This is a genomic window from Actinomycetospora straminea (assembly GCF_028737255.1).
GTDB lineage: Bacteria > Actinomycetota > Actinomycetes > Mycobacteriales > Pseudonocardiaceae > Actinomycetospora > Actinomycetospora straminea.
Genome location: NZ_JAQZAN010000023.1, coordinates 1 through 103,401 on the forward strand (window position 1 = coordinate 1; position 103,401 = coordinate 103,401).

The window sequence follows — 103,401 nt, forward strand, 5'->3', positions numbered from 1 at the left end:
AGTAGGCGCGCCGCCGCGCGACCTCGGCCTCGCGGGCGCGGTCGAGCAGCTCCCGGCCCGCCGCCCCCACCCGTTCGCTCACGTGTTCGAACCTAGCCCCGACCCCCGACACCGCCGCCCCGAACGCTGAGACTCCACTCAGCGAGACCGGCTCAGCGCGGGTGCAGGAGATCGCCGAGGCTGGTGTGCCCGGCCCGCCCGCCGGAGAGCGGCTCCCCCATCACGACCTCGAGACCGGTCACGAGCAGGAGGGCCAGCACGAAGACGAGCAGCGCGGCGGCGAGGCGCGCCGCGGCCGCCACGGCCCGGCTGCGGGGCCGCGCGTGCGCCGGCCCGCCGCCCTCGCCGACACCGGCGAGGTGGACGCCGGGCCGGGTCACGGGACCGCGGTGGTGTGCGCGGGCCGGGGGACGCACCCGGTAGGGCGTCCGGCCGCGCGCTCCGGTCTGGTGGGGCCGGTCCATGAGCCCCTGTACCCCGGGCGCCGCGACCTGAGTCACCATCACCTCCGCACGGTGTCGTGCAGGTGCAGGACCCGGTCGCCGCGGACCACCGCGTCGGGGTCCTCCAGCAGCACGGTGCCCGTGTGGGCGCCGAAGAAGCGGACCCCCTCGCCGAGCACCACCGGCGCGACGTCCATGACCACCTCGTCGACCAGGCCCGCCGAGAACGCCTGCCCGCCGAGGTCTCCGGCCGTGATGCACACCGCCCCTGCAGCCGGTCGAGCGCGACCTCCGGCGACGGCGCACCGGCGAGCAGATCCGTGAGGCGGTGCCGGTCCCGCCAGAGCTCGCCGCCCGCGACGTCCTCGTCGACCAGCTCGTCGGCCGGTATCCCGGCGAGGCCGCCGAGCACGCCCGGCCGCAGCCGGACGCCGACCACGGTGCCGCCCGCCGGGATGTCCCGGTACGTCGCCGCGGTCAGGACGCCGAGCAGGCGGGGCTCCTCGCCGAGCACGCAGCGCACCTCGGCGCCGCCGTGCGGCACGTACCGCTGCGCGACCGGCGCGTCGCCCACCTACTGGATCCAGACCGACGACGCCACCGCGGCGAGCGCCGGGGCGGGCGCCCGGTCCCGGTACGTCGATCCCGTGCTCACTCCCGCATCGTGGCGCTGAGGTCTACCGCGGCACCACCGCCGACACCGGGCGGGCCCAGGACACCCGCCCGTCGCCGGCGACGGGGATGGCGGCGCCGCCGGTCACCTCGGGCCGCAGCGTGGCCTGGCCGAGCCCCCGCACGCGGGCCAGCACCTCGCGCCCGGCCCGGCCGCCGTCGCCCGTCACCAGGCCCTGCGCGTCGAGCCCCGCGGCGCGGGCGAGGTCGACCGCCCGCGCGGCGGCGGGGCCCTGGGTGACGACGACCGCCGACGTGACGCCGAAGACGTCGTGGGCGCGGCGCATGGTGTGCCAGGTGTCGAAGCCCGCGTAGTCGGTGAAGACGTCCTCGGGCGCGACGCCGGCGGCGAGCGCGGTGTCGCGCATCGCGTCGGGCTCGTTGTAGTCGGGGCGACCGTGGTCGCCGGACACGAGCAGCTTCTGCACCCGCCCGTCGCGATAGAGCGCGACCGCCGCGTCGACCCGCTGGCGCACCACGGCGCCCAGCGTCCCGTCGGGGCGCACCAGCGACCCGGGCACGATCGCGACCTGGGCGGGGCGCACCGCGGCCACCTCGGCGGTCACGGCGTCGTCGGTGCGCGCCACGACCACGACGTTCGCCGCGGTGACCACGGCGACGGCGAGCAAGACGCTCGCCACGAGGATCGTCGCGAGGGCCCGCCACGGGCCCGCGCCGTCGTCGCTCACGGCAGGTGGGCGGCGAAGAAGGCGGCGAGGTGGTCGACGGCCTGGTCGACGTACGCGGGGACGTCGTACATCTCGTAGTGCCGGGCGCCCTCGACGACCAGCACCTCCTCGGCCGCGGGCGCCAGGCGGGCGAGGCGCTCGCCGTCGGCACGGGACCCGGTCGTCCCGACCTCGCCGCCGACCACCACCTGGACGGGCTGGGTGAGGAGCACGTCGGCGAGGTGGAAGGCGTCGAAGCCGAGGATCGCGGGGTCGCTGCGGACGTGGCGACGGTTGGTCGACCGGGGGTGGTGGCCCCGCGGGGTGCGGTAGTACTCGACGGCCTGGAGCAGGTCGACGTCGGTGACGCCGGCGGCCCGCGCGTCCTCGGGGGTGTCGGGCAGCCACGGACGGCGGGCGTCCGCGCCGGTCACGTCGGCGAGGGTCAGCTTCGCGAGCGCGTCGAGGGTGCCGGCGACGCCCTCGGGGGTCGCGGCCGCGGCGGCGCGGAACGCCCCGCCGATGTCCGACGGGACGACGACCCCCAGGGCGCGCAGGCGGTGGTCGGTCATCGCGGCCCGGACGGCGTAGCCCCCACCGGCACAGATCCCGAGCATCCCGAGGCGCTGCGGGTCGATCCCCGGCCGGCGGACCAGGTGGTCGACGACCCACCGCAGATCGGCGACCCGCTCGGCCGGGTCCTCGAGGTCGCGGGGCTCGCCGCCGCTCTCCCCCTGGAAGGCCGGGTCGAACGTGACCGCGACCCAGCCGCGGTCGGCCAGCCGTCGCGCGTAGTTCGCCCCGATCTGCTCCTTGACGCTGCTGCCCGGCGTCGCGAGCACCAGCGCGGGGAGCGCCGCCGCCCCGTCGAACCCGTCGGGCACGTGCAGGTGCGCGGCGAGGTCGATCCCTCCGCGGTCGATCGACGTCGAGATCACCGACGACACAGGACTCCTCTCGTGGATGGGGTGCGCGCCGTCAGTGCGGCGCGGCGGCCGGGGCGCCGATGACCGACAGCAGCTGGAGCTTCTCGTGGCTCTCGCTGCCCGGGACGGCGGTGTAGACGAGCAGCAGGTGGGACTGCTCGGGGTCGAGCAACGTCTGGCAGTGCAGCTCCAGCGCGCCGACCTCGGGGTGGACGAGGCGCTTGAGGTCGCTGGAGCGCACGCCGACCTCGTGCGCCTCCCACAGCGCGCGGAACTCCTCGCTCTGCGGCAGCAGGAGCTCGGCGAGGCGGGCGGCCCGCGAGCCCGGGCCCCGCAGCGTCACGGCGGAGCGCAGGCTCGAGACGTAGCGTCGCGAGAGGAACGCGTGGTCCTCCGGCGGGTACAGCGCGCGCGTGGCGGGGTCGGTGAACCACCGGTACCCGATGCTGCGCGCCGGCCCGGTGTACGCGGTGGTGTCCCCGGTGAGCGCCACCCCCATCGGGGTCTGGCGCAGCGTCTCCCCCAGCTCGCTGACGATCTCCGCGGGGGTGTCGACGAGCCGGTCGAGGATGCGCAGCAGGCCCGGGCTGATGTGCTCGCTCGCCGGACCCCGCACCGGCGGCTGGTGCCCGGCGAGCCGGAACAGGTGGTCGCGCTCGTCGAGCGAGACGTGCAGGCCCTGGGCGATCGAGGCCATCATCTGCTCCGAGGGCTGCGGGCCGCGCTCGCGCTCCAGGCGCGCGTAGTAGTCGGTCGACATGTGGCACAGCGCCGCGACCTCCTCGCGCCGCAGCCCGCTCGTGCGGCGACGCTGCCCGCGCGGCAGACCGACGTCCTCGGGCTGCAGCGACTCGCGACGGCGCCGGAGGAACGCCGCCAGCCCGGCTCGATCGATCATCGTCGTCCCGTCTCCCGCCCGTCTCCCGTGTCCGGTTCCTTCCTATCGCCGGACCCCGTGGGCCAGCCACGGATCGTCGATCCCCCCGTGCGCGCACGGGATGGGACACGGGACGAGGGGGATGTACATTCTCAGCGGGTGCACCCAGCCGCCCTCCTCCCCTCGGCGCGCCCGGCGGAGGCAGCGGCGCGTACCTCGCGAAAGGCAGTCCCTCGATGACGGCGGACGACCTCCGGTCCTCGGACAACGACCTCATGGTCACCATGCGGGCCGCGCTGCAGGACCTCATCGACAAGCGGAGCATCCGCGACCGGGACACGCTGCTCTCCCAGCTGGTGACCGCGGCGGTCGCCCTCGTCCCGACCGCCGCCGGGGGCGGCATCTCCCGCACCGAGGAGCGCGACGTGCGCTCCAGCCACGCGACGGACCCGGCGGTGCGCCGGCTCGACCAGCTCCAGAGCGAGCTCGGCGAGGGCCCGTGCGTCGAGGCCGCGGACGAGCCGCCGGAGAACGGTGTCCTGCTCGCCCGCGACCTGGGTGGGGAGGACGCCTGCCGCTGGCCGCGCTTCGCCCCGTGCGCCGTCGACGCCGGCTTCCGGTCGATCCTCTCCGCGTCGATGACCGGGAGCACCGGCGGGCGACGCGCAGCGCTCAACCTCTACGCCGCCGAGCCCGACGCCTTCGACGAGCACGCCGTCGTGACCGCCGGGGTGTTCGCCGGCCACGCCGGCGCGCTGCTCTACGGCGCCGACCACGCCCAGCTGCTCGGGGCCGCCCTCGACAGCCGCGACACCATCGGCCAGGCCAAGGGCATCCTCATGGAGCGCTTCGTGCTCGACAGCGACGAGGCGTTCGCGCTGCTGGTCACGTCGTCGCAGGACACCAACATGAAGCTCGCCGACGTGGCCCGCTGGGTCGTGACGGAGGCGGCCGAGCGCCGGGCCGAGCGCGAGTAGCCGCCCCGGCCCCTCATTCCGGGAGGACGACGACCTTGCCGCGCAGGGTGCCGGCGGTGGCCTCGGCGTGGACCGTCGCCAGCTCCGGCAGGGACACCCGCCGGTCGACGTCGACGTGCAGCTCGCCGCGGTCGACCAGGGCCACCAGGTGCGCCAGCTGCTCGGCGTCGCTGCGGACGAAGAGGTCGACCGCGCGCACGCCGCGCTCCTCGTCGGCAGGCGCCGGCGTCCGGGGCACGGTGTTGACGACCACGCCCCCGTCGCGGACCCGACCGACGAGCGCGCTGAGCTCCTCGGGGGTGACCGGGGCCAGGTTGACCAGGACGTCGACCGGCTCGGCGACCGCGGCCGCGACGTCGGCGGTGGTGTGGTCGACGACCTCGTCCGCACCCTGCGCGCGCAGGCGCTCGGCGCTGCGCGGGCTCGCGACCGCGATCACGTGGGCCCCGGCGTGCTTCGCGAGCTGCACGGCGTAGCCGCCGACACCCCCGCCCGCGCCGTTGACGAGCACGCGATGCCCGGCGGTGACCTTCGCGTCGTCGACCAGCGCCTGCCAGGCGGTGAGCCCCACCATCGGCAGGGCGGCGGCGTCGGCCAGCGGGATGCTCCGCGGCGCGCGCGCGAGGACCGCGGCCGGGGCGACCACGTACTCCGCGGCCGCGCCGTCGGCCACCATCGGCAGGAAGCCGACGACCTCCTCGCCGACGGTCACCCCGTCCACGCCCTCGCCCAGCGCGTCGACCGTGCCGGCGACCTCGATGCCGGGCACGTGCGGCAGAACCACCGGGAAGGGACCCTGCAGGTAGCCGCCGCGGATGCCGTCGTCGACCAGGTTGAACGCCGACGCCGCGACGCGCAGGCGCACCTCCCCCGCCCCCGGGACGGGCTGCTCCACGTCCTCGTACCGCAGGACCTCCGGGCCGCCGTACTCGTGGAAACGCACTGCCTTCATCGCCGGGCCGTCCTCTCGAGACCACACTGCTCGCGCGAGGTGCTTCGAACTCGAAGTACCTGTGACCGACGCTAGACCTGCTTCGACTTCGAAGCAACTAGGCTCGGGTGATGTCCGACCCACCGCTCGTCCCGCCCCACGAGGTGGACCCCGTGCGGCTCGGCGCCTACTTCGCGCTGATCGAGGTGACGAGCCTGCTCCGCCACGCGATCGAGCAGCAGCTGCACGAGGACGGCGGCCTGACCTTCGTGCGGTTCCAGGTCCTGATGCGCCTGCACCGGTCGCCGACCGGCAGCCATCGCATGACCGACCTGGCCGACGCCATCGTGGTCAGCCGCAGCGGGCTGACCTACCAGGCGGGCCTGCTCGAGAAGGCCGGCCTGGTGGCACGCAGCCCGTCGCCGGACGACGAGCGCGGGGTCACGATCACCATCACCGACGCCGGCCGCGCGCTGCTCGGGCGGGTGCTGCCCGGCCACGAGGAGGTCGTCGGCGACCTGCTCTTCGAGCCGCTCTCCCGCGCCGACGCGCGGGCCCTCGCCGACCTGCTCGCGCCGGTGCGCGACCACATGCGCGCCGCGCCACCCCGGTCGGCGTCGCGCCGCCGCGCACGTCCCACGGCGGAGGGGTGACGGCCCGGGGCGGTCAGCCCCGGCGCGCCAGGCCCACGGCCACGACGAGGACCATCGCCGCGGCGCCCGCGAGGAGGGCCTCGGCGGCCCCGAGCAGCAGGCCCAGCGTCGCGACCAGCGCGATCGCGCCGACCAGCGCGACGGCGAATCCGCGCACGCCGGCTCCGATGTCCCGTGGCCCAGGAAGCGGACCCGGTGCCAGGCGCGCGGCGAGGTCCGGGTCCGTCCGCGCCAGGTCGGTGGCGAGGGCGCGGAGGACCCGGTCGTCGCGGTTCACCGGTTGCGGGGGTCGGAGCCGGGCAGGTGCTCCTGGCCGGCCTGTCCCGCCGCCGCTTCGCCCATGCTCGGCGCGCCGGAGCCGACGTGCGCCTCCAGCCGCATCCGCTCCGCGAGGTGCGGGTAGTGCAGCTCGAACGCGGGGCGCTCGGAGCGGATGCGGGGCAGCTCGGTGAAGTTGTGCCGCGGCGGCGGGCACGACCTCGCCCACTCCAGCGAGTTGCCGTGCCCCCACGGGTCGTCGACCTCGACCGGGCGGCCGAAGCGCCAGCTGTGGAAGACGTTCCACAGGAACGGCAGCGTCGAGGCCCCGAGGATGAACGCCCCGATCGTCGAGATCGTGTTCAGCAGCGTGAACCCGTCGCTCTCCAGGTAGTCGGCGTACCGGCGCGGCATGCCCTCGTTGCCCAGCCAGTGCTGCACCAGGAACGTCAGGTGGAACCCGACGAACGTGAGCCAGAAGTGGAACCTGCCGATGCGCTCGTCCATCATCCGGCCGGTCATCTTCGGGAACCAGAAGTAGATGCCGGCGTAGGTCGCGAACACGATCGTGCCGAACAGCACGTAGTGGAAGTGGGCCACCACGAAATAGGTGTCCGAGAGGTGCCAGTCGAGCGAGGGAGCACCCAGGAGGACACCGGTCAGACCGCCGAGCAGGAACGTGACGAGGAACCCGAGAGCGAACAGCATCGGCGTCTCGAACGTCAGTTGCCCCTTCCACATCGTGCCGATCCAGTTGAAGAACTTGATGCCGGTCGGCACGGCGATGAGGAAGGTCGTGAAGGCGAAGAACGGCAGCAGGATCGCGCCCGTCGCGTACATGTGGTGGGCCCACACCGCCACCGACAGCGCACCGATCGCGAGCGTCGCGAAGATGAGCGTCTTGTACCCGAACACGGGCTTGCGACTGAACACCGGGAAGATCTCGGTGACGATGCCGAAGAAGGGCAGCGCGACGATGTAGACCTCGGGGTGGCCGAAGAACCAGAACAGGTGCTGCCACAGGATCACGCCGCCGTGCTCGGCGGCGAAGATCTGGCTGCCGAGGTGGCGGTCGGCGGCGAGCCCCAGCAGGGCGGCCGTCAGGATGGGGAACGCGAGCAGCACGAGGAACGTCGTGACCAGGATGTTCCAGGTGAAGATCGGCATCCGGAACATCGTCATGCCGGGCGCGCGCATGCAGGCGATGGTCGTCACGAAGTTGACCGCGCCGAGGATGGTGCCGAGGCCGGACACCACCAGGCCCAGGATCCAGAGGTCCTGGCCGAGCCCCGGCGTGTGCACCGCCGTCGAGAGCGGTGTGTAGGCGAACCACCCGGCGGCCCCGGCGACGGAAATGGCGACGAGGTGGGAATCGCGAGCGCCATGAGGAGTTGACACTCACCGACCGAGACGGCGATGCGGTGGACCAGACGGGGGTGCACCGGTTGCGGGCAACGCCAACACCGCCCGCGGAACGGGGCAGTCTCAGAGCAGGCCGTGCGCCCGGGCGTTGGTGATGACCTGGGCGCGGTTGCGGGCGTCGAGCTTGCGCATGACGTTGTGCAGGTAGGTCTTCACCGTGTTCGGCGAGAGCCGCAGCCGCTCGCCGATCTCGCCGTTGGTGTGCCCGGCGGCGACGAGGCGCAGGACGTCGTACTCGCGCGGGGTCACGGGCGCACCGGCGACCCCGGCCGCGTCGACCGCCGCCCCGCGGTAGGCGCCGGTGCGGGCGACCTGCCGGATCGCGTCGCCGAGCACCACCCCCGACGCGTCCTTGACCAGCAGCCCCACCGCGCCGGCCGCGAGCGTGGGCGCGACCGCCGAGTGCTCCGGGAACGCGGTGAACAGCAGCACGCGGCTCGCCGGCGACACCGCGCGCAGCCGCGGCACCACGTCGGCGGCCAGGGCGTCGGGCAGGCGCAGGTCCAGCAGCACGACGTCGGGCCGCTCCCGCGCGCACGCCGCCACCGCGCCGGCCGCGTCCGCGGCGTGGCCCGCCACCTCGATGTCGCTGTGTCGCCCGAGCGCCGTCACCACCCCGTCGCGGACGACGGGGTGGTCGTCGACGACCAGCACCCGCATCACGCCCGCGCGCACCCGTCAGCCCGGCAGCTCGAGACGCCACGTCGTCCCGCCCTGCGGGTCGGCCACGACGCGCAGGGTGCCGCCGAGCCGCGCGACCGCCTCCGTGGTCGTGGCCAGGCCGACGCCGGGCGCGTGGTCGCGGGGCAGGCCGTCGCCGTCGTCGGTGACGGCGACGACGAGCCCGCCGCCCGCGCGGGCCGCGAGGCTGACGACGACGGCCGCGGCGTGCGCGTGCTTCTCGACGTTGAGCAGCGCCTCGCGGACGGCGGCGACGACCACCTCGGTGCGCGAGGGCGCCAGCTCCGGCGGGTCGTCGAGCACCACCAGCTCCGCGGGCACGCCGGTGCGGTCGCTGAACGCCGAGCAGTCCGCGCGCAGGGCGACCGAGAGCGCGAGCGCGGCGGGCGAGGCCCGCAGCGTGCGCAGGGAGTCGCGCAGCGCGGCCGACGCCTCGCTCGCCTGGTCCTGCAGGCGGCGCAGGCGGTCGGCGAGCTCCGGGTCGGCGCCGAGCGCGTCGGACAGGCCGGCGACGCCCGAGCCGATGGCGAAGAGCAGGGCGCCGACGCTGTCGTGCAGCTCGGCGGCCACGCGGCTGCGCTCCTCGTGCACGGCGACCTCGCGGGCCAGCCGCGCCCGCTCGGCGACGGCGACCGCGAGGGCCACCTCGTCGGCGACCGCCTCCGCCCGCGCCGCCGCGCGGCCGCCGAAGCTCCCGTCGGCCCGCGCGCCGACGGCGAGCACCCCGAGCAGCCGGTCGTCGCGCCGCACCGGCACGGCGAGGAGCCGCCGCACGCCCTCGAGGTCGATGAGCCGGTCGAAGGTGTGCGTGATCTCGGCGGAGCCGAAGTAGTCGTCGACCCAGGCGGGCGTCCCGGTGCCGTGGACCTTGCCGGTCAGGCCCAGCCCGCGCGACACCGACAGTCCCCGCAGCAGCCCGGTGCGGTCACCGGTGAGCTGGGCGAGGGTCAGCTCCGGGGCGTCGTCGTCGACGGGCTCGGCCAGCCACGCCACGTCCCCCTCGGTGGCGAGCAGGTCGAGGGCCGCCCGCACCGCCGCGCGCCGGTCGAGCAGGCCGACGAGCTCGGCGTGCGCCCGCGCCACCGCGTCTGCCACCACGTCTGCCACCGCGTCCACGACCGGGATTCAACGCCGACGGCGGGGTCGTGTCACGGCGTGAACTGCTTGATCAGTTCGCGGCGCATGATCTTCCCCGTCGACGTCGCCGGCAGCGCCTCGACGAACCGCACGAGCCGGGGCCGCTTGTAGGCGGCGAGGTGCTCGCCCGCGTACGCGAGGAGCTCCTCCTCGGTGGGGTCGGTGCCCGCCACCGGGACGACGTAGGCGCAGGCCAGCTCGCCGCGGACGGCGTCGGGCACCGGCCCCGCGGCCACCATCGCGACCTTGGGGTGCGCGGCGAGGACCCGCTCGACCTCGGCCGGGTAGACGTTGTAGCCACCCGTGATGATCATGTTCTTGCGGCGGTCGACGACGAACACGTGGCCGGTCGCGTCCATCGTCGCGACGTCGCCGGTGTGCAGCCAGCCGTCCGGTTCGATCGTCTCGGCGGTCGCCTCCGGGTTGCCGTGGTAGCCCGACATGACGATCGGGCCGCGCACCATCAGCTCCCCCGGCTCGCCGGCCGGGGCGTCGCGGGAGACGTCCTCGAGGTCGGCGATCCGCAGCTCGATGCCGGGCAGCGCCACCCCGATCGAGCCCGGCACCGGCGGCGCGTACAGGGCGTGCGTGGTGCCCAGTCCCGCCACCTCGGTCATCCCCCACAGCTCGATGAGCGGGGCGCCCGACCGGTCCTGCCAGCGCTCGATCGTCGAGAGCGGGATCGTCTGCCCGCCGACCGTGCAGCGGGTCAGCGACGACAGGTCGGCGTCCGCGAGGCCGGGGTCGGCGAGCAGCATCGCGTACATCGCCGGCACGCCCTCGAAGAGCGTCGCGCGGTGCTCGCCGATGAGCCGCAGCGCCTCGCCCGGCGCGAACCGCTCCATGAGCACGACGGTGCCGCCGGCGAGGAAGGTCCCGTTGATGACGACGTTGCCGTAGACGTGCGGGGCCGGCAGGGCCGTGACGACGACGTCGTCGGGCCGGCGCCCGTGCATCGTCGCGGTGAGCGCGCAGTTGAGCAGCACCGCGCGGTGGCTCTGCACCGCGCCCTTCGGGTGGCCGGTGGTGCCGGACGTGTAGCCGATGGTCGAGGGGGCGTCGGGGTCGACGGTGATCTGCGGGACCGGGTCGTCGCCGGTCAGGAGCTCGTCGAACGCGACCGCGCCGTTCGCCTCCCCGAACGCGACGACCATCTGCAGCTCCGGCAGGTCCCGCGTCAGCTCGAGGACCGTCGGTGCCTGCTCGGCGCTGGTGAACACCGCGGCCGCGCCGCAGTCGCGCAGCACGAACGCCAGCTCCTCGGGGGTGAGCATGACGTTCACCGGGTTCACGACCGCGCCCGCCTTCAGCGCGCCGTGGTGGGCGACGACCCACTCCCACCGGTTCTGCGCGTACAGCGACACCGGCCGGCCGGCCCGCACCCCCCGCGCCGCGAGCCCGGCGGCCACGCGGTCGCTCAGCGCGTCGAGCTCGGCGAAGGTGAGCGTCCGCGTCGCGGTCACCAGGGCCGGCTTCGCGCCGAAGCGCGCGCCGACCGAGGGCAGGATGTCGCCGGGTCCGTCCATGACCGGGACGACACCGCACCGCGGCCCCGCGCGGCACACCCGAACGGGTGTGGCGGTGGCGTCGTCCCTGCGTACGGTCGGGGCGCATGACGGTCACGGCACGCACGACGACGGCGTCGGCAGGGGTCCTCGACCAGGACCAGCTCGGGCACCTGAAGCACTGGGACGACCTGTCCCGGCGGCTGCCGCACGACTGGTCGCTCATGCAGGGCAAGGGCGCCGGCGAGGACGACTTCGGCAGCTACCGCTTCCAGCTCGCGTACATGGTCTACGGGCTCGCGCTCGCCCACCGCCACCGCCTGCCCGCCGCGCCCGGCCTGTTCCGGCCGACGATCCAGCGCCTCGTCGAGAAGCTGCTCATGCCCGACGTGTGGCTCTACTGGCGCGACGTCTCCCGCGGCGGGATGGTCATGAACGCCCACCTCTCGGACGGCTACCACGAGGAGTGGGACCCGGTGGTGCGCGACAACATCATGTACTCCGCCTACGTGCAGTCGTGCTCGCTGCTGCACGACCACCTCTTCGCCGACGACCGCTACGCGCAGCCGGGCGCGCTGACCTTCGAGCACTGGTCGTTCTTCTGGGGTGGCGAGCCCAAGCGCTTCGTCTACGACCGCGAGACGCTCAACGAGCACCTCTACTGGCAGATGGTGCAGAACGGCTACCTCGGGATCGCGTGCGAGCCGAACTGCGTGTTCCAGATCTGCAACCAGCCCGCGATCCTCGGCTTCCGGCTCCACGACGTGATCACCGGCGGCGACCGCGCCACCGAGGTCGTCGCCGGCTACCAGCAGGCCTGGGCGGACTTCGGCCGGCTCGACGACACCGGGCACTACAACCAGATGATCCTCGAGGACTCGAGGGTCGTGCGGCCCAACGCGCTGCAGGCGCCGTGGGTGGACGCCTGGTGCGGGGCGCTGATGAACACCTGGAACCACGACTTCGTCCACGAGCACTACCCGCGCCAGGTCGCCGACTTCCTCGAGCCCGGGCCCGACGGCACCCTCTCGGTCCGGTCGACGCCCGCCATGGAGGTCATGGGCCAGACCGTCGTCAACGACACCTGCGACCTCGGCTGGGTGGCGGCGTGGGCGTCGGAGATGGGCGATCACGCCACCCTCGACGGCGTCCTCGCCCACGCCGACCGCTTCATGGCGCCGACCTGGCGCGACGGCGCGCTGTACTACCCGCGCAACGACACGAAGACCGACGCCGAGGGCCACCGCACGGAGATCGAGCCGATGACCGGCAACGTCCTGCTCGGCTACGCGCGCCTGAACGTGCCCGACGGGCTGCACGAGCTCTACCAGCACCCGTGGGGCCCGGAGCACTTCGCCGAGCCCGCGCTCACCGAGGTCGGGCGGGACGTCGAGGTCAGCCGCGCGGAGGTCGTCGACGGGGTGCTGCACGCCCGGCTCCGCCGCCGCGGTGTCGAGGACGGCCTCGAGGACGACGGCGCCGTGGTGCTCGGGCGCGTGCCCGAGGGCGCCCGGCTGCGGGTCGACGGCCAGGAGGTGGCGGCGACGCCGGTGGCCGAGGGCCTGCGCCTCGACGTCCCCGCCGGCCCGGCGCACGACGTCGAGCTCGTGCCGTGAGCGCGCCGACCGGCCGGCCCACCCGGGTCGCCTTCGCGCTCGTCGACCACGACGGGCACCCCGTCACGCTCGAGGACCACCGCGGCTCCTGGCTGCTGGTGCAGTTCGGGTTCACGTCGTGCCGCGTCGTCTGCCCACGGGCGCTGACGAAGCTCTCGGCGGCGCTCGACGAGCTGGGGCCGCTCGCCGCGCAGGTGCGGCCGCTCTACGTCAGCGTCGACCCGGAGCGCGACACCCCCTCTGTGATGCGCGCGTTCCTCACCGCGTCGTATCCCCGCTTCACCGGGCTCACGGGCACCCCGGAGCAGGTCGAGGCGGCCAAGGACGCCTTCCGCGTGTTCGCCCGACGCCGCCCCGACCCCGAGGACCCCGACGGCTACGCCGTGCCGCACACGGCGATCACCTACCTCGTCGGCCCCGACGGGGAGCTCGCGCGCCACTGGCCCGACACCGCGACGGCGTCCACGATCGCCGCCGACCTCGCCGACGTCCTGCGCCCGTCAGGGGGTCACGGCACCCCTCACGCGTAGGTCGCGAGCCGGCGCGTGAGGAGCGCGGGGTCGGGGGCGACCCCGAGGCCCGGACCCTGCGGCACCGCGATGTGCCCGTCCTCCACCACGACCGGGTGGGCGGGGTCGTAGTGGGTCGCGACGCGGTCCTGGGCGATCCAGGTGCCCTCGAGCAGCCGGGGTTCGACGGTGGCGGCGAGGTGCACGCACGCGGCGGCGATCACGGAGCCGCCCCAGGCGTCGTCGACGGTGTGGGGCAGGGAGCGCAGGGCGCACAGGTCGCGCGCCTGCGCCGCCCGGGTCGGACCGCCCAGGCGGGTCACCTTGAACGCGAACGCGTCGGCGAGCCCGTCGCTGATCGCGCGCAGGACGACGTCGACGTCCTCGGTGTTCTCGTCCAGCGCGACCGGGTGGGCGAGGCGTCCGCGCAGCAGGGCCATCTCCGCGAGCGTGTTGCAGGGCTGCTCGAGCACGAAGGGGATGTCGGCGGTGAGCCGGTCGAACTGCACGGCGTGCGCCACGGTCATGCCGCGGTTCGCGTCCACCGCGAGGCGCGCCCGGTGCCCGACGGCCTCCCAGGTGCGCCGGACGACGTCGACGTCCTGCGCGAGGTCCCGCCCGCCGAGCTTCACCTGCACCCGCGTGTAGCCCTCCGCGACCTTCTGCGCCGCGAGCCGGGCGCTGTCCTCGGCCGGGCCCACGGGCACCGCGTAGTAGGCCGGGACCCGGTCGACGAGGGCGCCGCCGAGCAGCGTCGAGACCGGGACACCGAGGTCCTGGCCGAGGAGGTCGAGCACCGCGATGTCCAGGGCGGCCTTGACGTAGCCGTGCCCGGCCAGCAGCGCGTCCATCCGCTGCGCGAGCCGGCGGGGCGAGGTGATCTCCGTCCCGACGAGGCCGGGCGCGATCTGCTCGAGGCCGGCGCGGGCGCCGAGGGCGTGGTGGGGCTGGTAGACCGGGCCCAGCGGGCAGGTCTCGCCCCAGCCGCTGCGCCCGTCGTCGGTGACGACCTCCACGAGCGTGCTGTCGAGCTCCTCGAGGGTCACGTGCGACATCCGGTAGGCGTCCCCGAGCACCGGGAGCAGGGCCTGGTGGACGTGGACGCGCTGGATCTTCACGGGGTGCACTTCCTGTCGGTCGGGAGGTCAGGTCGCCGCCAGCAGCGGCAGCACCTCGCGGGTGAAGAAGCGCCCGTCGGCGGGGTTCGACAGCATGCGCGCGACCGACTCCGGCGGCACCCACCGGGCCTCGGGGTTGGCCGGGTCGAGCGGTGCGAGCGTCGCCTCGGGGCTCCGGAAGAGGAAGAGCGTGATCGTCTTGCTCTCGGGCAGCCCGTACCGGAAGCCGAGCCGGGTGTAGGAGCCGAGCTCGCGCACCATCTCGAGGTCGGCGAGCCCGCACTCCTCGTGGATCTCGCGTCGTGCGGCCTCGAGCACGTCCTCGCCGTCCTCGAGGTGACCCTTCGGCAGCGACCACGTCCGCGCCCGCTGCCGCACGACCGCCACCCGTCCGTGCGGGTCGACGACCACCCCACCCGCCGCCTCACTCCGGAACACGGCGTCCAGTGTCGCCCGTCCGGGTCCCCTGCCGCTCGTCGGGATGACCCCTGGTGAGCGAACGGCTCCGCTCCGTATGGTGTCCGTCACACGAATTTCACCTGGCCGCACAACGGAGGGCTGGAGGTCGAGAGCATGGCGGTGGACCCGGGCGAACGCCCCGCCCCGACCGCGGCGGAGACCCGCCGGGTCGCGGGCGCGACGCTGATCGGCACGTCGATCGAGTGGTTCGACTTCTTCGTCTACGGCGCGGCAGCCGCGCTGGTGTTCAACAAGCTGTTCTTCCCGACGGCGAACCCGCTGACCGGCACGCTGCTCGCGCTGTCGACGTTCGGCGTCGGGTTCGTCGCCCGCCCGTTCGGCGGCGTGATCTTCGCGCACTTCGGCGACCGGATCGGACGCAAGTCGATGCTGGTCCTGTCCGTGGTGATGATGGGCGGCGGGACGTTCCTCGTCGGCCTGCTGCCGACCTACGCGACGATCGGCATCGCCGCGCCGATCATCCTCGTGCTCCTGCGCATCGTGCAGGGCATCGGCCTGGGCGGGGAGTGGGGCGCGGCCGCGGTGATGGCCGTCGAGTACGCGCCGCCGCACCGTCGCGGGTTCTTCGGCAGCTTCCCGCAGACCGGGGTGCCGGCCGGCATGCTCATCGCCAACACCTCGCTGCTGCTCATGTCGGCGATCGTGTCCGACGAGGCCTTCCTGTCCTGGGGCTGGCGGGTGCCGTTCCTGGCCTCGATCGTGCTGGTCGCCGTCGGCATCGTCATCCGGCTGCGGGTGGCCGAGTCGCCGGTGTTCGAGCAGGCGAAGTCGGCCGGGAAGATCGAGCGCCAGCCGGTGCTCGCGGTGCTGCGCCGCCAGCCGGGCAACGTCCTGCGGGCCGCCGGCCTGCGCTTCGCCGAGAACAGCACCTTCTACATCCACACCACCTTCGTCCTGACCTACGGGACGGTCGTGCTCGGGATGCAGCGCGGCGACCTGCTGCTCGCGGTCATCATCTCGTCGGCGATCGGGCTGGCGAGCATCCCGTTCTACGGCTGGGCCTGCGACCGCTTCGGGCGGAAGCCGGTGGTGCTCTGGGGCTCGCTGGTGCTGCTACTCATGAGCTGGCCGTACTTCTGGGCGCTCGACACCCGCTCGGTCCCGCTGATCGTCCTGGCCACCGTGATCGCGGTGAACGTCGGCAACTCGGCGGTCTACGCGCCGCAGCCCGCGTACTTCTCCGAGCTCTTCGAGCCCGAGGTGCGCTACAGCGGGGCGTCGATCGGGGCGCAGGGCGCGAGCGTGTTCGCCGGCGGCCTGGCCCCGGTGATCGCCACCGCGCTGCTCGACGCCACCGGGGGCTACGACTGGATCGCGGTCTACATGTCCGCGATGGTGCTGATCACGATCGTCGCGGCGCTGCTCTCGCCCGACCCGTACCGGGCGTCGCTGCGCACGGGCGAGCCGGTCCCGGTGTAGGCGGACGTGCGCGGCGGCGGGAGGCCCGCCCCTCCGGGAGCCCCCCGCCGCCGCGCGTCCGCCCGCCTCAGTGGATGTGCGAGCCGCCGTTGACGTCGTAGGTGACGCCGGTGACGTAGCCCGACTCCTCGCGGCACAGGTAGGTGATGAGGTCGGCGACGTCGTCGACCCGCCCGTTGCGCCCCACCGGGATGCCGTCGAGCAGCGCTGCCTTGCGCTCGCCCTCGAGGGCGCCGCCGGTGATGTCGGTGTCGATGAGGCCCGGCGCGACGCTGTTGACCGTCACCCCCGACGGGCCCAGCTCGCGGGCCAGGGCGCGGGCGAACCCGAGCTGCGCGGCCTTCGCCGCCGAGTAGGCGACGCCGCCGAAGACGCCGCCGCCGCGCTCGGCGGACACCGAGGACAGGAACACGATCCGCCCGAAGCCGCGGGCGGCCATGCCGGGCGCGAGGCGGCGGGTGACGTTGTAGGCGCCGCGGACGTTCACCGCGAAGACCCGGTCCCACTCGGGGTCGGTGACCTCGAGGAACGGGACGGGCGAGGTGATGCCGGCGTTGTTGACCAGCGCGCCCACGGGCGGCAGCGCGGCGTCGAGGGTGGCGAGCGCGTTCTCGACGGAGGTCTCGTCGGTGACGTCGGCGGCGACGCCGAGCGTCCGGACGCCGTGGGCGGCGGCGACGTCGTCGGCGGTCTCCTTCGCGCCGGCCTCGTCGAGGTCGAGCACGGCGACGTTCCACCCCGCGGCGGCGAGGGCGTGGGCGGTGGCGCGGCCGATGCCGCGGCGGGAGCCGGCGCCGGTGACGACGGCGGTGCGGTCGGTGACGGTCATGGGTCTGCTCCGGGTCTCAGGCGCTGGGCGGGGTGGGGTCGGCCGGCCAGGGGGCGCGGTCGGAGAGCTCGGCCCTGACGCGCGCGACCAGCGCGTCGGTCGACAGGCCGTAGCGGTCGTGCAGCGTGGGCAGGGCGCCGGCGGCGAGGAACTCGTCGGGCAGCCCGACCTGGCCGAGGCGGGTGCCGATGCCGGCGAGCGCGATCGTCGACGCGACGGCCTCGCCGAGCCCGCCGACGACGGTGTGGTTCTCGCAGGTCAGGACCAGGCGGTCGGACCGCGCGGCGCGGATGACGGCCTCGCGGTCGAGCGGCTTGATCGTCGGGACGTGGAGGACGGCGACGTCGACGTGGTCGGCCTCGAGGCGCTGCGCGGCCTGCAGCGCGCGCATCGTCATCAGCCCGGTGGAGATGAGCAGGACGTCGCGCCCGCTGCGCAGCTCGGCGGCCCGGCCGAGCTCGAAGCGGTAGTCGTACTCGTCCAGCACCGTCGGCACCTGGCCGCGCAGCAGCCGCAGGTAGGTCGGCCCGTCGTGGTCGGCGAGCGCCGGCACGGCCTGCTCGATGTCCACGGAGTCGCAGGGGTCGACGATCACCAGGTTCGGGCAGCCACGCAGGATCGCGAGGTCCTCGGTGGCCTGGTGGCTCGGGCCGTAGCCGGTGGTCAGGCCGGGCAGGCCGCCGACGACGTTGACGTTGAGCCCGGGCTCGGCGATGTCGAGGCAGAGGAAGTCGTAGGCCCGCCGCGTCGCGAACACCGAGTAGGTCGACGCGAACGGCACCAGCCCGACCTCGGCCATGCCGGCCGCGGCGCCGAGCAGCACCTGCTCGGCCATGCCCATCTGGAAGAAGCGGTCGGGGTGCGCGTCGCGGAAGACGTGCATGTCGGTGTACTTCGCGAGGTCCGCCGACATCCCGACGATCTCCGGGCGCTCCTGCGCGAGGCGGGCGAGCGCGTGCCCGAACGGCGCGGGGGTCGTGCGCTGGTCGGGGTCGGCGAACGAGGCGATCATCGCCGAGGTGGTCAGGCGCTTCGGTGCGGCGGTGGTCATCGGGCGTGTCCTTCCTTCAGCTGCTCCCGGGCGATGTCCCACTCGTGCGCCTCGACGCGCAGGAAGTGCGCCTTCTCGCGGGTCTCGAGCATTGGGACGCCGTGGCCGGGCGTGGTGTCGGCGAGCAGGATCGACGGGGCGGTGGGGTCGGCGGTCAGCTCGTCGCACGCCGCGACGAGGGCGCCGACGTCGTTGCCGTCGACGCGGCGGGTGGTCCAGCCGAAGGCGCGCCACTTCTCCTCGAGCGGGTCGACGCGCAGCACGCCGGCGGTCGGCCCGTCGGCCTGCAGGCCGTTGACGTCGACGACGGCGAGGACGGTGGACAGGCCGTGGTGGGCGCAGGCCAGGGCCGCCTCCCACGTCGAGCCCTCGTCGAGCTCGCCGTCGGAGAGCAGGTTGACGACGCGCGCGGGGTGGCCGCGGTGGCGCAGGCCCAGGGCCATGCCGGTGGCGACCCCGAGGCCGTGGCCCAGCGAGCCACCGGAGATCTCCATGCCGGGCGTGTACGAGGCCATCGCCGACATCGGCAGCCGCGAGCCGTCGGACCCGTAGGTCTCGAGCTCCTCGACCGGGACGATGCCCGCCTCGGCGAACGCGGCGTAGGCGGCGATCGCGTAGTGGCCGATGGACAGGAGGAACCGGTCGCGGTCGGGCCACTCGGGGTCCTCGGCGCGGAACCGGAGCACGTCGCCGAAGAGCACGGCGAGGACGTCGGCGACGCCGAGGGCCTGGCCGATGTAGCCCTGGCCCTGCACCTCGCCCATGTCCAGGGCGTGGCGGCGGATGCGGTAGGCGGCGTCGCGGAGGCGGGCGACGCGGTCGGTGGTGCTCTCGGTCGTGGTGTCGGTGAGCGTGGTCATGCGGGTCTCCTGCGCTCTCAGCGGGTGACGGAGGCGGTGGTGTCGGGACGGGCGGCCGGGGAACCGGTGGTGCCGGCAGCGGCTCGGCCGGCAGCCCGGTCGGCGGCCCGATCAGCGACGGCGGCCGCCTCCAGCGCGGCGACCTCCTCGCGCTGGCGCGGGCCCCACGTCTCGCGGGTCAGCAGCGTCGCGACGAGGCCGAGCAGGCCGTAGACGCTGATGAGCACGGCCGGCCCGATCCAGCCGAAGCCAGCGAACAGGGCGGTGGCCAGCAGCGGCGTGAAGCCGGAGACGACGGCCGAGAGCTGGTAGGCCAGCGAGGCGCCGGTGGTGCGGGTGCGGGCGGCGAACAGCTCCGAGAACCAGGCGCCCTGCACCCCGGCCAGCGAGTTCTGGCAGATCGCGTAGCTGACGACGAAGGCGAGCACGATGGCGATCGCGGCGCCGGTGTTCACCAGCAGGAACAGCGGGACACCCCAGAGCAGCGTGACGATCGTGCCGAAGAGGTAGACCGGCCGGCGCCCGACGCGGTCGGTGAGGGCGCCGAACCCGATCGTCGCGCCGATGCCGAGCGCCGAGGCGATCATCGTCGCGGTGAGGCTGACGCTGCGGTCGGCGAGGTCCTCGCTGGTCAGGTACGACAGGACGAACGTGACGGTGACGGCGTAGCCGGCGGTCTCGGTGACGCGCAGGCAGAAGGCGCGCAGGACGTTGCGCCAGTCGTCGCGCAGGACCTCGAGCAGCGGGTTCTTCGCGATCTCGCCCTCGTTCTTCAGCTCCTCGAACTCGGGCGACTCCTCGACCTTGAGGCGGATGACGATGCCGACCGCGATGAGGATCGCCGAGAGCAGGAACGGCACGCGCCACGCCCAGCCCTCGCCCAGCGGCACGCTGACGAGGAACGCGAGGTTCGCCAGGAGCAGCCCGACCGGGAAGCCGGCCTGCGTGATCCCCGTGTAGAGGCCGCGTTTGCGCCACGGTGCGTGCTCGAAGCACATGAGGATCGCGCCGCCCCACTCGGCGCCGAAGGCGAGACCCTGGACGACGCGGACGGCGACGAGCAGCACCCCCGCCCAGACGCCGACCTGCTGGTAGGTGGGCAGGACGCCGATGAGCACGGTCGCGATGCCCATGAGCAGCAGCGAGCCGACGAGCACGGGCTTTCGGCCGATCTTGTCGCCGAGGTAGCCGCCGATGATCCCGCCGAGCGGGCGGACGGCAAACCCGATGCCGAGGGTGGCGAAGGAGAGCAGGGTGCCCGAGAGCGGGTCGCTCGCCGGGAAGAAGACGGTGTTGAAGTACAGCGCGGCGGCGACGCCGAAGCCGATGAAGTCGTAGGTCTCGATGGTCGCGCCGACCGAGGCCCCGATCGCGACGCGCCGCTTGGCGGGCGTCCCCTCGACGGGGTGGGCAGCCGGGTCGGTGCTGGCGACGGTGCCCGAGGGCGGCTCGTGCCGGTCGTCCATGGTGATCTCCGCTGATCGTCTCGGATGCGAGGGAGGTGGCTGCCGCGCGTCGGCCGACCCCGTCAGTCGACTGTCAACAGTCGGCTGTTGGAGAACGATGGTGACGTCGCACGAGGGCGTCTGTCAACAGTCAGCAGACAACTCGTGGAGCGCGTTGACCTGCGACGATCACGCAGAGATCAGCGCGTGTAGCCGGGGCCTCCGGTGGTTACTGGCTCGTATCGCTCGCGGGGCGAGGGATACGAGCCAGTAACCGGGGTCGGGGCGGCGGCAGGCGTACCCGGACCGGGCTCGGCGGGGCGGCTCAGGCGTCGGCGGGCGCGAAGTGCTCGGCCGCGGCGGCCATGTGCTCGGTGACCACCGACCGGGCGGCGTCGAGCTCGCCGCGCGCGATGGCCTCGACGATCGGCGCGTGCCGGTCCCCCGCCATCATGATCGGCGAGCCCTCGGCGTCGCCGTTCATGATCGCCACGCGGATGCGGCCCTCGAGCGCGCGCCACGCCTCGACCAGCATCGAGTTGCCGGAGAGGCGGCAGAGCAGCAGGTGGAAGCCCAGGTCGGCCTCGACGCGCTGGGCGAAGTCGCCGGTGCCGAGGTCCGCGAGCGCGGCGCGCAGGGTGGCGACGGCCTCCTCGCGCCCGGGCGAGGCGATGATCTCGGAGACGGCGAGGCCCTCGAGCGCGGCCCGGACCCGGAAGAGCTCGCGCACCTCGGTGGCCGACAGCCGGTTGACGCGCAGCATGCCGCGGTTGCCGGCGGTGACCAGGCCCTCCTGCTGCAGGTGCCGCAGGGCCTCGCGCACCGTCCCGCGGCTGACCCCGAGGTGGGTCGAGAGCTCGACCTCGCCGAGGTGGTCGCCCGGCGCGTAGCGCCCGGAGGTGATCGCGGTGCGCAGCGCGGCGAGGGAGCGCTCGCGCAGCGTGCTGCGGTCCAGGCTCGTCAACGGCTCGGCGGCCACCCCGGGGTCCTCTCCCTCGTCCCCGGACAGCCTAGCGGCTCGTTGCCGACAGGTGGTGTGGCGACTGTCGACACGCGGGCGGTTCAGTCCTCCCGCAGCGCGCGGCGGAGGATCTTGCCCGTGGTGGTGCGCGGCAGCTCGTCCAGGAACGCGATCCCGGCCGGGACCTCGTGCGCGGCCAGCCGCGTCCGCACGTGCGCGCGCAGCTCGTCGGCCAGCTCCGGCGACGCCGTGACCCCCGGGCGCAGCACGACGAACGCCTTCGGGACCTGCCCGCGCCGCTCGTCGGGGACCCCGACGACCGCGGCCATCGCGACGGCCTCGTGACCGCCCAGACTCTGCTCGATCTCGCCCGGGCCGATGCGGTAGCCGGCGGAGGTGATGACGTCGTCCTTGCGGGACTCGAACCACACGTAGCCGTCGGCGTCCTGACGGGCGAGGTCGCCGGTGAGCAGCCACTCGCCCCGGAACTTCTCCGCGGTGGCCGTCGGGTTGCGCCAGTACTCCAGCATCGTCGAGGGGGTCCGGCGGTCGAGGGCGAGCTCGCCGACCGCGTCCAGCACCGGCTCGCCGTCGTCGTCGAGCACCACCGCGGTGAACCCCGGCAGCGCCTTGCCCAGCGACCCCGGGCGGACGGGGTAGACCGACGCGCAGTTGCCGATGCAGGCGTTGAGCTCGGTCTGCCCGTAGCCCTCGTTGACGGTCGCCCCGAAGAACTCCTCGCTCCACTTGAGCAGGTCGGCGCCCAGGGCCTCGCCGCCCGACGCGACCGAGCGGAACGCGAACCCGCCGCCCTCGATGCCCGACGCGCGGATGACCCGCAGGGCGGTGGCCGGCAGCAGGGTGAGCGTGACGTCGAACTCGCGCATGAGCCACACCGCGCGCTCCGCCGAGAACGCCGGCTCGCGGTCGACCACGACGGGCAGGCCGTGGAACCAGGCCGGCACGAGGATGTCCATGATCCCGGCGATCCAGGCCCAGTCGGCCGGCGACCACAGCACGTCGTGCGGCTGCGGGTAGAACTCGAAGATCGCCTCGAAGGCCGGCAGGTGCCCGAACACGATGCGGTGGGCGTGCAGCGCGCCCTTCGGGTCGCCGGTGGTGCCCGAGGTGTAGATGAGGAACGCCGGGTCCTCGGCGGCCGTGTCCACCGGGGTGAACGCCGGCGACGCGGCCGCCAGCGCGTCCTCGTACGACTCGGGGCCCTCGCCGCCGATGACCAGCAGCGGGACCGGCTCCCCGCCGTCGTCGAGCGCCTCCCGCACCCGGTCGGCGTTCGCCGCCGCCGTCACGACGGCCCTCGCGCCGGCGTCGCGCAGCCGGTAGCGCAGGGCGTCGGGCCCGAACAGCGACGACAGCGGCAGGGCGACCGCGCCCATCCGGAACATCCCGACGAAGCCGACGCCGGTCTCGAACGAGGCCGGGCTGACCAGCCCGACGACGTCGCCGCGCCCGACCCCGAGTGCGGCCAGCGCGTTCGCCAGCCGGTTCGCGGACGCGGTGACCTCGCCGAACGTGTGGTCGTGCGAGCTGCGGTCGCGCTCGACGATCGTCAGCGCGCGGGCCTCCGGGTCCTGCCGGTCGGCGCACGCCACCCCGAGGTTGAAGCGCTCCGGGATCGCCATCGTCGTGAAGTCGACCTGGCGCCAGAGCTCGTCGTAGCTCGAGGCCGGGCGCAGCAACGGGTGCTCCACGGCACCTCCCCGTGGTCCGCAGTGGTGGCAGCGGTCACACCGTAGGACGCTGCGCGCCGGGCTCGATAGCTCCGGTCGGTGACCTCAGCGGGCACCCGACGAGCGCTCGGGAGGGAAGGCCATCTGCGGGTGGTGGGGCACCTCGGGTGACGACGAGTCCAGCGGCACCGACACCGAGCGCACCAGCCCCAGCTGGGTCGACTGGCGCGGCAGGACGGCGTCGAGCAGCCAGTCCGCGGCCGTGCGCAGGCGGTTGCCGGGCATCGAGAGCAGGTGGTAGCCGCGGGCGACCGCCTTGGCGGGGAGGCCGGCCAGCCGCAGGTGCAGGGGGTTGGCGGCGGCGTCGGTGCTGCCGAGGTCGACCACGAACCCCAGGTCGCGGTGCCGGTACGGGCGCCGCCGCCCGCCGCTCAGCGACGCCGCGACGTTGCGGCCCGCGAGCTTGCCCTGCCGCTCGGCGTGCTGGGCCGTCATCGCGGTGTACTGGCCGGGCCGACCGGGGTCGGGAACCGCGGCCGCGTCGCCGCACGCGAACACGTCGGGGTGCCCGGGCACCTGGAGGGTCCGGTCGACGACGAGCCGGCCCTCGGCGAGCTCCAGGCCCACGCCCTCGATGAGCGGGTCGGGGCGGACGCCGACGCACCAGACGAGGGTGCGCGTCGGCACCTGCTCGCCGCCGCGCAGCCGCACGCCGTCCTCGGTCGCCTCCTCCACCGTCTCGCCGGTGCGGACCTCGACGCCGCGCTCGCGCAGGACCCGGGCGGCGGTGCGCCCGAGGTGCGGGTCGAGGCCGGAGAGGACCTCCCCGCGCGTGACGAGCAGCCAGCGCACGGCGTCGTCGTCCAGCCCGCGGGAGCGCGCGAGGTCGCGGGTGAACAGCACGCCCTGCGCGGCGACCTCGGTCCCCGTGTAGCCCGCGCCGACCACGACGAACGTGCAGCGGGCGCGGCGCTCCTCGGGGTCGTCGGCGCCGGCGGCCAGGTCGATCTGGCGGATGAGGTGGTCGCGCACGTAGAGCGCCTCGGGGATGCCGCGGAAGCCGTGCGCGTAGCGGCTCAGCCCGGGGATCGGCATGAGTTTGTGCACACTGCCGACGGCCAGGACGAGGCGGTCGTAGCCCGTGGTGTGGTGCCGGCCCTCCGGGTCCATCCACCGCACGGTCCGGCCCTCGAGGTCGACGTCGTCCACCTCGCCCTGGGCGTGCGACACCCCGCGCGGCAGGGTGTCGGCCAGCGAGACGGAGATCCGGCGCGGCTCCACCACACCGCTCGCGACCTCGGGCAACAGGGGCAGGTAGAGGAAGTAGTTGGTCGGGCTGACCAGGACGACCTCCGCGGTGTCGCCCACGGTGCGGGCCAGCGCCTTCACGGCGTTGTAGCCGGCGAACCCACCGCCCACGACGACCACCCGGGGCCGTCCGCCCGCCCGCTCCCCCGGTCGGTCCGCTGCCCCGATCCCGGCGCCGTCCTCGTCCCCTCGCGTCATGGCGGCAGGCCTCCCCCTGCGCTCCCGCCGCGAAACCGCGTGATCGCCGCCTACGCTGGGGACGTGCCCCTCGACGCCCGGCCGGCCTGAGGCCCTCGGTGCTGCGTCTCCGCACCCGGACCCGGACCACCGCCCGTCCCCTCGCGACGTTCACGACGGCGTCGGTCGCCTTCGTCGTCGCGTGCGCCGCGGCGGGGGTGCCCGCGCCGCTCTACGTCGTCTACCAGCAGACGTACGGGGTCTCGACGGTCGCGCTCACCGGCGCCTTCGCGATCTACATCCTGCCGCTGCTCGCGGCCCTGCTCTGCTGCGGCAGCCTGTCCGACCACCTCGGCCGGCGGTGGGTCGGCGTGCCGGCGCTGCTCGTCGGGGCCGTGGCGTGCCTCGTGCTCGCGACCGTCGACTCGGCGGCGCCGCTGATCGTCGGGCGCGCGGTCCAGGGGCTCTCGGTCGGGCTCGCGCTCTCCGCGCTCGGCGCGTTCGTCGTGGACCTGACGCCGCCGTCCCGCCCGGGGCTCGCCGGCGCGGTGACCAGCGGCGCCCCGCCCGGCGGGATCGCCATCGGGGCGCTGGCCTCGGGCGCCGCGGTGCAGCTCGCCCCGTGCGGCGCGCCGGTGTGGTCGTTCGTGGTCGTCGCCGCGCTGCTCGTGCTGGCGGCGCTCGCGGTGCTACTGCTGCCCGAGACGGTGACGCGCGGGAGCCGGGCGGCGGCCGTGCGGTCGCTGAAGCCGGTGGTCCGGGTGCCGGCGAGCGCGCGCCCGGTGTTCGCGCTGGTGTGCCTGCTCGTCGCCGCGACCTACGTGCTGGGCGGCTTCACCCAGGCGCTGTCCCCGTCGCTGGCGGTGTCGGTGCTGGGCCGGGGCGACCTGTTCAGCGGGGCGCTCACCGTCGCCGTCTACCACCTCGCGGGACCGATCGCGGGCCTGTCGGCGAACCGGCTGCGCGCGACGCGGGCGCTCGCGGGCGGGGCCGCGGGCCTGGTCGCGGGGGTCGCGGGGTTCGTGGGGGCGATCGCGGTGGGGAGCTTCGCCGCGTACCTCGCCGCCGCGATGGTCGCGGGGGCAGGCTTCGGCGTCGCGTTCGCCGGCGCCATGCGGGTCCTGCTCGAGCGCAGCCCGGACGGCGCGCACGCCGGCACCCTCAGCGCGGTCTACCTGTTCTGCTACCTCGCCGCGGCGGTCACGAGCATCCTCGCCGGCGTCGCCGTCGACGTGTGGGGCCTGGCGCCGGTGGCGGTCGTACTGTTCGGCCTGGTCATCGTCATGGTCGCGGTGGGGGCGGTCGGGTCCGTGCTGCGCGTGCGTTCTACTTGATCTTCTTCATCGTGAGGTGGGAGTCGATCCGGGCGAGACCCGGCGTCCGCCCGAGCCGGTCGGTCACGAACGCCTCGTAGGCCTCGAGGTCGCGCGTCGCGACGCGCACGAAGTAGTCGGGCAGGCCGAACATCCGGCGCATCTCGATCACCTCGTCGAACGCCGCCACCTGCTCCTCGAAGGCCAGGAACGCATCCCGGGCCTTGCTGACGAGGTCGATGTTGACCAGCACCTCGAAGCCGCGTCCCTCCACCGCGGGGTCGATGTCGGCGTGGTAGCCGACGATGACGCCGTCCTCCTCGAGGCGCCGCACCCGGCGCAGGCAGGGCGCCGGGGTGAGCCCCACGCGCTCGGCCAGCTCGACGTTCGGGAGCCGGGCGTCCCGGCGCAGCTGCGCGATGATGGCGCGGTCGATGGCGTCCACGCAACGATGATGCGCCATGGCGCCTGGCAGCGGGAGAGAACGCCATCGCGTGGCGCGAACCCCGGTCTAGCGTTGCTCCCGTGGAGAGCACACCGTCGCGCGGAACCGAGATCGCGGCCGCCGCCCGGGACGTCGGCGCCGTCGGGGCCGGCATGTTCCTGCTCGGCTCCAGCTTCGGGCTGCTCGTGGTCGGCTCCGGCCTCGCGTGGTGGTGGGCGCCGGTGTTCAGCGGGATCGTGTTCGCGGGGTCGGCGGAGTTCCTGCTCGTCGCCCTCGCCGTCGTCGGCACCCCGCTCGCGACCGTCGCCGTCACCACGCTGCTGGTGAACGGCCGGCACGTGTTCTACGGGCTGTCCTTCCCGCTGCACCGCGTCCGGAGCCGCACCGGCCGCGCCTACGCCGTGTTCGCCCTCATCGACGAGGCCTGGGCGCTCGCCACCACCCGGTCGGCCGCGACGCTCTCGGGCACGCGGATCGTCGCCGGCCAGGTGCTCCTGCAGGCGTGCTGGGTGAGCGGCGGCGTCGTCGGGGCGCTGGCCGGGAACGCGTTCGCGCTGGACGTGCCCGCGCTCGACTTCGTGGTCACCGCGCTGTTCGTCGTGCTCGCGACCGACGCCGTGCGCGCGGGCCGCGAGGCGACCGGCCCGCTGCTCGCCGTCGCCTGCGCCCTGGTCGCCCGCCTCGTCGCGCCCGGCGAGATGCTGCTGGTCGGGATGACGCTGTTCGTCGTGGCGCTGCTCGTGCGGTACCGCCTCAGCGCGCGCCCGGAGGCCGCCGATGCCTGACACCGGCTACCTCGTCGCGGTCGTCGCCGTCGCCGCGGCGATCACGCTCGCTCTGCGCGCGGCGCCGTTCGCGCTGCTCACGCGGCTGCGGTCATCGCCGCTCGTCACGTACCTCGGCCGCCACCTGCCCGCCGGCGTGATGCTGGTCCTCGTCGTCCACCTGCTGCGCGACCTGCCCGTCGACCGGCCGCTGCTCGCGCTGCGCGAGCTCGTGCCGGTGGCGGTGACCGTCGGCGTGCACCTGTGGCGCCGCCACGCCCTGCTCAGCATGGCGGTCGGGACGGCGACGTACGCCCTGGCGCTGCTCGTCGTGCCGTGACCCGTCCGGGGGACACTGCCCATCCGAACGAGGGACACGCTCCTCGACCGAGCGCCGCAGTCCACCACCCTCCGTCACTCGTCGGCGTGACGGGGTGCTGGTGCGTCACCACTCCTCGGGGTGGTCGTTGGGAGGTCGTGGTCACCGACCGGGCCGGGTGCCCGGGCCCGGGGCCACGCTCCCCCGACATGCTCTCCGAGGAGTACACACGTTGATCAAGAAGCTGGGTGTGGTCACGGTCGGCGTCGCCGCGAGCCTGCTGGCCGCCGCCCCGCTCGCGTCGGCCACCGAGTGCCACGACGAGCACGAGCACCACGAGCCGGAGGCCGGCTCCGACTGCGACGTCACCGGCGGCAGCGCCGAGGCCAACGGCGGCATCAGCGGCGACGCGCTCCTGGGCAACGGCCTGGTGCAGGCCCCGATCGGCGGCGCCAACCTCCTCAACATCTCCTGCAACGAGATCCTGAACGACAACCTCAGCGGCAACTCGGTGTCGGTCGACATCCTGTGACCTCCCGGCCGGCGGGGCGCGGGCCGGTCGGCGCGCGCCCCCCCGGTGTGCGCGGGCGGGATCAGGAGCGCAGGTAGCGGGTCAGCGCGAGCTCCGTGCCCGCCGGCCCCGACTCGACGGCCACGTCGTCGACGAGCTGCCGCATCATCGCGAGCCCCCGCCCGCGGCCCGTGGTCTCCCGCCCGGGCGTCTGCCAGGTCCCGTCGTCGACGACGGTGACGACCAGGGCGTCGTCGAGGGCCCGCGCGGTGAGCGTCATGGTGCCGACCGACGACGCCGACGCGTAGGCGTGGTCGCAGCAGTTCTCGAGCGCCTCGGACGTCGCCATGACGACGTCGTCGATGAGGTCGGCGTCCAGGTGGTCCCCGCCCAGCCACGCCGCGAGCCGACGGCGCAGCGCCCGCACGTGGTCCGCCCGTGCGGGCACGCTCACGCGGAAGGGCTCGGGCCACGGAGCGACGTCGTCGTCGGTGGCGGGGTCCGGTGTGGTCATCGCGGCGGTGGGATTGCCCCGTGATCGCTTCCCCCAACCCGCGGGTTCACCCCCCGGGACGCCGCCCCGCCCGGATGACCAGGAGCGCGGTGTCGTCGAGCGCCGCGCCGGCCGCGTGGTCGTCGACGGCCGCGAGGACCGCGTCGGCGGTGAGGTCGGCGCGGCCCGCCGGGTCGAGGCCCTCGACGACGGCCAGCAGGCCCGCGAGCTCCAGCTCGCCGCCGCCGGTCGGGCGCGCCTCGGTGACGCCGTCGGTGACGAGGATCAGCCGGTCGCCGACGTCCAGGTCCACGCGCTCCAGGGCGACCCGCGGCTCCTCGCGGATGCCCAGCGCCCGGCCCCCGGCCTCGAGGGCCACGACCGTGCCGTCGCGGCGCTGCAGCACCGCGGGCGGGTGCCCGGCGCTCGCGACGCCGACCGCGAGCCCCTCGGCGTCGGTGCGCGGCGCCATCCCCGCGTAGACGGCGGTGACGAAGCTGGGGCGCTGGTCGAACCACACGTGCAGCACCCCGTGCAGGGCCGCGAGCACGGAGGCGGGGTCGTCGTCGGTGTGCCCGATCGCCCGCACCGTCGAGCGGGCGAGCGCGGTGGTCCGGGCCGCCTGGGGACCCTTCCCGCACACGTCGCCGACGACCGCGCCCCAGCCGCCGGGGGTCGGGAACAGGTCGTAGAAGTCGCCGAGCACCGAGGCGCCCGTGCCCGGCCGGTACCGGGCGGCGACCTCGACGCCCGGGAAGTCGGGCAGGCGCGCCGGCAGGAGGCTCTCGCGCAGCGTCGCCGCGAACTCGTCGGCCTCCGCGGCGTGGTCCTCGGCGAGCTTCGCCAGCCGCTGCGCGTCGGCGGCGAGCTGGTCGGACGTCGCGGCCTGCGCCCCCGCCGACCGGGCCTGCTCGCGGTAGTAGACGACGGCGGCGCCCGCCTCCCGGGCCTGGACCCCGGCCTCGCGGGCCTGCCGCCCGGCCTCCGCGGCGGCGTGGTCCGACGCCGCGGCCCGGCGGGCCGCCGCCGATCCCTCCGCCCGCGAGTCGGCCAGCGCCGAGCGCAGGGCGACCTCGCCGGTGGCGGCCTGGGCCAGGGTGGTCAGCACGTCGCGGTCCTGCGCGGACCAGGGATGACGGTCCGCGTCGACCGCGCACAGCACCCCGATCGCCGTCCCCCCGGGGTCACGGATCGGGACGCCGGCGAAGGCGCGGACGTCGGTGAACGTCGTCTCCACCCAGCCGCGCGTGTGGGGCTCGTCGCCCGCCTCCTCGACCCACGCGGCCGTGTCCTCCCCGAGGACGACGGAGCACAGTGACCGGTCGACCGGCGTGCCCTGCTGCCGGGCATCCCGCGCGGACGGCGCCGACGCCCCGGCGCCCGACGCGCTGCGCAGGTAGGCCCGCCCGTCGAGGACCAGCCACACGGCCCCGAGCGCCACGCCGGTGAGCGAGGTGGCCAGACGGGCGAGCCGGTCGAACGCGTCGTCGGCGTCGGCGTCGAAGACGCGCGCGCGGGACTGACCCGCCGATGTCGCCAGGCCGCTGTCCCTGATGGTCGCCACCGCTCCTCCCCCGGGTCGTCGGTGAACGTCACCATCCTGCCCCGGATCCGCGCGGACGCCGACCATCCGCCGCCGACGCGCTCACGGCACGCCGTCCTCCCCCCGCGCGGGCCGCCGCCGGGCGAGGGCCTCGGCGCGCAGACGCCAGGCGTCGGCGACCGGTCCGAGGTGGCCGAGCTTGTCCGGGTTGACCACCGTGCGGATCGTCTGGATGCGCCCGTCGAGCACGTCGAGGGCGAGCACGGAGACCACCCGGCCCTCGCGGTCGCGGACCACGACGCCCGGCTGGTCGTTGACCCGCTGGAACGCGAGGTCCGCCACGCCGTCCATGAAGGTCGCGAACCCGACGAGCAGCCGCGCGACCCGGGTCGCCCCGGCGACCGGGTGGGCGAAGGCCGGCCCCTTGCCGCCGCCGTCGGCGACCGCGGTGACGTCGGCGGCGAGGAGCTCGGTGAGCCCGTGGAGGTCGCCCTCGCGCAGCGCGTCGACGAAGCGGGCGGCGAGCTCCTCGCGCTCGCGGCGGTCGGCCTCGAACCGGGGGCGCCCCTCCGCCATGTGCCGGCGGGCCCGCACCGCGAGCTGGCGGCACGCCGCCTCCGAGCGCCCGACCGCCCGCGCGATCTCGGGGAAGCCGAACCCGAACACCTCCCGCAGCACGAACACCGCCCGCTCGGTCGGCGTGAGCCGCTCGAGCAGCAGCAGCGCCGCCATCGAGACGGAGTCGGCGAGCTCGGCCGAGCGCTCGGGGTCGGAGTAGGGGTCGCTGAGCAGCGGCTCCGGGAACCACGGCCCGACGTAGGCCTCCCGCCGCACCCGCGCCGAGCGCAGGACGTCGATGGCGATCCGCGTGACCACCGCCGACAGGAACGACTTGACCGACACCGGCTCGGTCGTCGACGACTCGTAGCGCAGCCACGCCTCCTGCACCGCGTCCTCGGCCTCCGCGACGCTGCCGAGGATCCGGTAGGCGATGGCGAACAGCAGCGGGCGGTGCTCGGTGAACTCCTCGGCGCGGGTCACGATGCCGAGCCTGCCGCGACGGCCGGGGTGACGGCACCGGCGTCGGCGTGGTCGCCGGCGTCGGCGTGCGGCCAGTGCACGACACCGGGGAAGCGGCGCTCGAGACCGATCGCCGACACGGTGCCCCGGACCTGGAACCACTTCGTGGCGAGGGCCGCCCGGCCGGTGATCGCCCGGCCCCGGGCGGTGTCCCGGCGGTCGGTGGGCTGCAGCACGGCGTGGTGCCGGCCCAGGCTGACGACGCGGGCGGTGAAGCCGAGGTCGAGGGGGCGGGTGTCGGGGGTGCCGAGCGCCTCGGCCACGAGGAGGTCCGCGGCGTGCGCGGCCGACGGGAACGCGTACTGGCAGGACATGCTGTAGCGGCCCCCGCCCGGCGCGGGCGCGTGCCCGGCATCGCCGACGGCGAGCACGTGGTCGTGGGTGACCGAGCGCAGCCGCGTGTCGGTGAGCACGGCGCCGCGCTCGTCGACGGCCAGACCGGCGTTCCACGCCAGCGACGGGGCGACGAACCCGCCGCACCAGACCATGAGCGCCGCGGGCAGCGCGTCGCCGTCGTCGAGGAGCACCCGGTCGGGCTCCACGGCCGCGACCCTGCGCCCGCCGACGGCCTCCACCCCCAGCGTCGCCAGGGTGCGCCGCACGTGCGCGGCGCCGCGCGGAGGGAACCACCCGCCGACCTCGCCGGCGGTCACCAGCCGTACCCGCAGGTCGGGCCGGTGCTCGGCCAGCTCGCCGACCGTCTCGAGCCCGGTGAACCCGCCGCCGACGACGGCGACGTCCGCGCCGGCCGCGACCCCGTCGAGCGCGTGCCGCAGCCGCCGGGCGGCCCCGATGTCGCCGACGGCGTGCGCGTGCTCCCCGCCCGGCACCGGGACCTCCGTCGTGCTGCCGGTGGCGAGGACGAGCCGGTCGTACCGGACGGTGCGGGGCCCGCCCGGACCGGCGACGACCGCGCGCCCGGTGTCGAGGCCGAGGTCGGTGACCTGGCCCTCGACGAACCAGACTCCCGCCCCCAGCATCGTCGCCAGGGCCGGTGCGGCGACCCGCTGCCCGACCGCGACGTGGTGCAGGCGGAGCCGGTTGACGAACCCGGGCCGCGGGTTCACGACAGTCACGTCCACCCGCCCCGCGGCCCGCCCGGCCAGGCGCACGGCGGCCGTGGCCCCCGCGTACCCGGCGCCCACGACCAGGACCTGCATGCGCTGCGCTGCTGTGCTCATGCCCTTCCGACGAGACGGACGCCCCCGCGTGTGACAGGGGCCGGGACTCAGGCCCGGCGACGTCCGGTGACGTCGGCCTCGGCGCGCGTGACGAGGCGGTCGAGGTCGATCTCGGCGGGCAGGCCCGCGCCGCGGGCGTGGGCGCGGGCGTGGGCGACGGCGGCCTCGAGCAGGCGGGCGACGCGGTCGGCGACCTCGGTCTCCACGACCCGCACGCGCCCCGGCACGGCGAGGCGCACACCCACGTCGTCGGGGCCCCGCCGCAGCGCGACGGCGACGAGCCGGGCGTCGGGGTGCTCGGAGCGCACCAGGTCGACCACGCCACCAGCCTGGCGTGACGCGCGGCGTGCCGGGAGCCGCAGCACCGCGCCGTCACGCACTGTTCGCGCACCCGCCACCGGGGCGCTCAGGCCGTGGCGTGCCCGCCGGCCGGGCCCGCCGACCGACCCTGCGGGACCCGGCTCATCGCGGCCAGCATGGTCGCGAGGTTGTTCTCGAGGTGCTGGGCCACGGCGGCCCGCAGGCGCTCCGGCTCGCGGGTGCGCGCCGCGTCGACGAGCTCGTCGTGCGCGTGGGCGCGGTGGGCGGCGAAGGACTCGGGGGCCTCGAGCGGGTCGAACACCAGGCGCGTGTAGCGCTCGGAGGCGTCCCACAGCGGGGCGAGCATCCGCCGGTCCCAGGCGCTCGCGGCCGGCTCGATGAGCGCGGCGTGGAAGGCCCGGTGCGGCTCCCAGAACGCCTCGCCCAGCACGTCGCCGAAGGTGGCGCGCACCATCGCGTCGAGGTCGGCGATCTCGGCGTCGGTGCGGTCGGGCGCGGAGAGGGCGGCCAGCTCGGGCTCGACGATGAGCCGCAGCCGGTAGATCGCGCGCAGGTCGTCGGGGTCGAGCGGGGTGACCATCGCGCTGCGGGACGGGCTGAGCACGATGAGCCCCTGGGCCTCGAGCTGGCGCAGGGCCTCGCGCACCGGCACGTGGCTCACGCCGAGCTGCTCGGTGAGCGCCGGCACCGTGAACGGCTGCCCGGGCGGCAGCTCCCCGCGCAGGATCGACCGGCGGATCTCGTGCAGGACGAGGTCGACCGCCGACGCCTTGCGCGCCGCGACCGACCGCACGCCGCCGCGTGGTCCCGCGTCCTCCCCGCCGGCCGTCACCGTCACCCCTCGCCCTCGGTCGAGCTGATCACCGGCGCTCACCTTAGCGCACGTTGACAACTTATAAGATAGCTCTCTAGCGTCCGGTCGTGGCACGGGTCACGCCGAGGTGACCGTTCCGGCCCCCTGGAGGTGCTCGATGACGTCACCGTCGATGGCGGACTGCTCGCTCGACCGGCCCGGCACGACCCCCGAGGCGCGGGCGCTGCGCGCCGAGCTCGTGGGGCGGGCCCGCGAGATCGTCCCGGTCCTCGCCCGCAACGCGGCGCGCACCGAGGAGGACCGCCGGGTCGCCGAGGAGAACATCACGCTGATCGACGAGGCCGGCCTGTTCTCGATCATGAGGCCGCGCCGCCTGGGCGGGCTCGAGACCGACCTGCGCACGAAGCTCGAGGTGTCCCGCGAGCTCGCCCGCGGCTGCGGCTCGACGTCCTGGGCCACGACGCTGATGAACGTCTGCGCCTTCTTCGTCGGCCTGTTCCCCGACCGCGCCCAGCGCGACGTCTGGGAGGACGCCCCCGGCGCGCGCATCGCCGGCGTGCTCGCCCCCTCGGCCGAGGCGACGCGGGTCGACGGCGGCTACCGACTGACCGGCCGGTGGGGCTGGGCGTCGGGGTGCCTGCACGCGCAGTGGGCCGTGGTCGGCTTCCCGGTGCCCGACGAGCACGGCGAGGTCGTCGACCAGGGCCTCGCGCTCGTGCCCATGGCCGACCTCGCGATCGAGGACACCTGGTTCGTCACCGGCATGCGCGGCACCGGCTCGAACACGCTGGTCGCGCGCGACGTCCTCGTCCCCGAGCACCGGGTGATCTCGATCCCGGCGGCGATCGGCGGGCGGTACGGCACCGAGCACACCGACGAGGCGCTCTACCGGTCGGCGTTCGTCCCGGTCGCGGCGATCGTGCTGGCCGGCCCGCAGCTGGGGCTCGCGCAGGCCGCGCTGGACCTGGTGATCGAGAAGGCGCCCAAGCGATCGGTCTCCTACACCGACTACGACACCCAGACCGAGGCCCCGACGTTCCAGCTCGCCGTCGCGAAGGCGAGCGGGCTCGTCGACGCCGCCCACCTCGTCGCCTACCGCGCCGCCGCCGACATCGACCAGGCCGCCGTCGACGGCGTGTACCCCGACCACGCCGCGCGCGCCCGCGTCCGCATGGACACCGGCGCGGCGATCGAGAACGCCCGCGAGGCGATCCGCGTCCTGGTCTCCGCCCACGGCGCCGGGTCGTTCGCCGAGGCCAGCCCCCTGCAGCGCATCTGGCGCGACTCCGAGGTCGCGTCCCGCCACGCCGTCGTCAGCCCCGCGATCTCGGCCGAGGTCTACGGGCGCGCGCTGCTCGGCATCACCGACGGCGTCACCGCCCTCGTCTAGTCGATCGTCTCCGGAGGGAACCTCACGTGCGCATCGCCAACCACGCGGGCCGGCTGGCCCTGGTGGAACCCGACCCCGAGTCGTCGGGCGGCCTGCGCGGCATCGACGTGGAGCAGGCCAGCGACGGCCGCTTCCCCGCCGACCCGCAGGCCGTCTACGACCGGTGGGACGCGTTCCGCTCCTGGGCCGACGGGGCGGACCTCGCCGCCGCGGTTCCGCTCGACCCGGGCGCGCTCGGCCCGGTCGCCCCGCGCCCGCCGCAGGTCTTCGCGGTGGGGCTGAACTACCGCGACCACGCCGCCGAGTCGGGCATGGCACTGCCGACGACGCCGCTGGTGTTCACGAAGTACGCCTCGAGCTTCACCGGTCCGCACGGCGACATCCGGCTCTCGCCCGGCGACGTCGACTGGGAGGTCGAGCTCGTCGCCGTCATCGGCACCGGCGGGCACCGCATCCCGGCGGACCGCGGGTGGGACCACGTCGCCGGCCTGACCGTCGGCCAGGACCTCTCCGACCGCGTCACCCAGTTCGCCGCCCCGCCCCCGCAGTTCGGGCTGGGCAAGTCGTACCCCGGGTTCTCCCCGATGGGCCCGGCCCTCGTCACCGTCGACGAGCTCCGCGCGGCCGGCCTCGACCCCGACGACCTGGAGCTGGGCTGCCTCGTCAACGGCGAGAGCGTCCAGAAGGGCCGCACCGGGGCGATGATCTTCTCGGTCCCGGACCTCGTCGCCGAGCTCTCGGCGATCGTGACGCTGCTGCCCGGCGACGTCGTGTTCACCGGCACCCCGGCCGGGATCGGCGCCGGACGCACCCCGCCGCGCTTCCTGGGCGCCGGCGACGAGCTCGTCACCTGGTGCGCCGGGATCGGTCAGATGCAGCACGGGTTCGTGTCGTGAGCGCCCCCCTCGAGGCCGCCGACCGCAGCGGCACCTTCGTCCCCCACGCCCACGACGAGCACCTCGTCGACCTCGGCGAGATCCGCATGAACTACGCGACGGCCGGCGACCCGTCGTCGCCGGCGCTGCTGCTGGTCCCCGGGCAGTCCGAGTCGTGGTGGGGCTACGAGGCGGCGATGCCGCTGCTCGCCGAGCACTTCCACGTCCACGCCGTCGACCTGCGCGGGCAGGGCCGGTCGACGTGGACGCCGGGGCGCTACACGATCGACCTGTTCGGCGGCGACCTCGTGCGCTTCATCGACCTGGTGATCGGACGCGAGACGCTGGTCAGCGGGCTGTCGTCGGGCGGGGTGCTCGCGGCGTGGCTGTCGGCGTACGCGAAGCCCGGCCAGGTGCGCGCCGCGGTGTGGGAGGACCCGCCGCTGTTCGCCTGCGAGCAGTCGCCGGCCGTCGGGCAGGGCATCCACCAGGCCATCGGACCCGTGTTCGCGGCGTGGAACCGGTGGCTGGGCGACCAGTGGTCGATCGGCGACTGGGCGGGGCTGATGGCGGCCCTGCCCCGCGAGATCCCGATGGACCTGCTCAGCCGCTTCGCCACCATGATCCCGCCGGACCCCGACGCCGACCCGTCCGTGCCGCCGCAGAACCTGCGCGAGTACGACCCCCAGTGGGGCCGGGCGTTCGTCACCGGCACCGCGACCGCGTCGTGCGACCACGCGGCGATGCTCTCCCGGGTCCGCGTCCCGGTGCTGTTCACCCACCACGTCCACGTCGTCGACGAGCAGACCGGCCGGCTCGTCGGTGCCTCGTCCGACGAGCAGGTCGCGCGCGTCCGGGAGCTCGTCGAGGGGGCCGGCCCGTCGTTCGCGTACCGGTCCTTCCCGGACATGCCGCACTCGATGCACGAGCACGCGCCGAAGCAGTACGTCGAGACCGTCCTGGACTGGATCACGACGCTCGACCGAGAGGAGTCCCGATGAACGAGCACCGGCAGGCACCGATCATCCCGCCGAAGCTGCACCACGCCACGTTCCTGACGCTGAAGCTGGACGAGATGGTCCGCTGGTACGGGCTGGTGTGCGGGCTCTACCCGGTCCACTACGCCGAGTCCGCGGCGTGGCTGACCAACGACGAGGCCAACCACCGGATCGCGCTCATCAAGCACCCCGCCGTGCACCCGCCGGTGAACAAGCCGACCAGCGCGGGCCTGCACCACACGGCGTTCGAGTACGACTCGTTCACGCAGTGGCTGGACAACTACGAGCGCCTCCGCGACCACGACGTCCGCCCGTTCATGTGCCTCGACCACGGCATCACGATGTCGATGTACTACGCCGACCCGGAGGGCAACGGCGTCGAGATCCAGTTCGACGCGTTCGGCGACTGGGCGGTGTCCAAGGAGTGGATCTGGGCGTCGCGGGAGTTCGCCGAGAACCCGATCGGCGAGTGGTTCGACCCCGACAAGCTCGTCGAGGCGCGGGCCGCGGGCCTGTCCGCCGACGAGATCCACGAGGGCGCGCGCGCCGGGAAGTACCGCCCGGAGGAACCGCCCGCCGACCTCCTGCTGCCCGAGGTGTACTGAGGCGTGCTCCGGACCAGCGTGCTCGTCGCCGGCGGTGGCCCCGTCGGGCTCGCCGCCGCGGTCGAGCTCGGGCGGCGCGGGGTGTCGTGCGTCGTCGTCGAGCCGCGCGCGACCGTGTCCCACGCGCGACCGCGCTGCAAGACGGTCAACGTCCGCACGATGGAGCACCTGAGGCGCTGGGGGATCGCCGGACGCCTCCGCGCCCGCGCGCCGCTCTCCCCGGCGTACTCCACCGACGTCGTCTTCTGCACCTCGCTCGTCGGGCACGAGCTCTCCCGCTTCACCGGCGTCCTCGGGCTCGCCGTCGGCGACGACCGGTCGCCCGAGATCGGGCAGCAGGCGCCGCAGTTCGTCCTCGAGGAGCTGCTGCGCGAGGTCGTCGGCGAGCTGCCGTCGGTGTCGGTGCGCACCGGGCGCGTCGTCGACCTCGCCCAGGACGACGAGGGGGTGACGGTGGCGCTGGAGGACGGCGCGGCGGTGCGCGCCGACTACGTGCTCGGCTGCGACGGCCCGCGCAGCGCGGTGCGCGACGCCGTCGGGGCGCGGTACGTCGGCGAGCACGCGCTGCGCCCGAACTTCGGCATGGTCGTCCGCGCGCCCGGGCTCGCCGCGCGCGTGCGACACGGGCCGGCGGTCCAGTACTGGACGGTGAACGCCGCGACGCCCGCGCTGCTCGGCCCGCTCGACCTCGACGGCACGTGGTGGGTGATCGCGTTCGGCGTCGACCGCGAGACCGGGGAGCGGTCGGGCGCGCGGCTGCTCGACGGGGCCGCGGGCGAGCCGGTGGACGCGGAGGTGCTCTCGACCGACCCGTGGACCGCGCGAATGCAGCTGGTGGACACGCTGCGGGTCGGACGGGTGTTCCTCGCCGGCGACGCCGCGCACCTCAACCCGCCCTTCGGCGGGCACGGGCTGAACACGGGGATCGGCGACGCCGTGGACCTGGGCTGGAAGCTCGCCGCGGTGCTCGCGGGGTGGGGCGGGCCGGGCCTGCTCGACAGCTACGAGGCCGAGCGGCGGCCGGTGCAGGAGCGGGTCATCCACGCCGCGAGCGAGAACATGCGGACGCTCTCGACCGACCTGCTCGCCGACCACCTCGACGCCGACACCCCCGCGGGCCGCGAGGCCCGGCGCGTCGCCGACCGGCGGATCCAGGAGACGAAGAGCGCCGAGTTCCACGCGCTCGACCTCGTCCTCGACGTCGAGCACCGGGGCTCGCCCGTGGTCGCGGACGGCGCGGGCGGGCGGCTCCCCCACGCCCGGCTGCCCGACGGGCGGTCGCTGTACGACGCGCTCGGTGCCGACCTGACGCTGCTGCTGCGCGAGCCCGCCGACGGCGCGGCCCTGCAGGAGGCGTGCGCGCGCCGCGGTGTCCCGCTGACCACCCTCGCGGTGATCGACGACGCCCTCGCCGCGCGCTGCGGGGCGGACGCGGTGCTCGTCCGTCCCGACCAGCACGTGGCGTGGGCCGGGGACCTCGGCTCCGTGGACGCCCTCCTCGACCGCGTGACCGGGCGTCAGCTGGCGGCACGCAGGGCGTCGAGCGCGGCCGCCACGAGCGCGTCGTCGCCGGTGTCGAGGCCGTGGACCACGGCGTAGCAGGGGCCGACGGCGCGCCAGTCGTGGGCCCGCGCGGTGAGGTCCTCCCCGTAGGCGTCGATCACCGCGTCCGCGAGGCCGGTGTCGAGCAGCAGCCACTCGAGGTCCTTGGCCGGGTCGCCGGCGCGGGCGTCGCCCCAGTCGATGACGCCGCTGAGCACCCCGTCGACGACCAGCACGTGCTCGGCGCGCAGGTCACCGTGGACGACCGCGGTCGGCGACACCTCCCGCAGGCGGTCGAGGGCCGCGCGCAGGCGCCGGTCGTCGGGCAGGCGCGGGGCGACCTCGGCCTCGAAGCGCGCGAAGGCGCGGCGTCGCCAGCCGCTCGTCGTCGCGGCGTCGGGCAGGCCCCGGGCGACGGCGTCGGCGAGCGGGACGTCGTGCAGCGCGCGCACGAAGGCGCCGAGGCGGCGGGCGTGGTCGGGGGTCGGCGTCCCGAGCGCGCTGCCCGGGACCAGCGCGTGCCGCACCGTCAGCGGTGCCTCGCCGACCACGACGGGCCGGGGCACCGCGAGCGGGAGCCGGTCGGCCAGCCAGGGCAGCAGGAGCGTCTCGCGGCGCAGTCCGTCCTCGGCCTCGGGACGGCGGGCGGTGCGCTCGACCCAGGCGTCGTCGACCAGCACGGCGTCGCGGTCCCAGCCGGACCCCAGCGGGACGCGTCGCGACCCTGGTCCACCGTGGCGCACGGTCCCACGGTGACGGACGCCCGCGCGCGCCGCGAGGCGCCGAGGAGGAGAATGGTTGTAAGCACAACCATCCGGGCCATCGGAGGAGAACCATGACGCAGGCCGAGCCCCGCCCGCTGCTGCAGATCATCGTCGCGAGCACCCGTCCCGGGCGGATCGGCGACCCGATCGCGCGGTGGTTCGCCGACTACGCCCGGGCCTACGAGGGCTTCGAGGTGGAGATCGTCGACCTGGCCGACGTCGACCTGCCGATGTTCGCCGAGCCGGAGCACCCGCGCCTCGGCCGCTACACGCTGGACTCGACGAAGGCCTTCAGCGCGACGGTCGCCCGCGCGGACGCCTTCGCGATCGTGCACCCCGAGTACAACCACAGCTACAACGCCGCCCTGAAGAACGCGCTCGACCACCTCAACCGGGAGTGGGCGGGCAAGCCCGTCGCGCTCATCGGCTACGGCGGCGTCGCCGCGGGTGCCCGCGCCGCCGAGGCGCTCCTGCCCGTGCTGCTCGCCCTGCGCATGGTGCCCGTCGCCGCCACCGTGCCGATCCCCTTCGCGGCCAAGCACGTCAGCGGCGAGGGCGACGCGCGCACCTTCGACCCGGCGCCCGAGACCGAGGCCGGGGCCAAGGCGGCGCTCGACGGGATCACCGAGTGGCTCGGGACGCTGGGGCTGCGCGGGGTGCGCTGACGGTCACGCGTCCACGGGCCGTGTGGCTTCCAGCTCACTGAGCAGCGGGCGAAGCGACGTCGCCAGCTCGTGCGGGTGCGTCGCCTGGGGTACGTGGGCGCCGGGGAGCAGGACGAGGCGAGTGCCGAGTCGGTCGGCGAGCCAGACGGCGGCTTCGTGGAACCAGTGGTGCTGGGCCGTGGGGTCCGCGTTGTCGACGCCGGCGGCCACCACGCACGGCACGCGCACGCGGGCGAGCTCGGCCTGGTCGGGCATGTAGTCGAAGAGCGAGGCCATCTCGATGCCGAAGAGGACCTCGCCGTTGGCGAGGACCCGGGCGCGGAGGTCGGGATCGAGCGCCTCGTACACGGCGTCCCCACAGACCCAGCGCAGGAAGGCCTCGACAGCCATCGGTGGCCCGCCGCGTTCCATCGCCTCGCCGACCATCTGCTGGAGAGTCGCGTTGAGTGTGTCGGGGTCGGAGGTCATCGCGACGTACGGCGGCTCGTGCAGCACCGCCGCTCGCACGACGTCCGGGTGCCGCAGCACGAGGTCGGTCAGGATGATCGCGCCCTGGCTGTTGCCGTAGACGGTGGCGGGCACGAGATCGAGTGCGCCGAGAAGCGCGGCGGCGTCGTCGGCCTGCTCACCGATCGGCGCCTCGCTGTAGCCCTCCGGCCGGGGGCTGCGGGAGTTCGCGCGGCGGTCGTAGGTGATGACCGTGTAGGTGTCCGCGAGCTCGTCCGCGACATCGGTCCAGTAGCCGGCGTCGCCCAGGGCACCCGAGATGAACAGCAGCGGCGGGCCGTCGCCGCGGCGCTCGTAGTAGAGCGTGGTGCCGTTGGCCTCGATCGTGGGCATGCCGTCCTCCTCGTCCGGACCCGACCTTCGGGCGGACCGCGAGGGTGGCGCGCCGGGCGACCGCACGGCGCCGGACGGGCGGGAAGTACGTACTCGCGTCAGCCGTCTTCGGCGAGGTCGGCGAGGCCGGGGCCCGCGAGCTCGCCGGGGTGCACCGGTCGGCCGCTGACCGTGAGGAGGAGCGCCAGGGCCGTGCCCCGCACCTCCGGGCCGTCGCCGATCACGACGTCGGCGTCGGTCGCGCGCAGGCGCAGCGGGGCCACGCGCTCCTTCGCGCCGCCGAACGACGCCGGGGTGCGCACCTGGAGCCGCAGCGCGCGGACCACCGCCTCGGTCGGATAGGTGTGGGCGATGCCGAGGGGCCGGCGGACGTCCTCGCCGTGCACCACCTCCTCGACGAGCCGGGTGTCCCGCGGCGCGGGTGGTGACGAGGTGCGCCGAACGACGGCGGCGAGCCGTTCGAGGGTCTCCCCCGGCGTCGCCCGGCGCTCGCGGGCGACGCCCTGGTCGTTGAGGCGGTCGAAGTCGAAGCGGGCCCGCACCATGGCGGCCGCGAAGCCGAGCCGCGTCGTCCGGGCGCTGTCGACGAGGTGCGCGACGACGTCGTGCACGCTCCACCCCGCGCACGGTGACGGCGTCTCCCACCGCGCCGCGTCGACACCGCGCAGGTCCTCGACCAGCGCCGCGCGCTCCGCGTGCACCATCGTCCAGAGGTCGTCCACGCCGGGTCCTCCCGCGATCCTGTCCATGCCGGGTGGGACGGACAGCACGGCCGGGAATCATCGCCCCGCCGTCGGGCATCCCTCGACATGGCTCCCACCCGACCGCTCGCCCTCGTCACCGGCGGCTCGTCCGGCATCGGCTACGAGCTCGCCGCCGAGCTCGCCCGCCGCGGGCACGACGTCGCGGTCTCCGGGCAGAGCGAGCGCGTGCACGAGGCCGCGTCGTCCCTGCGCGAGCTGGGCGTCGACGCCTTCCCGCTGCAGGCCGACGCCGCGACGTACGAGGGTGTCGAGGCGTTCTGGACCTTCGTCGCCGACCTCGGCCGGCCGCTGAACGTCGCGTGCCTCAACGTCGGTGTCGGGGTGGGCGGGGCGTTCGCCGACACCGACCTCGACGACGAGCTCCGCATGATCGCGATCAACTGCGCGGGCACGGTGCACATGGCCAAGCGCGTCGTGCGCGCGATGCTCGCGCAGGGCCCGGACCAGGGGGATCGGCGCATCCTGGTCGTCTCCTCGACCTCGGCGACCACCCCGACCCCGTACGAGCCGGTCTACGGCCCGACCAAGGCGTTCGGGTTCTCCTTCGCCGAGTCGATCCGCGAGGAGCTGCGCGAGGAGGGCATCACCGTCACCGCGCTGCTGCCCGGCGCCACCGACTCCGAGTTCCACCACCGCGCCGGTATGGGCGACACGCGCTTCGGCGACAACAGCTGGAAGAACGACCGGACCCAGGTCGCGCGCCAGGGCATCGACGCGGTGATGGCCGGCGACGACCACGTCGTGGGCGGCGACGAGGCGACGCAGCAGCGCGTGGTCGAGAACCGCCGCATGTCGGAGCCCGAGAAGGCCGCGCGGCAGGGCGCACTGGCCCGACCGTCGCGCTGACGGCACCCGCGTCGCTCCGACGTCAGGTGGGGATGCGGGGTCGTCCGCCGGGTCGGGGTCTTCGTTCGGGGTCGATGATCCAGGGTGGGGTGAACCAGGGCCGGCCCTCGATCATCTCGATCTGCCAGTGGCCGTGGTGGATGAGCTGGTGGTGGTGGCGGCAGAGCAGGCACAGGTTGTCCAGCGCCGTGGGTCCGCCGTCGAGCCAGTGGCGAATGTGGTGGGCGTGGCAGCGGCGGGGGCGGCGGGTGCAGCCGGGGAACGCGCAGCCGCCGTCGCGCAGGTTCAGTGCGCGGCGCAGGGCGTCGGGGGCGGTGCGCTGGGTGCGCCCGACGTCGAGGGGTTCGGAGCGGGAGCCGAGGAGCATGGGGACGATCTCGGCGTCGCAGGCCCAGCGGCGCACGGTGGCGGGGTCGACGGCGTGCCCGGAGTCCAGGGTGCCGTGGCCGCCGCGCTCGGCGAGGGCGGCGCAGAGCCAGCGGTGGTCGATGGTGATCGTGAGCAGCGCCCGCCCGGGTCGCTCGGTCCAGCCACCCGCCGAGGGAGCCGGGTCGGGTCGGCGCGGCGCGGGGATCAACGCGAGCGGGGCCGCGCCCTCGGGCTCGGTGTCCGGGGCCGGCTCGACGCGCCCGCCGCCGGCGCCCGGCTCGACGTCCGGGGCCGGCTCCCCGGGCCCGGCGTCAGTGCGCGGCGCGCCGTCGCGTGTGGCCGCGCCGTCGGCGTCCGGCTCGGTGGACGAGTCTGGCTCGGTGGTCGAGTCGGCTGCGGGCTCGGTGTCGCGGTGTTTGGTGTCGCGGTGTTCCCGGCGGGTGTCGGTGGCCAGGCCGCGGGGGCCGCGGGTGTCCCCGACGAGCTCGGTGAACGCGTCGGCCTGGCGCTCGAGCGGCCGCTCGTCGTCGGCGCCGGTCGGGGCGGCGAGCACCCCGAACACCTCGATGACCATCTCGGCGTCGAGGGGGTCACCGAGCCGGCCCTTGAAGACCAGCGACCCGTCCTTGCGTCGCAGCAGCCGCAGCTCGTCGAGGGCGTCCTCGCCGTCGGGTGGGGCGGCGCCGTCGGGGTCGTAGAGGTCGACGAACTTCTTCGCCAGCACCCGCAGCATCCGCGGCGGCAGCACCTGGGCCTGCTCGGCCAGCGTGCGCTCCACCCCGGACCACTCCTGCGGTGGCGGTGGGGGCATCAGGGCGTCGAGGTGGCGCATCGTGTCCCGGATGACCTTCACGTGCGCCGGGTCGATCGCCCCCGCGGCCAGCGCGTCCGCGGTGGCCGGCAGCCGCGCGGGCAACAGCTCGCCGTGCAGCGAGGTCCGCGCGCACAGATCGGCGGCCTCGGCCACCAGGCGTTTCGCGTCGGCCCGATCGAGGTTGTCGCGGTCGGCGACCAGCGCCTCGAGCGAGCGGTAGCCCGCGGCCACGACCGTGTTCAGGTCGGCGAGCGTGGCGATGGCCTGCAGCCGGCGGTGATAGCCCGCGCGCTGAGCGATCACGTCCGCGCGGGCCCGCGCGAGCGCCTCCCGCTCGGCCGCACCCACCGACTCGCTCACGTGTTCGACGGTAGCCCCGACCCCCGACAGTCCCGCCCCGCACGCTGAGACCCCCTCAGGAACCCACCGCCCGATCCCGCTCCACCCGCGCCAGGACCTCGTCGCTGATGGCCGCCCAGGCCTCGACCTGGCGGTCGTCGAGCCCGTCGAACACCAGCGACCGCACCGCCTCGACGTGCGCCGGCGCCGCCTGCTCGATCGCCCGGCGGCCGTCGGCGCTGAGGACGATGAACGCGCCGCGCGCGTCGTCGGGGCAGTCCTGGCGCTCGACGAGGCCGCGCTTCTGCATCCGCGCGAGGTGGTGGGACAGCCGGCTCTTCTCCCACTGCAGCCCGTCGGCCAGCTCCTGGACGCGCAGGGGCCCGTCACGCTCGCTCAGCGCCACCAGCACGTCGAAGTCGGCGAACGAGAGCCCCGCGTCGGCCTGCAGCCGGCGCCCGAGCTGCGCCTGCAGCTGCGCGGTCATCGCGAGGTGGCCGCGCCATGCGCGCTGCTGGTGGTCGTCGAGCCACCGGGGTCCGGCCATGCCGTCGATGCTACTCGTTGACGTGTCATCGAACAGGGTGCAAGATAGATGACACGTCAACTTCTACCGAGGAGAGCCCGATGACCGTCGACACCGCCACCCTCGACGCCGAGCGCGATCGCATCCGCGACGCCCACCTCAAGCCCCTCGCCGAGCGGCCCGCGTCCACGGCGCGCGGGCTGCACCACACGGCGCTGGTGTCGAGCGACGTCGAGCGGACCGTGCGCTTCTACCAGGACGTGCTCGGCTTCCCGCTCACCGAGCTGATCGAGAACCGCGACTACCCCGGCTCGTCGCACTTCTTCTTCGACATCGGCAACGGCAACCTCGTCGCCTTCTTCGACTTCCCCGGGCTCGACGTCGGCCCGTACGCCGAGGTCCTGGGCGGGCTGCACCACCTGGCCATCAGCGTCGAGCCGGAGCGCTGGTCGGAGCTCGTCGCGCGCCTGGAGGAGGCCGGCGTCGAGCACGAGGTGCACAGCGGGGTCTCGGTGTACTTCCGCGACCCCGACGGCGCGCGCATCGAGCTCATCTCCGACCCCCTCGGCGAGATGTACGGCCACCAGGTGCTCTGACCCCGGGCAGCCCCTACCGCGGCGAGGCGCGCCGCACGGGGTCGTCCTCGAGCTCGGCGCGGTCCCAGTGGCCGTGGTCGGCGGCCGCCTCGTAGGTGTCCTGGAGGAAGTCGAGCAGCGTGCTCTCCGGGTCGGCGCTGGTGCGCACGGCCTCGTAGGGCAGCAGGAACTGGCCGCCGGCCTCGTAGTAGTAGGCCTCCGACGGGCGCACGGGGTGCTCGCGGAAGCCCGCCGGCTCCGGGTAGGCGTAGGCGTAGAACGCGCCCTCCTCGCCGCCGCCGGGCCAGAACCCGGCGCTCGACAGCTCGTGCGAGTAGCCCTCGACCATCACCCAGTCCCCGCAGTTGGGCGCGCCGCCCGGGTGGTCGGGGGCGCGACGGCCGGAGAAGCGGGTGACGGCCATGTCGAAGCTGCCCCAGAAGAAGTGGACGGGGCTGACCTTGCCGATGAACCGCGAGCGGAACTGCGTGAGCACCCGGTCGGTCGCGATGAGCTGGCCCCAGAACCGGTGCGCGGCGTCGGCGTCGTAGCTCGCGTGCTCGGTGTCCTCCTCGAACGGGATCGCGCGCACGACCTCGACCGGCCGGGTGTTGATCGGGACGTCGAGGCCGAGGTCGTCGAGCGCACGGCGGGTCTCCGCCCAGAACTCCGACACCGGCTTCGGCTCGAGCGCGACCGTGCGCTCCTCACCGCTGCTCACCCGTAGGCGCAGGCGGTGCTCCACGAAGTCGAACTCGGCGTCGAACAGGCGCCGACCCCACGGCACCGACGAGGTGGTGAGCCCGCGCGGTGAGACGTAGAGCGGCACCTGCCACCAGTGGTTGACCATCGGCGCGGCCGCCAGCCGGACCTTGCCGATGACCTGCGTCCACATGTGCAGCGTGTCGCGCGTGGCCTCCCAGTCCGCGACGCGCAGCGACGGCCAGCCCTCGTCCATGGTCATGTCAGAAAAGGTACGCGTCACGCCCCGGTCGCTTCCGTGACGAACCGGGCGACCGCCGTCGAGGTGCTCGTCGAGGGGGGTCGCGTCGGGTCGGGCCGCGTCGGACCGGTCATCGGGCTCCTCCGGGGACGGTCGGGGGGACCCGACCACCACAGACCGTGCCACCGCGGCACGGTCGACCCGCTCACCGCGACGACGCGCTCAGCCCTGGATGTGCGCGACCACCTTCGCGAGCTCGGCCGACGGCGAGAAGTCGACGTACTCGCAGTCGGTGATCGCCTCGGGGGCGTGCCCCGGCGGCCAGTAGAACGCCTGGCCTCCTGTGTAGTCGCGCGGGCCGTCGGCGGTGTGCATCCGCAGGTGTCCCTTGATCATGTAGCCCCAGTGCGGGCAGGGGCACAGGTCGTCGGGCAGGCCCGCGAGCGCCGGACGCAGGTCGGTGCCGGCGGCGAAGGCGAACCACCCGGCCGTCAGCTCCCCCGCCTCCACGGCGCGCACCTCCACCCCCTCGGCCTCCAGCGCCACCGGCAGCGACGCGCGGTCGATCGCCTCCATGTCGGACCCCCTCGTACCTCGGTGCGGTCCGGACAGTGAAGGACGGGAGCGCCCCCACCGGACAGGGCGGCAACTACGTACGTCTTCCGTGGACGGGCCCCGGGTCCGCACGCTGGGGCGCATGGACGCAGCGAGCATCGAGCGCGCCGGCGAGGGCGGCTTCCCCTACCTCCTGCACGAGGGCGCGGCGCCCGTGCAGGCGCAGTGGTACTTCCGCGAGGAGACGCGGCTGCCGGTGGCGGTGCACCGCTGGGTGTTCCCGCCCGGCGCGACCGAGGGCAACCACGTCCACCCCCACGACGAGCCGCTCGACGAGCTCTACCTGCTCGTCACGGGCCGGGCGACGATGACGCTGGGCGAGCGGCAGGTCGACATGGTCGCCGGTGACGCGCTGCTGGCACCGGCGGGTGTCGAGCACGGCGTGCGCAACGACGGGCCGGAGCCCGCCGCCTTCGTCGTCGTGTGGGGACGTCCCGGCGAGGGCTTCGACTGGACGCCGTACGGGACGGGTCGGGCGGCGGAGCAGGCGGCCACCACCTGACCCGGGGCCCTGGCCCGGCGGCCTGACGCAGCCAACGACGACGTGTCAGCCCCGGTCTGGGTGGGGCGTGCGGAACGGCGGGGCGGGGCGGTCGCGCAGCTCGTCTTCGAGGGTGTCGCCGCCGGGCTCGGCCTGCGGGAACACCGTCACCGGGCCCGAGCACCGCTCGCCGGCCACCGATCGGTTCCACCGGCGAATCCGCGAGCTCGCCTTTCCCGCCGTGTCCAACGTATAGCGCGCCGGGGGGCTTGCCGCAAGACCGGGGTCGTTCCGCACCATTCTGCGCATCGAACCGGCGAGGAGGCCCGTGACGGATCAGGGACACCACGAGGAATGGCGCGCCGAGCAGCGCTACGTCGGCGGGCTCTACGCGCGCCTGGACGCCGAGCGGGCGCGGGCCCGGCGGGCGTACCGCGCGGCGCTGCGGGGTGACGGCGAGTCACCGATGGACCGCGACGTGCGCATCCGCGCACTCGCTTCGCAGGTCAGACGGCTGGAGGTGGCCGACAGCGGCCTGTGCTTCGGGCGGCTCGACACCGAGAGCGGCGAGCGCCACTACGTCGGCCGCATCGGGATCCTCGACGAGGACGACGACTACGCGCCACTCCTGCTGGATTGGCGGGCACCGGCCGCGCGACCGTTCTACACCGCGACCGCCGCACATCCGGAGGAACTGCGCCGCCGTCGCCGGTTCCGCACGCACGGGCGCCGCCTGGTCGATTTCTCCGACGAGCACTTCGGCGATCTGCGCGAGGACGCCGGCGGCGACGAGGCCCTGCTGGCGGCGGTCAACGCGCCGCGCGGTGCGGGCATGCGCGACATCGTCGCGACGATCCAGGCCGAGCAGGACGAGATCATCCGCCTCGAGCACCCCGGCGTGACGGTGATCGAGGGCGGGCCGGGCACGGGGAAGACCGTCGTCGCCCTGCACCGCGTCGCCTACCTGCTCTACACCCAGCGCGAGCGCATCGCGCGCCACGGCGTGCTCGTCGTCGGCCCGAACCCGGCGTTCCTCGACCACATCGGGCGCGTGCTGCCCGCGCTCGGCGAGACCGACGTCGTGGTCGCGACGCCCGGCGACCTCGTGCCGGGGCTCTCCGTCACGGCCGAGGACACGCCCGCGGCCGCGCGCGCCAAGGGGTCGCTCGCGATCCTCGACGTGCTCGCGGGCGCGGTCGCCGACCGTCAGCAGCTGCCCGACGAGCCCCTGGACATCGAGCTCCAGGACCTCACGGTGCGGATCGACGCCGCGACCGCGCAGTGGGCGCGCGAGGAGGCGCGGGCGAGCGGGCGACCGCACAACGAGGCCCGGGAGGTGTTCCGCGAGATCGTCGTCTACGTGCTCACCGAGCGGGCGATCGGTCGGATCGGGCGGGGCTGGCTGACCCGCGACGACCGCACGGCGTGGGAGCAGATGCGCGCCGAGCTCATCGACGAGCTCGCCGAGCACGAGGGGTTCGCCGCCGCGATCGACGCGCTGTGGCCGGTGCTGACGCCGCGGGACGTCCTGGCGACGCTCTACACCTCGCCGGAACGGCTGCGCGCCGCCGGCGCCGACCCCGCCCTGCTGCGCGCCGTCGGCGACGCCTGGACCGTGTCCGATGTGCCGCTGCTCGACGAGCTGGTCGACCTGCTCGGGCGGGACCCGGCGGCGGCGCGCGCGCAGGAGCGCCGGGTCACGGCCGAGGAGCGGGCGGAGGCGGAGTACGCCGCGGGCGTCATGGAGATCCTCACGCTGGACGGCGAGGAGCTGGACGAGGACCTCGGTGTGCGCGTCACCGACCTCACCCACGCCGGCGTCCTCGCCGAGCGCTTCGAGGAGACCGACACCCGCGACCTCGCCGAGCGCGCCGCCGCGGACCGCGACTGGACCTACCGCCACGTCGTCGTCGACGAGGCGCAGGAGCTCTCGGCGATGGACTGGCGCGTGCTGATGCGCCGCTGCCCGGGCCACGGGTTCACCGTCGTCGGGGACCTCGCGCAGCGCCGCTCCCCGGCGGGCGCGACGTCGTGGGGCGAGGTGCTCGACCGGTACGTGCCGGGGCGGTGGGTGTACCGGTCGCTGACGGTCAACTACCGCACGCCGGCCGAGGTCATGGCCGTCGCGGCGGGGGTGCTCGCGGCGTTCGCCCCCGGGGTCGCTCCCCCGGAGTCGGTGCGGGCGAGCGGCGTGGTCCCGTGGTCGCGGCGGGTCGCCGCGGACGAGCTGCCCGCGGCGATCGCGGCGTTCGTCGCCGACGAGGAGGGCCGCCCGGGGACCAGCGTCGTCATCGGGCCGCCCGACGTGCCGGGAGCGACCGCGCCGTCGGCGACCAAGGGCCTGGAGTTCGACGCGGTGCTCGTCGTCGAGCCCGAGCGCATCCTCGCCGACGGGCCGCGCGGGGCCGCCGAGCTCTACGTCGCGCTGACCCGGGCGACACAGCGCCTCGGCGTGCTGCACCGCGAGCCGCTGCCGGCGGTGCTGCAGGGGCTGACGGAGGTCGGGGTGGCCGTCGCGTCACGGTAGGCCGGGCGGCGCGGCACCATGGGGTGCGTGGCCGCCGTCGTCCCGCACACCGAGGCGGTGCTGCGCCTGCCCTGCCTCGGGCCCGAGCCGCTGCCGGTGGGCCGCGCGCTCGACGCCGTCGTCGGGTACGCGTGCGCCCGGCGGTGGGTGCGCTTCCGGTCGCCGGGGACGCCGGAGGGTCGATGGACGGCGGTCCCGGCGTACGGGTGGGCGCGGTTCGACGCGCGGCCGGCGGCGTGCGGGATCGACGCCGAGGTCCTGCTCGCGGAGGGCCTGCACGGGCGCCTCGACCGCGAGCGCTGGCAGGAGGTCCACGACGCCCTCGCCGCGACCGCGCCGCTGGTCGACGCCCTCGTGGCGCGGGCGGCGGGGCGCGCGTTCTGGGACCTGCCCGACGAGGAGCTCTCCGTCCTCGACGAACCGGGCACCGTCGGCGCGCTGCTGCGCCGGCTCGGCGAGGAGGCCGGGCCGCACGCCGCGCACGTCCTCGCCGCCCGCCACCACGCGCACCCCGACCTCGTCCCCCACCTCACGCGCACCACCCGCCGCGCCCTGCTCCCCCACCTCGAGGAGGGCGACAGCGGCGTCGAGGCGGTGGTGCACCGGGAGCTGCGCGCCAACGCCGACGCGTTCGCCGCGCTCGAGGCCGCGGTCGCCGCGGCCGTCCCCGACGCCCGGCCGACACGCCTGCGCCTGCACGACGTCCTGCTCTGGCTGACGACGACGCTGCGCGCCGCGCACGCGGAGGAGGCGGGACGGTCAGGGGACGAAGCGTGAGCGGTACCGGCCGGCGAGCACGAGCAGCGCGAGCTCGACGACGACGGCGCTGACGACCAGCTCGGCGTCGAGGTAGCCCAGCGCGACGTTGACCCCGGCGAGGGCGACGAGCAGGCCGGCCCGGCACAGGCGCACCCCCACCCGGTCCCGCCCGAGCGCCAGCGCGCCGGCGGCGAGCACGAGCAGCACCCCGACGACGGCCTCCCCCGCGGACGCGACGACGAGCATCGGCGGGCGCGTGCCCGGTGGCACCACGCGGTCGTCGAGGACGATGCTGACGCCCGGGTCGCTGCTCCAGAGCGCGACGAGCACGACCAGACCGACCAGCGAGAGCAGGCCGAGCAGCGCCGACCCGGTGATGAGCAGCAGCCGGTGCGCCCAGCGCGGGAGGAGCAGGTCCTCAGCGCGTGTGAGGGCCGGGCGTGACGGGCGCGTTTCCGGCACGTGCTCCGGGCGCCGCGCCAGCACCGACACCCCCAGGACGCCGAGGAAGACGCCGTAGATGATCGGCGCGGCGAGCGGGGTGAAGTAGTCGTTGCGGGCGGTGATGAACTTGCCGACCTCGTCGACGAACAGCCCCGACCCGACCCCGACGCACACGGCGGTCACCCGCGGCACCCAGGCGTCGGACCACAGCAGCGCGGTGAGGCCGCCGAGCAGGAGCAGCAGCCCGCCCCACAGCGCGTGGGCCAGGTGGTACTCCCCGCCGCCGATCTGCGGGTAGCCCGTGAGCTCGAGGTAGAGCCGCGTGCCGACGACCGTGACACCGAACGCCACGGCGACCAGGCGCACGCTCGCCGCCGCGTCGGGGCGCAGGACCGGGGCGCGGGAGGGCGGCCCGGCGGGGGACGTCGCGGCGGGGGACGTCGCGGCCGGGGACGTCGCGGCCGGGGATGTCGCGGCCGGGGACGACCGGTCGTCCTCGTCGTCCGACGCGGGCACCGCGGTCGTCGTCATCGCGTCCTCCCGGGCCAGGTCGTCGCAGCATTCCTTCGGTGCTCCGACGGTAGTGAGCGGGGCAAGCGGCCGGTGATCGCTGCGGGTGCTCCCGCGACCCGCTCACACCGGGTGGGAGGAGCACCGGGAGCGATCACCGGCCGGGCGGCCGGCTCGCGGACCGCCGGCGCGTGTGGGAGGACGGGTCCCGGGACACCTTGGGGGCATGGACGCGGACGGATCGGCGGGCTCGCCCGCCGGCACGCCCGCCGACGTCGTCGCCGCCTTCGAGGACATCCCGGCCGTGCTCTGGGCGTTCGAGGGCCCCGAGCACCGGGTCGTCGCCGCCAACCGCGCCGCGCGGGCCACGATGGGCTTCCGCCCCGGGATCGTCGGGCGGCCCATCCGCGAGGTCGCGCCGGAGCTCGAGGGCCAGCAGGTGTTCGAGACCCTCGACGAGGTGTTCACCCGCGGCGAGCCCGTGATCGGCGACGAGCGCCGCATCCTCGTCGACCGCGACGGCGACGGCCGCCTCGAGGAGGACTGGTTCTCCTACACGTTCGTCCCCACCCACCACCCCGACGGCACGGTGCGCGGGATGACGGTGCACATCGCGCGGGTCACCGACGAGGTGCTGCGGCGCACGCAGGCCGAGCGCTCGGCCGCCGAGTCGGAGCGCCGGCGCGCCGCAGCCCAGGACGTCGTGCTCACCCTGCAGCGCTCGATGCTGCCCACCGGCCTGCCGGTCCTGCCGCGGGCCCGTCTCGCCGCCCGCTACGTCGTGGCCGAGCGCGAGCTCGCCGCGGGCGGGGACTGGTTCGACGCGGTGCCGCTGGACGACGGGGGGCTGGCGGTGGTGGTCGGCGACGTCGTGGGCCACGGCGCCGAGGCCTCCGCGGCCATGGGCCGCCTGCGCGCCGTCGGCGCCAACGCGCTGGCGGCGGGGCGGGGCGTCGCGGACACCCTCGCCGAGCTCGACCGCTTCGCCGCGCGCGAGCCGACCACCCGCGCCGCGACGGTGTGCGTCGCCGTCCTCGATCCGCACAGCGGCGCGCTCGAGGTGGCCGCCGCCGCACACCCGCCACCGTTCGTCGTCACCGCCGACGGCACCGCCCGGTGGGTCACCGGCGGCGTCACCGGCCCGCTCGGCACCGGCGCGGCGGCCCCCACGCCGGTGCGCGACGCGCTGGGCGCCGACGACGTGCTCGTGCTCTACACCGACGGCCTCGTCGAGCGCCCGGGGCACACCCTCGACGAGGGCCTCACGGCACTCGCCCGCACCGCGGTGGCCGCCGGCCACGAGGACGTCGAGGCCGACACCACCGTGCCCGCCGCGCAGGTCGACCGCATCGCCGCGCTCACCGTGGAGCGCATGGGCTGGACCGGCGGCGGCCACGCCGACGACGCCACCCTGCTCGCGGTGCAGCGCACGGCCGCGCCGCCGCCGGTGTTCGCCGTCGAGGTCCTCGCCGAGCCCCGCGGCCTGCGGCGGCTGCGACGGGCGCTCGACGCGTGGCTCGACGACGCCGGGGTCGGCGACGACGACGCGTCGGCGCTGGTCCACGCGGTGGGCGAGGCCGTCACCAACGCCCTCGAGCACGCTCACCCGGAACCGCCCGCCGACGGCGTCGGCGCCCGCGTGGAGGCCCTGCTCGACGACGGCGGGCGGGTGCACGTGACGGTCACCGACGCCGGGCGCTGGCGGCCGGCCCCCGACGACGCAGGAGGCCGCGGGCGCGGGCTGATGATGATGCGCGGGCTCGTCGAGCGGGTCGACGTCACGACCGGCGCCGGCGGCACCACGGTCACGCTCGTGACGCCGGTGCGCCGCGACGTCCTCGTCGGCTCGTACGGCGAGGACGTCGCCGCGACGGTCCGCGACCCCGACGAGGACCTCGCCACCGAGCTGCACGACGACGTGCTCGCCGTGACCGGCCCGATCGACACCGAGACCGTCGAGCGCTTCCGCCACCGCGTGCTCGACGCCGCGCGCGGCGGGGCCCGCGCGGTCACCGTCGACCTCGACGGCGCCTCGGTGTTCTCCAGCTCGGCGGTGCAGGCCGTCCACGAGCTGCGCCGCGACCTCGCCGGCCTGCGGCTCCACGCCTCCACCGACAGCGTCGCGGGACGCGTGCTCGCCCTCACCGGCCTGGACGACCTGCGCAGCGAGACCGCGCAGGTCTGACCCCGCCGACGAGGTCAGCCCTCGTCGGCCGCCTTCTGCAGCGCGCGCTCGACGGTGGTGCGGTCGCGGTGGTCACGCTCGTGCTCGAGCGCCCGCCGCGCCGTCTCCGGGTCCAGGCGCCGGGCCTGCTTGGCCGCCTCGTCCGCCTTCAGCTCGTCGAGCTCGGCGCCCTTGCGCTCCTTCTTCGCCGCCGCGGTGTTCGGGACGTCGCCCTGCCCGTCCTTCGAGGCATCCCGCTTGCGCCGGCGGGTCTCCTCCTTCTCCTCGTCCGACATCTGCTCCCACGCCTTCTTCGGCAGGTAGCGGTCGGTCTCGCCGTCCCCGCGCGCCTGCGCGGAGCCGTCGGCGGTCTGCCACTCCTCGTCGGTCCACTGCTCGAGGCTGCGCTGGGCGTCGGTGGGCTGGTCGGGGTGCTCGTAGCCCCCGCCCTGCTTCTCGTACTCCTGAGTGAGCAGCTGGCTCTTGCGCGCCGACCACTTCCCCGGCGCCCCGCCCTTGTCGGACTGCTTGATCTCCTCCTTGAGCCTCTCCCGCAGCTCAGGGTGGGTGTAGTCCTTCGCGTAGTCCTGTGCGCCCTTGGCCATGGGGGGGGGTTACCCACCCTCGTCCACCCCGCCGCGACCCGCTCTCAGGTCCTCCGCGGCCGGCTGCCGCCGCGGGGCCGCAGAGTGACGCCGGCGTCGAGCAGGAGGCGGCGGACGTGGCCGAAGCTGCGGCCCGTGTCCTCGGACAGCCGCATGAGGCTCACGCCCGCCGCGTACCGCTCGACGAGGTACCGCGCGAGCGCGGCCCGGTCCGCGTGCTGCGCCCGTCCACCCTTCGACGTCGGTGCCTTCGACCCTGCGTTCGCCACCGTCTGCGACACCAGCGATCTCCCTCCGTCGGCTGCGCACGACGGTAGGGACGGGCGGACGTCCATCCCGTGAACCGTCCAGGATTGAGACATGACCTCTCTGTGGCCCGAGACCCCGCCGCCGACCGCGGAGGAGGTCGCCGCGCGGGTGCGGACCGAGCGCCGCGGCCACGTCCTCGTCGTCCGGATGGCGCGCACCGACAAGCGCAACGCCGTCGACGCCGCCATGACGACGGCGCTGGACCGCGCCCTCGACACCCTCGACGACGACCCCGAGCTGCGCTGCGGCGTGCTCACCGGCGGGCCGGAGGTGTTCTGCGCGGGCACCGACATCGCCGTGGGACCGGGCGCGCCGACGCCGCGGGGCGGCAACTACGGCGTCGTCGCGCGGCGGCGCACGACGCCCCTGGTCGCCGCCGTCGAGGGCATCGCGTTCGGCGGCGGCTTCGAGATCGCGCTCGCCTGCGACGTGCTCGTGGCCGGACGCACCGCGCGGTTCGGGCTGCCCGAGGTCGGGCTCGGGCTCGTCGCCAACTGCGGGGCGCTGTTCCGCGGACCGCGGGCGCTGCCGCCCGTGGTGGCGCGGCAGATGCTGCTCACCGGCGACCCGATCGACGCCGAGCGGGCCCACGCGCTCGGGCTCGTCGGCGACCTCACCGCGCCCGGGCAGGCCGAGGAGCACGCCCTCGCGCTGGCCGAGCGCATCGCCGCGCGCTCGCCGGTCGCCGTCGCGGCCACGCTCACCGCCCTCGACGCCGCGCTGCAGGACGCCGACGCGCAGGGCTGGGCCGACACCGAGGCCGCGGTCGCGCGCGTGCTGGCCAGCGAGGACCGGGTCGAGGGCGTGGCGGCGTTCTTCGCGAAGCGGCCGCCGGTGTTCCCGGGCCGCTGAGGCCTACTCCAGCGCCCTACTCCGCGGCGCGCTCGGCCCGCTCCCGCTCCCGGGCCTCGACGTCCTCGCGCGAGCAGAAGCCCCGCCCGTGGCGCTTGCGGCAGAGCAGGCCGAGCAGCGCGCCGTGCCCGTCGACGACGGCGAGGCGCCGGCCCGTCATGGCCTGCCGGACCTCCTCCACGTCGGCGTCCGGGGCGACCGTCCGGCCGTCGAGCCGCCCCCGGTCCACCACGCTGGCGGCCCCCGGCGCACCCTCGAGGTCCGCGCGCTCGACGACGGCGAGCAGCTGCCGCCCGTCGACGACGAGCACCGCGTGCACGTGGTCGTCGGCGAGCACCGCCCGCGCCTGTTCGACCGTCGTCGCGGGCGGGCACGTCTTCGGGCCGGCGAGCATCGCGTCGGCGACCGTCGCCCCGGCGCGCAGCGCGTCACCGCGGCACGTGTCGGGGAGCGGGAGCGTCACGGCTCAGGATTGTCCGCGTCCGACCCGGACCTTGCACAGGGCGCTGAGCGACAGGTCCGGGGACCGGCCGGCGAGGCCTCAGACCTGGCGCGGCATGTGCCCGATGCCCAGGAAGTGCATGACCTTGTGGCCGGTGTCGGCGGTCGGCGCGAACATGCACGGGCAGCCGCCGTCGATCACGGTCATCCCGTGCTCGCGGCCGTACCGTGTGGCCTCCCCGGACACGCTGCCGCGGCCCGGGCCGCGGTGCATCCAGACCCGCCGGATCCCGAGGTCCGCGCATTCGCGCACGGTCTCCTCGGCGTGCGCCGGACTCGTGCCGATCACCACCGCGTCGACCCCGCCCTCGACCGACGTCAGATCGGCGTAGGCACGGTCGCCCTCGACCTCCTCGGCGTGCGGGTTGATCGGGAAGACCTCGTACCCGCGCTCCTTGAGCCGCTGGTAGACGACGTTCGCGCCGTGGTCGCTCCCGCTCCGGGACACGCCGGTGACGGCGATGCGCTTCTGACCGAGGAACTCGGCGACGGCCTGCTTGACGGGGACCACGACGACCTCCCGGCTGCTGGATGCGGACGTCCACGCTCACCGTCGCGCCGGCACGGCCCACCGGTCGGAGGTCCTCCCCGCCGGGTCCGTTCGTCCCGGACACCGCCACCAGCGGGTCGGCGACCGTGCGTCCGGCGCTGGGGGCGTCAGCCCGGACCGCGGTAGCCCATCGGCGGCGTGGTGGAGCCCGGGGGGACCACGGTGCCGGGCAGGGGCCGATCGTCGAGGAAGGCCGTGATGGCGGCGCGGGTCGCCTCCGGTCGTTCGTGGTGAGCGTTGTGCCCGGCGTCGGGCAGGTGGAGGAGCCGGGCGTCGGAGAGGCCGTCGCGGTAGTCCACTGCCGAGCGCCAGGACAGGTAGTCGCAGCCACCCTTGACGATCAACGCAGGCGTCGGCAGGCCGCGGACGGCGGGACGCAGGTCGGCCGGCGGTGCGGCGGTCGCGGACTGGGGGTACTGCAGGGCGTAGAACCCGCTGCCGGTCACCGGCGGTGTGCCCGGCGGCGGGGCCTGGCAGAACAGGGCCGGCTGGGCGATGGTGAGGACCGCGTCGTTGCGGAGGTCGGCCTCGGTGTCGCCGAGGAAGGCGTGGGCGGCCGAGGGCTCGGTCTGGAGCAGCACGTACCCCAGCAGCGGGCGCGGGGCGAGCACCGCGCTGTACAGCTGGAGGCGTCGGGAGAGCGTGAGGCCGGCGGCAGCGCGTGTCGGGCTGGTGTCCGTCGGGTCCAGTGGTGCCGGCGAGATCAGGACGAGCCGGTCGACCCGGTCCCGGTGGGCGGCGGCGTAGGCGGTCGCGACCGCGGCACCGTGGGAGTGCCCGAGCAGGACCATGCGCTCGAGGCCGAGTGCCCGGCGCAGGGCCTCGAGGTCGTCGACGTCCGTGTCGCGGCCGTAGCCGTGTGGGTCACCGAGCCGTGTGGAGGCGCCGGCGCCTCGCTGCGCGTAGAGCACGACCTCCCGCCCTCCGTGTGTGAGCGGGCCCAGCGCCGCGACGTCGGCCGTCAGCTCGGGGATCCCCGGCCCACCGTGCAGCACCACGATCGGCGGCCCGGACACCGGACCGCGCGCCGGCAGGGTCAGCACCTGGATCCGGGCGCCGTCGGGAAGGGTCACCACGGCTCCGGGCGCGGCGGGCGCCGCCGGCAGCGGGGGCGGGATGAGCGCGACCGCCACGACGACGAGCAGCCCGAGGGCCGGCCCGAGCACCGCGGCCGCGCGCCGGCGACCGCCGCGACGGCCGAGGGCGAGGCCTCCGCCGAGGGCCACCACGACGAACACCGCGGCGCCCGCGGCCAGGAACCACCCCGGACGCGTGGTCGACCCGGCGAGGGCCACCGTCGTCGCCGCACCCGCCAGCAGCGCGACGAGTACCACGCCGGCGGACACCGCCGGGGTCGTCATCCAGCGGTGACGCGGCACCCTGCTCGCCCCCGGACACGACGGTGCTCCTCAGCGGTCTCCCGGTGATGGTGCCCGCTGCCGTGCTCTCCCTCCAGGCCCGATCCCGGGCCTCGGGCGCGGCAGGACCGGGGCCGGGGCGGGTCGCGTCAGCGGTCACCCGCCCCGGCCGTGGTCACCGTGCGGGCTCCCGCCACATCGCCCAGAGCGACGGACCGCCGGTCACCGCGAGCTCGCCGGTCACCCGGAACCCGTGGCGCTCGTAGAGCCTGACGTTCTCCCGGCTGGTGGCCTCCAGGTAGGCGGGCACTCCGTCCCGGTCCCCCCGGTCCAGCACGGCGCGGAGCATCGCGCTGCCGTGTCCGCGGCCCTGCCGGTCCGGCACGACACCCAGGAGCCAGAGGTAGTCGTGGTCGGCGTGGTGGGGATGGTTCTCGTCGAGCAGGCCGATGACGTCCTCCCAGCGACCGGCGTCCGCTCCCGCGAGCTCGACGCACCCGTCGACGAACCGGTCGCCGTCGACCTCGTCCATCGGCGCCACGCCCGCCGGTGACCACAGCGCCCCACCGGCCACGCCGCCGTCGTCGCCGACGCACCAGATGTGGTCGTGGCGTCGGAACACGTCGATGGCGAGCTCGAAGAAGGGCGGGAGGATGCGTCGTCGCCGGTCGTCGTCCGGGGTCAGCCAGCGGAACACCGGGTCGGCGTGGAACGCGGCGGCCAGTGCGGTCGCGACCGCGGCGTGGTCACCGGTGCGGGCCTTCCGGGCGGCCAGGGGCCTGGTGGTGGTCATGGTGGTGGTGGTCATGGTGGTGGTGGTCGAGGTGGTGGTGCTCATGTCGTTCTCCTCACGGATGGTGATCCCCGAGTGGGGCGGCCGAGTGAAGGTTGGGCCGGCCGCCTGACCCTGGAGTGCCGTTCCGCTGACGCCGTCGGCGTGCGACCCTCGGTCCGAGGAGTCGGACCATGGAGTTCCGCGTACTGGGCCCGTTGGAGGTCCTCACCGACGCGGGCCCCGTCGTGCCCGGGGGTCCGCGCTCTCGGGCGCTGCTCACCGCGCTGTTGCTCACCCCGGGTGAGCTCGTCCCGATCCACCGGCTGGTGGAGATCATCTGGGGGGACGCGGAGCCGACCGACCCGGACAACGCGGTGCACCGGGTGGTCTCCCGGCTCCGGCGCGTTCTGGGACCGGGCGCGGCGTCGGTGGTCACGCGGCCGCCGGGCTACCTCGTGGCCGTCGATCGGCGGGACGTCGACGCGGAGGCCTTCGCCGAGGAGGTGCGGGGCGCCGCCGGCCGGCTCGCCGCCGACCCGGAGGGCGCGCTGGCCGCGCTCGACACGGCTCTGGCCCGGTGGCGGGGTCCGGCCTACGGCGAGTTCGGGGACGGCTTCGCCCGCGCGGCGGCGGCCCGGCTGGAGGAGCTGCGGATCGTGGCGCGCGAGCACCGGGTCGAGGCCCTGCTCCGCGCGGGCGCGGCGGCGACGGCGGCGGCGACCGCGGCCGATCTCGCCGCCCAGCACCCGCTCCGCGAACGGCCCGTGGAGCTCGCGATCCGCGCGCTGGCCGGCGACGGCCGCGTGCCGGAGGCGCTCGCGGCCTACCGGCGGCACCACGACCTCGTCCGCGAGGAGCTGGGGCTCGACCCCTCGCCAGCGCTGCGCGACCTGCACGCACGGGTCCTCCGCGCGGAGCTCCCGGACACCGCGCTCCCTCGCGCGACGGTGACCGTTCCCGCTCCGCGCTCGGCGCCCGACGCCTCCGCCGGAGGCACCCGCGCCTGGCCTGGTTCGCGTCTCCCGCCCCGCGCTCCGACCCCGCTCCGCGGCCGCGACGACGTGCTCGACCAGCTCGACGAGGTCCTGGCGGCGCGGCCGTTGGTGACCATCGTCGGTCCGGGCGGGGTCGGGAAGACCCGGGTGGCCCGGGAGCTGGCGCACCGGGCGTCGGCGGCCGGACGGGCCGTGTGGTGGGTCGATCTGGCTCCGGTCACCGAGGACCGGCTCGTCGAGGCCGTCGCCGCGGCGACCGGGGTGGAGCTGCGGGACGAGGATCCTGCCGAGGAGCTCGTCCGCTCCCTCGCCGTGTACCGCGGTGTGCTCGTCCTCGACAACGCCGAGCACCTGCTCGACGCGCTCGCCGCGCTGGTGGAGCAGGTCCTGGCCGGCCGGCACGGTCTGACGGTGCTCGCGACGAGCCGGGAGCGCCTGGGCGTGGACGCGGAGGCGGTGCAGGCGCTGCCTCCCCTCACCGTGCCGACCGACGCCGACGAGGCGAACCCCGCGGTCCGGCTCTTCCTCGACCGGCTGCCGACCACGCGGACCGACGCCGCCGACCCGGAGCAGATCGGTCTCGTCGCCCGGGCGTGCCGCCGACTCGACGGCCTGCCCCTCGCGATCGAGCTCGGGGCCGCCCGGGCGGACACCCTCGGCCTCCCGTTGCTGCTCGAACGCCTCGGCGACCGGCTCGACCTGCTGGCCGGCGGGCGCCGCACCGCCGAGCGCCGGCACCGCACCCTCCGCGCGGTGGTCGAGTGGTCCCACCACCTGCTCACTGCCGAGGAGGCGGCGCTGTTCGCCCGCCTGGCGGTCTTCCCCGGCTCCTTCGGGCTGGACCAGGTCGAGACCGTCTGCGCCGACGACCGGCTCCCTGCGCCGGCGATCGCGCCCCTGCTCGCCCGGCTCGTCGAACAGTCCCTGGTCCGACGGGTGGGAGACCGCTTCGGGCTCCTCGAGACCCTCCGTCTGCACGCGGTCGAGCGCCTCGAGGCGTCCGGTGAGCGCGGCCGGTGGACGACGCGGCACGCGCGCGACACGGCGCAGCGGCTCGAGACCCACGGGGCGATGCTGTGGACCGCGGACGAGCCCCGCGCGGTACGCGCCCTCACCGAGCTGCTCGACGACCTGCACGCCGCGTGGGCACACGTCCACCGGTACGACCGGCCGCTCGCCGTGCGGATGGCGGCCGACGTCCACGACTTCGCCTACGGACGGCAGCGCCTCGACCTGCTGCGGTGGGGGCTCGTCGTGGCGGAGTGGGAGGGCGGGCCCTCAGGGACCGGCGTGCCCGGCGCGGCCCCTGCCGATCTGGCCCGCGCCCTGGCGACGGCGGCGACCGCGGCCTGGTCGTCGGGCCGCCGGGACGAGGCCGCGACGCTCGCCGCCCGCGGGATCGAGCGCGCCGGCGGACCGTCGCGGCCGGCGGCGATGCAGGCCCGCCGGGTGGCCATGCACCTCGCCATGTTCAGCGGCCACACGGCCGAGGCGGCGGCGGGATACCGCGCCCTCGCCGCGTCCTCCCGCGGCGCGGGCGAGGATGCCCGCGCCCTGGTCTTCGAGCTCTGCGCCGCCCAGGCGCTGTCCTACGACGGCCGGACCGACGAGGCCGCCGCCCTCGTCGATCGGCTCCGTCCCGCGGTGGCAGCGACGCACCACCCGACGACGCTCACCTCGGCGGCGACCGTCGAGGGCATGGTGCGCGAGGGCACCGATCCGGGGCGCGCGATGGAGTGCTACGCCGCCGCCGTCGAGCACGGCGCCGCCGCGGAGTGCCGGCTCTTCGTCACCATCGCCCGGTCCGCGTCCGCCGCGCTGCGAGCCCGGACCACGCGATCGGTGGCCGCCCTGCCCGAGCTCGCCGCGGCCCTCGACGCGTGGTCGCAGCTCAACAACGAATCCATGCAGTGGTGGGTCCTGGCCCACGTGGTCGTCGTCCTCGCCGACGTCGGACGCACCCGCGAGGCCGCCACCCTCGACGTCCTGGTGGCCGAGGCCGGCGACCGCCGGCCCCTCGTCGGCACCGGGGACCGCCGGCTCCGGGGTGAGGTGCGGCCGGTGCGCTCGCCGCCGGCGGGGACGCCGGCGCCCGCGGCACGCGCGGCGGCACTCGCCGAGGCCGTCGCGCTCGCGCGACGCGCGCTCGGGAGGCACTAGGCCCGAGACCCCCGGCGCCCTCCGGCCGGCACCGTCACGCCGGCACCTCCTCAGCTGCTCGGCGCAGCTCGACGACGACGTCGCCGGCGTCCGTGCCGTGCGTCGGGCGCGGGACCTCCACGCCCCGGACCGGCTCCAGCCCGGCATCGGCGAGGTCGTCCAGCACGTCCTGGGCGGTGTAGACCACGGACACGTCCCGGGGTCCACCGAACCCGCGGGTGAGGTCGGCGGCGTCGTGCCCGATGACGAGCAGCGTGCCGCCGGGTGCCAGGGCCGCCGCGGCAGTGCGCAGGACGCCACGGCGCTCCTGGGCGGGGAGGTGCAGGTAGGAGATCAGCACGAGGTCCACCGGCTGCGGCGGGGTCCACGTGGTGACGTCGGCCTGCACCCAGTGGACGTGGACCGCGTGCCGGATCTCGGCCGCGGCGGCGCGCTCGAGGGCCGCCGCGGAGTAGTCGACCGCCGTGACCTCCCACCCCTGCTCGGCGAGCCAGACCGCGTTGCGGCCCTCGCCGCACGCGAGGTCGAGCGCACGGCCCGGCGGACGGTGGGCGAGCACTTCGTGCACCCAGCGGCCGGGCGTGTCGGGCCACAGACGGTCGGGGTCGGCGTAGAGGGCGTCCCAGGCCGCGGCGTCCATCACGACCTCCCTGCCCGTGCGCCCGCCGGTGCTCGGCGCACCCGGCCCTTCACGTCGATCTCCATCGTCGTCCCTCTCGTTCGTCGCGCGTCCTGGTGCTCGGCGGTGTCCGGTCGATCACCCGCCGATCACCCGCGGTGCCTGCGGTCGCCGGCCTCCGTACGCCACGGCGGCGGGCGGGCAGGACACGGTTGGGGGTCGCGCCCGCGAGGCTCCACGGTGCACCGACGTCGGCGCAGGGTCGTCCGGACGTCGCCGGGGGGCCTTTCGACACGCGGTCGACGACCAGCGCCCCTCCGGCGGGTGGCGCTCCCTCGCCATCGCGCCCCCGTCGGCGTTCCCCCGGTCAGCCCGACCGGCGTCCGGCACCCCGGCGGACCCCGGGCGGGACGACCATCGCCTCCGGGGCGTCGGGCAGCGCGGGGGTGGCCCGGGCGCCCGGGCGGTGGCCGAGGAACGCGGCGCGGTTGGCGTGGCCGAGCAGCAGCGGCAGCAGCTCGCGGGCCGTGACGCTGCCGTACCAGCCCGCGCACGCCGGGCCCTCACCGAACGCGGTGACGCCGTCGGAGCGCACGGTCGGCCCGGCGACGACGAGCGGGGTGGGGTCGCCGGTGTGCAGCACCCCGCCGGTCGACGGGGTGGCGTGGTCCCCGGTGACGGCGACGACGGCGTGCTCGGCGAGCTCGAGCAGAGGCGCGAGACCCGGGTCCGCCGCCTCGAGGACCTCGAGCTTCGCGCGCGGGTCCTTCGTGTGCCCGGCGTCGTCGGTGGCCTTCGTGTGCACGTGGACGAACGCCGCGCCCTCGTCGAGGAGCTCGCGGGCGGCGGCGAGCCGGTCGTCGAGCTCGGCGCCGAGGTCGGTGCGCGGGTCGAGGTAGGGCGGGACGTGCCGGCTGCGCAGCCCCAGCAGGGCGGCGAGGCCCCGGTAGAGCCGCGTGCTGGTCACGGCCGCACCGGGGATCCCGACCTGCGCGGCGAACCCCGGCACCTCTCCCCGCGCCCCGGACCACTTGGTGGTCAGGACGTCGAGCGCCGGCAGTCCCCGGTCGCGCCGCGCGGCGTTGCGGGGGTGCTCGGCGAGGGTCGCGCGCACGTCGAGCAGCAGCGCGGTGAGGGCGTCGGCGGTGGGCGCCGCCCCGGGCGTCTCGTCGTGCGGGAGCACGCGCAGCCAGGGGTGGCGGTCCTCGAAGAAGGGGTCGGAGTCGGTCACGCGACCGTCGGCATCGTCCCCCAGCACCAGCAGCGCCTCCCCCCGGCCGCCCAGCGCCTCGAGCCGCATCCCGTGGTCCGCGGCCACCGCGGCGACGTCGCCCAGCAGCGCGGCGGCGTCGTCGCCGTCGGTCGACGCCGCCCGGCCCGTGATCCACACACGGCCGTCCGGGCCCACCGCCGACGTGCGCAGCGCGGCGTGGGTGACGGCGACGCCCGGCGGGACCTCGATGCCCGCGCCGAGGGCCTCCAGCACCGCGCGCCCCGGGAACGGCACGTCGGCGTAGCCGAACATCGCCCAGTGCGCGAGCTCCGACGACGGCGCCCGCCCCCACCCGAAGGGCAGGTGCCAGCCGGACGCCCCCCGCGCGGCGAGCTCGTCGAGCACCGGCGTGTGCGCCGCCTCGGACGGCGTGCGGTCCCCGAGCGCGGGCACCGGCCGGTCGCCCAGGCCGTCGAGGACGACGAGCACGACCGGCAGCCGGTCGTCGTCGAGCCGCGGCTGGCCCTCGCCGTACCCGGGCGGCCTCACGCGCGACTCGCCCGCCGTCCGAGCAGGTCGCGCAGCACCGGAACGGTCGCCGGCGGCACGAGGGACGCCCAGCTGCCGTCGCGGAACCCGGCGCGGATCGTCGCGGCGTCGAGCTTGGCCGCGGGGTCGCCGTCGACGACGACCACCCCGTAGCCGCCGTCCGCGAGCCGCCCCGCCTTGTCGGTCTCCCACGCCGAGTAGGCGCGCACGAACTGCACCGCGTCCCGCGGCACGTACTCCGGCCACAGGTGCGGGCGGGTGAGGTCGAAGGGGACGACGGTCGCGCGGTCGGCCAGGCCCGCCCCGGCCAGCGCGGCGGCGAGGAGGCGGGCGCGCTCGAAGTAGGTGAACGGGTTGGCGTCGTCGGTGTGCCGGTGCGCGGAGGTGGCGGCCGCGTGGCGCGCCCCGGTGTCGGGGTTGGTGACGGCGACCACGAGGTGGTCGTGCTCGGCGAGGGCGAGCGCGAACAGGTCGAGGTGCTGGGCGTGCACCGGCTGGAAGCGCCCGGTCACCGCGGCCAGGCTCACCGCCGCGAGCCCCGCAGCAGCCCCCGGGCGATGGCGTTGCGCTGGATCTCGACGGTGCCCGCCGGGATCTTGAGGTTGCGCGCGATGCGGAAGAGCTTCTCCTCGGGCGACCCGAGCCGCAGCCCGGTGCCGCCGTGCACCTGCACCGCGCGGTCGGTGACGCGGAAGAACGCCTCGTCGTTGATGACCTTGACCAGGCTCGTCAGCCGCGGCGCCTCGGGGTGCAGCGGCATCCCGAACGCGCCGCCGGGCAGGTCGTCGAGCTCGGCCTGCGCCTGCAGCGACGCGGCGCGCGCGGCGTACAGGTCGGCGTCCATGTCGGCCAGCATGTGCTGCACGGACTGCAGCTCGGCGATCGGCGCGCCGCCCGAGGTGCGCGACCGCGCGCGGTCGAGGGCGCGCTCGAGCAACCAGGTGCCCCAGCCCGCGCACATCCCGCCGCGGCACAGCCGCCGCCAGTTGATCCACGCCATCGCCAGCGCGAACCCGTCCCCGATCTCCCCGACGACGTCCTGCGCCGGCACCCGCACGCCCTCGAGGTGCAGCTCGCCGGTCAGGCCGTCGTTCAGCATCGTCGGGATGTCGCGGCCGCGCGCGAAGCCGGGGCTGGTGGCGTCGACGAGGAACATCGACAGCGACCGGGTCCCGGCGCCGGGCTCGGTGACCGCGACGACCTGCACGACGTCGGCGAAGTGTGCGTTGGTGATCCAGGCCTTGGTGCCGTCGAGGATCCAGTCGTCGCCGTCGGGGCGGGCGCGGGTCTCCATCGCGAGCACGTCGGTGCCGACGGCGATCTCGGTGTTGGCGAACGCCGCGGTGATCTCGCCGGTCATCAACGGGTCGAGCCAGCGCTCCCGCGCCGCCGGCGAGCAGTGCTCGATCGCGGGGTTCGGGCCCTCGGTCCACGCCAGCGCGGCGATGCCCAGCCCGAGGCCCGCGTGGCGGTAGACGAACTCCTCGACGTGCTGCATCTCGGCACGGGTGAACCCGCCCCCGCCCACCTCCGCGGCGACGTGCGGCGTGTACAGCCCGGCCGCCGCCGACCGTCGCTGCACCTCGCGACGCGCCTCCCACACGGCGGGGTGCATCCGGCCGGCCGTGTCCAGGCGGGGGTTGAAGGCGGTCCCGACGTCCTGCACGGCGAGGTCGGCCTCCCGCGGCGCCACCTCGGTCTCCAGGAACGCGGCGAAGCGCGCGGTGTAGTCGGCGACGCGGTCGGTGCGGCCCGTGGTCACGCGCATGCCCTACGGCGTGGGGGGAGGTCCCGTCAACCTCCCGTCGATCACCCCGTCGATCACTCGGGCGCTCTACGGTCGACGGCGTGCCGCTGCTGACCGCCGGGGACTCGACCCTGCTCGTCGTCGACCTGCAGGAACGCCTCATGCCCGCGATCGCCGGCGCGGACGCGGTGCTGGAGAACACCGGGCGCCTCGTGCAGGCGGCGAGCCGGCTCGGCGTCGGCGTCGCCGCGACCGAGCAGAACCCGGAGGGGCTCGGGCGCACGGTCGGCGTCGTCGCGGACCTGCTGCCCACCCCCGCCGTCGCCAAGACGTCCTTCGCCGCCGACCCCGACGTCGCGGGCCCGGGCACCGTCGTCGTCGCCGGGTGCGAGGCACACGTGTGCGTGCTGCAGACCGTGCTCGCGCTGCGCGCCGCGGGCCGGGAGGTCGCCGTCGTCGCCGACGCGGTGGGCAGCCGGCGCGAGACCAACCGCGACCGCGCGCTCGACAGGATGCGCGCCCACGGCGTCGACGTCGTCACCACCGAGATGGTCGTGTTCGAGTGGCTGGGGACCAGCGAGAACGCGGCGTTCCGCGAGGTCCAGAAGCTGATCAAGTGAGCACCCTGGCCTCCGCGTCGCTTCTCCGCTAACGTTCGTCATCGCTGACGGAGGTGGAGCGGTGGCCGATGACGACGACCCGGAGGGCGTGACGCTGCGCGCCCTGGTCGAGCCGCGCCGCCGCTCGATCCTGCGCCTCGTCGCGCACGACGAGCTCTCCGCCGGGGAGATCGCCGCCGCCTTCGACGTCACCCGGCCCGCCGTCAGCCAGCACCTCACCGTGCTCAAGGACGCCGGGCTGCTCACCGAGCGACGCGAGGGCACCCGCCGGCTCTACCGCGCCCGCCCCGAGGGCCTCGACGGCCTCCGGGAGTTCCTGGACGACATGTGGGCCTCGTCGCTGGACACCGCACGCCGACTGGTCGAAGCCGACAGGGGGATCGCCGATGACGAGCACCACGCCGCGGGCTGAGACCGCGAGCGTCACCACCCTGCGCCGGCCGCCCATCCGGCAGGCGACGATGGTGCGCAGCACCCGCGAGCACACGTTCGACGTCTTCGTCGCGACGATCGGGCAATGGTGGCCGTTGCAGCCGTACTCCGCGGGCAAGGAGCGCGTGCGCACGGTGGAGGTCGAGCCGCGCCTCGAGGGACGGGTCTTCGAGCGCTGGGACGACGGCACGGAGTGCGACTGGGGCCGCCTGCTCGCCTGGGAGCCGCCGGCACGCCTCGTCATGTCCTGGAACATGACGCCCGAGCCCACGGAGGTGGAGCTAACCTTCACCGCCCTCGGGCCGTCGCTCACCCGCGTCGCCGTCGAGCACCGCGGCTGGGAGGCCCTGTCCGACGCCCAGCTCGGCGAGGACTGCGCGCGCCCCGGCGGCTACATGGGCGGCGCGTTCGTCCAGGGCTGGACCGAGGTGCTCGGCCGCCTCGCCGCCGCGGCCGAGGCGGGCTGACGGCGGAGCGACCGGCCACCCGTGCGGCTACCGTCCCGGCGGGGACCGACGCGGACGTCGGACCCGGGAAGGGACGACGGATGCGGATCACGGCGCTGTGGCGGTACCCGGTGAAGTCGATGCTCGGCGAGGCCCTCGAGGTCTCCCGGGTCGACGCGGGCGGGGTCGCGGGCGACCGCGCGCTCGCGCTGGTCGACGACGTCACGGGCATGGTGGCGACGGCCAAGCACCCCCGGCTCTGGCGCGGCCTGCTGCAGTACACGGCCGCCTCCGGTGACGGCGGGATCCGGATCACCTCGCCCGCCGGCTGGACCCGCGACGCCCTCGACCCGTGGGTCGCCGAGGCGCTCGCCGGCGAGCTGGGCCGTCGCGTGCGGGTGGCGGCGGACCGGCCCGAGGCGGCGTCGGTCGAGCGCCCCGACCCCGAGGAGGTGCTGGACCAGGGTGTCGAGGCCGAGGTCGAGGCGCCGACGCTGGAGATCGCCCAGGGGACGACGGCCGGGTCGCTCGTCGACCACTCCCCCGTGCACGTCATCACCACCGCGACGCTCGCCGCGACCGGTGCGGAGTACCTGCGCTACCGGCCGAACGTCGTCATCGAGACCCCGGAGGGCACCGAGCCCTGGGTCGAGAACACCTGGACGGGGCGCGCGCTGCACCTCACGCGGGACGACGGCTCGTCGGTGACGCTGGAGGTGTCGCTGCCGACGCCGCGCTGCTCGGTGCCCACCCTCGAGCACGGCGCCCTGCCGCGGGCCCCGCACGCGGTGCGCGAGCCGATGCGCGCCAACCGGGTCGAGGTGCCGGGCTTCGGCGTGCTGCCGTGCGCCGGCGCGTACGCGCAGGTCACGCGCGGCGGCGAGCTGCGGGTCGGCGACACCGTGACCCTGGGCGACGCGCCGTGACGGTGCGGGTCGAGAACCGCGACGCGGTCACCGTCGTCAGCATCGACCGCCCCGAGCGGCGCAACGCCGTCGACCGCGCGACCGCCGAACGCCTCGCCGACGCGTTCCGGGCCTTCGACGCCGACGACGACGCGAGCGTCGCGATCCTGCGCGGCGAGGGCCCGTCGTTCTGCGCGGGCGCGGACCTGCAGGCCGTCAGCACCGGCCACGGCAACCGCGTCGACCCCGACGGTGATGGGCCGATGGGGCCGACCCGGCTGCGGCTGTCGAAGCCGGTGATCGCCGCGGTGCACGGGCACGCGGTCGCGGGCGGGCTCGAGCTCGCGCTGTGGGCGGACCTGCGCGTCGTCGACACCACCGCGGTGTTCGGGGTGTTCTGCCGGCGCTGGGGCGTGCCGCTGATCGACGGCGGCACGGTGCGCCTGCCCCGCCTGATCGGGCGCAGCGCGGCGATGGACCTCGTGCTCACCGGCCGGCCCGTCGACGCCGACGAGGCGCTGCGCCTGGGTCTCGCGAACCGCGTCGTGCCGGCGGGGCAGGCGCTCGACGCGAGCCTCGAGCTCGCCCGCACGCTCGCGGCCTTCCCGCAGACCTGCCTGCGCCACGACCGGGCGGCGCTGCTCGAGCAGGAGGGGCTCGACGAGGACGAGGCCCTGCGCCGCGAGTTCGCGCACGGCCAGATCTCGCTGCAGGCCGACACCCTCGCCGGCGCGACCCGCTTCGCCGAGGGCGCGGGCCGGCACGGCTCGGGGGTGTGACGAGGGGTCACGGTGTCGTCCCCCGGTGGCATGCTGGCGCGGTGACCGAGCCGGCGCCGCCTCCCCCCGGGCCGCCCTCGCCCCGCATCGGCACCGCCGAGCGGGACGCGGCGATGGCGGCGCTCGACGCCCACCTCGAGGCCGGGCGCCTCGACGTCGAGGAGTACGGCGAGCGCAGCGCCCGGGCCGCCGAGGCGCGCACGGCGGCCGACCTCGAGCCCCTCTTCACCGACCTCCCCGACCCGCGCCCGCCGTTCGGTGCGGCCCCCGCACCCGCCGTCCCGGCCACCCCCGGGACGACCGAGCGCGACCCCGTCGCCCGCCGCGAGCCCGGCGCGCTCGCCCGCTACGGGCCGGCGATCAGCGGCGCGCTGCCGATCATCGCGCTGGTCCTGTTCCTCACCGTGCCGATCCCGAACGCCTGGGTGTTCTTCCTGGTCATCCCCCTCGGCGGCTGGCTCTTCGCGAGCTCGCGGCGCGGCGGGAGCTGACCCTCGACCGACGGCCCGCAGCGGAGGACCATGCGCTGCACACGGCGGACGGCCGGGCGCGGGACGGGCACGGACAGGGCGCGGACGGACGAGACACGAGGTGGGGACATGACGCACGCGGCGGGGCCGGTCGGTCCGGGTGGCGCACCGACGGTGCGGATCGCGCAGGGCGGGCGCCGCTCGACCATGCCCTGGCAGGTCCTGTCCGCGATCGCCCTGCTGGCGATGGGCGGCATCCACCTGTGGCTGGTGTTCAACGGCACCGGCGGGGTGCTGGGGAACCTGTTCGTCCTCAACGCGATCGGTGCGCTGATCCTCGCGATCGCCGTGGTCATCACCCGCGGGGAGCTGCTCGCCGTCTCCGTGGTGCTGGGCCTGCTGTTCCTGGCCGGCACCCTCGCGGCCCTGGTGCTCGCCCTCACCGTCGGGCTGTTCGGCATCCGCTCGAGCCTCGACTACGACCTGGCGCCGACGACCCTCGTCGTGGAGTCGGTCGGCGTGGTCGTCCTGCTCGTCACCACAGTCCTCGTGCTGCGCCGGCGCCGCCGGATCTAGGCCGACAGCGACGGCAGCGTCTGCGCCCGCCCGAGCAGCGGCCGCAACGGGTCCCCGACCTCGGCCAGGCGGTCGAGCGCGGTCCGGACCGTCCAGCGGTCCGGCGTCAGCTCCGGGTCGTCCAGCTCGTCCCAGGTGATCGGCATCGACACCGGCGCGTCCGCCGACGGCCGCGGGCTGAACGGCGCCACGAGGGTCTTGTTGATCGCGTTCTGGGTGTAGTCCAGCCGCGCGAGGCCGCGGCGCCGGTCGGTGTGCCACTCCCACGACACCAGGTGCGGAACGGTCCGGCCGACGGCGCGGGAGAGCTTCTCGACCCACGCGCGGGTGTCGTCGAAGGTGTAGCCGTCGGCGATCGGCACCCAGATCTGCACGCCCCGCTGGCCCGTCACCTTCGGCGCCGCCTCGACGCCGACGTGGGCGAGCGCGGTGCGGTAGAGCCGGGCGAGCACCAGCACGTCGGCGAACCCCACCGCCGGGCCGGGGTCGATGTCGATGAGCGCCCAGGTCGGCTGCTGCACGTCGGGCAGGCGCGACGTCCACGGGTGCAGCTCGATCGCCCCGTAGTTCGCGAGCCAGACCAGCGCCGGGGTGCTGTCGACGACGAAGTACTGCTGGGTCTCGTCGGGCGCCGCCTCCGGGTTGCGCCAGCGCCGCAGCCATCCGGGCGCGTGGTCGGGGACCTCCTTCTGCCAGAACCCCGCTCGGGCGGTGCCGTCGGGGTAGCGGTGCAGGTTCACGGGCCGCCCCGCCAGGTAGGGCAGGAGGTACGGGGCGATCCGCGCGTGGTAGCGGACGAGGTCGCGCTTGGTGACGGGCGGCCCGGCGTCCCCGGGGACGAGCACCTTGTCCAGGTTGGTAAGCGCGAGCTCGCGCCCGCCGACGGTCCAGCTCCCCCGCCCGCCCAGCGCGTCGAGGGCGGCCAGCTCGTCGGCGGACGCCGCGGCCTGCTGCGCGGGGTCGTCGGGCGCCAGCGGCACCTCGGCGTGCTCGGCGGGCGCCTCCGACACCCACAGCGCCGTCGGGGCGGCCGCGACCTCGTCGTTGGTGCGCCCGCTGGTCACCGAGTGCGGGTGGTCCTCGGGGTCCCAGCCGTCGACGGCGTGGTCGTCGCGCTTGTGCACGAGGACCCACTGCTCCTTGCCTCCCGAGCCCTCCCCGCGCCTCCGGACCAGCACGAACCGCCCGTGGAGCTTCTCGCCGTCGAGGTCGAGGTGCAGCTCCCCCGCCGCGAGCGCGGCCGCCGGGTCGTCGGTGCGCGCCGGCGTCCAGGTGCCCCGGTCCCACACGATGACGTCGCCCCCGCCGTACTGGCCCCGCGGGATGACGCCCTCGAACGACGCGTAGTCCATGGGGTGGTCCTCGGTGCGCACGGCCATGTGCCGCGCCGCGGGGTCGAGGGTCGGCCCGCGCGGCACGGCCCAGCTCGCGAGCGCGCCGTCGACCTCGAGGCGGAGGTCGTAGTGCAGGCGCCGGGCGCGGTGGCGCTGCACCACGAAGATCGGCGCCGTGGTGCTCGGCGCGCCGCCGGCGGGCTCGGGGGTGGCCGCGAAGTCGCGCATGCCGCGGTAGGTCGCGAGGCGGTCGGTGGTGAGCCGGTCCGGCGGGGTGACCAGCGTCCGCACCCACGCCGTCGAGGTGCGCCCCGGCTCGTAGGCGGCGTCCCGGCGCTTGGCGACGACCCCGGCGAGCTCCTGCTCCCGGGCGAGCTCGAGCACCGCGGCGGGCGCGGCCTCCGTCGTCGCCGGCGCCACCGCCACCCGCGGCCACGCCTCGAGCCCGAGCTCCTCGAGCCGTGCGCGCCGCCCGTCCCAGGGCCGGTCGCGCAGGTCGTCGCCGTCGACGCACAGCACGTCGGCGAGGTAGAGCGAGACCGCCGCGGCGTCCGGGCCGCGCCGGTCCGCGACACGCTCGGCGAGCAGGTCGGGCCGCGGGCGGCCGCGCTCGTCCAGCACGACGACCTCCCCGTCGAGCACCAGGTCGTGCTCGGTGTCGAGGTGCGCGAGCTCGGGGTAGGAGCCGGTCACGTCCCGGCCGTCGGCGTCGGTGAGGTGCACCCCGCCGGCGACCGTCGTGACCAGGACCCGGACCCCGTCCCAGGTGAGCTCCGCCGCCCAGCCCGCGCCGGTCGGCGGGGCACCGTCGGTCGGCAGCATCGGACGCTCGGGCCCGGAGCGGTGTGCGGTCACCCCGCGGCGGTACCCGATCCGGGCCGGGCGGGTAGCCGGGGGTCATGTCACGACCGGACGAGGCCCGCAGGGACGCCCGCGACGAGTCCCTGGACACCACCGACGTCGACCCCACCGGCAACGCGGTCGAGAACGACGCCACCGGCGCGAAGGACCGCGCGGCGCAGGACACGACCGCTCGGGAGCACGAGGGCGACGAGGAGGAGGCCAGCCCGACCTGAACCGGCGACGGACCGGCCGGCCGCGAGCCCGTCGGCTAGCGTCGCGCCGATGACCGTGCGGGCCTGGATGAGCTGGTCGGGCGGCAAGGACGGCGCGTTCGCGCTCGCCGCGGCCCGGGCCGACCCGGGGGTCGAGGTCGCCGGCCTGCACACCACGGTCCGCCCCGGCGGGGAGGTGGCCGCCAGCTACGTCCCGCTCGGCCTGGTCCGGGCCCAGGCCGCGGCGCTGGGCCTGCCGCTCGAGACCGTCGAGCTGCCCGTGCCGTGCCCGGACGACGTCTACACGGAGCGCACGCGCACGTCGTGGGCCCGCCTGCGCGCGGGCGGGGCGACGCAGGTGCTCTACGGCGACCTCTTCCTCGCCGACATCCGGGCCTTCCGCGAGCGGGCCCTCGAGGGCACGGGGCTCTCGGCGCGCTTCCCGCTGTGGGACCGGCCCACCGCCCCGCTCGCCCGGGAGATGCTCGCGGCCGGGGTGCGGGCCGTGGTCGTCTGCGTCGACCCGGCGCGGGTGCCGCCGGCGCTCGCCGGACGGGCGTGGGACACCCAGCTGCTCGCCGAGCTCCCCGCCGGCGTCGACCCGTGCGGCGAGAACGGCGAGTTCCACACCCTCGTCACCGACGGCCCCGGGTTCGCCCGCCCCGTGCCCGCGGCGGTCAGGGGCACCGCCGAGCGCGACGGGTTCGTCACCGCTCTCCTCTGCTGACTCCTCGCCCGACACCTCGCCCGACACCTCGCCCGACTCCGTGCTCGCCTGCCAGGCTGCGCGCATGGCTCTGCGTCTGCGGGAGGTCGCCGACGGCGTGCACCTCGGCGCCCTCGTCCCCGGCGGTCTCCTGCACACGGTGCTGATCGAGGGCCCCGAGGGCGACGTCGTCGTCGACGCGGGGTTCCCGTGGTCGGCGCGCCGCCTCGTCACGCTGCTGCGGGGCCGTGACGTCGCCCTGCACGCCGTCACCCACGCGCACGGCGACCACGTCGGCTCGTCGGCGTGGCTGTGCCGGCAGACCGGGGCGCCGCTCGCGATGGGCGAGGCGGACGCGGGCCGCTTCGAGGACGGGCGGCTCGACACCCACTCCGGCGCGTTCGGCCGGCTCGTCCTCGCCCCGCTGGCCCGCGAGCGGCGGCCGGTCGACCGGCGCCTGCGCGAGGGCGACCGGGTCGGCGGGTTCGAGGTGCTCGCCGTCCCCGGCCACAGCCCCGGCACCCTCGCGCTGTGGCGCGCGGGGGACCGCGTGCTCGTCGTCGGCGACGGGCCGGTCAACGTGTCGACCGACCCGCGCTCGCCGCGGTGGCTGCCCCTCCCGCGCGGCCTGCACGACGACCCGGCGGCCGCGGCGGCCTCGCGCGGCCGCTTGGCCGAGCTGCGTCCGGCGCTCGTCGTCGCGATGCACGGCCACCCGGTGGCCGACCCCGACGCCTGGGCCGCGGCCGCGCCGTGACCCGCCCGCGAGGGGGGTCGGCGCCGGAGATCCGGGCGTAACGTCGCGAGATGGCCAAGGACCAGAAGACGAAGGACACGAAGACCAGGGACCCGAAGCCGAAGGACCCGAAGGCCGGGGACAAGCGCGAGGACCCCGTCGCGACGGCGCTCAGCGCCCCCGACGCGCCCGTCGACGACCCCGGCTCCCCGGCGGTCGTGCCCGCCAGCGGCCCGCCCGAGCGGCTCACCGGCGGCGCCCGCAGGCCCTCGGGGGCGGTCGCCCGCCGCGACACCGGCTCCGCAGCGCCCGCCGTGGCCGCAGCGCCCGCCGTGCCCGCCGTGCCCGCCGTGCCCGCCGCGCCGCCCGCGCGCGGCGTCACCGACACCGTGGTGTCCGCCGCCGCCGACGCCGCCCACGTCGTGCAGCGGGTGCTGCCCCACCGCGCGCCCGTCTACCTGGGCGGCGCCGCGCTGCTCGTCATCGGGATCGTCGACCTCCCCGCCGTCGCCGGTGGCGCGCTGGTCTACGAGGCGCTGCGCCGCTGGCACCCCGCCGATCGCTGAGTCGTCCCTGGCCGCGCCGAGGGGCCGACCCTGCCGACGCGCGGGCGTCAGCGCGTGGTCGCGGACGGCGGCGCGGCGGGGGCGCCGTCGTGCGGCGGCGGGTCGGCCTCGGCGTCGACGGCGCTCGGGTCCCCGGCGCCGTGCGTCTGGCCCGCGCCGCGGTCGAAATCGTCGCCGTCGCGGCGGAGGCGGTTGTGCCGGGTGCCGTCGTCGACGAGCCCGCTCACCGCCGGTGTCCGTCCTGCTGGGCGAGCCAGGCGCTGCGCCGCTCCTCGTGGGTGGTGCAGCGCTCGAGCGCGGCGAGCCGGCGCAGCGTGTCCGCGTTCGCGACGCCGGTGGCCTGCGCCCGGTAGGCGTCCGCGAGCTCGCGGTCCGCGCGCAGCTCGGCGGCGTTCCGTGGTCGCGGCTGGTGGTCCTCGGGCAGCGAGGCGAGGGTCGACTCGCTGACGAAGCGGCTCTGCACGGCCGTGACCAGCCGGTCGCCCGACGCGCCGTAGGGGTTGTCGGGCGGGAGGTGGACGACCACCCGCCCGTAGCTCCCGACGACGAGCAGCACGAGACCGGCCCCGATGCTGAAGAAGACGTTGGGCAGCCGGAAGGCCAGCAGGTTGTACGGCGTGGCGAGCACGGCGAGACCGGCGAAGGCCGCCAGGAGGAACGCCACCCCGATGACGATCATCACCGTCGACGCGGGGCGGCCGCCGCGGACGGCGGCCAGGACCAGGATCGCGGCGGTGACCACGGAGACGGTCGAGAGCAGGCCGTTGGTCGACAGCCCCAGCAGCGGCATGCCGCGGGTGTCGAAGGCGCTCAGCCCGCCGACGTAGCCGAGGACGCCGAAGACGGCGATCACCGCGGCGACCGTGAGGGCCCCGGCGCGGTGCACGAGGACCACCCGCCGGCTCAGCGGCGTGGGCGGCTCCGGTCCGGCCGGACCGGTGACGCCGGGATCGGGGCTGTGGGGTGGACGGGTGAGGGACATGACGGCCTCCTCGCTGAAGCACGTCGTCGGGTCGAGACCGCCCGGGCATCCCCGCGCCCGGCGGGTCCCACTCCCCGGACCGGCGTGACGTGGGTAGCAGGACCCGACCCGGGCACCTCGGCGACGTCGCGACGGCCCCCGACCCCGAGCTACGATCTTCGGCCGCGCGGGCGGCCCCGCCCGCGACGCACACGCGAGTCGACAGGGGAGGAGAGGCACCGATGACGCTCAGCGACGACGCCGTGGAGGCACTCATCCTGCTGTGCCGACGGAGCCGGGACGCCGGCTGCGTGGTCCGCATCCGCTCGATCGGCGCCGGCACGCTGCCGACCGTCCACCTCGAGCTCGACGCGGTCCCCCGTGACCGCGACGTCGTCGTCGCCCGCGGTGGCGTGACGGTCGTCGTCGACCGCGAGCTCGCGCCCGCCACGCAGGACAAGGTGCTGCACGCGGAGCCCCACAGCGAGGACGACGACCGGCCGGTCTTCCTGCTCGAGGAGGTCTCCGGACGCGCCTGACGCGGTGGGCCCCGGTTTCCGGGCGCCGACACGCCGATGCGCGGACCGCCGGTGGCGGCCCGCGCATCGGTGATCGCGGTGGTGTCAGTCCTCGGCCTTGACGGCCAGGACCGGCACCGGGCTGTCGAGCAGCAGTCGCTGGGCGACGCTGCCGAGCAGCGCCTTGCTCACCGGCGACCGGCGCTTCATCCCGATGACGAGGCGCTGGACGTCGGGCCGCTGGTCGATCTCCTCGAGGACGGTGTCCGCGGGGTCGCGGTCCTCAGGACCGGAGCGCTCGAGGAGCGTCACCTTGAGGTCCTCGGGCAGACCCGAGAGGTCGATGCTGTGCAGGGTCAGGTTGAGGACGACGAGGTCGGTGTCGAGCAGCCGGGCCTCGCCGGCGCCCGCGTGGAGGGCCTGGGGGCCCTCCCGTCCCTCGGGGACGGCGACGAGCACGGTCATGTTGGGTCCTTCCGGGCGAGTGGGGCGGGTCAGGAGTACTGGCGCATGAACTGCTCCTCGAGGTCCTCGAGCGAGCGGCCGCGGGTCTCGGGCACCGAGCGGTACACGAAGATCAGGGCCAGGACGCCGAGGGCGACGAAGATGAAGAACGTCGGCGCGATGCCGAGGCTCTCGACGACCACGGGGAAGCCGAGCGAGACGACCGCGTTCGACAGCCACAGCACGAGCACGCTGATGCCGATGGCGAGACTGCGGATCTTGAGCGGGAAGATCTCGGCCAGGAGGAGCCAGACCAGCGGGCCGATGGTGCCCTGCATGCAGAAGACGAACAGCACGACGAAGACCAGGATGAACCACGCCTTGGCCGGTCCGTCGGGCAGCAGGGTGGCCGACAGGCCGACGAGCAGGTGGAAGAACGTCGTGAGCGCGAAGCCGCCGAGCAGCAGCGTGCGGCGGTTGACCTTGTTCATGATGAGCAGCCCGACGGTGATGCCCAGGACGCTGAACAGGCCGTTCGCGGTGTTGGCGATGATCGCGGCCTGGTCGGAGAAGCCGGCGTCGCCGAGCAGCTGCGTGCCGTAGTACATGATCGAGTTGATGCCGGTGAACTGCTGGAACATGCCCAGGCCGGCCCCGAGCAGGATGAGCCGGCGGATCCAGCGCACCCCCAGGTCGCTCGCCCCGGCGGTCTTCGACGCCCGCTCCTCCTCGGCGAGCTCGTGCACCTCGGCCATCTCGGCCTGCGCCCGCTCGGGCGTGCGCACCTGCTGCAGCACCGCCAGCGCCTCGTCGTCCCGGCCCTGAGACACCAGCCAGCGGGGGCTCTCGGGCATCCGCAGCATGCCGATGAACAGCGCGATCGCCGGGAGCACGGCCACGACCAGCATGACGCGCCAGACGCCCGGGTTCTCGCCCCAGATGTTGAAGATGATCGCGTTGATGACGAAGGCGGCGAACTGGCCGCTGACGATCATGACCTCGTTGCGGGTGACGATGCTGCCCCGACGCTCGGCCGGCGCGACCTCGGCGAGGTAGACCGGCACGGTGGCCGAGGCGCCACCGACCGCCAGGCCGAGGACGAAGCGGAAGAACGCCAGCACCGGCCACGTCGGCGAGAGGACACAGCCGATGGTGGCGAGGGCGAAGAGGATCGCCAGCAGCAGGATGTTGTGGCGGCGGCCGAACCGGTCGGACAGCGCGCCACCCACGACGGCACCGATGGCCGCACCGAAGATCAGGATGCTGACGACGATGCCCTCGGTGAGGGCCGTGAGGCCGAGGTCGGCGGTCATCGGCTCGAGGGCGCCGTTGATGACGCCGGTGTCGTAGCCGAAGAGGAGGCCGCCGAAGGTGGCGACGACGGCGATGATGCCGAGCCGCTTCGAGTGCGGGCCGGGCACGTCCGGCGGGAGAGCAGCCCGTGACGGCTGCTCGTTGTAGGTGGTCATGACGTGGCGCTCCCCGTTGAGGAATGGCGTGACGAGATGTGTCGGGTCTCGGCGAGGGCGGTCGCGGGCATCGTCCGGAACAGCGTCCCGGGGCCGTCGAGATCGACCGAATGTCCCTGGTGACGACGAGGATGACGGGGCGGTGTGATCCAAGTCAAGAGCTCGTCGACAATTGTCTGTCGCATTTCTTGTGGGTGATCGACATGCCTCTGAACAGCGATGACGAACGCACGAGAGGCCCGGGACGACGGTGCGTCCCGGGCCTCGCGCAGTTCGTGGTGGTCATTTATCGACCATTCTCTCGCCCGCTTTTCGAGCACGACGAACAGAGGTCGGGAAAGGGCGGGAGAACGGCACGACACCGATCCGGACGGGAGGTCCCCCGATCGGCTCGCGGTGTCGCGCGATGGCGGAGACGTTACGGCGCCGGCCCGCCACCGTCAAGACTTTGTCCTGACATTAGGTCCAAGCTGCGCTCAGACGTCCGCCGCCGCGGCCGTGAGGACGCCGGCCGCCACCTCGAGTCCCTCGAGGCGACCGAGCTCGACGTCCTCGTGCTCGATGTTCACGGCCATGTCGGGGTCGACCTTCGCGAGGGCCCGCAGGAAGCGGGTCCAGAAGGCCTGGTCGTGGCCCTTGCCGAGCGCCACGAAGTCCCAGCCGGCGTTCTCCGGCCAGGCGTTGAGGGTGGCGTCGCCGCCCAGCCGCACCGGGTCCTCGGTGACCTTGCGGTGCCGGTCGTCGAGGACGCCGTGGACGCGCACGGCGTCGTTGATGCGGGTGTCCTTCGCCGCCGCCAGGTACACGAGGTCGCCGAGGTGCTCGATGGCGGCGACCGGGTCGATGCCCTGCCAGAACAGGTGGCTCGGGTCCATCTCGGCGCCGACCGAGCACGCCCCGGTCTCCTCGACGAGCCGGGTGAGCGTCGAGGGGTTGAAGACCAGGTTGAACTGGTGCATCTCGATGCAGACCTTCACGCCGTGCTCGCCGGCGAGCGCGTCGATCTCCCGCCAGAAGGGGACGCCCACCTCGGACCACTGCCGGTCGCGCACGTCGGAGTACGTGGACTCGAACGGCATGGGGTTCCAGACGGGGATCGTCCCGCCCGGCTCCCCGGCCGGCAGCCCCGACATCGTGACGACGCGGCGCACCCCGAGGCGCCCGGCGACCTCGATGGTGCGCCGCAGGTCGCGGGCGTGGGCCTCGCCGATCCGCGGGTCCGGGTGCAGCGGGTTGCCGTTGCAGTTCAGGGCGGTGAGCTCGACGCCCTCCGCGGCGAAGACGCCGAGGTAGTCCTCCGCCGCCGTGCGGCCCGCGAGCAGGTCGTCGACGGGCAGGTGCACCGGGGGCAGGAAGCCGCCGGCGTTGACCTCCAGGCCGGTCAGGCCGAGCGAGCGCACGGTCCGCAGGGCCTCGGGCAGGGGCCGGTCGTGCAGGATCGCGTCGTAGACGCCGAGCTTCATGATCGATCTCCGGGATGTGGGCACGCCGAGGACACCCGCGGCCGGTCGAGCGACCGGCCGCGGGCCCTCGGGCACGCGTCAGCTGTTGCGGGGGAACCCGAGGTCGAGCTCGCCGGCCTCGCCGCGGCGGGCGGGGTCGATCCAGCGGGTGGTGACGACCTTGCCGCGGGTGAAGAAGTGCACGCCCTCCGCGCCGTGGGCGTGGGTGTCGCCGAACAGCGAGTTCTTCCAGCCGCCGAAGCTGTAGTAGGCCATCGGCACCGGGACCGGCACGTTGACGCCGATCATCCCGACCTCGACCTCGTTCTGGAACCGTCGTGCGGCGCCGCCGTCGTTGGTGAAGATCGCCGTCCCGTTGCCGTACGGGTTGGCGTTGATCAGCGCGACGGCCTCGTCGTAGGTGTCGACGCGGACCACCGAGAGCACCGGACCGAAGATCTCGTCGGTGTAGATCGACATGTCGGGGGTGACGTGGTCGAACAGCGTCGGGCCGACGAAGAAGCCCTCCCCGTCGGCGTCGGGCGCGACGCCGCGCCCGTCGACCACCAGCGACGCCCCGGCGGCCTCGCCGGCGTCCACGTAGCCCGACACCCGGTCGCGGGCCGCCGCGGTGACGAGCGGGCCCATGTCGCAGCCACGACGCCCGTCGCCCGTGCGCAGTCCGCGGGCCCGCTCGGCGATCTTCTCGACCAGCGCGTCGCCGCACGAGCCGACCGCGACCACCGCCGAGATCGCCATGCAGCGCTCCCCCGCCGAGCCGAAGCCGGCGTTGATGGCCTGGTCGGCGGCCAGGTCGAGGTCGGCGTCGGGCAGCACGACGGCGTGGTTCTTCGCCCCGCCGAGGGCCTGGACGCGCTTGCCGTGCGCGGTGCCGGTCTCGTAGACGTAGCGCGCGATCGGCGTCGAACCCACGAAGCTGATGCTCTTGACGTCGGGGTGGGTGAGCAGCCCGTCCACGGCGACCTTGTCGCCGTTGAGCACGTTGAACACCCCGTCGGGCAGTCCGGCCTCGCGCCACAGCTCCGCCATCCACAGCGCCGCGGACGGGACCTTCTCCGAGGGCTTGAGCACCACGGTGTTGCCCGCGGCGATCGCGATCGGGAAGAACCACATCGGCACCATCGCCGGGAAGTTGAACGGGCTGATGATCCCGACGACGCCGAGCGGCTGGCGGATCGACGACACGTCGATGCCGGTCGAGGCGTTCTCGGTGGCCGACCCCTTGAGCAGGTGCGGCATCCCGCACGCGAACTCCACGACCTCCTGGCCGCGCGCGACCTCGCCCGCGGCGTCCGCGAGCACCTTGCCGTGCTCGGCGGTGATGATCGCGGCCAGCTCGTCGGCGCGGGCGTTGAGCAGCTCGCGGAACCGGAACAGGATCTGCGTGCGCCTGGTCAGCGACGTGTCCCGCCAGAGCGGGAAGGCCGCCGACGCCGCCGCGATCACGGCCGCGACCTCGTCCTCGGACGCGAACGCCACCCGGCGCGTCACCGCGCCGGTGGCGGGGTCGGTGACGTCGCCGGAACGGTCGGACGTCGACTTGAGCACGGCGCCGCCGGCCCAGTGGTGCAGGGTCTCCATCAGGGGTTCCTCCCGGGTGCGGGCTCGAGGACGGTGTCCGAGCCGAAGTGCTTCGCCACGAGGGCGGTGATCGTGTCGCGGTCGCCCGTGACCACCTCGGTCGCGCGCTCCTCCCACCCGAACACACAGTGGGTCAGCGTGCCGTCGAAGCCGGCCGCCGCCAACGCCGCGAAGACGGCGTCGAAGTCGACCTCGCCGGTGCCCATCGGCGCGTGCTGGTGCACGCGGACCGTGGACCCGGGCGGGTTGACGATGTAGCGCAGGCCGCCCGACGCGGTGTGGTTCAGCGTGTCGGCCAGGTGCACGTTGGTCACGCGCGCCCCGGCGCGGGCGATGATCCCGGCCGGGTCGTTGCCCTGGTGGAACGTGTGCGGGGTGCAGTACAGGAACGTGACCCAGTCGCGGTCCAGCCCGGCCACCATGTCGACCGCGGCGTGCCCGTCCTCGATGAAGTCGTCGGGGTGCGGCTCGAGCACGAGGCGGATGCCCTCGCGCTCGAAGTCCGGGGCCAGCTCCTCGAACGAGCGCAGGAACATCGCCTCGGCGTGCTCCGCGGCCTCCGGGCGGCCGTTGAACTCGGTGTTCATCGTGTCCACGCCGAGGTCGACGGCGATCCGGATCGCGCGCCGCCAGGCGCGCACGGCGGCCTGCCGGGCGTCCTCGGACGGGCCCGACCAGCGCAGCACCGGCAGCACCGAGGAGATGCCGACGCCGGCGTCGGCGGCCCGGCGCCGCAGCGTGGCGACGGTCGCGGAGTCGACGCGGGGGTGGGCGAAGAAGGGGATGAAGTCCTCCTTCGGGGAGAGCTCCATCCACGTGTAGCCGGCGCGGGCCACGGCGTCGGGCAGGTCGGTCACCGCGTGGGTGCGGTGGAACATCTGGGCGTCGAGGGCGAGCTTCACGCCACACCCCCCATCGCCCCGCCGGCCCCGGACCGGGCCTCCATCCCGGTCTCGATGCGCTCGCCCTTGACGACGGCGGCCACCCCGGCCTCGCAGATCGCCGCGGCGGCGTAGCCGTCCCAGCTGCCGGGGCCGTCGACGGCGTCGCCGCCCGACGCGATCCCGGCGCGGGCGGCGTCCACCCAGCGCTGCACCTGGTCGTCGTAGGCCTGGCCGAAGCGGGCCACGAAGTCCGGGGTGATGGTCCCGCCCCACGTCCCCCCGCGCCGCTTCGTCACGACGTTCTGGTCGAGCCCGATCATCGCCGAGCCGTGCTCGGCGACGACCTCGGTGCGGACCTCGTAGGCGATCCCGGTGCGCACGAAGATCTCGACGGTCACGAGGGCCCCGGAGTCCGCCTCGAACAGCACGAGCATCGGGTCCGACACCCCGGGCGGGGCGTCCGCGGTCGGGCGTCCGCGCACCACGCTGACCGCGGCGATCTCCTCGCCGAGCAGGAAGCGCGCGGAGTCGGCCTCGTGCACGACGGAGTCGCGGATCATGTACTCGGAGTCGAAGAACTCGGGCACCGCGGGGTTGCGGTGGGTGCAGTGCAGCATGAGCGGCGCGCCGAGCTCGCCGCCCGCGATCATCTGCTGCAGCGCGGCGTACTCGTGGTCGAAGCGGCGCATGAACCCGACCTGGATCAGCCGGCGCCCGAGCTCGGTCTCGCGGCGGTACACCGCGGCCGCGGTCGCCGCCTCGGTGGTCAGCGGCTTCTCGCACAGGACGGGCTTGCCGGCCTCGAGGCAGGCGAGCACCTGCGCCTCGTGCGCGCTGCCGGGGGTCGCGATGACGACCGCGTCGACGTCGTCGGCGGCGATGGCCTCGGCGGGGTCGGCGACCACGCGGGCGCCGATCGGGTCGGCGACGCGGTGGGCCTGCTCGTCGGAGACGTCGCCGACCACCGTCACGCGGGCGCCGCGGGTGCGCCGGGTGAGGCTGTCGACGTGGAACGAGCCCATCTTGCCGACGCCGAGGACCGCGATGCGGATCTCGTCGTTCACGAGCGGATCTCCTCTCCGGCCGGCGTGCCGATGCGGACCGAACCGGTGCCGCACGAGCCGAGGTAGGTGTGGGTGCGCTGCGCGATCGGCAGCGGCTGGTCGGGCGGGCAGGGGTACATGTCCTGCTCGACGATGGCGAAGACGTCGAGTCCCGCCTCCTCGATCGCGCCGAGGACCTCGGGCATCGAGGGCACGCCGTGCGGCGGCTCGATCATGGCGCCGGCCTTGACGGCGTCCGGGAACGGCAGGTCCTCGGCCTCGACGCGGTCGATGACCGCGGGGTCGACCTGCTTGAGGTGCAGGTAGCCGATGCGCTCGGGGTACTGGCGGATGATCGCGACGTTGTCGCCGCGGTAGTAGGCGACGTGCCCGGTGTCGAGGCAGAGGTTGACGAAGCGGGGGTCGGTGGACTCGACGAACCGCTCGATCTCCGACTGGTAGCCGACGTGCGAGTCGGCGTGCGAGTGGAACTGCACGCGCAGGCCGTACTCCTCCAGCACCCGGCGCCCGAGGGTGTCCATGCCGGTGGTCAGGCGGTCCCAGCCCGCGGCGTCGAGGGTCGGCGACTCCAGCGGCGCGCCGGTCTTGTGGTCGCGCCACGGCTCGGGGATGACGACGAGGTGCTCGCCGCCCACGGCGCGGGTCAGCGAGGCGACCTGCGTGACCTGGTCCCACACGTGGTCGAAGCTGTTCGGGCGGTGCAGGTGCTCGAACACCGTGCCCGCGGAGACGGTCAGGCCGTGGGTGCGCAGGGTGTCGGCGAGCTCGGTGGGGTCGGTCGGCAGGTAGCCGTACGGGCCGAGCTCGATGACGTCGTAGCCGGCGGCCGCGACCTCGGCGAGGAAGCGGTCGGCCGGGGTCTGGTCGGGGTCGTCCGGGAACCAGACGCCCCAGGAGTCGGGCGCGGAGCCGACGCGGATCGAGGTCACGAGGGAGACACCTCTTCGCTGGGGTGGAGGAAGGAACGCTGGGTCGACTTGGCGTCGTCGTAGGTCTTGCGGGCGCGCTGGGTGGACTCGAGCGCGGCCACCTCGGCGACGGGGACGTCCCACCAGGAGCGGGAGTCCGGTGCGGGGACGAGCGGGTCGGTCTCGACGTGGACGACGACGCTCTCCGTGGCGGCCTTGGCCTCGCGCAGGGCGGCGGCGAGCTCGTCGGCGGTGCGTACGGAGATCACCCGCACCCCGAGGGACGCCGCGTTCGCGGCGAGGTCGACGGGCAGGCGCTCGCCGTCGAGCCGTCCGCTGCCCGAGCGGTAGCGGTACCGGGTGCCGAAGCGCTGCGAGCCGAGCTCCTCGGAGAGCGCGCCGATCGAGGCGTAGCCGTGGTTCTGCACGAGGACGGTGATGACCTTGACGCCCTCCTGCACGGCGGTCACCAGCTCCGTCGCCATCATGAGGTAGGAGCCGTCGCCCACCATGACCACGACGTCGCGGTCGGGGCACGCCATCGCCACGCCCACCCCGCCGGCGACCTCGTAGCCCATGCACGAGTAGCCGTACTCGACGTGGTAGCCCTTCGGGTCGCGCGTGCGCCACAGTTTGTGCAGGTCACCCGGCATCGAGCCCGCGGCGCAGACGACGACGTCGCGCGCGTCGGTGAGGTCGTTGACCAGGCCGATGACGGCGTTCTGGGTGAGCAGGCCGTTCGACTCGGTCGCTGACTCGGCGGCGTCGACGGTCGCCTCCCACTCGGCGTCGAGGCGGCGGTACTCCGCCTCGTAGGCGTCGTCGACGCGGTGGCCGGCCAGGGCGGTCGTCAGCGCCTCCAGCGTCTCGCGGGCGTCGGCGACGACGCCGATGCCCGCGTGCTTCACCGCGTCGAGCCCGGCGACGTTGACGTTGACGAACCGGACGTCGGGCGCCTGGAAGGCGGTGCGGCTCGCGGTGGTGAAGTCCGAGTAGCGGGTCCCGACGCCGATGACGACGTCGGCGTCGCGGGCGATCGCGTTGGCCGCCGTGGTGCCGGTGGACCCGATCGCGCCGAGGCACTGCGGGTGGTCGAACACCAGCGTTCCCTTGCCGGCCTGGCTCTGGCCGACCGGGATGCCGGTGGCCTCGCAGAACGCGGCCAGGGCTGCCGTCGCGCCGCTGTAGTGGACCCCGCCGCCGGCGACGACGAGCGGTCGCCGGGCCGTGCGGATGGCCTCCGCGGCGCGGGCGAGCGCCGCGCGCTCGGGCAGCGGCCGGGCGACGTGCCAGACCCGCTTCGCGAACAGCTCGACCGGCCAGTCGTGGGCCTGCGCCTGCACGTCCTGCGGGAAGCAGACCGTCACCGCGCCGGTCTCCGCGGGGTCGGTGAGCACCCGCATCGCGGCGAGCATCGCCGAGGGCAGCTGCTCCGGGCGCCACACCCGGTCGAAGTACCGCGAGACCGGGCGGAAGCAGTCGTTGACGGTGACGTCGCCCGAGGCCGGCAGCTCCAGCTCCTGGAGCAGTGGCGACGCCGCCCGGTCGGCGAAGGTGTCGGCGGGCAGCAGCAGCACCGGCAGCCGGTTGATCGTGGCGAGCGCGGCGCCGGTGACCATGTTGGTCGCGCCGGGACCGACGCTCGTGGACACGGCCCAGGTCTGCAGGCGGTCCTTCATCCGGGCGTACGCGGCCGCGGAGTGCACCATGGCCTGCTCGTTGCGGCCGAGGACGTAGGGCAGCGCCCCGCTGTCCTGCCCGCCCACCTCGGCCAGCTCGGCCTCGAGCAGCGCCTGCCCGACGCCGGCGACGTTGCCGTGCCCGAAGATGCCGAAGCAGCCGGCGAACAGCCGCTGCTCGACGCCGTCGCGCTCGGAGTACTGGGCGCCCAGGAAGCGGACGAGGGCCTGGGCGACGGTGAGGCGGACCGTGTCAGTCATCGGTGGACACCAATCGCGGGTCGACCGGCTGGTCCGCCCACGTGGCGCGGACCCAGGCCTGGTCGGGGTGGTCGGTGATCTTCCAGGCGCGCTCGCCCGGGCCGGCCATGACGTTGAGGTAGTACATGTCGTGGCCGGGGGCGGCGGCGCACGGGCCGTGCCAGCCGTGGGGCACGAGCACCGTGTCGCGGTCGTGGACCTCGACGAGGACGTCGACGTCCCCGGCGGGCGACGAGCTCGTGCGGTGGAAGCCGAGACCGGGCTCGCCGTGCGGGCCGGGCGCGATCTCGTAGTAGTAAATCTCCTCGAGGGCCGACTCGGTGTCGCTCTCCTCGTCGTGCTTGTGGGCGGGGTAGCTCGACCAGTTCCCGCCCGGGGTGACGACCTCGACGGCGATGAGGCTGCCGGCCTCGACCACGCCGGCGGCCCCGAAGTTGCGGACCCGGCGGCTGCACTGCCCGGCACCGCGCAGCTCGACGGGCACGTCGGCGGCCGGGAGGTGGCGGAACGGCAGCACGACGTCGGTGCGCGCGCCGGTGAGCGCGACCCGGGCCGGCCCCTCCGCGGCCCGGATCGTGGCCGTCGTGCCGCGCGGCAGGTACGCCGTGTCGGTCGGTCCGGCGAAGACGTCGGGTCGCCCGGCGAGCACGTGCTCGGTGACGCCGTCGGTGACCGTCACGCCGCCGGACAGCGGGACGACGATCATCTCCTCGTCGCCGGTGTCGTGGGTGTGGGTGGTGCCGGCAGGGAGGGTCAGGGTGCGCAGGCTCGAGTGCGCCCAGCCGGCGACGGCGGGGGTCACCTCGAGGTCGTAGCCGTGCGTCGCGGCCGCGCCCGCCGGCAGGTGCAGCTCGGTGCGGGCCGGCGCGCTCACGGCGCCACCTCCGGCCGGACCATGGCGACGGCGGTGTCGACGGCGCCGGCGACGTCGTCGTCGGCGGGGTAGAGCAGGGTGCGCCCGACGATGAGGCCGCGCACGCCGGGCAGCGCGAGCGCGTGGCGCCACGACGCGTACGTCTCGTCGGGTGCGGTGGTCGGGTCGCCCCCGAGCAGGAGCGTCGGCAGCGTGGTCGCGTCCATGACGCGCTCCATCTCGTCGACCACCGGCAGCTTCATCCACGTGTAGGCGCTGCCGGCGCCGAGGCCCTGCGCGATGTGGATGGACCGGACCACGGCGTCGGTGGACAGGTCGTTGACGACCTTGCCCTCCACCCGGCGCGAGATGAACGGCTCCACCATGGCGACGGTCTGCGCCCGGTTGAGCTCAGTGACGGCCTCGGCGCAGGCCTGCAGCGTCGCGACCGTGGCCGGGTCGTCGTAGTCGATGCGGGTCAGCATCTTGGCGGCGTCGAACCCCGACTCGACGGTGCCGCGCACGTCGTACCCGGTCATGCGGTCGTCCATCTCGAAGGTCGCGCCGGCGAGGCCGCCGCGGTTGAGCGACGAGACGACGACCTTGTCCTCGAGCGCGCCGAGCAGCAGCAGGTCCTCGAGGATGTCCGCCGTCGCGAGCACGCCGTCGACGCCCGGGCGGGCCAGCGCGGCGACGAGGCGGTCGAGCAGCTCGGGACGGCTGGCCATGGCGTCGGCGCGCCCGGAGGCGGACAGCGCACCGCGGGCGGGGTGGTCAGCGGCGACGATCATGAGGCGACCGTCGGCGGGGACGAACGGGCGCCGGCGGCGGGCGGCGAGGAGCTTGGCGACCCGCTCGGGCTCGGTGGCCCGGATCGCGCGGACCGCGTCGTGGGTGGCGGCGAACTGGCTCACGGCCTCACTCACAGCAGGGTGCCCTTCTCGAGCAGGTGGTCGATCTCGTCGGGGGTGGGCATGGCGGTGGAGCACTCGAGCCGCGCGGCGACGATGGCGCCGGCGGCGTTGGCCCGGGTCAGCACCGTCTCGAGGTCCCACCCCGCCAGCAGCCCGTGCGCGAGCGACCCGCCGAAGCTGTCGCCGGCGCCGAGGCCGTTGAGCGGGGTGACGGGGATGGGCGGGGCGACGACCCGCTCGCCGTCGCGGGTCTTGCCCAGCACCCCGCGGGGGCCCTGCTTGACCACGGCGACCTCGACGCCGGCCTCGAGCAGCGCGTCGGCCGCGCGCTCCGGGGCGGTCTCGCCGACCGCGACCTCGCACTCCTCGCGGTTGCCGACCGCGACCGTGACCTGGCCGAGCACCTTCTGGACCTCGGAGGTGGCGGTCGCGGCGTCGGGCCAGAACATGGGGCGGTAGTCGAGGTCGAGCACGACGTGGCCGCGCCGGTCGCGGGCGGCGAGCACGTCGTGGTGGGTCTGCCGGCTGGGCTCCTCGGACAGCCCGGTGACCGACAGCCACAGCAGGTCGACCTCCCGGACGGTGGCGAGGTCGACGTCGGCGGTGCGCACCTGCAGGTCCGGGGCGGTGGGCCGGCGGTAGAACCACAGCGGGAAGTCGTCCGGGGGGAAGATCTCGCAGAAGGTGACGGGCGTGAGGTGGTGCGGGTCGGTCACGACGTGAGCGTCGTCGACGCCGAGCCGGCGCAGCTCGCGGCGCACGTAGCGGCCGAACGGGTCGTCGCCGACGCCGGTGATGATCGCGGCACGCCGACCGAGCCGGCTCGCGGCGACCGCGACGTTGGCGGTGGTGCCGCCGAGGAACTTGCCGAAGGTCTCGACGTCCTCGAGGCCGATCCCGGTCTGCAGCGGGTAGATGTCGACGCCGCTGCGACCGAACGTCAGGACCTCCGGCGCGGTGCGCGGAGCGGTGCTCATGGGCTGTCCTCGGCTGGTCGCGGGCTGGTGGGTCCCCGCCGTCGCACGGTGGCGCGGCGATGACGAGGACGTTAAGCAGCGCGACACGGCAGCGTCAATACTTTGTCCAGACATACGGTCATAGAGACGAACGCTGCGGCAGCCGCTACGCTGACCACCATGACCGTCGCCTCCGGGCCCGTCGAGCTGGACATCGACCTCGACCGCTCCAGCCCGGTGCCGCTCTACCACCAGCTCGCGGTCGCCCTCGAGCGCGCGATCGGCGACGGCCGCCTGCGCGCGGGTGATCGCCTGGAGAACGAGCTGGCCATGACCACCCGCCTCGGCCTCGCCCGCCCCACGGCGCGCCAGGCGATCCAGGAGCTCGTGCGCAAGGGCCTGCTGGTGCGCAAGCGCGGCGTCGGCACCCAGGTCGTCGCGGCACCGCCGATCCGGCGGGACGTCAAGTTCTCGAGCCTGCACGACGACCTCGCGTCCTCAGGACACGAGCCGTCGACGGAGCTGCTCGAGCGCGCGTCGGGCACGCCCGCCGAGCTCGGCGTCGACGACCTCGTCGAGGTCGACGAGCCGCTGACCTACCTGCGCCGTCTGCGGCGGGTGGACGGCGAGCCCCTGGCGATCATGTCCAACTACCTGCCCGCCCGGTTCCGCCTCGAGGACGACGACCTGCGCGAGCGCGGCCTCTACGCGACGCTGCGCGCGCAGGGCGTCGGCTTCGCCATCGCGCACCAGACCATCGGCGCGCGCCTCGTCACCACCGAGGAGGCCGGACTCCTCGGCGAGACCGAGCCCGCGGCCTGCGTGACGATGCAGCGCCTCGTCTACGACGACACGGGGCGGCTCGTCGAGCTCGGCCGGCACATCTACCGCGCCTCGCAGTACTCCGTGCAGACCTCGCTGGTGATCTGACCGCCGCAGATTCAGGCGGGGCGGGCGCGCAGCACGTCGGCCCACACCGCGGTCTTGGTGCGGTGGGGCGGCTCGGGCGTGAGGCCGTGGCGCGTCAGGAACCCGGCGACGGCCTCGGCGGTGACGCGGGCGTCCGCGGGCGCGCAGCGCGCCGAGAACTCCTCGAGCACCCGCCCGCCCGGGAAGCGGCAGCGCTCGTGGCGGGCGTGGGCGAGCCGGCACCGCGGGCGGGGCACCGAGGCGCGCTCGATGACCAACGGCCCGTGCGTCCCCAGCGCGACGCCGGCGAGGTCCGGCACCGCGCCCGCGAGCAGGGCCGCCTGGTCGTCGGTGAGCAGGTCGTGCACGTCGACCCGCCCGTCGCGGCAGGCCGTCGCGCGCCCGGCGGGGAGGGGCTCGCGCACCTCGGTGCTGCGGAACACGACGCCGGGCAGCACGTCGAGCTCGACGCGCGCGGCGGTCGGCGGGGTGCCGCCGGGCACGGGGTCCTCGCCGCGGACGCGGACGGTGAGGTCCCAGCGGTCGCGGCCGCGGTCGCGCAGGCGGACGTGGACGCCGTGGCGGGCGAGGGCGAGGTCGCGCGTGTCGAGCAGGTGCAGCCGCCGGGTCCGCACGCGCCCGTGGCGTCCGGCGAGGCGCAGGGTCGAGCCCTCCCGGGGCACGAGCAGCACCTTCAGCTCGACGCTCCCGGCGCCGGACTCGGCGATGCCGGCCCACGCGGCGTCGCCGGGCGGCGGGAAGCCGAGAGCCGTCGCGAGGTCGGCTCCCCGGAGCGTCCGGGCCCGCTCGAGCATGCGGACTCCAGGCCGACGCGGAGGTCGGCGGGTCGAGGTCGGCGGATCGGGGTCGGGTCGCCGCGGCGGGCTGCTCGACCGCGGTCCGACGACCGTAGGTGATGACCCGGGCGTGGGTCATCCTCTCCGGGCTACCCGCCGACGCATGCGCAGCACCGGATCGCTCTAGGCCGTCCGCTGCTTGCCCTCCCACAGCTCGCCGCCGGTGAGCACGTAGACGAAGGGCACGATCGGCACGAGGGCCAGGACCGCCCAGACGATCTTCGCGGTGCCGCTGAGCTCGGGGCGCACGACGAGGTTGAGCCAGACGAGCACCACCGCGACGGGGTGCAGGAAACAGACCAGCAGCTCGGCGAGCTTCTTCATCGTCGCGTCCGCGGTGTTCGGGGTCGCCCGGAGGGCCACCGAGGAGGCGACCGTAGCGGGATCCTCCCGCGCCGCACCAGACGCGACGATCACCCCGGGACCCCGGGTACGAGGGCCCGCAGCACCTCCTCGACGTCCGCCGCGGTCCACGGCGCCGGGTCGCACCAGCAGCGCAGGAACAGCCCGTCCACCGCGGCGCCCACCGCCGCGCGACGCCGCGGGTCCGGGACGACGGGGGCGAGCGCGGCGTCGAGCGCGCGGGTCCAGCGCTCCCACTCGTCGCGCAGTCCGGCACGGCGCCCGGCCTGCAGGAACAGCTCGTACTCGGCGTCGACCGAGCCCTCCGGCTCCACCGACCCGGCCGCGACGAGCGCCGCCAGCGGGGGCAGCGGGTCGTCCTGCTGCGCGCAGCGCTCCAGCGCGCCGACCCACTCGTCGTTCACCGCGGCGAGCGTCGCCCGCAGCAGCGCGTCGACGGTCGGGAAGTGGTAGCTCACGAGGCTCGGCGCGAGCCCGGCCTCGGCCGCCACCGCCCGCTGGGTCACCGCGGCCACCCCGCCGCGGGAGATGACGCGCATCGTCGCCGCGCGCAGCAGCCGTCGGCGCTCCTCGCCCTTGCGACGGCGGCCGTCGGTCTCCGGCAGCGTGCTCGTCACGCCGCGCCCGCGCTCCGGGCCCCGAGCTCGAGGGCGAGGACGCCGGCGATGACGAGCGCGATGCCCCCGACCTGCACCCACGTCAGGGACTCACCGAGGAAGAGCGTGCCGACGATCGCGACGAGGGCGACGCCGGCGGCGGCCCACACGCCGTAGGCGACGCTGACGCCCAGGCCCCGGGCGAGCGCCTGGGAGAGCAGCCCGAACGCCGCGAGGTAGCCGACGACCACGACGATCGAGGGCACGAGCCGCGTGAAGCCCTCGGAGAGCTTGAGCGACACGGTCGCGACGACCTCGCACAGGATCGCGATCGCGAGCAGCAGGTAGGCCACGGAGCGCACCTTCCCGAGGAAAACTGGTCAGCCGCCCAGGATTCTACGGGGGACGCGGCCGTGGCCGCCCAGCGCTGATCGACCTGCCTGATCGGCAGCGTGGCGAAGTACCCTCTCGCCCATCCGGGACCGCTCGGTCATACTCGGTTGTGCACTATCGATCGAGGAGGGTGGGATGACGGACGGCGAGAGCGGACCGGAGCCGGTCCTGCGCTACCGGTGGGCGAGCACCGACCCCGAGGCCGCCACCGAGTACGTGCGCAAGACCTACACCGACCTGGCGCCGGTGGACGTCCCCTCGGAGGACTTCGTGTTCTGGGTCGAGGGCGCCGCGGCCGGTCCCCTCGAGATCAGCCGCCTGCGCCACTCCGGCGGGCTGCGCACCTACTCCCAGCCGACGCCCGCGCTGGTGGTGGTCGAGACCCTGGACGGCGGGCCGAACTGGGTCGACGACGGCACCGGCCGCGTCACCGGCCCGCTCGCGCTCCTGCCCGCCTGGGCGCCCTACGAGACCGGGTGGGACGACCTCACGGCCCGCGTCTGCATGGTCGACCAGACCGAGGTCGTCCGGGTCGGCGCCGAGGTCTCGGGCCTGGAGCCCGAGGCGATCGCCTTCAGGGGTTCGGCACCGGTCTCGCCCGCCCTCGCGGCCCACTGGTCGCGCGTCGCCGCCCACGTCGACGACGACGTGCTGGCCTCCGACGAGCTCATGGCCTCGCCGCTCGTCCGCGCGGACGCCGTGCGCCAGCTCGCGGTCGCCCTGCTCGCGACGTTCCCGAACACCGCCCTCGACGCGCTGACCGACCCCGGCGCGCGGGACGGCGGGACCGCCGAGCCGGGCACCGTGCGCCGCGCCGCGGAGTTCATGGACGCCCACGCCCACCGGGACATCGGGCTCACCGAGATCGCCGAGGCCGCCCGGATCGGCCCGCGGTCGCTGCAGCTCGCCTTCCGCCGCCACCGCGACACCACGCCGCTGGAGTACCTGCGCCGCGTCCGCCTCGAGAACGCCCACCGCGACCTGCAGGCCGCCGACCCCACGCGCGGCGACCGCGTCGAGGCGATCGCCGCGCGCTGGGGGTTCGGCCACCCGGGACGCTTCTCGGTGGTCTACCGGGAGCGGTACGGCCGCTCGCCGAGCGCGACGCTGCGGCACTGAACGACCGGGTCACGGCCCCGCGAGCGTGCGCCGCGGTCGCGGGCGTGTGAGCGGTCGGGGCGGACGGGGACCCGCGGGCGACCGCACCCCACCGTCCCGGGAGGGACCCTCGTGACCGCCACCCTGACCACCCGACCCGCCGACCGCCTCGGTCCCGCCGACCGCACCGTGCTCGCGCTGGGCCGCGGCGCGCTCGCCGGCCTGCTGGGCACCGCGGCGATGACGGTGTCGAGCACGATCGAGATGCGCCTGCAGGGCCGCGGCGCGTCGACGACCCCGGCACAGGCGGTCGCGGAGGTCACCGGCGTCCGCCCCGCCGACGACGACGCCCAGCAACGGCTCAACACCGTCGCGCACTGGGGCTACGGCACCGCCTGGGGCCTCGCCCGTGGCGCGCTCGACCTCGCCGGGCGCCGCGGCCCGCTGGCGTCGGTGATCCACCTCGCGGCGGTCCTCGGCGCCGAGCAGGTGATGATGCCCGCGCTCGGCCTCGGCTCGCCGACCCCGCGCTACGGGGCGTCGGCCGCGGCCACCGACGCCCTGCACCACGTCGTCTACGCCGGCGCGACCGGCCTCGCCTACGACGCGCTCGCGGGCCGCTGACCCCCGGTCAGGAGGGCCGGTCGACCGAGAAGATCTGCAGGTCCTCGGGGGTGCCCTTGAGGCGCGTGTGCCAGCGCTTGCGGCGCACGCGCAGGCTCGCCTCGTCGAGGCGGGCGAGCAGCTCCCCGCTGACGAGGATCTCGCCGGGCCCGGCGCGGTCACCGAGGCGCGCCGCGGTGTTCACCGCCACGCCCAGGTAGTCGCCGCCGACCCGCCGCGGCCGACCGAGGTGCAGGCCCGCGCGCATCCGCGGCGTCCAGCCGTCGGCGTGCACGTCCGCGAGCCGGGTGCGTGCGGCGAACACCGCCTCGAGCGCCTCGACCGGGTCGGCGAACGCGGCCATCATCCCGTCGCCGAGGCGCTTGACCACCGTGCCCGCCCGGTCGGTGACCGGCTTCTCCCAGGCCTCGCTGACCTCCCGCAGGACGCGCTGCACCTCGTCGTCGCCGGCCTGCAGCGCCCAGCGGGAGAACTCGACGAGGTCGGTGAACACGAGCGCGACCTCCCGCTCGCCGGCGCCGCCGCCGAACCGCTCGAGCACCGCCTGCCACAGCTGCAGCCCGCCCAGCGACACCTCGCGCGTGACGCCGGGGCGGTCGCCGGTGAGGTCGACGACGGCGCGTCCGACGAACTCGGCGTGCTTCGCGCCGCCGAGCGAGAGCGGGTCGCCGAAGTGCGCGTCGCCGGGCAGCGCCCGGCGCACCCGCTGCACCGCGGCGCGCAGCCCCTCGGAGCGGTCGAGCTCGCGCGCCCGCCGTGCCGCGTCGCCCAGGACCGCGCGGGCACGGGCGGCGCGGCTGCCGGCGGCGGGGGTGTCCTCGTCGGTCACGGCGTGATCCTCGCGCACGGGCCGATCACCGGTCGGGTCAGAGATCGGCGCGCCGTTCCGCGAGCGTGGAGGCGACGTCGCGCAGCTTGACGTTGAGGTCCTGCGACGCCCGCCGGAGCACGTCGAACGCCTCGTCGGCGGGCAGGCCGCGGCGCTCCATGAGGATGCCCTTGGCCTGGCCGATGACGTCGCGCGAGTCGAGCGCGGTCTGGAACTCGACGTCGCGCAGCTGCGAGGCCTCGGTGACCGACACGTAGGCCAGCGCCGTCGACACGTGGGCGGCGAGCAGGAGCCCCGCCTCGCGGTCGGCCTGCCCGAACCCGCCGGTGCCGCGGCGGTAGAAGTTCAACGCCCCCCGCAGCGGGCGCTTCTCGCCGACCGGGAAGAGCCCGACCGCGAACACGCTGCCCACCCCGAGCGCCGCGGCGGCCGGGCCGAACCGCGGCCACTGCCCGTCGTGGGCGAGGTCGTCGCTGCCGGCGACACCGAGCCCGCCGGCCTCGAGCGCGCGGACGCAGGGACCCTCCTCGTGGCGGTACTGCGCCTGGTCGATGCGGACGGCGAGCTGGTCGGAGTACGCGGGCGTCGAGTAGCCGTCGCGGCCCCCGCGGCGCAGGGTGACGCTGACGACGTCGGCGGCGGGGACCACCCGCGCGCCGAGGTCCACGACCCGCTCGAGGACCTCGTTGACCCCGCCGCCGTCGGGCGTGGCCAGCAGGACGCGGGTGAGCTCGCCGACCGCCTGCGAGAGCAGGCCGAGGCGGGGGCCACCGCTCGGCGCCGCGCCGGACGCGGGGTAGGCGTCGTGGCCCTGCGCGCGCTCGGTCGCGTGCTCGGCCGCGAACGCCCTGCGCTCCGCGTCCCAGTCGACCTCGCTGCCGGTCACGCTGTCTCCCCTCGCCATCGCTCCGTCGCCGGTACCCGTCGACCGCCTGTTCCTACACGATCGCGCTGCTCACGTGCGTGCCGCGGGGGCGCCGAGGGCCGCGGCCACGTCGGCGGCGAGCGCGGTGTTGCCCAGGTAGACCGCCGTGTTCACCTCGAGGCTGCGTCCCTCGGTGGCCCGGTGCACGTGGTCGAGCAGGAACGGGGTCGTGTCGTGACCGGTGACACCGCCCGCGTCCGCCGCGGCGAGCGCGGCGTCGAGCACCGCGCGGTGCTCGGCGGCGTCGAGCTGCGCCGCGGCGGCGACGGGGTTCGCCAGCAGCACCGCCCCGGACAGGCCCAGCGCGTCGCGGGCCCGGATCACCGCCGCCGCCTGGGCCGGCGCGTCCACCCGTGCGGGCACGGGCACACCGGCGTCGGTGACGTAGAAGCCCGGGAACGCGTCGGTGCGGTAGCCGAGCACGGTGACGTTGAGGGTCTCGAGGCGCTCGAGCGTCGCCGGGACGTCGAGGATCGACTTGACGCCGGCCGACACCACGGTGATCGGCAGCCCGGCGAGCGCGACGAGGTCGGCGGACTCGTCGAAGGTGGTCGACGCGCCGCGGTGCACCCCGCCGAGCCCGCCGGTCGCGAACACGCGGATGCCGGCGCGGTGGGCGAGCCACGCCGTCGCGGCGACCGTGGTGCCCCCGTCGACGCCGCGCGCCACCGCCACCGGCAGGTCGCGCACGCTGAGCTTCTCCACCCGCTCGCCGGAGGCCAGGTGCGTCAGCTGCTCGCCGGTGAGGCCGACGACGGGCTCCCCCGCGACCACGCCGATCGTCGCCGGCACGACGCCCGCCCGGCGCAGCAGGTCCTCGGCCGCCCGGGCGACCTCGAGGTTGCGGGGCCGCGGCAGGCCGTGGGTGACGATCGTCGTCTCCAGCGCCACGACCGGCCGCCCGGCCGCGACCGCCGCGCGGATCTCCTCGGACACGAGCACCGTGCTGTCCTCCCGAGCCTGGTCCGGGTGCCGCCGACGATGAGAGTCTGCCGCGCGTGAGCGGATACACCGTCGCGGACCACCTCGTCGACCGGCTGGCCGAGCTGGGGGTGGACCGGGTCTTCGGCGTCCCCGGGGACTACAGCCTCGCCATGCTCGACCACGTCACCCACCACCCGACGGTGCGCTGGACCGGGTGCACCAACGAGCTCAACGCCGGCTACGCCGCGGACGGCTACGGGCGCCCGCGCGGGATCGCGGCGCTGTGCACGACGTTCGGGGTGGGCGAGCTCAGCGCCATCAACGCGATCGCCGGCGCCTACGCCGAGCACGTCCCGGTGGTGCACGTCGTCGGGGCGCCCGCGCTGACCGCGCAGGCCCAGCGCCGCCCCGTGCACCACACCCTCGGCGACGGGGTGTTCGGCCACTTCACCGCCATGCACGCCGACATCACCTGCGCGCGGGCCTCGCTCACGCCCGAGAACGCGGTCGCCGAGATCGACCGGGTGCTGCGCGCGGTGCGCGACCAGCGCCTGCCCGGCTACCTCGTCGTCCCCGCCGACGTCGCCGCCGCACCCGTCCCCGAGGCCACCACGCCCCTGCCCGCGCCCGTCGACACCACCGACCCCGAGGCGCTGGCGGGCTTCGTCGACGCCGCGCGCCGGCTGCTGGAGACCGCGGCGTCCCCCGACGACGTCGCGGTGCTCGCCGGGCTGATCGTCCACCGGCTCGGCGCCGCGGAGACCCTCGCGGACCTCCTCGCCGCCGGTCCCCTGCCGCACGCGACGACGCCGTGGGCGAAGAGCCTCGTCGACGAGAGCGCCGCGCGCTTCGCCGGCACGTACACCGGCGCGGCGAGCCCACCGGCCACCCGCACCGCGATCGAGGACGCCGCGGTGCTCGTCGTCGCCGGGGTGACGTTCACCGACCTCGACAGCGGCATGTTCACCCAGCACATCACGCGCAGCCGCACCATCGACGTCGGCCCGCGCTCGGCGACGGTCGGGGCGGCGACGTTCGCGCCGGTGGAGCTCCCGACGGCGCTCGCCGCGCTCACGCCGCTGATCGCCGAGGTCGCGGCGCGCCGCACCGGACCGGCCCCGTCGCAGCCCCTCGCTGCGCCCACGCCCGACGCCGAGCCCGCGCCCGACGCGGAGACGCTGAGCCAGACGAGCCTGTGGCGGGAGGTCAGCGCGGCCCTGCGCAGCGGCGACATCGTGCTCGCCGACCAGGGCACGAGCTTCTACGGCATGGCCCCGCACCGCCTGCCCGCCGGCGTCACCTTCGTCGGCCAGCCGCTGTGGGCCTCGATCGGCTACACGATGCCCGCGCTGCTGGGCACGTGCGCCGCGCACCCGGGGCACCGCGGGGTGCTGCTCATCGGCGACGGCGCCGCCCAGATGACCGCGACCGAGCTCGCGACCGTGCTCCGGGAGCGCATCCCCGCCGTGGTCGTCGTCGTCGACAACGACGGCTACACCGTCGAGCGCGCCATCCACGGCCCCGACGAGCCCTACAACGACATCGCGCGCTGGGACTGGCCGGCGCTCGCCCGGGCCATGGGCGACGGCGAGCACCTCACGGCCACCCGGGCGACGACGGTGGGCGAGCTGCGCGCGGCGTTCGCGCACGCGACGGAGCACCCCGACGGCGTCACCCTGGTCCAGGCCGTCGTGCCGCGCGACGACGTCCCCGACCTGCTCGCCGCCCTCACCCGCGTGCTGGGGTCGCGGCCGGAGCCGTCGTCCTCGGGGTCGGGGTCGGAGTCGTCGGGGACGGAGCCGGCGCCGGCGCCGGTGCGCTGACGGTCCGCCGTTGCTCGCGCCGCAGCTCCCGGCCGCCGCGCGCGTACCAGGCGGCCATGAGCGCCACGGCGAGCGCGACCTCGACCGCGCTGCCGCCGTAGTACATGACCTGCGCGCCGAGCCGGACGTCCGCCGCGCTCCCGGCCCCGTCGGGCAGGAGGCGCGCGTACAGGAGCTTGGCGAGCACGTCGTGCCCGGCCGCCGCGACCAGCAGCGTCAGCAGCGCGCCGATCGTCCCGGGGCGGCGCGGCAGGGGGTCGGGACCGACGAGGAGGGTCGCGAGCAGGAAGCCGGCGAGCACCATGTGCAGGTCGACCAGCGCCATGACGGCGGGGTGCGCCAGGGCGAGGGCGAAGAGGTCGGTGAGGTAGAACGCTGCCATCCCGCCGAGCTCGAGCACGAGGACCACCGGCGGCCACGTCACCACCCGCGCGGGGGCGCTGTGCAGCACGGCGAGCAGGCGCCGGCGCCCACCCGCCGGCAGGGCGCGCAGCGCCAGCGTCACCGGCGCGGCCAGCGCGAGCAGCAGCGGCGCGACCATCGCGAGCAGCAGGTGCGCGACGACGTGGACGGCGAACAGGTGGTGCGCGTGCGTCGCGAGCGGCGGCAGCAGCGCGACCGCGAGGGTCACAACGCTGGCCGCCGCGGCGACCCACCGGCGCACCGGCCAGCGGTCGCCCCGGCGGTGCAGCCGCCGCCCGCCCGCGAGGTAGGCCAGGGCCACCGCGACCAGCGGGAGCGCCGGCCACCACCCGGTGGTGCTCACCGGGCGTCCACGGCACGTGCCCGCCCGACCAGCAGCACCGCGCCGACGACGACGCCGATCGCGCCGCTGATGTTCCACGCGAGGTCGTAGGGCAGCAGGTCGACCTCGTAGCGGATCTGGTGCAGCCCGAGCACCTTGTGCTGGAACAGCCCGTCGTAGACCTGGAAGGCACCCCAGCCCAGGAACCCGCCGCCCCACACCCGCTTCGGGACGGTGGCCCGTCGTCGCTGGAGGTCGGCGAAGAGGAACAGGCCGACGACGATCGCCAGCCACCCGCCGGCGTGGAAGACGCCGTCGGACACCAGGCCCGCCTCGAGCGTCGAGCCGTCGTAGAAGTGGTGCCAGTGCAGCAGCTGGTGGAAGACGGTCTCGTCGATGAAGGCCGCGACGCCCACCCCGATGAGGACCCCGGCGAGGACGGACCGGCCCGTCGCCGGCCCTGCGGCGGTCGTGGTCATGCGGCGTGGTGCCCGTGACGGGCGGGGCGCACACCGGCGCAGGGGGCCTCGGGGAGCCTCAGGGGGCCAGGAAGTCCAGCAGGATCGCCTCGTAGACCGCGGTCTTCCCGACCGGCCCGCCGTGATCGGCGCCGGGCACGACCCCCAGCCGGGCGTCGGGCAGGCCGTCGCGCATCGCGAGGGTGTGCTCGATCGGGATCTCGTCGTCGGCGTCGCCCACCAGCACGAGCGCGGGGTGGGGGTAGGCCGCGAGGTCGTCGACGGCGAGCGCCGGCTCGCTGCGGTGCAGCCGGTCCATCTTCGCGGCGAACACACCGAAGTGCTCGGGGTCGTCGGGCGAGACCTCGGCGTGGTACCCGGCGAAGAACGCCGTCGTCTCCTCGTCGAGGTCGAGGACGCCGGGTGCCCAGGCGTCGTGGTGGAACACGCTCGCGGAGACCACGAGGCGCGGCACGAGGTCGGGGCGGCGCAGCGCGACGAGGAGCGCGAGGAAGCCGCCGGTGCTGTGCCCGACGAGGCGCGCCGGCCCGCCGACGACCTGCTCGAGGAACGCGACGGTGTCGCCGACCAGGGCGTCGGCGGTGATCGGGCCCTCGACGTCGGCGGTGCGCCCGTGCCCGCGCTGGTCGGGGCGCAGCACGCGGAAGTGCCGGGCGAGGCCGGGGACGCAGGGCGCCCAGGCCCGGGCGTCGGCCAGGCCGGGGTGGAGCAGGACGAGCGGGTCGCCCTGCCCGTCGTCCTCGTAGGCCATCGCCACGTCGCCGAGCTGGACGTACGGCACGGTTCCTCCTCGTCGGTCCTGCTCGCGGGGGTCCGACCCCGTGGGCACACCGCGCGGCGGACCGTAGCATCCGACACATGAGCGAGTCATGTGTTGTGACGGCGGGGACCGACCGGGTGGCGAACCTGCTCGGCGCTCTCGGCCTCGCCACCGCCGGCCGCGTCGAGGCGGCCGCGCAGGAGGCGACCGGCCGGCCGGCGGCCGAGACCGCGACGCTGGTCGTCCTCACGACGGCGCTCGGCGGGACGTCGCAGGAGACGCTGCGCCGCCTGCTGGGCCTCACGCAGAGCGGGACGACGCGCCTGGTCGCCCGCCTCGTGGACGCCGGTCTCCTCGAGCAGCGCGCGGGTCCCGACGGGCGCACCCACGCCCTCGTGCCCACCGACACCGGGCGCCGCGTGGCGGGCGACGCGCTGCGCGTGCGCGCGGCCGCCCTCGACGACCTCCTCGACGTCCTCGACGACGACGAGCGCGACGCCGCCGGCCGCCTCGCCGAGAAGCTGCTCGCCGGCCTGACCACCGGTCGCGACGCCGCCCGCCGCGTCTGCCGGCTCTGCGACCCCGTCGCCTGCGGCCACCACACCGGCCGCTGCCCCGTCACCCGGGCCGCCGACGCCGTGTCGTCCCCGGAGTCCTGATCGCCGCACGGGGTCTGGCGGCGCTCCGTCAGGGTGTCCGACCGATCCACGACGCCGACGCCCGCCCGCGCCAGGATCACGCCCATGACGACCGAGACCCGGCTGGTGCGCACCGTGATCGCCCGCGACTGGCGCGAGGTGTACGCCTACGCCGCCGACCCGCGCCACCTCGTCGACTGGGCCGCGGGGCTGGCGAGCGCGCAGGTGCAGCCCGCCCCCGACCGACCCGGGACGTGGACCGCCGACTCACCCCTGGGGCACGTCGAGATCACCTTCGCGCCGGCCAACGACCTCGGCGTGCTCGACCACGTCGTGCGCCTGCCCGACGGCACCGACGTCGACAACCCGCTACGCGTCGTGCGCCTGGACGACGGCGCCGAGGTCGTCTTCCACGTCCGGCGTCGCCCCGGGATGAGCGACGACGACTTCGCCGCCGACGCGGACGCGGTCGCCCGCGACCTGGAGACCCTGCGCCGGATCCTGGAGGACGGCGGCTGAACGTCCGGTCGCGGCGACCCACGATCGTCACCTGCGCGGGCTACGGTCCCGGTATGGCCGACCGCCAGCCCGAGTCCATCGCGTACCCCGGTCCCGGCTCGCGTCCCTTCCGGCGCGACCTCGAGCCGACCCTCCCCCACGTCATCGTGCTGTTCGGCTGCACCGGCGACCTCGCGAAGCGCAAGCTGCTCCCCGGTCTCGCCTACCTCGCCGAGTCCGAGCTGGCGCCCGCGATCCGCATCGTCGGCACGGCGATGGAGGACCTCGACACCGAGCAGTTCCGGGCCCTCGCGCACGACGCCGTGCAGAACTACGGCATGCACCGGCTCGCGGAGGACGCCTGGGAGGACTTCGCCGACCGCCTGACCTACGTGCCCCAGGGCGCCGGGCCGGAGGGGCTGACGTCGGCGGTGAAGGAGGCGCAGTCGCGGCTCGGGGACGACGCGCGGCTGCTGCACTACCTCTCGGTGCCGCCGAAGGCCGCCCAGGCCGTCGTCGAGATGCTGCGCGACGCCGACCTCGTCGGCGGCTCGCGCGTGGTCATGGAGAAGCCCTTCGGGCACGACTTCGAGAGCGCGGTCAAGCTCAACGACTTCGTCCACGAGGTCTTCGACGAGTCGCAGGTCTTCCGCATCGACCACTTCCTGGGCAAGGAGGCGGCGCAGAACATCCTCGCGTTCCGCTTCGCCAACGGGCTGTTCGAGCCGATCTGGAACCGCAACTTCATCGACCACGTCCAGATCGACATCCCGGAGGAGCTGGGGCTCGACACCCGCGCCTCGTTCTACGAGGCGACCGGCGCCTACAAGGACATGGTCGTCACCCACCTCATGCAGGTGATGGCGTTCGTGGCCATGGAGCCGCCCACGGCGCTCGAGCCGCGGTCGATCAGCGAGGAGAAGAACAAGGTCTTCCGCTCGCTGCTGCCGATCCACCCCGAGCACGTCGTGCGCGGGCAGTTCGGCGGCTACCGCGACCACGAGGACGTCGCCGGAGATTCGGACACCGAGACGTTCATCGCGCTCAAGGTCGGGCTCGACAACTGGCGCTGGGCCGGCGTGCCGTTCTACCTGCGCACCGGCAAGCGCCTCGCCGAGGGCCAGCGGATCATCTCGATCGCGTTCAAGGAGGCGCCGCGCACGATGTTCCCGCAGGGCTCGGGCGTCGGCACCCAGGGCCCGGACCACCTGACGTTCGACCTCGCGGACTCCTCGCGCGTCTCCCTGTCGTTCTACGGCAAGCGGCCCGGGCCGGGCATGCGGCTGCAGAAGCTCTCCATGCAGTTCTCGACGCAGGAGACCGGCGAGGCCGCCGACGTCCTCGAGGCCTACGAGCGCCTCATCCTCGACGCCATGCGCGGCGACCACACGCTGTTCACGACGTCGGAGGGCATCGAGTCGCTGTGGGAGCGCTCGATCCCCCTGCTCGCCGACCCGCCCCCGGTCAAGCCGTACCCCGTCGGGTCCTGGGGCCCGAACGCGATCCACCAGCTCATCGCGCCGAACGCCTGGCGCCTGCCGTTCGAGCGCGGGTGGCGGGAGAAGAAGTAGGGGGCCGGCGACGAGGCGGACCGTTCCCGTCCGCCTCGCTCGCGACACTCGGTGCATGACCCGAGCTGCCGCACTCCCCCCGGTCCTCGCGCGCGACGACCTGCCCCCGGGCTACGGCTCCGTGAACCCCTTCGTCGCCGTCCGCGGCCCCGGCGGCGCCGAGGGCTTCCTGCGGTTCGTCACCGACGTCCTCGACGCCCGCGAGACCCTCGCCGCGCACGCCGTGGACGCCGACGGCCTGCTCATCCACGCCGAGGTCCGCGTCGGGTCCTCGACGATCATGCTGTGCGACGCGAAGCCGCACTGGGCGCCCACCCCGGGCCTGCTGTGGGTCTACGTGCGCGACGTCGACGCGGTCACCGCCCGCGCCCGGGCGGCGGGTGCGGAGGTGGTCACCGAGCCCACCGCGTTCCACGGCGGCCAGCGGCTCGCCCGGGTCCTCGACCCCTGGTCGACCCTGTGGTGGCTCGTCGAGTACGGCGCCGACAGCGTCGCCCCGTCGCAAGCGCCCGACGCGCTGCCCGCGTGGCGGCCCGACCCGACGGCGCCGCCGAGCGACGTCCACCGCACCGTCGACCGGGCGATGACCGGCCTCGGACGACCGGCAGGGGCGCGGACGACGTCTCCATCCTGATCTCTCGAGGGTGTCGCGGCTGTCGTGCGCGTCGAACCGGGGGCCGACGACGCCCACGACACTCCCGGGAGATCGTTCTGGAGAGCACCACCCGAGCGACCCGGCCGTGGCCGCTCGGTAGCGTCAGCCAGCGTTGAACTTCAAGTGGTTGATCTTGAAGGTGATGGTG

At 75.2% G+C, this 103,401-nt stretch carries 112 protein-coding genes and 2 pseudogenes; 43 read left to right on the forward strand and 71 right to left on the reverse strand.

Annotation, left to right across the window (positions count from 1 at the left end):
* Window positions 1-152: 152 nt before the first annotated feature.
* From PH190_RS25045 to PH190_RS25065, 6 genes and pseudogenes are all read right to left on the reverse strand, one after another.
* On the reverse strand, window positions 153-380 hold the full coding sequence (locus PH190_RS25045; RefSeq protein WP_274234256.1) for a hypothetical protein: 228 nt from the start codon (window positions 378-380) through the stop codon (window positions 153-155).
* Between the two features lie 122 nt (window positions 381-502).
* Window positions 503-706 carry a dihydrofolate reductase family protein gene (locus PH190_RS25050; protein WP_274234257.1) on the reverse strand — a complete coding sequence of 68 codons (204 nt, stop codon included), beginning with the start codon at window positions 704-706 and terminating at the stop codon, window positions 503-505.
* 107 nt (window positions 707-813) lie between these two features.
* Window positions 814-1,017, reverse strand: a pseudogene (locus PH190_RS30890) (DUF6597 domain-containing transcriptional factor); the annotation flags it as partial.
* Between the two features lie 103 nt (window positions 1,018-1,120).
* Window positions 1,121-1,804 (reverse strand): SanA/YdcF family protein, encoded by a 684-nt coding sequence (locus tag PH190_RS25055; RefSeq protein ID WP_274234258.1) that lies wholly within the window; start codon window positions 1,802-1,804, stop codon window positions 1,121-1,123.
* Entirely contained in the window at window positions 1,801-2,721 is a 921-nt protein-coding gene (locus tag PH190_RS25060) for an alpha/beta hydrolase (protein WP_274234259.1), read from the reverse strand. The genes PH190_RS25055 and PH190_RS25060 overlap by 4 nt, the downstream gene beginning before the upstream one ends.
* 40 nt (window positions 2,722-2,761) lie before the next feature.
* Window positions 2,762-3,607 carry a helix-turn-helix transcriptional regulator gene (locus PH190_RS25065; RefSeq protein ID WP_274234260.1) on the reverse strand — a complete coding sequence of 282 codons (846 nt, stop codon included), beginning with the start codon at window positions 3,605-3,607 and terminating at the stop codon, window positions 2,762-2,764.
* A gap of 215 nt (window positions 3,608-3,822) precedes the next feature.
* Between PH190_RS25065 and PH190_RS25070 the strand changes: the two genes are divergently transcribed.
* Window positions 3,823-4,563 carry a GAF and ANTAR domain-containing protein gene (locus PH190_RS25070; protein WP_274234261.1) on the forward strand — a complete coding sequence of 247 codons (741 nt, stop codon included), beginning with the start codon at window positions 3,823-3,825 and terminating at the stop codon, window positions 4,561-4,563.
* Window positions 4,564-4,576: 13 nt separating this feature from the next.
* Here the strand turns inward: PH190_RS25070 and PH190_RS25075 are convergent, their stop codons facing one another.
* Window positions 4,577-5,515 (reverse strand): NADP-dependent oxidoreductase, encoded by a 939-nt coding sequence (locus PH190_RS25075; protein WP_274234262.1) that lies wholly within the window; start codon window positions 5,513-5,515, stop codon window positions 4,577-4,579.
* A 110-nt stretch (window positions 5,516-5,625) separates the two neighbouring features.
* Between PH190_RS25075 and PH190_RS25080 the strand changes: the two genes are divergently transcribed.
* Window positions 5,626-6,147, forward strand: a complete 522-nt coding sequence (locus PH190_RS25080; RefSeq protein WP_274234263.1) for a MarR family winged helix-turn-helix transcriptional regulator — start codon at window positions 5,626-5,628, stop codon at window positions 6,145-6,147.
* A gap of 13 nt (window positions 6,148-6,160) precedes the next feature.
* Here PH190_RS25080 and PH190_RS25085 read toward each other — a convergent pair whose 3' ends face one another.
* From PH190_RS25085 to PH190_RS25105, 5 genes and pseudogenes are all read right to left on the reverse strand, one after another.
* Window positions 6,161-6,304 carry a hypothetical protein gene (locus tag PH190_RS25085; RefSeq protein ID WP_274234264.1) on the reverse strand — a complete coding sequence of 48 codons (144 nt, stop codon included), beginning with the start codon at window positions 6,302-6,304 and terminating at the stop codon, window positions 6,161-6,163.
* Window positions 6,305-6,420: 116 nt separating this feature from the next.
* Window positions 6,421-7,761: pseudogene (locus PH190_RS25090) on the reverse strand (cytochrome c oxidase subunit I); the annotation flags it as partial.
* A 129-nt stretch (window positions 7,762-7,890) separates the two neighbouring features.
* The gene (locus PH190_RS25095; protein WP_274234367.1) at window positions 7,891-8,487 is read right to left on the reverse strand and encodes a response regulator transcription factor; all 597 of its coding nucleotides are present in this window, start codon (window positions 8,485-8,487) and stop codon (window positions 7,891-7,893) included.
* 18 nt (window positions 8,488-8,505) lie between these two features.
* Entirely contained in the window at window positions 8,506-9,624 is a 1,119-nt protein-coding gene (locus tag PH190_RS25100; protein WP_274234265.1) for a GAF domain-containing sensor histidine kinase, read from the reverse strand.
* A gap of 32 nt (window positions 9,625-9,656) precedes the next feature.
* Window positions 9,657-11,171 carry a class I adenylate-forming enzyme family protein gene (locus tag PH190_RS25105; RefSeq protein ID WP_274234266.1) on the reverse strand — a complete coding sequence of 505 codons (1,515 nt, stop codon included), beginning with the start codon at window positions 11,169-11,171 and terminating at the stop codon, window positions 9,657-9,659.
* An 86-nt stretch (window positions 11,172-11,257) separates the two neighbouring features.
* Between PH190_RS25105 and PH190_RS25110 the strand changes: the two genes are divergently transcribed.
* Together PH190_RS25110 and PH190_RS25115 are read left to right on the forward strand one after the other, a co-directional pair.
* Window positions 11,258-12,766 (forward strand): linalool dehydratase/isomerase domain-containing protein, encoded by a 1,509-nt coding sequence (locus PH190_RS25110; protein ID WP_274234267.1) that lies wholly within the window; start codon window positions 11,258-11,260, stop codon window positions 12,764-12,766.
* Entirely contained in the window at window positions 12,763-13,296 is a 534-nt protein-coding gene (locus tag PH190_RS25115; RefSeq protein ID WP_274234268.1) for an SCO family protein, read from the forward strand. Before PH190_RS25110 ends, PH190_RS25115 begins: the two co-directional genes overlap by 4 nt.
* Here the strand turns inward: PH190_RS25115 and PH190_RS25120 are convergent.
* Together PH190_RS25120 and PH190_RS25125 are read right to left on the reverse strand one after the other, a co-directional pair.
* Window positions 13,287-14,393, reverse strand: coding sequence for a mandelate racemase/muconate lactonizing enzyme family protein (locus tag PH190_RS25120; RefSeq protein WP_274234269.1), 1,107 nt, complete (start codon window positions 14,391-14,393; stop codon window positions 13,287-13,289). The two genes, PH190_RS25115 and PH190_RS25120, sit on opposite strands and share 10 nt — an antisense overlap.
* A gap of 27 nt (window positions 14,394-14,420) precedes the next feature.
* The gene (locus PH190_RS25125; protein ID WP_274234270.1) at window positions 14,421-14,831 is read right to left on the reverse strand and encodes an NUDIX domain-containing protein; all 411 of its coding nucleotides are present in this window, start codon (window positions 14,829-14,831) and stop codon (window positions 14,421-14,423) included.
* Window positions 14,832-14,966: 135 nt separating this feature from the next.
* On the opposite strand from PH190_RS25125, the gene PH190_RS25130 reads away from it, so the two are divergent.
* The gene (locus PH190_RS25130; protein WP_274234271.1) at window positions 14,967-16,292 is read left to right on the forward strand and encodes an MFS transporter; all 1,326 of its coding nucleotides are present in this window, start codon (window positions 14,967-14,969) and stop codon (window positions 16,290-16,292) included.
* 67 nt (window positions 16,293-16,359) lie between these two features.
* On the opposite strand, the gene PH190_RS25135 is transcribed toward PH190_RS25130, so the two are convergent.
* The 7 genes from PH190_RS25135 to PH190_RS25165 form a co-directional block, all read right to left on the reverse strand.
* Window positions 16,360-17,121: an SDR family NAD(P)-dependent oxidoreductase gene (locus PH190_RS25135; RefSeq protein WP_274234272.1), complete on the reverse strand. Its 762-nt coding sequence runs from the start codon at window positions 17,119-17,121 to the stop codon at window positions 16,360-16,362.
* Between the two features lie 16 nt (window positions 17,122-17,137).
* Window positions 17,138-18,172 carry a transketolase family protein gene (locus tag PH190_RS25140; protein ID WP_274234273.1) on the reverse strand — a complete coding sequence of 345 codons (1,035 nt, stop codon included), beginning with the start codon at window positions 18,170-18,172 and terminating at the stop codon, window positions 17,138-17,140.
* Window positions 18,169-19,032, reverse strand: a complete 864-nt coding sequence (locus PH190_RS25145) for a transketolase (RefSeq protein ID WP_274234274.1) — start codon at window positions 19,030-19,032, stop codon at window positions 18,169-18,171. Before PH190_RS25145 ends, PH190_RS25140 begins: the two co-directional genes overlap by 4 nt.
* A 17-nt stretch (window positions 19,033-19,049) precedes the next feature.
* Window positions 19,050-20,498: an MFS transporter gene (locus PH190_RS25150; protein WP_274234275.1), complete on the reverse strand. Its 1,449-nt coding sequence runs from the start codon at window positions 20,496-20,498 to the stop codon at window positions 19,050-19,052.
* Between the two features lie 304 nt (window positions 20,499-20,802).
* A complete protein-coding gene (locus tag PH190_RS25155) occupies window positions 20,803-21,456 on the reverse strand; it encodes a GntR family transcriptional regulator (RefSeq protein ID WP_274234276.1) in 654 nt (217 codons plus the stop codon).
* Between the two features lie 83 nt (window positions 21,457-21,539).
* Window positions 21,540-23,150, reverse strand: a complete 1,611-nt coding sequence (locus PH190_RS25160; RefSeq protein ID WP_274234277.1) for an AMP-binding protein — start codon at window positions 23,148-23,150, stop codon at window positions 21,540-21,542.
* Between the two features lie 84 nt (window positions 23,151-23,234).
* Window positions 23,235-24,635, reverse strand: coding sequence for an NAD(P)/FAD-dependent oxidoreductase (locus PH190_RS25165; RefSeq protein ID WP_274234278.1), 1,401 nt, complete (start codon window positions 24,633-24,635; stop codon window positions 23,235-23,237).
* Between the two features lie 98 nt (window positions 24,636-24,733).
* On the opposite strand from PH190_RS25165, the gene PH190_RS25170 reads away from it, so the two are divergent.
* Complete coding sequence (locus PH190_RS25170; protein WP_274234279.1) at window positions 24,734-25,948, forward strand: MFS transporter; 1,215 nt, start codon at window positions 24,734-24,736, stop codon at window positions 25,946-25,948.
* On the opposite strand, the gene PH190_RS25175 is transcribed toward PH190_RS25170, so the two are convergent.
* Window positions 25,941-26,372 (reverse strand): Lrp/AsnC family transcriptional regulator, encoded by a 432-nt coding sequence (locus PH190_RS25175; RefSeq protein ID WP_274234280.1) that lies wholly within the window; start codon window positions 26,370-26,372, stop codon window positions 25,941-25,943. The two genes, PH190_RS25170 and PH190_RS25175, sit on opposite strands and share 8 nt — an antisense overlap.
* 80 nt (window positions 26,373-26,452) lie before the next feature.
* Here PH190_RS25175 and PH190_RS25180 point away from each other — a divergent pair, with 80 nt between their 5' ends.
* The 3 genes from PH190_RS25180 to PH190_RS25190 all read left to right on the forward strand — a co-directional run bounded on the left by PH190_RS25180 (window position 26,453) and on the right by PH190_RS25190 (window position 27,987).
* Window positions 26,453-27,157, forward strand: a complete 705-nt coding sequence (locus tag PH190_RS25180) for an AzlC family ABC transporter permease (RefSeq protein WP_274234281.1) — start codon at window positions 26,453-26,455, stop codon at window positions 27,155-27,157.
* A complete protein-coding gene (locus PH190_RS25185) occupies window positions 27,150-27,476 on the forward strand; it encodes a branched-chain amino acid transporter permease (protein WP_274234282.1) in 327 nt (108 codons plus the stop codon). The genes PH190_RS25180 and PH190_RS25185 overlap by 8 nt, the downstream gene beginning before the upstream one ends.
* Window positions 27,477-27,687: 211 nt before the next feature.
* Window positions 27,688-27,987, forward strand: a complete 300-nt coding sequence (locus PH190_RS25190) for a hypothetical protein (protein WP_274234283.1) — start codon at window positions 27,688-27,690, stop codon at window positions 27,985-27,987.
* Between the two features lie 61 nt (window positions 27,988-28,048).
* On the opposite strand, the gene PH190_RS25195 is transcribed toward PH190_RS25190, so the two are convergent.
* The 6 genes from PH190_RS25195 to PH190_RS25220 form a co-directional block, all read right to left on the reverse strand.
* On the reverse strand, window positions 28,049-28,480 hold the full coding sequence (locus PH190_RS25195) for an ATP-binding protein (RefSeq protein WP_274234284.1): 432 nt from the start codon (window positions 28,478-28,480) through the stop codon (window positions 28,049-28,051).
* A 46-nt stretch (window positions 28,481-28,526) separates the two neighbouring features.
* Window positions 28,527-30,023: a PP2C family protein-serine/threonine phosphatase gene (locus tag PH190_RS25200; protein WP_274234285.1), complete on the reverse strand. Its 1,497-nt coding sequence runs from the start codon at window positions 30,021-30,023 to the stop codon at window positions 28,527-28,529.
* Window positions 30,024-30,104: 81 nt separating this feature from the next.
* Window positions 30,105-31,043 carry an RNA polymerase sigma-70 factor gene (locus PH190_RS25205; RefSeq protein ID WP_274234286.1) on the reverse strand — a complete coding sequence of 313 codons (939 nt, stop codon included), beginning with the start codon at window positions 31,041-31,043 and terminating at the stop codon, window positions 30,105-30,107.
* Window positions 31,040-32,263 (reverse strand): NAD(P)/FAD-dependent oxidoreductase, encoded by a 1,224-nt coding sequence (locus PH190_RS25210; protein WP_274234287.1) that lies wholly within the window; start codon window positions 32,261-32,263, stop codon window positions 31,040-31,042. Before PH190_RS25210 ends, PH190_RS25205 begins: the two co-directional genes overlap by 4 nt.
* Before the next feature lie 47 nt (window positions 32,264-32,310).
* Window positions 32,311-32,583, reverse strand: a complete 273-nt coding sequence (locus PH190_RS25215; RefSeq protein WP_274234288.1) for a hypothetical protein — start codon at window positions 32,581-32,583, stop codon at window positions 32,311-32,313.
* Between the two features lie 86 nt (window positions 32,584-32,669).
* Window positions 32,670-33,422, reverse strand: coding sequence for a GntR family transcriptional regulator (locus PH190_RS25220; RefSeq protein WP_274234289.1), 753 nt, complete (start codon window positions 33,420-33,422; stop codon window positions 32,670-32,672).
* A 133-nt stretch (window positions 33,423-33,555) separates the two neighbouring features.
* Between PH190_RS25220 and PH190_RS25225 the strand changes: the two genes are divergently transcribed.
* The 5 genes from PH190_RS25225 to PH190_RS25245 are packed head-to-tail and all read left to right on the forward strand — an operon-like array spanning window position 33,556 to window position 38,865.
* The gene (locus PH190_RS25225) at window positions 33,556-34,788 is read left to right on the forward strand and encodes an acyl-CoA dehydrogenase family protein (RefSeq protein ID WP_274234290.1); all 1,233 of its coding nucleotides are present in this window, start codon (window positions 33,556-33,558) and stop codon (window positions 34,786-34,788) included.
* A gap of 26 nt (window positions 34,789-34,814) precedes the next feature.
* On the forward strand, window positions 34,815-35,684 hold the full coding sequence (locus tag PH190_RS25230; RefSeq protein ID WP_274234291.1) for a fumarylacetoacetate hydrolase family protein: 870 nt from the start codon (window positions 34,815-34,817) through the stop codon (window positions 35,682-35,684).
* Window positions 35,681-36,664, forward strand: a complete 984-nt coding sequence (locus PH190_RS25235; RefSeq protein ID WP_274234292.1) for an alpha/beta fold hydrolase — start codon at window positions 35,681-35,683, stop codon at window positions 36,662-36,664. The genes PH190_RS25230 and PH190_RS25235 overlap by 4 nt, the downstream gene beginning before the upstream one ends.
* Window positions 36,661-37,266 carry a VOC family protein gene (locus PH190_RS25240; RefSeq protein WP_274234293.1) on the forward strand — a complete coding sequence of 202 codons (606 nt, stop codon included), beginning with the start codon at window positions 36,661-36,663 and terminating at the stop codon, window positions 37,264-37,266. Before PH190_RS25235 ends, PH190_RS25240 begins: the two co-directional genes overlap by 4 nt.
* A 3-nt stretch (window positions 37,267-37,269) precedes the next feature.
* Complete coding sequence (locus PH190_RS25245; protein ID WP_274234294.1) at window positions 37,270-38,865, forward strand: FAD-dependent monooxygenase; 1,596 nt, start codon at window positions 37,270-37,272, stop codon at window positions 38,863-38,865.
* Here the strand turns inward: PH190_RS25245 and PH190_RS25250 are convergent.
* Complete coding sequence (locus PH190_RS25250; RefSeq protein ID WP_274234295.1) at window positions 38,784-39,551, reverse strand: phosphotransferase; 768 nt, start codon at window positions 39,549-39,551, stop codon at window positions 38,784-38,786. The genes PH190_RS25245 and PH190_RS25250 overlap by 82 nt on opposite strands.
* A gap of 92 nt (window positions 39,552-39,643) precedes the next feature.
* On the opposite strand from PH190_RS25250, the gene PH190_RS25255 reads away from it, so the two are divergent.
* Window positions 39,644-40,237, forward strand: a complete 594-nt coding sequence (locus tag PH190_RS25255; RefSeq protein ID WP_274234296.1) for an NADPH-dependent FMN reductase — start codon at window positions 39,644-39,646, stop codon at window positions 40,235-40,237.
* A gap of 3 nt (window positions 40,238-40,240) precedes the next feature.
* On the opposite strand, the gene PH190_RS25260 is transcribed toward PH190_RS25255, so the two are convergent.
* Window positions 40,241-41,077 carry an alpha/beta fold hydrolase gene (locus PH190_RS25260; RefSeq protein WP_274234297.1) on the reverse strand — a complete coding sequence of 279 codons (837 nt, stop codon included), beginning with the start codon at window positions 41,075-41,077 and terminating at the stop codon, window positions 40,241-40,243.
* Window positions 41,078-41,175: 98 nt separating this feature from the next.
* Window positions 41,176-41,799 (reverse strand): maleylpyruvate isomerase family mycothiol-dependent enzyme, encoded by a 624-nt coding sequence (locus PH190_RS25265; RefSeq protein WP_274234298.1) that lies wholly within the window; start codon window positions 41,797-41,799, stop codon window positions 41,176-41,178.
* 87 nt (window positions 41,800-41,886) lie between these two features.
* On the opposite strand from PH190_RS25265, the gene PH190_RS25270 reads away from it, so the two are divergent.
* The gene (locus PH190_RS25270) at window positions 41,887-42,687 is read left to right on the forward strand and encodes an SDR family NAD(P)-dependent oxidoreductase (RefSeq protein WP_274234299.1); all 801 of its coding nucleotides are present in this window, start codon (window positions 41,887-41,889) and stop codon (window positions 42,685-42,687) included.
* Between the two features lie 22 nt (window positions 42,688-42,709).
* Here the strand turns inward: PH190_RS25270 and PH190_RS25275 are convergent, their stop codons facing one another.
* A complete protein-coding gene (locus PH190_RS25275; protein ID WP_274234300.1) occupies window positions 42,710-44,230 on the reverse strand; it encodes a DUF222 domain-containing protein in 1,521 nt (506 codons plus the stop codon).
* Window positions 44,231-44,285: 55 nt separating this feature from the next.
* A complete protein-coding gene (locus PH190_RS25280) occupies window positions 44,286-44,756 on the reverse strand; it encodes a MarR family winged helix-turn-helix transcriptional regulator (protein WP_274234301.1) in 471 nt (156 codons plus the stop codon).
* A gap of 80 nt (window positions 44,757-44,836) precedes the next feature.
* Between PH190_RS25280 and PH190_RS25285 the strand changes: the two genes are divergently transcribed.
* A complete protein-coding gene (locus PH190_RS25285; protein WP_274234302.1) occupies window positions 44,837-45,331 on the forward strand; it encodes a VOC family protein in 495 nt (164 codons plus the stop codon).
* Between the two features lie 13 nt (window positions 45,332-45,344).
* On the opposite strand, the gene PH190_RS25290 is transcribed toward PH190_RS25285, so the two are convergent.
* Together PH190_RS25290 and PH190_RS25295 are read right to left on the reverse strand one after the other, a co-directional pair.
* Window positions 45,345-46,274, reverse strand: coding sequence for a DUF5996 family protein (locus PH190_RS25290; RefSeq protein ID WP_274234303.1), 930 nt, complete (start codon window positions 46,272-46,274; stop codon window positions 45,345-45,347).
* 201 nt (window positions 46,275-46,475) lie between these two features.
* Window positions 46,476-46,829 (reverse strand): cupin domain-containing protein, encoded by a 354-nt coding sequence (locus tag PH190_RS25295; protein WP_274234304.1) that lies wholly within the window; start codon window positions 46,827-46,829, stop codon window positions 46,476-46,478.
* Window positions 46,830-46,950: 121 nt separating this feature from the next.
* Between PH190_RS25295 and PH190_RS25300 the strand changes: the two genes are divergently transcribed.
* Complete coding sequence (locus tag PH190_RS25300) at window positions 46,951-47,370, forward strand: cupin domain-containing protein (RefSeq protein ID WP_274234305.1); 420 nt, start codon at window positions 46,951-46,953, stop codon at window positions 47,368-47,370.
* Window positions 47,371-47,415: 45 nt separating this feature from the next.
* Here PH190_RS25300 and PH190_RS25305 read toward each other — a convergent pair whose 3' ends face one another.
* A complete protein-coding gene (locus PH190_RS25305) occupies window positions 47,416-47,547 on the reverse strand; it encodes a hypothetical protein (protein WP_274234306.1) in 132 nt (43 codons plus the stop codon).
* Window positions 47,548-47,677: 130 nt separating this feature from the next.
* Here PH190_RS25305 and helR point away from each other — a divergent pair, with 130 nt between their 5' ends.
* Window positions 47,678-49,876 carry an RNA polymerase recycling motor ATPase HelR gene (helR, locus tag PH190_RS25310; protein ID WP_274234307.1) on the forward strand — a complete coding sequence of 733 codons (2,199 nt, stop codon included), beginning with the start codon at window positions 47,678-47,680 and terminating at the stop codon, window positions 49,874-49,876.
* Between the two features lie 27 nt (window positions 49,877-49,903).
* Window positions 49,904-50,653: a hypothetical protein gene (locus tag PH190_RS25315; protein WP_274234308.1), complete on the forward strand. Its 750-nt coding sequence runs from the start codon at window positions 49,904-49,906 to the stop codon at window positions 50,651-50,653.
* On the opposite strand, the gene PH190_RS25320 is transcribed toward PH190_RS25315, so the two are convergent.
* Window positions 50,636-51,610, reverse strand: a complete 975-nt coding sequence (locus PH190_RS25320) for a hypothetical protein (RefSeq protein WP_274234309.1) — start codon at window positions 51,608-51,610, stop codon at window positions 50,636-50,638. The genes PH190_RS25315 and PH190_RS25320 overlap by 18 nt on opposite strands.
* Window positions 51,611-51,815: 205 nt before the next feature.
* On the opposite strand from PH190_RS25320, the gene PH190_RS25325 reads away from it, so the two are divergent.
* Window positions 51,816-53,774 (forward strand): SpoIIE family protein phosphatase, encoded by a 1,959-nt coding sequence (locus PH190_RS25325; RefSeq protein WP_274234310.1) that lies wholly within the window; start codon window positions 51,816-51,818, stop codon window positions 53,772-53,774.
* Between the two features lie 14 nt (window positions 53,775-53,788).
* On the opposite strand, the gene PH190_RS25330 is transcribed toward PH190_RS25325, so the two are convergent.
* On the reverse strand, window positions 53,789-54,358 hold the full coding sequence (locus PH190_RS25330; RefSeq protein WP_274234311.1) for a hypothetical protein: 570 nt from the start codon (window positions 54,356-54,358) through the stop codon (window positions 53,789-53,791).
* A gap of 44 nt (window positions 54,359-54,402) precedes the next feature.
* A complete protein-coding gene (locus tag PH190_RS25335) occupies window positions 54,403-54,639 on the reverse strand; it encodes a helix-turn-helix domain-containing protein (protein WP_274234312.1) in 237 nt (78 codons plus the stop codon).
* Window positions 54,640-54,718: 79 nt separating this feature from the next.
* On the opposite strand from PH190_RS25335, the gene PH190_RS25340 reads away from it, so the two are divergent.
* Window positions 54,719-55,519, forward strand: a complete 801-nt coding sequence (locus PH190_RS25340; protein ID WP_274234313.1) for an enoyl-CoA hydratase-related protein — start codon at window positions 54,719-54,721, stop codon at window positions 55,517-55,519.
* A gap of 16 nt (window positions 55,520-55,535) precedes the next feature.
* Here PH190_RS25340 and PH190_RS25345 read toward each other — a convergent pair whose 3' ends face one another.
* The 4 genes from PH190_RS25345 to PH190_RS25360 all read right to left on the reverse strand — a co-directional run bounded on the left by PH190_RS25345 (window position 55,536) and on the right by PH190_RS25360 (window position 58,766).
* The gene (locus PH190_RS25345; protein WP_274234314.1) at window positions 55,536-55,982 is read right to left on the reverse strand and encodes a CBS domain-containing protein; all 447 of its coding nucleotides are present in this window, start codon (window positions 55,980-55,982) and stop codon (window positions 55,536-55,538) included.
* A 78-nt stretch (window positions 55,983-56,060) separates the two neighbouring features.
* Window positions 56,061-56,531, reverse strand: a complete 471-nt coding sequence (locus PH190_RS25350; protein ID WP_274234315.1) for a CoA-binding protein — start codon at window positions 56,529-56,531, stop codon at window positions 56,061-56,063.
* Window positions 56,532-56,677: 146 nt separating this feature from the next.
* Window positions 56,678-57,916 carry an alpha/beta hydrolase gene (locus PH190_RS25355; RefSeq protein WP_274234316.1) on the reverse strand — a complete coding sequence of 413 codons (1,239 nt, stop codon included), beginning with the start codon at window positions 57,914-57,916 and terminating at the stop codon, window positions 56,678-56,680.
* Between the two features lie 187 nt (window positions 57,917-58,103).
* Entirely contained in the window at window positions 58,104-58,766 is a 663-nt protein-coding gene (locus PH190_RS25360; RefSeq protein ID WP_274234317.1) for a GNAT family N-acetyltransferase, read from the reverse strand.
* Window positions 58,767-58,894: 128 nt separating this feature from the next.
* Between PH190_RS25360 and PH190_RS25365 the strand changes: the two genes are divergently transcribed.
* Complete coding sequence (locus PH190_RS25365) at window positions 58,895-61,858, forward strand: AfsR/SARP family transcriptional regulator (protein ID WP_274234318.1); 2,964 nt, start codon at window positions 58,895-58,897, stop codon at window positions 61,856-61,858.
* A 34-nt stretch (window positions 61,859-61,892) separates the two neighbouring features.
* On the opposite strand, the gene PH190_RS25370 is transcribed toward PH190_RS25365, so the two are convergent.
* The 4 genes from PH190_RS25370 to PH190_RS25385 all read right to left on the reverse strand — a co-directional run bounded on the left by PH190_RS25370 (window position 61,893) and on the right by PH190_RS25385 (window position 66,007).
* On the reverse strand, window positions 61,893-62,498 hold the full coding sequence (locus PH190_RS25370) for a class I SAM-dependent methyltransferase (protein ID WP_274234319.1): 606 nt from the start codon (window positions 62,496-62,498) through the stop codon (window positions 61,893-61,895).
* A gap of 346 nt (window positions 62,499-62,844) precedes the next feature.
* Entirely contained in the window at window positions 62,845-64,239 is a 1,395-nt protein-coding gene (locus PH190_RS25375) for a BPG-independent phosphoglycerate mutase family protein (RefSeq protein WP_274234320.1), read from the reverse strand.
* Window positions 64,236-64,751 carry a cytidyltransferase gene (locus tag PH190_RS25380; protein ID WP_274234321.1) on the reverse strand — a complete coding sequence of 172 codons (516 nt, stop codon included), beginning with the start codon at window positions 64,749-64,751 and terminating at the stop codon, window positions 64,236-64,238. The genes PH190_RS25375 and PH190_RS25380 overlap by 4 nt, the downstream gene beginning before the upstream one ends.
* A gap of 11 nt (window positions 64,752-64,762) precedes the next feature.
* A complete protein-coding gene (locus PH190_RS25385) occupies window positions 64,763-66,007 on the reverse strand; it encodes an acyl-CoA dehydrogenase family protein (RefSeq protein ID WP_274234322.1) in 1,245 nt (414 codons plus the stop codon).
* 80 nt (window positions 66,008-66,087) lie between these two features.
* Here PH190_RS25385 and PH190_RS25390 point away from each other — a divergent pair, with 80 nt between their 5' ends.
* The 7 genes from PH190_RS25390 to PH190_RS25420 all read left to right on the forward strand — a co-directional run bounded on the left by PH190_RS25390 (window position 66,088) and on the right by PH190_RS25420 (window position 70,214).
* Entirely contained in the window at window positions 66,088-66,606 is a 519-nt protein-coding gene (locus PH190_RS25390) for an isochorismatase family protein (protein ID WP_274234323.1), read from the forward strand.
* 61 nt (window positions 66,607-66,667) lie between these two features.
* Window positions 66,668-67,018 carry an ArsR/SmtB family transcription factor gene (locus tag PH190_RS25395; RefSeq protein ID WP_274234324.1) on the forward strand — a complete coding sequence of 117 codons (351 nt, stop codon included), beginning with the start codon at window positions 66,668-66,670 and terminating at the stop codon, window positions 67,016-67,018.
* On the forward strand, window positions 66,993-67,505 hold the full coding sequence (locus PH190_RS25400) for an SRPBCC domain-containing protein (protein WP_274234325.1): 513 nt from the start codon (window positions 66,993-66,995) through the stop codon (window positions 67,503-67,505). The genes PH190_RS25395 and PH190_RS25400 overlap by 26 nt, the downstream gene beginning before the upstream one ends.
* Before the next feature lie 80 nt (window positions 67,506-67,585).
* On the forward strand, window positions 67,586-68,410 hold the full coding sequence (locus tag PH190_RS25405) for an MOSC domain-containing protein (RefSeq protein ID WP_274234326.1): 825 nt from the start codon (window positions 67,586-67,588) through the stop codon (window positions 68,408-68,410).
* Entirely contained in the window at window positions 68,407-69,168 is a 762-nt protein-coding gene (locus PH190_RS25410) for a crotonase/enoyl-CoA hydratase family protein (RefSeq protein ID WP_274234327.1), read from the forward strand. The genes PH190_RS25405 and PH190_RS25410 overlap by 4 nt, the downstream gene beginning before the upstream one ends.
* 41 nt (window positions 69,169-69,209) lie before the next feature.
* Complete coding sequence (locus tag PH190_RS25415) at window positions 69,210-69,659, forward strand: DUF1707 SHOCT-like domain-containing protein (RefSeq protein WP_274234328.1); 450 nt, start codon at window positions 69,210-69,212, stop codon at window positions 69,657-69,659.
* A gap of 108 nt (window positions 69,660-69,767) precedes the next feature.
* The gene (locus PH190_RS25420) at window positions 69,768-70,214 is read left to right on the forward strand and encodes a hypothetical protein (RefSeq protein WP_274234329.1); all 447 of its coding nucleotides are present in this window, start codon (window positions 69,768-69,770) and stop codon (window positions 70,212-70,214) included.
* Here the strand turns inward: PH190_RS25420 and ligD are convergent.
* Entirely contained in the window at window positions 70,211-72,403 is a 2,193-nt protein-coding gene (ligD, locus tag PH190_RS25425; RefSeq protein WP_274234330.1) for a non-homologous end-joining DNA ligase LigD, read from the reverse strand. The genes PH190_RS25420 and ligD overlap by 4 nt on opposite strands.
* A 44-nt stretch (window positions 72,404-72,447) precedes the next feature.
* On the opposite strand from ligD, the gene PH190_RS25430 reads away from it, so the two are divergent.
* From PH190_RS25430 to PH190_RS25445, 4 genes are all read left to right on the forward strand, one after another.
* On the forward strand, window positions 72,448-72,624 hold the full coding sequence (locus PH190_RS25430; RefSeq protein ID WP_274234331.1) for a hypothetical protein: 177 nt from the start codon (window positions 72,448-72,450) through the stop codon (window positions 72,622-72,624).
* A 49-nt stretch (window positions 72,625-72,673) separates the two neighbouring features.
* Window positions 72,674-73,330 carry a Dph6-related ATP pyrophosphatase gene (locus PH190_RS25435; RefSeq protein ID WP_274234332.1) on the forward strand — a complete coding sequence of 219 codons (657 nt, stop codon included), beginning with the start codon at window positions 72,674-72,676 and terminating at the stop codon, window positions 73,328-73,330.
* 64 nt (window positions 73,331-73,394) lie between these two features.
* Window positions 73,395-74,066 carry an MBL fold metallo-hydrolase gene (locus PH190_RS25440; protein ID WP_274234333.1) on the forward strand — a complete coding sequence of 224 codons (672 nt, stop codon included), beginning with the start codon at window positions 73,395-73,397 and terminating at the stop codon, window positions 74,064-74,066.
* A gap of 50 nt (window positions 74,067-74,116) precedes the next feature.
* Window positions 74,117-74,611, forward strand: a complete 495-nt coding sequence (locus PH190_RS25445) for a hypothetical protein (RefSeq protein WP_274234334.1) — start codon at window positions 74,117-74,119, stop codon at window positions 74,609-74,611.
* Window positions 74,612-74,658: 47 nt separating this feature from the next.
* Here PH190_RS25445 and PH190_RS25450 read toward each other — a convergent pair whose 3' ends face one another.
* Together PH190_RS25450 and PH190_RS25455 are read right to left on the reverse strand one after the other, a co-directional pair.
* On the reverse strand, window positions 74,659-74,838 hold the full coding sequence (locus PH190_RS25450; protein WP_274234335.1) for a hypothetical protein: 180 nt from the start codon (window positions 74,836-74,838) through the stop codon (window positions 74,659-74,661).
* Entirely contained in the window at window positions 74,835-75,593 is a 759-nt protein-coding gene (locus PH190_RS25455) for a DUF4383 domain-containing protein (protein ID WP_274234336.1), read from the reverse strand. Before PH190_RS25455 ends, PH190_RS25450 begins: the two co-directional genes overlap by 4 nt.
* Before the next feature lie 221 nt (window positions 75,594-75,814).
* Between PH190_RS25455 and PH190_RS25460 the strand changes: the two genes are divergently transcribed.
* A complete protein-coding gene (locus tag PH190_RS25460; RefSeq protein WP_274234337.1) occupies window positions 75,815-76,111 on the forward strand; it encodes an iron-sulfur cluster assembly accessory protein in 297 nt (98 codons plus the stop codon).
* An 84-nt stretch (window positions 76,112-76,195) separates the two neighbouring features.
* Here the strand turns inward: PH190_RS25460 and PH190_RS25465 are convergent, their stop codons facing one another.
* The 11 genes from PH190_RS25465 to iolC form a co-directional block, all read right to left on the reverse strand.
* Window positions 76,196-76,555 (reverse strand): universal stress protein, encoded by a 360-nt coding sequence (locus PH190_RS25465; RefSeq protein ID WP_274234338.1) that lies wholly within the window; start codon window positions 76,553-76,555, stop codon window positions 76,196-76,198.
* A 29-nt stretch (window positions 76,556-76,584) separates the two neighbouring features.
* Entirely contained in the window at window positions 76,585-78,003 is a 1,419-nt protein-coding gene (locus PH190_RS25470; RefSeq protein WP_274234339.1) for a sugar porter family MFS transporter, read from the reverse strand.
* 476 nt (window positions 78,004-78,479) lie between these two features.
* Window positions 78,480-79,466 (reverse strand): sugar phosphate isomerase/epimerase family protein, encoded by a 987-nt coding sequence (locus tag PH190_RS25475; protein WP_274234340.1) that lies wholly within the window; start codon window positions 79,464-79,466, stop codon window positions 78,480-78,482.
* 78 nt (window positions 79,467-79,544) lie between these two features.
* Window positions 79,545-81,047: a CoA-acylating methylmalonate-semialdehyde dehydrogenase gene (locus tag PH190_RS25480; protein ID WP_274234341.1), complete on the reverse strand. Its 1,503-nt coding sequence runs from the start codon at window positions 81,045-81,047 to the stop codon at window positions 79,545-79,547.
* The gene (locus PH190_RS25485) at window positions 81,047-81,949 is read right to left on the reverse strand and encodes a sugar phosphate isomerase/epimerase family protein (protein ID WP_274234342.1); all 903 of its coding nucleotides are present in this window, start codon (window positions 81,947-81,949) and stop codon (window positions 81,047-81,049) included. The genes PH190_RS25480 and PH190_RS25485 overlap by 1 nt, the downstream gene beginning before the upstream one ends.
* Complete coding sequence (locus PH190_RS25490) at window positions 81,946-82,995, reverse strand: Gfo/Idh/MocA family protein (protein WP_274234343.1); 1,050 nt, start codon at window positions 82,993-82,995, stop codon at window positions 81,946-81,948. Before PH190_RS25490 ends, PH190_RS25485 begins: the two co-directional genes overlap by 4 nt.
* Complete coding sequence (locus tag PH190_RS25495) at window positions 82,992-83,924, reverse strand: sugar phosphate isomerase/epimerase family protein (RefSeq protein WP_274234344.1); 933 nt, start codon at window positions 83,922-83,924, stop codon at window positions 82,992-82,994. The genes PH190_RS25490 and PH190_RS25495 overlap by 4 nt, the downstream gene beginning before the upstream one ends.
* Window positions 83,921-85,843 carry a 3D-(3,5/4)-trihydroxycyclohexane-1,2-dione acylhydrolase (decyclizing) gene (gene iolD / locus PH190_RS25500; RefSeq protein ID WP_274234345.1) on the reverse strand — a complete coding sequence of 641 codons (1,923 nt, stop codon included), beginning with the start codon at window positions 85,841-85,843 and terminating at the stop codon, window positions 83,921-83,923. Before iolD ends, PH190_RS25495 begins: the two co-directional genes overlap by 4 nt.
* Window positions 85,836-86,717 (reverse strand): 5-deoxy-glucuronate isomerase, encoded by an 882-nt coding sequence (gene iolB / locus PH190_RS25505; RefSeq protein WP_274234346.1) that lies wholly within the window; start codon window positions 86,715-86,717, stop codon window positions 85,836-85,838. The genes iolD and iolB overlap by 8 nt, the downstream gene beginning before the upstream one ends.
* A complete protein-coding gene (locus tag PH190_RS25510; protein ID WP_274234347.1) occupies window positions 86,714-87,610 on the reverse strand; it encodes a class I fructose-bisphosphate aldolase in 897 nt (298 codons plus the stop codon). Before PH190_RS25510 ends, iolB begins: the two co-directional genes overlap by 4 nt.
* Before the next feature lie 8 nt (window positions 87,611-87,618).
* On the reverse strand, window positions 87,619-88,587 hold the full coding sequence (gene iolC, locus PH190_RS25515; RefSeq protein ID WP_274234348.1) for a 5-dehydro-2-deoxygluconokinase: 969 nt from the start codon (window positions 88,585-88,587) through the stop codon (window positions 87,619-87,621).
* Between the two features lie 159 nt (window positions 88,588-88,746).
* On the opposite strand from iolC, the gene PH190_RS25520 reads away from it, so the two are divergent.
* Window positions 88,747-89,496, forward strand: coding sequence for a GntR family transcriptional regulator (locus PH190_RS25520; protein WP_274234349.1), 750 nt, complete (start codon window positions 88,747-88,749; stop codon window positions 89,494-89,496).
* 11 nt (window positions 89,497-89,507) lie between these two features.
* On the opposite strand, the gene PH190_RS25525 is transcribed toward PH190_RS25520, so the two are convergent.
* The 4 genes from PH190_RS25525 to PH190_RS25540 all read right to left on the reverse strand — a co-directional run bounded on the left by PH190_RS25525 (window position 89,508) and on the right by PH190_RS25540 (window position 91,644).
* Window positions 89,508-90,290 (reverse strand): CYTH domain-containing protein, encoded by a 783-nt coding sequence (locus PH190_RS25525; protein WP_274234350.1) that lies wholly within the window; start codon window positions 90,288-90,290, stop codon window positions 89,508-89,510.
* Between the two features lie 165 nt (window positions 90,291-90,455).
* Complete coding sequence (locus PH190_RS25530) at window positions 90,456-90,695, reverse strand: hypothetical protein (RefSeq protein ID WP_274234351.1); 240 nt, start codon at window positions 90,693-90,695, stop codon at window positions 90,456-90,458.
* Window positions 90,696-90,745: 50 nt separating this feature from the next.
* Window positions 90,746-91,312 carry a TetR/AcrR family transcriptional regulator gene (locus PH190_RS25535; protein ID WP_274234352.1) on the reverse strand — a complete coding sequence of 189 codons (567 nt, stop codon included), beginning with the start codon at window positions 91,310-91,312 and terminating at the stop codon, window positions 90,746-90,748.
* Window positions 91,309-91,644: a DMT family transporter gene (locus PH190_RS25540; RefSeq protein WP_274234353.1), complete on the reverse strand. Its 336-nt coding sequence runs from the start codon at window positions 91,642-91,644 to the stop codon at window positions 91,309-91,311. The genes PH190_RS25535 and PH190_RS25540 overlap by 4 nt, the downstream gene beginning before the upstream one ends.
* Before the next feature lie 175 nt (window positions 91,645-91,819).
* Between PH190_RS25540 and PH190_RS25545 the strand changes: the two genes are divergently transcribed.
* Together PH190_RS25545 and PH190_RS25550 are read left to right on the forward strand one after the other, a co-directional pair.
* A complete protein-coding gene (locus tag PH190_RS25545) occupies window positions 91,820-92,803 on the forward strand; it encodes a helix-turn-helix transcriptional regulator (RefSeq protein ID WP_274234354.1) in 984 nt (327 codons plus the stop codon).
* A gap of 111 nt (window positions 92,804-92,914) precedes the next feature.
* On the forward strand, window positions 92,915-93,406 hold the full coding sequence (locus tag PH190_RS25550; protein ID WP_274234355.1) for a hypothetical protein: 492 nt from the start codon (window positions 92,915-92,917) through the stop codon (window positions 93,404-93,406).
* Window positions 93,407-93,413: 7 nt separating this feature from the next.
* Here PH190_RS25550 and PH190_RS25555 read toward each other — a convergent pair whose 3' ends face one another.
* The 3 genes from PH190_RS25555 to PH190_RS25565 all read right to left on the reverse strand — a co-directional run bounded on the left by PH190_RS25555 (window position 93,414) and on the right by PH190_RS25565 (window position 96,102).
* Window positions 93,414-94,235 carry an adenylate/guanylate cyclase domain-containing protein gene (locus PH190_RS25555; RefSeq protein WP_274234356.1) on the reverse strand — a complete coding sequence of 274 codons (822 nt, stop codon included), beginning with the start codon at window positions 94,233-94,235 and terminating at the stop codon, window positions 93,414-93,416.
* Window positions 94,236-94,272: 37 nt separating this feature from the next.
* Window positions 94,273-95,121, reverse strand: a complete 849-nt coding sequence (locus PH190_RS25560; RefSeq protein ID WP_274234357.1) for a GAF and ANTAR domain-containing protein — start codon at window positions 95,119-95,121, stop codon at window positions 94,273-94,275.
* Window positions 95,122-95,190: 69 nt separating this feature from the next.
* Entirely contained in the window at window positions 95,191-96,102 is a 912-nt protein-coding gene (locus PH190_RS25565; RefSeq protein WP_274234358.1) for a pseudouridine-5'-phosphate glycosidase, read from the reverse strand.
* Window positions 96,103-96,158: 56 nt separating this feature from the next.
* Here PH190_RS25565 and PH190_RS25570 point away from each other — a divergent pair, with 56 nt between their 5' ends.
* Entirely contained in the window at window positions 96,159-97,907 is a 1,749-nt protein-coding gene (locus PH190_RS25570) for an alpha-keto acid decarboxylase family protein (RefSeq protein WP_274234359.1), read from the forward strand.
* Here PH190_RS25570 and PH190_RS25575 read toward each other — a convergent pair.
* From PH190_RS25575 to PH190_RS25585, 3 genes are read right to left on the reverse strand one after another with little or no spacing between them, the layout of a single operon-like run.
* Window positions 97,813-98,673, reverse strand: a complete 861-nt coding sequence (locus PH190_RS25575; protein WP_274234360.1) for a cytochrome c oxidase assembly protein — start codon at window positions 98,671-98,673, stop codon at window positions 97,813-97,815. The genes PH190_RS25570 and PH190_RS25575 overlap by 95 nt on opposite strands.
* A complete protein-coding gene (locus PH190_RS25580; RefSeq protein WP_274234361.1) occupies window positions 98,670-99,131 on the reverse strand; it encodes a DUF2243 domain-containing protein in 462 nt (153 codons plus the stop codon). The genes PH190_RS25575 and PH190_RS25580 overlap by 4 nt, the downstream gene beginning before the upstream one ends.
* 58 nt (window positions 99,132-99,189) lie before the next feature.
* Complete coding sequence (locus PH190_RS25585; protein WP_274234362.1) at window positions 99,190-99,912, reverse strand: alpha/beta fold hydrolase; 723 nt, start codon at window positions 99,910-99,912, stop codon at window positions 99,190-99,192.
* A gap of 77 nt (window positions 99,913-99,989) precedes the next feature.
* Between PH190_RS25585 and PH190_RS25590 the strand changes: the two genes are divergently transcribed.
* The 4 genes from PH190_RS25590 (at window position 99,990) to PH190_RS25605 (ending at window position 103,232) form a co-directional block, all read left to right on the forward strand.
* Window positions 99,990-100,550, forward strand: coding sequence for a MarR family winged helix-turn-helix transcriptional regulator (locus PH190_RS25590; RefSeq protein ID WP_274234363.1), 561 nt, complete (start codon window positions 99,990-99,992; stop codon window positions 100,548-100,550).
* A gap of 84 nt (window positions 100,551-100,634) precedes the next feature.
* Complete coding sequence (locus PH190_RS25595; protein ID WP_274234364.1) at window positions 100,635-101,048, forward strand: SRPBCC family protein; 414 nt, start codon at window positions 100,635-100,637, stop codon at window positions 101,046-101,048.
* A gap of 53 nt (window positions 101,049-101,101) precedes the next feature.
* On the forward strand, window positions 101,102-102,598 hold the full coding sequence (gene zwf, locus PH190_RS25600; RefSeq protein WP_274234365.1) for a glucose-6-phosphate dehydrogenase: 1,497 nt from the start codon (window positions 101,102-101,104) through the stop codon (window positions 102,596-102,598).
* Between the two features lie 55 nt (window positions 102,599-102,653).
* Window positions 102,654-103,232 (forward strand): VOC family protein, encoded by a 579-nt coding sequence (locus tag PH190_RS25605; protein ID WP_274234366.1) that lies wholly within the window; start codon window positions 102,654-102,656, stop codon window positions 103,230-103,232.
* The last annotated feature ends 169 nt before the right edge of the window (window positions 103,233-103,401 follow it).

What these genes read in the sequence shown, in the direction of transcription:
- PH190_RS25065 (WP_274234260.1), bottom strand. Translation starts at nt 3,607, where the DNA reads ATGATCGATCGAGCCGGGCTGGCGGCGTTCCTCCGGCGCCGTCGCGAG.
- PH190_RS25070 (WP_274234261.1), top strand. Translation starts at nt 3,823, where the DNA reads ATGACGGCGGACGACCTCCGGTCCTCGGACAACGACCTCATGGTCACC.
- PH190_RS25075 (WP_274234262.1), bottom strand. Translation starts at nt 5,515, where the DNA reads ATGAAGGCAGTGCGTTTCCACGAGTACGGCGGCCCGGAGGTCCTGCGG.
- PH190_RS25080 (WP_274234263.1), top strand. Translation starts at nt 5,626, where the DNA reads ATGTCCGACCCACCGCTCGTCCCGCCCCACGAGGTGGACCCCGTGCGG.
- PH190_RS25095 (WP_274234367.1), bottom strand. Translation starts at nt 8,487, where the DNA reads ATGCGGGTGCTGGTCGTCGACGACCACCCCGTCGTCCGCGACGGGGTG.
- PH190_RS25105 (WP_274234266.1), bottom strand. Translation starts at nt 11,171, where the DNA reads ATGGACGGACCCGGCGACATCCTGCCCTCGGTCGGCGCGCGCTTCGGC.
- PH190_RS25110 (WP_274234267.1), top strand. Translation starts at nt 11,258, where the DNA reads ATGACGGTCACGGCACGCACGACGACGGCGTCGGCAGGGGTCCTCGAC.
- PH190_RS25130 (WP_274234271.1), top strand. Translation starts at nt 14,967, where the DNA reads ATGGCGGTGGACCCGGGCGAACGCCCCGCCCCGACCGCGGCGGAGACC.
- PH190_RS25135 (WP_274234272.1), bottom strand. Translation starts at nt 17,121, where the DNA reads ATGACCGTCACCGACCGCACCGCCGTCGTCACCGGCGCCGGCTCCCGC.
- PH190_RS25140 (WP_274234273.1), bottom strand. Translation starts at nt 18,172, where the DNA reads ATGACCACCGCCGCACCGAAGCGCCTGACCACCTCGGCGATGATCGCC.
- PH190_RS25145 (WP_274234274.1), bottom strand. Translation starts at nt 19,032, where the DNA reads ATGACCACGCTCACCGACACCACGACCGAGAGCACCACCGACCGCGTC.
- PH190_RS25150 (WP_274234275.1), bottom strand. Translation starts at nt 20,498, where the DNA reads ATGGACGACCGGCACGAGCCGCCCTCGGGCACCGTCGCCAGCACCGAC.
- PH190_RS25165 (WP_274234278.1), bottom strand. Translation starts at nt 24,635, where the DNA reads ATGACGCGAGGGGACGAGGACGGCGCCGGGATCGGGGCAGCGGACCGA.
- PH190_RS25185 (WP_274234282.1), top strand. Translation starts at nt 27,150, where the DNA reads ATGCCTGACACCGGCTACCTCGTCGCGGTCGTCGCCGTCGCCGCGGCG.
- PH190_RS25195 (WP_274234284.1), bottom strand. Translation starts at nt 28,480, where the DNA reads ATGACCACACCGGACCCCGCCACCGACGACGACGTCGCTCCGTGGCCC.
- PH190_RS25210 (WP_274234287.1), bottom strand. Translation starts at nt 32,263, where the DNA reads ATGAGCACAGCAGCGCAGCGCATGCAGGTCCTGGTCGTGGGCGCCGGG.
- PH190_RS25225 (WP_274234290.1), top strand. Translation starts at nt 33,556, where the DNA reads ATGACGTCACCGTCGATGGCGGACTGCTCGCTCGACCGGCCCGGCACG.
- PH190_RS25240 (WP_274234293.1), top strand. Translation starts at nt 36,661, where the DNA reads ATGAACGAGCACCGGCAGGCACCGATCATCCCGCCGAAGCTGCACCAC.
- PH190_RS25255 (WP_274234296.1), top strand. Translation starts at nt 39,644, where the DNA reads ATGACGCAGGCCGAGCCCCGCCCGCTGCTGCAGATCATCGTCGCGAGC.
- PH190_RS25260 (WP_274234297.1), bottom strand. Translation starts at nt 41,077, where the DNA reads ATGCCCACGATCGAGGCCAACGGCACCACGCTCTACTACGAGCGCCGC.
- PH190_RS25270 (WP_274234299.1), top strand. Translation starts at nt 41,887, where the DNA reads ATGGCTCCCACCCGACCGCTCGCCCTCGTCACCGGCGGCTCGTCCGGC.
- PH190_RS25280 (WP_274234301.1), bottom strand. Translation starts at nt 44,756, where the DNA reads ATGGCCGGACCCCGGTGGCTCGACGACCACCAGCAGCGCGCATGGCGC.
- PH190_RS25285 (WP_274234302.1), top strand. Translation starts at nt 44,837, where the DNA reads ATGACCGTCGACACCGCCACCCTCGACGCCGAGCGCGATCGCATCCGC.
- PH190_RS25290 (WP_274234303.1), bottom strand. Translation starts at nt 46,274, where the DNA reads ATGACCATGGACGAGGGCTGGCCGTCGCTGCGCGTCGCGGACTGGGAG.
- PH190_RS25295 (WP_274234304.1), bottom strand. Translation starts at nt 46,829, where the DNA reads ATGGAGGCGATCGACCGCGCGTCGCTGCCGGTGGCGCTGGAGGCCGAG.
- PH190_RS25300 (WP_274234305.1), top strand. Translation starts at nt 46,951, where the DNA reads ATGGACGCAGCGAGCATCGAGCGCGCCGGCGAGGGCGGCTTCCCCTAC.
- PH190_RS25320 (WP_274234309.1), bottom strand. Translation starts at nt 51,610, where the DNA reads ATGACGACGACCGCGGTGCCCGCGTCGGACGACGAGGACGACCGGTCG.
- PH190_RS25325 (WP_274234310.1), top strand. Translation starts at nt 51,816, where the DNA reads ATGGACGCGGACGGATCGGCGGGCTCGCCCGCCGGCACGCCCGCCGAC.
- PH190_RS25330 (WP_274234311.1), bottom strand. Translation starts at nt 54,358, where the DNA reads ATGGCCAAGGGCGCACAGGACTACGCGAAGGACTACACCCACCCTGAG.
- PH190_RS25340 (WP_274234313.1), top strand. Translation starts at nt 54,719, where the DNA reads ATGACCTCTCTGTGGCCCGAGACCCCGCCGCCGACCGCGGAGGAGGTC.
- PH190_RS25360 (WP_274234317.1), bottom strand. Translation starts at nt 58,766, where the DNA reads ATGAGCACCACCACCTCGACCACCACCACCATGACCACCACCACCATG.
- PH190_RS25365 (WP_274234318.1), top strand. Translation starts at nt 58,895, where the DNA reads ATGGAGTTCCGCGTACTGGGCCCGTTGGAGGTCCTCACCGACGCGGGC.
- PH190_RS25370 (WP_274234319.1), bottom strand. Translation starts at nt 62,498, where the DNA reads ATGGACGCCGCGGCCTGGGACGCCCTCTACGCCGACCCCGACCGTCTG.
- PH190_RS25385 (WP_274234322.1), bottom strand. Translation starts at nt 66,007, where the DNA reads ATGCGCGTGACCACGGGCCGCACCGACCGCGTCGCCGACTACACCGCG.
- PH190_RS25400 (WP_274234325.1), top strand. Translation starts at nt 66,993, where the DNA reads ATGACGAGCACCACGCCGCGGGCTGAGACCGCGAGCGTCACCACCCTG.
- PH190_RS25405 (WP_274234326.1), top strand. Translation starts at nt 67,586, where the DNA reads ATGCGGATCACGGCGCTGTGGCGGTACCCGGTGAAGTCGATGCTCGGC.
- PH190_RS25420 (WP_274234329.1), top strand. Translation starts at nt 69,768, where the DNA reads ATGACGCACGCGGCGGGGCCGGTCGGTCCGGGTGGCGCACCGACGGTG.
- PH190_RS25430 (WP_274234331.1), top strand. Translation starts at nt 72,448, where the DNA reads ATGTCACGACCGGACGAGGCCCGCAGGGACGCCCGCGACGAGTCCCTG.
- PH190_RS25435 (WP_274234332.1), top strand. Translation starts at nt 72,674, where the DNA reads ATGACCGTGCGGGCCTGGATGAGCTGGTCGGGCGGCAAGGACGGCGCG.
- PH190_RS25440 (WP_274234333.1), top strand. Translation starts at nt 73,395, where the DNA reads ATGGCTCTGCGTCTGCGGGAGGTCGCCGACGGCGTGCACCTCGGCGCC.
- PH190_RS25445 (WP_274234334.1), top strand. Translation starts at nt 74,117, where the DNA reads ATGGCCAAGGACCAGAAGACGAAGGACACGAAGACCAGGGACCCGAAG.
- PH190_RS25455 (WP_274234336.1), bottom strand. Translation starts at nt 75,593, where the DNA reads ATGTCCCTCACCCGTCCACCCCACAGCCCCGATCCCGGCGTCACCGGT.
- PH190_RS25460 (WP_274234337.1), top strand. Translation starts at nt 75,815, where the DNA reads ATGACGCTCAGCGACGACGCCGTGGAGGCACTCATCCTGCTGTGCCGA.
- PH190_RS25465 (WP_274234338.1), bottom strand. Translation starts at nt 76,555, where the DNA reads ATGACCGTGCTCGTCGCCGTCCCCGAGGGACGGGAGGGCCCCCAGGCC.
- PH190_RS25470 (WP_274234339.1), bottom strand. Translation starts at nt 78,003, where the DNA reads ATGACCACCTACAACGAGCAGCCGTCACGGGCTGCTCTCCCGCCGGAC.
- PH190_RS25475 (WP_274234340.1), bottom strand. Translation starts at nt 79,466, where the DNA reads ATGAAGCTCGGCGTCTACGACGCGATCCTGCACGACCGGCCCCTGCCC.
- PH190_RS25480 (WP_274234341.1), bottom strand. Translation starts at nt 81,047, where the DNA reads ATGGAGACCCTGCACCACTGGGCCGGCGGCGCCGTGCTCAAGTCGACG.
- iolD (WP_274234345.1), bottom strand. Translation starts at nt 85,843, where the DNA reads ATGACTGACACGGTCCGCCTCACCGTCGCCCAGGCCCTCGTCCGCTTC.
- iolC (WP_274234348.1), bottom strand. Translation starts at nt 88,587, where the DNA reads ATGAGCACCGCTCCGCGCACCGCGCCGGAGGTCCTGACGTTCGGTCGC.
- PH190_RS25520 (WP_274234349.1), top strand. Translation starts at nt 88,747, where the DNA reads ATGACCGTCGCCTCCGGGCCCGTCGAGCTGGACATCGACCTCGACCGC.
- PH190_RS25525 (WP_274234350.1), bottom strand. Translation starts at nt 90,290, where the DNA reads ATGCTCGAGCGGGCCCGGACGCTCCGGGGAGCCGACCTCGCGACGGCT.
- PH190_RS25545 (WP_274234354.1), top strand. Translation starts at nt 91,820, where the DNA reads ATGACGGACGGCGAGAGCGGACCGGAGCCGGTCCTGCGCTACCGGTGG.
- PH190_RS25580 (WP_274234361.1), bottom strand. Translation starts at nt 99,131, where the DNA reads ATGACCACGACCGCCGCAGGGCCGGCGACGGGCCGGTCCGTCCTCGCC.
- PH190_RS25590 (WP_274234363.1), top strand. Translation starts at nt 99,990, where the DNA reads ATGAGCGAGTCATGTGTTGTGACGGCGGGGACCGACCGGGTGGCGAAC.
- PH190_RS25595 (WP_274234364.1), top strand. Translation starts at nt 100,635, where the DNA reads ATGACGACCGAGACCCGGCTGGTGCGCACCGTGATCGCCCGCGACTGG.
- zwf (WP_274234365.1), top strand. Translation starts at nt 101,102, where the DNA reads ATGGCCGACCGCCAGCCCGAGTCCATCGCGTACCCCGGTCCCGGCTCG.
- PH190_RS25605 (WP_274234366.1), top strand. Translation starts at nt 102,654, where the DNA reads ATGACCCGAGCTGCCGCACTCCCCCCGGTCCTCGCGCGCGACGACCTG.